The sequence below is a fragment of the Streptomyces gamaensis genome, from assembly GCF_042656465.1.
GTDB classification, from domain to species: domain Bacteria; phylum Actinomycetota; class Actinomycetes; order Streptomycetales; family Streptomycetaceae; genus Streptomyces; species Streptomyces gamaensis.
Genome location: NZ_JBHSPB010000002.1, coordinates 114073 through 229415, shown reverse-complemented (window position 1 = coordinate 229415; position 115343 = coordinate 114073). Strand labels below are relative to the sequence as shown.

Genomic DNA, 115343 nt, shown 5'->3' with positions numbered 1-115343 from the left:
GCGTCCGCCAGCAGCTCGGCCACGTACTCGGCGGCGGGGCGCTCGCGGCACTCCCCGTCGCCGTAATTGGTGGTGTCGATCCTGATCAGGTCCGAGGTGAACCGCACCACCTCGTCCAGCGCCCGCTCGTCCACCCGCCCCTGAAGGGGGTCAGCCATACTCTTCCTCCATCGCGGCCGACGCCATGGTGGTGACGGCCTTGAAACACCGGATGCCCTCGTACATCGACGCCGCCCGGAAGGACACGCGCCGCTCGCCGGAACGCTCCACGCCCGGCACGCAGGTCGAGTTCGTCACCAGGTGCTCGGCGTCGAACTCGACCTCCACCTCGAAGGAGCCACCGCGCGCCGGCTCGTGGCGCACGGCCAGCACGGTGGCCTCCCGGGCGGCCCGCCGGATCGCGGGGGCCGTACGGGCCGGGGGCCGGCAGACCGCCGCGTACCGCGACACGCAGTCCTTCACGGCCACCGAACGGGCCGCCGGGGCGTACCCCTTGGCGTCCTCGCACGTGCGGTCGTCGCCGGTCACCAGCACCACGGGCACACCGTATTCCGCGACGACGAGGGAGTTGAGCAGCCCCTCGCTGGCGCGCTGGCCGCCCACCCATACGCCGGTGATCGTGTTCGGCATATAGGTGTGCGCGAGGACCCCCTCGGTCCCGGCCCCCGTGTGATAGCCCACGAAGGCCACCCCGTCGACGTCCCCGCGCTGCACACCCTCCACCATGCTCAGCGCCTTGTGCTTGCCGGTGAGCATCGTCGCCCGCTCGTCCAGCTCCTCCAGCAGAAGGTTGCGCATGTTCCAGTGCGCCTCGTTGACCAGCACCTCGTCCGCTCCGCCGTCGAAGAACCCGGCGATCGCGGCGTTCACGTCCGACATGAACATCTCACGGCAGCGCTGCCACTGCGGCGTGCCCGGCAGCACGTCGGCGGGGCAGGTCACAGCGGTCGCGCCCTCCATGTCGGCGGAGATCAGGATCTTCACCATGCGTCAGTCCTATCTCAGGGGGGAAGGGGTACGCACCAGGGCGGAGTCTTGTTCCCGGTTTCGGGTGTGAAGTCTTCATCTTCGGCTGATGAACGGAGCACTTTCCGCCGTTCCCTCACCCCCACAGAATCGATGACGAACAGGCACGCGATTTTCACGAGCACGACGCGAACGGGGGAGGAACGTCATGAACCACGTGTTCCACAACGGGACCAGGTCCACCGGCACCACTGCTCAACCCGCTGCTCGCACTGGGGGGCTGCGGCTCGTGATCGAGGACTTGGAGGGGGTGGCGGATCGGGGGTACGTATCAGGCAGCCTGAGCGTTGCTTCCCTCTTCCCGGTCACGGGTGACCCCGCCGGTCAGGGGTGGCTCGCGGCATGACGAGGCATGGGGGGAACCACGTGCGGTCGCCGCAGCGGGACACGAGCCTGCTGGTGGGCTTCAAGCGCCACCTGCGACCCACCGTCGTACCGGGGGAAGCGGTATATCTGGTCTCGCACCGAGGAGTGACGGCACTGCACGGTGAACACGCCGGGGTGCTCGTGCCACTGTTGGACGGCACCCTGAGTGTCAACGCCGTGGTCAGCGCCGCGGCCCCGGCTCTCACCCCCGAAGGGGCCGAGGAGGCCTTGCGCACGCTCGACGACGCAGGACTGTTGCGATTCGACCGGGCAGTGTCGCCGTCGGCAGGCTCCCGCAGGACTCCCATCGACCCCGCCGCAGAGGCGTATTGGGACCTGGCAGGATTGGACGGCGGACAAGCGGCCCACAAGGTTGCGATGTCCTCCGTCCGGATCGAAGTACTTGGCGACGTCGATCCGGAACCGATTCTCGCCGCGTGCCACAGCTGCGGCATCACAGTCGTGGAATCGCGAGAGGACGCAGATCTCTCCCTCGTGCTCTGCGACGACTACCTGTCACCGCAGTTGCGTGAGGTGGATGCCGCTCACCGGGCGCAGGGCAGGCCCTGGTTGCTTGCCAAGCCCAGTGGCGTCGACCCCTGGGTAGGACCGCTGTTCCGACCCGGCGACGGCCCGTGCTGGTCCTGCCTGGCCCACCGGCTGCGGGGGCACCGGCGCTCCGAGCGGCTCGTGGAACGGGCTCTCGGCCTGAGCGGGCCAGTGACCAAGCCGGCTACCTCCCTGGCAGCGGGCAAGTCGATCGCCGTACAGTCCACGGTCCTCGAAGCCGCAAAGTGGCTTGCCGGCATGCGGTATTCCGCGCAAGATGCCGTGCACACGATGGACACGCTGCTGCTGCAGATCAGCGCGCACCCGGTTTCCCGGCTGCCGCAGTGCCCGGTGTGCGGCAACCCCGGGCTGGTCGCCGACCGTGTACGCGCGCCTTTCGCGGTCCGTTCACAGCCCAAGACCCACCAAGTCCTGAACAGCCACCGCTCTCTGACAGCCGAGCAAACCCTGGAACGCTACGGCCACCTTGTCGATCCCGTCACCGGGATCGTCAAGGAGGTCCATCGTGCGCCGAACGCTCCGGGGTTCGTCGACGCCTATGTATCAGGACACAATCTCGCCGTCGCCCCCCATACACTGGCGGGGTTACGTGCGGGGCTACGCGCGCTGAGCGGCGGCAAGGGGCTGACGGAGACGGAGGCTCGGGCCGGAGCCCTGTGCGAGGCCGTCGAACGATACAGCGGCACACGGCACGGGGACGAGCCCGTGGTACGGGACACCTACCGAGCTCTGGGGTCGGCTGCTGTACATCCCAACTCCTGCCAGCTCTACCACGAGTGGCAGTTCCGCGACCGGAAGCAGTGGAACGCGCGGGGGTCCAGCTTCCAGTACGTCAGTGAGCCGTTCGACGAGAGCAAGCCGACAGAGTGGACGCCCGTCTGGTCCCTCACGCACAACACACACCGTTTGCTCCCAACCTCGATGCTGTACTACGCCAATGGCGAGAGCCTGCCGGACGGACTCCGCGCGGACTCCAACGGCAACGCTGCCGGCAGCAGTCCGGAGGATGCCTTGGTACAGGGCTTCCTGGAACTCGTCGAGCGGGACGCGGTGGCTCTGTGGTGGTACAACCGCACCAGGCAAGCCGCTGTCGATCTCGACGCGTTCGCCGAGCCTTACGTCGACAGGCTCCGTGATGGCTACCGGCAGTTGCACCGTGAGCTATGGGTGCTCGACCTCACTTCCGACTTCGGCATCCCTGTCATGGCCGCGCTGTCCCGACGCACTGACAAGCCGACAGAGGACATCGTCTTCGGGTTCGGTGCCCATTTCGACCCTCGCTTGGCCCTCCGCAGGGCCTTGACCGAGATGGGCCAGCTGCTCCCGGCGGTCTGCAACGTCCCACCGAACGGCGTGGGTTACGGGATCGACGATCCCGAGCCCTTGACCTGGTGGACCAGAGCAACCCTCGCCAACCAGCCCTATCTCCGGGCTGACCCGGCCCAGTGCGCCCGTACACCTCAAAGCTGGTCCTATGTACCCCGCGCGGATCTGCTCGACGATGTCACCGCCATCACTCAACTCGTCCGCGCCCACGGCATGGAGCTGCTGGTACTCGATCAGAGCAGGCCCGATCTGGGACTCCCGGTGGTGAAGGTGATCGTGCCCGGGCTCCGGCACTTCTGGGCCCGGCTGGCTCCCGGGCGCCTGTACGATGTGCCCGTCACTCTTGGCCGGCTCGCGGAGCCGACTCCCTATGAGGGGCTCAACCCCATCCCGTTGTTCGTGTAGCTGGTCAGCTTTCCTGCAACCTGCACATACTTCACCTATGCTGCCGACACCACCATGGGGCGCGTGATGAAGAAGGGGCGGCGACGCAGGATGGACCTTCGTGACCGGTCCAACCGGATGACCCTGCCGGGGGGCGAAGCAGAGAGTGGGGCCGAGCAGTCGCACAGCCCCGGGCCTCCCGCCCCCCGGCTGGCTCGGGGCATCCTGATTGCCACGATCCTGTCCTACGAGGTCAACATCGTCTTCAACCTCCTGGACGGGGGATTCCGCGGGGGAGCACTGGCCGTCGGCCTCGTGTTCCTCATTGTCATTTGCTTGCTTCAGTACATCCACTCCACTCCGGAGACTCAACGGCGTTTGGGGCGCCGCAAGTACCTGACTCTGGGTGTCCAGACCGCGCTTACATACCTGCCCCTCATGGTGTACGGACCCTGGTGGGGGATGACCGGCTTCCTCGCCGGCTCCCTTCTCCTTCTCCTGCCACCACGCTCGGCTTGGCCGCTGTTCGGCGCCACAGGCGTCAGCACCTTTGCCTTCTCGGTAACACACGGCCAGACCTGGCTGAACAGTCTCTACATCAGTCAGACGTCCCTGCTCTCGGGCATCGTCGTCTTCGGGCTGTCGCACCTCTCCCAAGTGATCAAGCAACTGCGCGACACCAGGGAAGAGCTCGCTCGTACAGCAGTGGCTGAGGAACGCCTTCGCTTCGCCCGCGACTTGCACGATCTCCTGGGATACAGCCTCAGCTCCATCACTCTCAAAGCGGAGCTGATCCGGCGCCTCATTCCCCATCAACCCGACCGGGCGGCGGAAGAGGTGGCCGAGGTGCTGATCATTTCCCGGCAGTCGCTCGCGGACGTTCGCTCAGTTGCCAGAGGTTACCGTGACATGTCGCTGGAACAGGAAATAGCAGCTGCACGTTCGGTATTGAGCGCGGCCGAGGTCGAGTTCGACACCCACATTTCCCTGGGCAAGGTGAGCCCACAGGTCGATACCGTCCTTGCAACGGTTCTGCGCGAAGGCATTACCAACGTGCTGCGGCACAGCAAAGCCAGCCGGTGTGCCATCACCGTCACACAAGCCCGTCGCGGCCGAGTACAGCTCACGCTGACCAACAATGGTGCTGACCCGTCCCATCGAGATCTGTCCCCTCACAGCGGCAGCGGGCTCGGTAACCTCGCCACCCGGCTCACGGCCATCGGCGGCCAACTCAACTTCGGCCATTCCAGCCACGGGACATTCCGCCTCAAGGCCGAGGCTCCATCGGAGCACGAGGGCAAAACAGCCTCCCCGACAGCGGAGTTCGTGACGTAACGGTCCGCCATTCGAATCGCGAAGGTGCCCACGCGCATGGGGGACACACGACTGCCGGCCCGTGCTCACCCCGGCATATGCTGCCGATGCCACGAGGAACTGATGATGGAGGGGGTGGCACCACAGGATGGACGTTGTCGAGCGACCCGACGCCACGATCCGCCCCGGAGGCGCCGGGGATGAAGTGACGATCCGCCGGACCGGCATCCGTCTGCCTGCCCCCGGGGTGGCCCGAGGCATCCTGCTGGCAGCTTGGCTGAGCTACTTGATCGTCATGCTGAGCAACATCTTCATCGAAGATCTGCCGACGCATGCACTTGTGGTCGCTCTCACCGGCCTTGCCGTGAGTGCCGCCCTTCAATACGTTCACTCAACTCCTGAGGCCCAACGACGCCTGGGCAAGCGCAAGTACGTCACCTTGGCTGTTCAGGCGTTGTGCAGCTTTCTGCCGATCGTGATCTGGGGACCGTGGTGGGGCTCCATGGCCGGATTCTTCTGCGCCTCGCTCCTGCTTCTCCTGCCGACACGTCCTGCCTGGACATTGAACGGTGTCGTAGGCATCAGCATGTTCATCGCACCGCTCCTCACCGGGCACAGCTTGCGGTGGAGTTTTTACTACTCTCAGTCATCGCTGCTCTGCGGCGTCATCATCTACGGCCTCTCCCACTTCTCCCACGTCATCCAGCAACTCCACGACACCCGAACCGAACTCGCTCGCCGCGCTGTCACCCAAGAACGCCTCCGCTTCGCCCGCGACCTCCACGACCTCCTCGGCTACAGCCTCTCCTCCATCACCCTCAAGACCGAGCTCATCCGCCGTCTCATCCCCATCCAGCCGCAACAGGCCGAAGCAGAAGTGGGCGAAGTCCTCACCATCTCCCGGCAGTCCCTCGCCGACGTCCGCACCGTCGCCAGCGGCTACCGCGAAATGTCCCTGGAGCAGGAAATCGCCTCCGCCCGCTCCGTATTGAGCGCCGCCGAAGTCGACATCCGAACCGACATCGCCCTGGGAACCGTCGGCCAACAGGTCGACACCACCCTCGCCACCGTCCTGCGCGAAGCCGTCACCAACCTCCTCCGCCACAGCAAAGCCACCCGCTGCACCATCACCGTGAACCGCCCCCAGGACGACCGCATCCGCATGACCGTGACCAACGACGGCGCCGACCCCGCCCACCGCGACGTCTCCCCCGACAGCGGCAGCGGACTCGGCAACCTCGCCACCCGGCTCGAAGCGATCGGCGGCCGGTTGGCCTTCAGTCGCTCCGCCGACGGCACGTTCCGTCTGGAGGCAGAGGCACCGGCCGAGTACGCCGGGGAGCCCCCGGCACCGACGGAGCAGCTCGTTCCGCGCCCCGCTGTCTGAATCCCAACGGTTACCCATCGCCTCTCGGACAACTTCCCTGCCATCTACACATAGTGCGCTTATGCTGCCGTGGCCACGAGGACGTGACGACGAGGGGGGCGGCGACGCAGGATGGCAGTCCGCGAGCGACGCGACCGAACGGTCTGCCCGGGGCCCGGTGCGCCCGGGGTGTCGGACAGAGCCAGGGGCTTCCATGTCCCTGCTCCCGGGCTGGCCAGGGGAATCCTCCTGGCCTCACTGCTGTCCTACGCGGCCATGACCGTACTCAACCTCCTGGACGGGGTGTTGAGATCGAGGTCGTTACCCACAGCCCTGGCAGGGCTCCTGGTGATCGCCCTCATCCAGTACGTCCATTCCACCCCGGAAGCCCAACTCCGGCTGCGATGGCGCAAGTATCTGACTCTGGGGGCGCAGGCTGCGCTCAATTACATCCTTCTCGTGATGTACGGGCCTTGGTGGGGGATGACAGGATTCGTCGCCGGCTCCTGCCTCCTGCTGCTGCCCCCACGACCGGCGTGGACGCTGTACGGAGCAGTGGTGGTCAGCATGTTCGCCTTCGCCGTCACAAGCGGCGAGACCTGGACCAACAGCGTCTACAAAGCCATTTCGACGCAGATCAGCGGCACCATGGTCTATGGCCTCTCGCACCTGTCCCAGGTCATCCAGCGGCTACGGGACACCCAGCACGACCTCGCCCGCACAGCCGTGTCCGAGGAACGTCTGCGCTTCGCCCGTGAATTGCACGACTTCCTCGGCAACAGCCTCAGCTCCATCGCCCTCAAGACAGAACTCGTCCGCCGCCTCGTGGCCAATGAACCCGACCGGGCCACGCGAGAGGTCGACGCGGTGCTCGCCCTGTCCCGGCAGTCGCTCACCGACGTACGTGCTGTCGCCAGCGGCTACCGTGACATTCCGCTGGCGCAGGAACTGGGTTCCGCTCGCTCGATATTGGGTGCCGCCGGCATCACCTTACGGACCGAGTTCTCACCAGGAGAGGTGAGCCGCGCCGTCGACACTGCCCTCTCAGCGATCCTCCGCGAAGCCGTCACCAATGTCCTCCGCCACAGCCAGGCCGACCGATGCACCATCACCGTGTCACGGTCCGACCGTGGACAGGTGCGACTCACCGTCGTCAATAACGGGGCTCGCCCCAGCCACCGCAGCACCGCTCCGGACCACAGCAACGGCCTCAGTGTTCTGGCCGTCAGGCTGGAGTCGATCGGTGGTCGGCTGATCTCCCGGCACACCGGCGACGGTGAGTTCCTCCTCATGGCCGAGGCACCGGCGCAGCAGGACGGACCGGCTACACCGACCGGGAACGTCGAAGCCGGTCAGCGTCCGAGCATCGGGGAAGCCCGTCGGCTGGCCGTCCTGATGCGTTCCAGGATCGGCCGGAGGAGCACAGCCGTTCATCAGAGCGGTCTCCATACACCCGCGCCCCGAACCGCACGGGGCATCCTCGTCACGACATGGTTGCTCTACTCGTTCCTGATCCTCTGCAACGTTCTCAACCTGAAGTTGCGCACAGACATACTGGCGCTTTCTCTCGCCGGACTCGCCGCGACCTCCGCGCTGCAGTACGTCCACTTCACCCCGAGATTCCAACGGCGCCTTGGGCGAGGCATATACGCCACCCTCGCGGTCCAAGGCCTGCTCAGCTACCTGCCCATCGTGGTGTGGGGCCAGTGGTGGGGGTCCATGGCCGGTTCCTTCTGCGGCTCGGTGCTGCTTCTCCTGTCGCCACGCCTCGCCTGGCCCCTCTACTTCGTGGCAGGCACCGGCCTCTCGCTCTCCGCGTCCCTCGTAGGCGACCGGACATGGGAGTGGAGCTTCTACTTCTCCCAGTCCTCCATGCTCTGCGGCCTCGTCATTTACGGCCACGCGCACTTCTCCCACGTGATCGAGCGACTCGACCGCACCCGAACCGAACTCGCCCGCTCGGCCATTACCCAAGAACGCCTCCGCTTCGCCCGCGACCTCCACGACCTCCTCGGTTCCAGCCTGTCCTCCATCACCCTCAAGACCGAGCTGGTCCGCCGGCTCATCCCCGCCCACCCCGACCGTGCCCTCCAAGAAGTGGACGACGTCCTCGCCATCGCCCGCCGCTCGCTGGCCGACGTCCGCACCGTCGCCGCCGGGCACCGGCACATGTGTCTGGACGAGGAAATCACCTCGGCCCGCTCGGTATTGACCGCTGCCCAGGTCGACGTACGGACGGGGACAGTCCCCCAGGGCATGAGCCCGCGCACCGGCACCGTCCTCGCCACCGTCCTCCGTGAAGCCGTCACCAACGTCCTTCGCCACAGCGAGGCGACGTGCTGCACCATCGCCGTGACCGGCGGCCCCGTCCACGACCGCGTCCGCCTGGCCGTCACCAACGACGGCGCCGGATCCACCCCCCACCCCCACGGAACCGGCACCGGAACCGGCACCGGCCTCGGAAATCTCGCAGCCCGGCTGGAATCCATCGGCGGCACCCTGACCTTCGCCCGGACCGACAACGGCCAATTCCGCCTGGAAGCCGAGGCCCCCGCACGGCACACTGGCGAACCGACCGTGCGGGCCGAGGAGTTCACGATCCTGAGGGGGAAAACCCCGGAATCCGCATGACTCTCCGCGTCCCCCTCGCACCGCATGATCACGCAGTTGGTAGAAGTTGGTAAGATCCCACAACCCCCCACAGCACACCCGCACCACTGCACCACACCCGTTCCACAAACGCACCACACCCAACAGCAACCCCCACACCCGACCCGCAGACGGCAACAGATGAGGGCAGCCCGGTGATACGGATACTTCTGGCCGAGGACATGAACATGGTCCGCGGAGCGCTGGTGGCACTACTGAACCTTGAGCAGGACATCGAGGTCGTGTGTGAGCTGGAACGGGGTGACGAGATCGTGGACTCGGCGCTCAAGCACCGGCCCGATGTGGCGATCATCGACATCGATCTGCCGGGGCTCGACGGGCTCAGCGCGGCCGCGCAGTTGCAGGAGCGGATGCCGGAGTGCCGGACGCTCATCCTCACCAATCTCGGCCGGCCCGGTACGCTGCGCCGGGCGCTGGCGGCGCACGTGCACGGGTATCTGCTCAAGGACGCGCCGCCGGACGAACTGGCCACCGCCATCCGGCGGGTGGCCGCCGGGCAGCGGGCCATCGATCCGAAGCTGGCGCTGGCGGCGTGGGGCGGTACGGAGAGCCCGCTGACCGGGCGGGAGACGGAGGTGCTGCGGCTGGCGGCGGAAGGCGCGGAGGCCGCCGAGATCGCTTCCCGGCTGCATCTGTCGACCGGAACCGTACGCAACTACCTGACGACCATCGTCACCAAGCTCAGCGCCCGCAACAGAGTCGACGCGATCAGAATCGCGAGGGAGAGCGGCTGGTTGCTCTAGCACGTACAGGTACGAGTCCGGGAGAAGCGTTTCCGCGCGCATGCGTGCGTGCTCCTTCAACGCTGCCTCATCCTGCCCGCAGTCTGCGGCACTCTTCCGCGTTCGCCGGCGCCACCATGCCCGCCGCGGCCAGATAGGCCAGGATCTCCTCGGTCACCTCCGGCGGCAGCGGCAGCGCCGCCGAGGCCGCGTCCGGGGTGACGGGCCAGGCCAGCATGCCGACGACCCAGGCCGCTTCGGGGCGGTGCAGCACCACTTGGTGCGGGGAGGCGGGGGTCTCCAGGGCGAAGCCGGCTTCCTGCGGGGTGAGGGCGGCGTCCTCCGGCAGCCGGACGGGCAGCCGGGAGGGCAGCCGTACCGGCGCGAACGAGGCGTCCGGGGCGAGGGGGGAGACCGACAGCAGCGGGCCCTTGAGGTCGTCGACGCCGAGGGTGCGTACGACCAGGTGCGACAGACGGCTGACCACCGGCATCAGGAGCAGGCAGCCCGCGGCCCCGGAGGTCGGTTCCCCGGGGCGGGAGGCGACGTTGGCCAGCAGGACCGGGCCGAGTTCCATCCTGCGCAGGGCCTCGCGGACCTCGGGGGCGGGGCGGTCGATCCGTTCCGTCCCCCAACGTCCCTTGACGACCAGCTCGTTGCGGTTCTCCCCCTGTTCGACGACCACGTCCTCGCACAGTGACCACAGGTGCAGCACTCGGTGTCCGGTGCTTATCGACATGGCCCCTCTTTCCCTGGCGCTGGGACGTGGTCGAGTATGCGACCGCCGTCGTTCCCGAAGACAGCCACTCAGTCATGCCCGGGGCATGAAGATTTCATAGGACACGTCAGAAAACGTTTCCCGGGCGCTCCTCGGCCGCGGGCGTGGTGAGCGCGAGGACGGAGTGAGCGGCGGAGGCGAGGGTGACGTGCCGGTGCCAGCCGGTGAAGGACCGTCCCGCGAAGTCACGGATGCCGACCCGGTCGGCGATCTCGGTGAAGTCCCGGTCCACGCGCTGCACCAGGCGGCTCAGCCGTACCAGCGCCGCCGGGGGGACGTTGACCAGGTCCGTCAGCCACAGCTCGGCCGGCCAGCGCCGCCCGTTCTCGCCCATGCCGATGAGCAGCAGGTCCCGGCGGCGCGGCGGACGGCCCCCGGGGGCGCGGTGCAGGGGCAGCCCGACCCGTACGGCGGCGGTCAGCGAGGTGCGGACGGCGCGCGCCGGGGTGTGGTCGCGCCACATGACCGGGCGCCGCAGGTCCCGGGCCGCGCCCATGATCTGGTGGGCGGGCAGGACCTCCACCGGGCGTCCCGGCACGGGCGGTTCGGCCACCGTCAGCCGCAGTGAGCTGCTCACCTGCGCCAGGACCGGCACGCCGGTCGCGCGCAGCCGGTGCAGGGCCGCCAGCGCGTCGGACTCGCGGGCGTCGAGCACCAGCGGCCGGATCGGCAGGCCCCAGTCGCGCATCATGCCCACGTACGCCTCGATGGTGCACTCCCCCAGCGACTCGGAACGCACCGAGTCCGGGATGGAGGCCTGGCCGCGCCGCAGTTCGTCCTCCAGCCAGGCGTCCGACAGGTGCAGCCGCCAGTTGACGGGCGCGCTGCGGTCCGCCGAGGCCGACCAGACGCCCACGGCCTGCTGGGCGTTGAGGACCTGTCCCACGGAGGCGCAGAAGCGCCGGTCCACGCCGACGGAGTTGTCGCCCGCCTTCGGGATCACCATGGGCCGTACCACCCAGGCCTGCGGCGGCGCGACGCGCAGCAGGTAGTGGGCGAGCGCCCGCCGTACGGGGATCCAGTCCCAGGTGGAGCTGGAGATGAAGTGGTGCAGGCTCTGTTCGGCGGCCTGTCCGCCGATCAACGCGGCGATGTTCCTGATGGACTTGCGGCCCTCGGCGCCGAGCAGGCCGCGTACGTACGCCTCGCCGCGCCGCCGCTGGTCGCTGCGCGGCAGGGACGCGAACAGCGCCGCGCACAGCTCGGCCAGGACCACGTCGTGGGTTCCCGGGTGGGCGACGGGGGCGGGCTGCGACCGCTGACCGCTCCGCGCAGACAGAGCAAGACCACTCATCGGATTCCCCCAACTCGGCTGTGTGGACGCACTGGTGGGCGCTGGGGGCCGCGTGCCGGTCGGGCGGCGGCCCGGTGGTGCGAGCGCGGTCCCGGTGTCCTGCTCGACCGTCGCACGCGGGGGCCCGCGCCGAGTAGTGAGCCGGGCACGAGTGGGGGATGAAAGACGGCAGGCCCCGGGTATGGATTTTTCATACCCGGGGCCTGACCTGCGGATTCGGCGGTGGAATCTGGCCTTCCGGACCCGCTATCCGGCGGGCTGTGCGGTGGGGCGTCCGGTGGGGTGTCCGACGACGAACCAGACCGCCGGGAGCTCGACCCGGCGGCCGTCGGGGTGGAACTCGGTCATGGCCAGGGCGACGGCGCCCTCGGCGAGGATCTCCAGGCCCGCGCCGCGCAGCAGGGCGGCGACCTCCCCGTCGGCGGTGTCGGCGGGCCGCAGCCCGTGGGCGACGACGCGCTGGAACTTCTCCGAGGGGCCCTCCGGCCGCTGGGCGAGCTCCTGCAGCACGCCCTTGGCGGCGTTGGTCAGTTCGACGACGAAGCCGCGGCCTCGCCTGCCCAGCAGGTGGGCCACGGCCTCGGCGACGGGCGCCCGGTTCTCGGGCGGGCTCTGGTGGATGACGGCGCGCAGGTAGACGTTGCTGTCGCCGAGCCGGGCGGCCAGGGCCCGGACGCGGTCGGTGTCGGTGAGGTCGAGCTGCTCGAAGGCGGCCGAGCCCTTGGTGTCGGCGCGGCGGGCGTGCTCGACGGCGGCGTGCGAGATGTCGACGCCGACGGTGTGCGCGAAGCGGGTGGCGAGGTAGCGGGTCTGGGTGCCGTTGCCGCAGCCGACGTCGACGATGGGCAGCGCGGGGTCCATGTGCGGTTCGAGGAGGGCGAGATGGACGGCGGCCGTCAGCGAGGGGTCGGCGTCCCAGATGGCCTCGCCCTCGGTGTCGGAGGTGTCCTGCCAGTACCCTTCCCAGGCGGTGTAGTGCTCGGTTCCGGTCATGGGCGCCTCCCCGGGTCGCGGTACGACGGTGCGTGGCGGTACGGTGCGGCGGTCCGTGGATGCCGGACCGTCGAGATCTTGAGTACCGTCGTCGTGCCGCGCGGGCAAGGGCGTGCCCGCCTCCCTGACCCTTACCTTCGCGTTCTCGACCGTTACCTTCGCGTCCTGGACCGGGGTCTTCACCCGGTGTTCGAGCGGGGGCGGACGGTGCGTGCCAGGGGCAGTTCGCACCATACGGTCTTGCCCTGCCGGCCGTGGCTGGCACCCCACTCGCGGGCGAGCGCGCCGACGACGCGCAGTCCGCGCCCGGACTCCTTGTCGAGGGCGGTGCCCAGGAGGGTGGGGAGCGTGTGCTCCTCGTCGGTGACCTCGCACAGCAGGACGTCGGTGCGTACCAGGCGCAGTTGGAGCTGCCGGGAGTCGGTGTGGCGCACGGCGTTGGTGACGAGCTCGCTGACGCAGAGCACGGCGTTCTCGCTCGCGGAGTGAAGTCCCCACGCGGCGAGTCGGTCACGGACCAGGGTGCGGGCGCGGCGGACCTCGGCGGGGGTGCGCTCCAGCCGCCAGTGGGCGACGTGTCGGGGCGGGATGCCGTTGAGGCGGGCCATGAGCAGGGCGACGTCGTCCTTGCGGCCGCCGCGCGGGTTGAGGGCGCGGATGATGGTGTCGCAGGCGTCGTTCATGGAGGCGGCGGGGTGGGCGGCGGACTCGCACAGGGCGGCCAGCCCGGTGCCGATGTCCTGGCCGCGGACCTCGACGAGTCCGTCGGTGCACAGCACGAGCCGGTCGCCGGGGGACACGGGCACGGTCGCCGTCTCGAAGGGCACGCCGCCGACGCCTATGGGGGCGCCGGTCGGCAGGTCCAGCAGTTCGCTGCGGCCGTCCTCGGCGCGTACGAGGACGGGCGGGATGTGCCCGGCGTTGGCGATGCGCAACTCGCCGCGGATGGGGTCGTAGACGGCGTACACACAGGTGGCCAGATAGTGCTCCCCCAGGCGCTGGGCGAGGTCGTCGAGGTTGCGCAGGAGTTGTTCGGGCGGCAGGTCGAGGGCGGCCATGGTCTGTACGGCGGTGCGCAACTGGCCCATCATGGCGGCCGAGTTCAGGCCGTGGCCCATGACGTCGCCGACGACGAAGGCGGTGCGGGAGCCGGGGAGTTTGACGCAGTCGAACCAGTCACCGCCGACGCGGCCGAGGCGGGTGCCGGGCAGATAGCGGGTGGCGGTGTCGCAGCCGGCCATGTGCGGGGCGAGCTGCGGGAGCATGCTGTCCTGGAGGGTGTCGGCGACGTTCTCCTGGTAGGTGTACATGCGGGCGTTGTCGAGGACGAGCCCGGCGCGGGCGGCGAGTTCGGCGCCGGTGGTGCGGTCCATGTCGTTGAACGGCTCGCGGCCGGGGCGGCGCATGAGGACCATGAAGCCGAGGACGACATTGCGGGCCTTGAGCGGCACGACGAGCATGGACCGGCCGTTGATCAGGGGGCGCAGGTCGCGTTTTTCGAACTGGCCGGAAATGCGGTTGCCGAGCTCCTCGCTGATGTGCGGGATGAGGACGGGCTCGCCGGTGACCATGCACTGGAAGAACGGGGTCCGTTCGGGGAAGGCGATGGCCTCTCCGACGGGCACGGTGTCGTCCCAGCGGCCGGGTTCGTCGTTGTGCTCGACCCAGACGCGGTGCCAGACGGTGGTGACGTCGGGCGGGCCGTCGGGGAAGCCCTCGCCGGCGAGGACGGCGGCGCGCAGGTGCGTACCGGCGAAGTCGGTGAAGCGGGGCACGGCGGCGCTGGTGACCTCGCGGATGGTGCGTTCCAGGTCGAGGGAGGTGCCGATGCCGCTGCTCACCTCGTTGAGGAACTCCAGCCGTTCGCGCACGGCGGCGTGTTCGAGGTCGGGTGCTTCCTCCGGCTCCGGTGGGAGCGCGGCCGCTTCGCCTGCGCCGGCGTACGGGCGCGGGGTGCGGCGGCGGGCCGCGTGGCGGGGCAGGCCCCAGTCGTGGGTGACCGGTACGCGCTCGCGCTGGCTGATCTCCAGGACGGGATAGCCGAGTTCGAGGATCTGGGAGACGATGCGGCCGGCGGCGGCCGGACCCATGCCGGGCAGGACGTCGGACAGCCGCTCGGCGAGCTCCTCGCCGCCGGGCAGGTCGGTGTGCGGGGCGAAGGCGGGCGTGAGCCCGTCCGCTCCGGCGGCGGCTCCGCTGCCCGCGCGCAGCCGCTCCGCGTCGGCGGCCAGGACCAGCAGCCGCTCCGGTCCGGGGCCGGCCAGGGGGTAGGACCACCACAGCACGTCGAGCGGGCCGTGCTCCGGGCGGGTGCAGCGGGCCCGGCCGGCGCCGGGCCAACCGGGGCCGGGGGCAAGGCCGTCGACGAGGTCCGCGCTGACGTCGTCGACGGCCGGCACCGGGAGGCGGCCGTCCTGCCCCGGGAGCGGCTCCGTGAACGGTGGCACGCGGCCGGAGTCGTGGTCCGCCCCGGCCAGGCTCCGCAGCGCCCCGGCTATGGGCATCAGGTCCGCGGCGGGCCTGCCGACGGCCTCCTCGCGGGGGTGTCCGAAGAGCTTGCGGGCTCCCGAGCTCCAGTGCGTCACCAGGCCCGCGCGGTCCACCACGGCCACGGCGAGCGGCACCCGCCCGGGGACGGCGTGCCGCTGCGCGGGGGCTGGCTCCGGCGTGCCACGGTCCATGGGAGGCTGCTCCTTGGGTTGCCTGTGCGCAAGATCTGCGCCGTCTACCACGGTAGGGCCATGGGGTGTGCGGGCGGGCGGCATTGCCCGAATCGGCCGTGCGCCGGGCGCATTTCGCGTGCCGTGGCGTGCGCCCCGGTGCATCCGGGGGACGGGCCGCGCGTCGGGTGCGACGTTCCCGCGGATGCCCGGGCGGGCCGCCGGCGGAGCGCTCACGGTTCCTCGGGCCGGTCGGCGTGGCCGAGTTGGAGGTCGCGTTCGGTGCGGCCGCCGCCGGCGACCCGCAGGACGGTGGCCACCGGCGGGTAGCCGGCGGCGATGACGGTGTACTCGCCGGCGGACAGGTCGATGAAGCGGAAGGCGCCGTCGGCTCCGGTGGTCACGGAGTCCACGACGCTGCCGGCGGCGTCCAGGAGCGTGACCCGGGCGTCCTCGACGGGCCGTCCGCCGCCGCCCCGGACGATGCCGCGCAGCACGGCGCCGCCCGCGAGCTCGATGTCCTGGCGGGTCTCGCGCGAGGAGTGCACGGACACAGGCAGGGCGGCGGGCCGGAAGCCGGGGGCGCTGGAGGCCAGGGTGTACTCGCCGGCGACCAGTTCGCCGATGACGTAGCCGCCCTCGCGTCCGGTGCGGGTGGAGGCGACGACCTCGCCGTGCACGTCGGTGAGGGTCACCAGGGCGTCGCGGACGGGGTTGCCGTCGGCGGTGAGGACGGAGCCGGCCAGGCGTCCGGCGCCGCCGAGGACGACGTCGAGTTCGACGGGCCGTTCGCCGACGGTGACGGTGACCGCCTGGGGCTGGTGGCCCCCGGCGGCGGCGATGAGGACGTAGGAGCCGGTGCCGGGGGTGCTCAGCGCGTACCGGCCGCCCTCGTCGCTGGCGCCGCGTCCGATCTGGGTGCCGCGTACGTCGATGAGGGTGAGGGCGGCGTGCGGGACGGTGGAGCCGTCGTGGTGGTGGACGGTGCCGGTGACGGGGACGCCGGCCAGGACGGGAGTGGCGGTGTCGGGGGGTGCGGGGCGCGCGGACGGGATCACGGGGGCCTCGGAGGCGTTGTGGGACACCAGCGGTTTCTCTTTCAGCAGGAAGGCGAGTAAAAAGCCCAGGGCGAGCACCGGCACGAGGTAGAGGAAGATCCGTGGCATGGCGTCGGCGTAGGCCCGCTCGTACGCCTCGCGCAGGGCCTCGGGCAGGGCGCGCAGCAGCCGCGGGGTGAGGGAGTCGGGGCGCGGCGGGCCGTCCGCCGCGGGGAGTTCGCGGGCGAGGCCGGTGGTGAGCCGGTGGGCGAGGAGGGTGCCGTAGACGGCGGCGCCGAGGCAACCGCCGAGCTGCCGGAAGTAGTTGTTGGCGCTGGTGGCCGTGGAGAGCTCGGCGGGGTGGACGGAGTTCTGCACGGCGAGGACGAGGACGGGCAGGGTGAGTCCGATGCCGAGTCCGAGGACGGCCGTCCACAGGCCGGTGAGCGCGCGGGGGGTGTCGGTGTCGAGCCGGGAGAGCAGGCAGGTGCCGGTCGTGGCGAGGGCGCCGCCGGCGATGGGGAAGATCTTGTACCGGCCGGTGCGGCTGACGAGTTGGCCGGTGACGACGGACGCGAGGACGACGGCCCCCATCATGGGGAGCATGAGCAGCCCGCAGGTGGTGGCGTCGGCGCCGCCGGCCATCTGCAGGTAGGTCGGCAGATAGCTCGCGGCGGCGGACAGGCCCGCGCCGACGGTGGTGCCGATGAGCGCGCTGACGGCGAAGACCGGGTCGCGCAGGAGGTACGGGGGGATGACGGGGTCGGTGACGACGTGCTCGACGGCGACGAACAGCAGGGCCGTACCGAGGGCTCCCGCCGCGAGTCCCACGATCAGGTGCGAGCGCCAGGGGTGGACGGTGCCGCCCCAACTCACCAGCAGAATCAGGCAGATCGAGAACGCCATCAGCAGTGCCGCGCCGAACGTGTCGAAGTGGCCGTGGGGTTCGGGGCGCGTGCGGCGCAGTCCGAGGGCGACGACGGCGAACGCGAGGGCGCCGAGGGGGAGGTTGAGGGTGAAGCACCAGCGCCAGGTGGCGTGGTCGGTGAGGTAGCCGCCGAGGAGGGGGCCGGCGACGGAGGCGATGCCGAAGACGGCGCCGACGGCACCGAGGTAGCGGCCGCGCTGCCGCGCGGGCACGATGTCGGCGATGATCGCCTGGACGCCGATGACGAGCCCGCCGCCGCCCACGCCCTGGAGGGCGCGGTGGGCGATGAGCTGGTCCATGGTGTGGGCGCGGGAGGCGAGGGCCGAGCCGAGGACGAACACGCCGATCGCGAAGAGGAAGACGGGCTTGCGGCCGAGCCGGTCGCCGAGTTTGCCGAGGACGGGGAGCACGGTGGCGGAGGCGAGCAGATAGGCCGTCACGGCCCAGGACATCCGCGGCAGTCCGTGGAGTTCACCGGCGATGCGGGGCAGGGCGGTGGCGATGACGGTCTGGTCGAGCGCGCCCAGCAGCAGGGCGAGCAGCAGGCCGGTGAAGACGCAGCGGACCCGGGCCGGGGAGAGGGGGACCTGCTCGGGGTCCGCGTCCTCGTGGCGCTCGTCGCCGGGGACGGTCTCCTCCTCGCCGGGGCCGTCCGGCCACGGCTCACCCGACTCCCCTGTCCCCGGGGCCGGTTCGGGCAGGTGTGACGGCCCGTCGCCCCGGTCCAGGATGGCATCGAGTGTGCTGCCGCCCACGTACCCGCTCCCCTCATCTCACCTGCGTCGCCGCCCATTTCTGTCATTACGCGACAACGGCGGGCAACCGGGGCATTCGCCGGGGAGCGCGCCCCTTGTGGCTTTCGTGCCGGTCGGAGGCGTACGGGGGCCCGGAGCGGCACCCGGGAATCCACCCGAACCGGTGAAGCCCGGACCGTTTGCCGGTCCGGGCTTCGCTCGATCTGTACCGCCGGTACCGCTGCGCGCGGGGCGGGCGCCCGTCTCCGGGCGGTTGCGTGGGAGCGGTCTGCGACAGGGCGGGGTCAGCTCTTCTCGACCTCGGCGGCGAGGCGTGCGAGCACGGTGTCGTAGATGCGGCCGAGGCCCTTGGGCGCGAAGGTCCGCTCGAAGAAACCGCCGATGCCGCCGGCGCCGTTCCACACGGTGCTGACGACGGCCCTGGCCCGGCCCTCGCCGGCGGGGGTGACGGTCCACGTGGTCACCATGGAGGAGTTGCGGTCCTTCTCCACCAGCTGTCCGGTGGTGGGCTCGGTGACGTCGAGCAGACAGTCGCGCACGCGCTTGCTGGTGGCCTGCAGCTTCCAGTGCACCACCGTGCCCTCGCCGTCGCCGCCCTCGCGCACCTCGTACCCGCTGAAGTGCTCGGGCAGCAGCTTGGCGCGCGTGCCGGTGTAGTCCGCCAGCGCGTCGAACACCTCCTCCGGGTCCGCCGCGATGATCCGCTCCGTCGTGGCCTCGACCTGGCCCATGGCTTGTCCTCCCGGACGTCGTGCTTGGCTGAATCTGCCGTCCACCAGCCAACCACCAAGCCCGCACCGGCCCAAATCCACGACACCCCGTCACCGCCCCCTCGACACCGCTTCGACACCCCTGCGACCGGTGTCCGGCAAACCTCCCGAGTGGGGACAAAGAAGTCAGGACAAGCGGGCCAGGGCCGCCCCCGCGGCGGCCCGCAGGCGCTCGTGGTGGCGGGCGGCGACGAGGGCGTCCTCGGCGCGGCGGTCGCCGAGCCGGCCCAGGCCCTCGACGCAGGCGCGCGCGATCGGCCAGCAGTGGTCCGGCGCGACGAGCAGCCGCTCCAGGGTCGCCACCAGGGCCGGTACGGACTCGGGGGCGCGCAGTTCGGTCAGCAGCCGGACCGGGTGCAGGGCGTAGGCGGTGCGCAGGGGGTTGGTGGCGAGGGCGGCCGCGGCGCGCGCGGTGCGCGGGTCCTTCAGCCGGGCGAGGACGAAGGCGGCGGTGGCGCAGCGCACGGGTTCACGGTAGTTCAGGAGGAGGACGAGGGTTTCGAAGGCGCGGCGGTCGCCCTCGGCCCCGAGGACGAAGGCGGCTATCTCCCGGGCCCACAGGGGCTGTTCGGGGGCGACGAGTATCTGGGCGAGGGTGTCGCGCCGCTCGGCCAGGGTGACGCGGTCGGTGACGCGGACGAGCGCGAGCAGCTTCTCGAAGGCCGTGAACTCGGCGGGGGTGACCAGCTCGGCCCGCACCCGCTTGAGCAACGCGCGGAATTCTTCTTCCGTTTGATCCATTTGCCCGCTCTCCTCCCCGAGTGGCCCGGACCACATCGTAAGTCGCGTTGTCGCCCCCTGGCGCTCTTGGTTACCCGTGAGTTAATCTCCCGGCAAGAGCGGCATCCCGCTCGGGCGGCCTGGTGACGCAGCCGCCCTCGTGCTCCGGTTCGCGTGGTCCATCGTGGTCCTCTCCGCTCCCCGGGGCACCGGTTCGTCGGTTCGGCACGTCGAGTGCCGGGTACGGAACGGCCCCGGGACAGGGCCGGTCCGGTGGCAACTCCTTTTCCGTGGGCGCTTCTTACCCGTACCCGGAAAACCCGCGGTCGTCGCGGCCCGTCAGCCCGGGTCCGTACGCCGTGGGCCACCGCAACCGACCGACGACTCCCCGCCGCGCCGGGGAGCATCCTCTGGAGTCTCGCGATGGACCGTCCGCGCAGCAATGGCCTCGGCCACCCGTACAGCCCCGGCCCCTCCCCCGCGCCCGCCGGCCCGGCGGCCGCCCCGCTCGCCGGCACCGGTGCTCCGGCCGCGGCGATCAGGACCGTCGCCGTGGTCGGCCTCGGCACGATGGGCACCGGCATCGCCGATGTGCTGGTCCGCTCCGGCCGCGAGGTCATCGGCATCGACGTCGACGACGCCGCGGCCGCGCACGCCGTGCGCGCCCTGGAGGCGTCCACCGCCCGCGCGGTGCGCCGCGAGCGGATCACCGAGGCCGAACGGCGGGCGGCGCTGGCCCGCTTCCGTGTCTTCGACGAGCTGTCGGCCGCCGCCGACGCCGATCTGGTGATCGAGGTCGTGCCGGAGGACTACGCGCTCAAGCACCAGGTGTTCACCGCCCTCGATACGGTCGTCCGCCCCGGGGCGATCCTGGCGACCGGCACCAACGCGCTGTCGGTGACCCGGCTCGCCGCCGACTCGGCCCGCCCCGAACGCGTGCTGGGCCTGCACTTCTTCAACCCGGCCCCGGCGATGCGGCTCGTCGAGGTGGTCTCCAGCGTGCTCACGGCACCGGCGGCGGTCACGGCCGTCACGACCCTCGCGCGCGAGCTGGGCAAGGAGCCGGTGGCGGTCGGCGACCGGCCCGGATTCGTCGCCGACGGGCTACTGTTCGGCTATCTCAACCAGGCGGCGGCGATGTACGAGTCGCGCTACGCGACGCGCGAGGACATCGACGCCGCGATGCGGCTGGGCTGCGGGCTGCCGATGGGCCCGCTCGCCCTGCTCGACCTGATCGGCGTCGACACCGCCCGTACGGTCCTGGAGGCGATGTACGCGGCCTCGCACGACCGGCTGCACGCGCCCGCGCCGATCCTGGGCCAGCTCGCCGAGGCCGGGCTGACGGGCCGCAAGGCCGGCCGGGGCTTCTACACCTACGAGGCCCCCGACTCGGCCCGCGTCGTGCCCGACGGGCAGACGGACGGCGGGGGTTCGCGCGGGGCCGCCGCAGGTGCGCGCGAGGTGCGCGGGGTGGGCGTCGTCGGCTCGGGCACGATGGCGGCGGGCATCGCGGAGGTCTTCGCGAAGGCCGGGTATCCGGTGGTGCTCGCCGCGCGTTCGGCGGCGAAGGCCGAGGCGGCGCTGGCCCGGATCGACCAGTCGCTGGCCCGCTCGGTGGCCAAGGGCCGGCTGACCCCCGCCGAGCGCGGGACGGCGCTCGCGGCGATCACCCCGGCGGACACCCTCGACGCGCTCGCCGAAGCGGACCTGGTCGTCGAGGCGGTCGCCGAGGAACTCGCCGTCAAGCAGGAGCTGTTCGCCGCCCTGGACAAGGTCTGCCGGCCGGGAGCGGTGCTCGCCACCACGACCTCGTCGCTGTCCGTCGTGGCCTGCGCGCGGGCCACCTCCCGGCCGCGGGACGTCATCGGCATGCACTTCTTCAACCCGGCGCCCGCGATGAAGCTGGTGGAGGTGGTGCGTACGGTCCTCACCGCCGACGACACGCACGCGACAGCCCGCGCGGTGTGCGCCCGGATCCGCAAGCACCCGGTGGACTGCGGCGACCGGGCCGGGTTCATCGTCAACGCGCTGCTGTTCCCGTATCTGAACAACGCGGTCAAGATGGTGCAGGAGCACTACGCGACGCTCGACGACATCGACGCCGCGATGAAGCTCGGCGGCGGCTATCCGATGGGCCCCTTCGAACTCCTCGACGTCGTGGGCCTCGACGTCTCCCTCGCCATCGAGAAGGTGCTGCACCGCGCGTTCCGCGACCCGGGCCTCGCGCCCGCCCCGCTGCTGGAGCACCTGGTGGCCGCGGGCTGCCTGGGCCGCAAGACGGGCCGCGGCTTCCGCGAGTATGCGAAGGCCTGAGTCCGACGCGAGCTGGGGCGGACTGCTGTCGCCGGAGGGCCGTCCGCCCCGGCACACGCACTCGGAGGCGTGTTACGTTCCCCACATGCCCCAGCCCGCCAAGGCCGCCCGCGTCCCGCGCCCGGCCGCCGCACCGCCCTCCGGCCCGACCGGTTCCTCCGACTCCGCCAAGTCCTCCGCCGCGTCCGGGGGTTCGGCCTCCGCCGCCCCGGCCGGCCGGTCCGCCGCGGGCCCCGAGGGCGCGGGCGGCCGCCGTGCCGCCGCCCAGCGCCTGACCATGCGCCGCCGGCTGGCGGCCGCCGCGATGGAGCTGTTCGCGACGAAGGGCTACGAGGCGACGACCGTCGACGAGATCGCGGCCGCGGCCGGGGTGGCCCGCCGCACCTTCTTCCGCCACTTCCGCTCCAAGGAGGAGGCGATCTTCCCCGACCACGACGACACGCTCGTACGGGCCCAGGGGGTGCTGGACGCGGCGCCCGCGCACGAGCACCCGCTCGACACCGTCTGCCGGGGCATCAAGGAGGTCATGCGGATGTACGCGGCCTCCCCCGCGGTCTCCGTCGAGCGCTACCGGCTCACGCGCGAGGTGCCCGCGCTGCGCGAGCGCGAGATCGCCTCGGTGGCCCGCTACGAGCGGCTGTTCACCCGCTATCTGCTGGGCCACTTCGACGAGACCGACCATCACGTGGGCGCCGACGACCCGTTGCTCGCCGAGGTCGCGGCCTCGGCGGTGGTCACGGCGCACAACCACGTCCTGCGCCGCTGGCTGCGCGGCGGCGGCGAGGGCGATGTGGAGGCCCAGCTGGACCACGCCTTCGCCATCGTGCGGGAGACCTTCGGCGCGGGCGTCGGGGCGGGGCGGGCCGCCGCCCTGTCCCGGCCGGGCGGGCCGCCGGCCTCGGTACGGGCCGGGGACGAGGTCCTGGTCGCGGTCGCGCGGACGGACGCGCCGCTCGGCGAGGTCATGCGGGCGATCGAGAAGGTGCTCAAGCGGGAGCGTGATCAGGACAACTGACCGCGTCCGCAGACCATTTGGCACTGCGTGCCCCCAGCGGCCGCCTCCGGCGTCGGAGGCGGCCTTTGCTGTCTTTTGCCGCCCTCCGCTGTCCTTCTGACGCCCCGGCAGGCGCCCCGAAGGGCGCTCAAACGTGTCGCTCCGATGACATCTGAGAGAAATTGTTGGCACGCAGTGTCTTGCCGCCTGGCACGCGGTGCCATACCTTGTGCGTGTCCGGGCGGCCGGCGCGCTGACCCAGCTGTCGTGCGCCGGCTGTCCCCACAAGCACCTTGTGCGCCCGGACGCCTGCGTCACACAGGCAACTCGGCGCCCACCGGCGCCGCTTGAGCTCCACCTGCCGAACCGACGGCACCACCCCGTACGCGATCCGCACCGCCGTAGCTCCACCCCCGACGTTCCCTCAAGCGTTCCGCACGCGCTTCGCCGGAGGCCCCACCGTGAACCAGATACGCGACGCGATCCTGGCGTCCGACACCAAGGGCGAGGACTTCGCCGCCCTGCCCGTCCCCGAGTCGTACCGCGCGGTCACCGTGCACAAGGACGAGGCCGGGATGTTCGCCGGCCTGCCCAGCCGGGAGAAGGACCCGCGCAAGTCACTGCACGTCGAGGAGGTGGCGACCCCCGAACTCGGCCCCGGCGAAGCCCTGGTGGCCGTCATGGCCAGCTCGGTGAACTACAACTCGGTCTGGACATCGATCTTCGAGCCGATGCCGACCTTCGGGTTCCTGGAGCGCTACGGCCGGCTGTCCCCCCTCGCGGCCCGGCACGACCTGCCCTACCACGTCATCGGTTCCGACCTCGCCGGTGTCGTCCTGCGCACCGGCCCGGGCGTGAACGCCTGGCACCCCGGCGACAAGGTCGTCGCCCACTGCCTGTCCGTCGAACTGGAGTCCCCCGACGGGCACGACGACACCATGCTCGACCCCGAGCAGCGCATCTGGGGCTTCGAGACCAACTTCGGCGGTCTGGCCGAGCTCGCGCTGGTGAAGGCCAATCAGCTGATGCCCAAGCCCGCGCACCTGACGTGGGAGGAGGCCGCCTGCCCGGGCCTGGTGAACTCCACCGCCTACCGGCAGTTGGTCTCCCGCAACGGTGCCGGGATGAAGCAGGGCGACAACGTCCTGATCTGGGGTGCGAGCGGCGGACTCGGCTCGTACGCGACACAGTTCGCGCTCGCCGGCGGCGCCAACCCCGTCTGTGTGGTCTCCTCCCCGCAGAAGGCCGAGATCTGCCGCCGCATGGGCGCCGAGGCCGTGATCGACCGCAGTGCCGAGAACTACCGGTTCTGGAAGGACGAGCACACCCAGGACCCGCGCGAGTGGAAGCGCTTCGGCTCCCGCATCCGCGAACTGACCGGCGGCGAGGACCCCGACATCGTCTTCGAGCACCCGGGCCGGGAGACCTTCGGCGCCTCCGTCTACGTCGCCCGCCGGGGCGGCACCATCGTCACCTGCGCCTCCACCAGCGGCTACCAGCACCAGTTCGACAACCGCTACCTGTGGATGTCCCTCAAGCGCATCATCGGCTCCCACTTCGCCAACTACCGCGAGGCGTGGGAGGCCAACCGGCTGATCGCCAAGGGCAGGATCCACCCGACGCTGTCGCGGACCTACCCCCTGGAGGCGGCCGGACAGGCCGCCCACGACGTCCACCGCAACCTCCACCACGGCAAGGTGGGCGTGCTCGCGCTGGCCCCACGGGAAGGACTGGGCGTGACCGACCCTCAGTTGAGGGAGCGTCATCTGCCGGCCATCAACCTCTTCCGCGACGCCCCGGCGGAGCCGGCCCGCCGGGACAGCAGGACCGCGGCATGAGCGAGCGTCACAAGGACCGCCCCTGGCTCATGCGGACGTACGCGGGCCACTCGACGGCCGAGGCGTCCAACGCGCTGTACCGGCGCAACCTCGCCAAGGGCCAGACAGGGCTCTCGGTCGCCTTCGACCTGCCGACGCAGACGGGCTACGACCCCGACCACGTCCTGGCCCGCGGCGAGGTGGGGCGGGTCGGGGTGCCGGTGGCCCATCTCGGGGACATGCGGCGGCTGTTCGAGGGGATTCCGCTGGAGCGGATGAACACCTCGATGACCATCAACGCCACCGCGATGTGGCTGCTGGCGATGTATCAGGTCGTCGCGGAGGAACAGGGCGCGGACATCACCGAGTTGTCGGGGACGACGCAGAACGACATCGTCAAGGAGTACCTCTCGCGCGGGACGCACGTCTTCCCGCCGGGCCCGTCGCTGCGGCTGACCACCGACATGATCACCTATGCGGTGAACGCGATCCCGAAGTGGAACCCGATCAACATCTGCAGCTACCACCTCCAGGAGGCGGGGGCCACCCCGGTTCAGGAGATCTCCTACGCGATGGCCACGGCGATCGCCGTGCTCGACGCGGTGTTCGCCTCCGGCCGGATCCCCGAGGAGCGCAGGGGCGCCGTCGTCGCCCGTATCTCCTTCTTCGTCAACGCGGGCGTCCGGTTCGTCGAGGAGATGTGCAAGCTGCGGGCGTTCGGCCGGATCTGGGACCGGATCACCCGCGAGCGCTACGGCGTCGAGGACCCCAGGCAGCGCCGCTTCCGCTACGGCGTCCAGGTCAACTCCCTGGGTCTGACGGAGGCTCAGCCGGAGAACAACGTCCAGCGCATCGTGCTGGAGATGCTGGCCGTCACCCTCTCCAAGGACGCCCGCGCCCGGGCCGTTCAACTTCCCGCCTGGAACGAGGCGTTGGGGCTGCCGCGTCCGTGGGACCAGCAGTGGTCGCTGCGCATCCAGCAGGTGCTCGCGCACGAGAGCGACCTGCTGGAGTACGAGGACATCTTCGCCGGCTCGCACGTGATCGAGGCCAAGGTGGACGCCCTGGTGGCCGACTGCCTCACGGAGATCGCGCGCATCGAGGACATGGGCGGGGTGATGGCGGCCGTCGAGTCCGGCTATCTGAAGTCGCGGCTGGTCGCCTCGCACGCCGAGCGCCGGGCCCGGATCGAGTCCGGCGAGGAGCGGATCGTCGGCGTCAACTGCTACGAGGCCACCGAGCCCAGCCCGCTGACCGCCGATCTGGACACGGCCATCATGACCGTCGACCCGGCCGACGAGGCGCGCGTGGTGGCCGCGCTGCACTCCTGGCGCGACAACCGCGACGAGGTCCGCGCCCAGGAGGCGCTCTCGCAGCTGAAGAAGACGGCGGCCGGCTCGCAGAACCTGATGCCGGCCACGCTGGAGTGCGTACGGGCCGGGGTGACCACCGGCGAGTGGGCGTGGGCGCTGCGCGACGTCTTCGGCGAGTACCGCGCGCCCACCGGGGTGAGCGGGGCGCCCGTCGCGGTCGCCGCGGAGCCCGGCGGGCCGCTCGCCTCGGTCCGCGCGAAGGCGGCCCGTACCGCGGCCGAGCTCGGCTGCGGCAAGCTGCGGCTGCTGGTCGGCAAGCCGGGCCTGGACGGGCACTCCAACGGCGCCGAGCAGATCGCCGTACGGGCGCGCGACGCGGGCCTGGAGGTGGTCTACCAGGGCATCCGGCTGACCCCGGAGGAGATCGTGGCGGCCGCCGTCGCCGAGGACGTGCACTGCGTGGGCCTGTCGATCCTCTCCGGCTCGCACACGGCGCTGGTGCCGGACGTGCTCGCGCGGCTGCGGGACGCCGGGGCGGGCGAACTGCCCGTGATCGTCGGCGGCATCATCCCGTCCGCCGACGCCGCCGCCCTGCGCTCGGCGGGCGTCGCGGCCGTCTTCACCCCCAAGGACTTCGGTATCACGGAGATCATCGGCCGTATCGTCGACGAGATCCGCAAGGCGAACCACCTCGACCCTCTGGAGGTCCCCGTATGACCGGCACCCCTGCCGCCGCCGTCAACCGCCTGCGCCCGCGCCGCTCGTGCCTCGCGGTGCCCGGCAGCAACCCGCGCTTCCTGGAGAAGGCCCAGGGCCTGCCCGCCGACCAGGTCTTCCTGGACCTGGAGGACGCGTGCGCGCCGCTGCTCAAGGAGAAGGCCCGGCACACGGTGGTCGACGCGCTCAACAACGGTGACTGGAGCGGCAAGACCACCGTGGTGCGGGTCAACGACTGGACGACGCACTGGACCTACCGGGACGTGATCACGGTCGTGGAGGGCGCGGGCCCGAACCTGGACTGCGTCATGCTGCCCAAGGTGCAGGACGCCCAGCAGGTCGCCGCCCTGGACCTGCTGCTGACGCAGATCGAGCGGACGATGGGCTTCGAGGTCGGCCGGATCGGCATCGAGGCGCAGATCGAGAACGCCAAGGGCCTGGTGAACGTGGACGCCATCGCCGCGGCCTCGCCCCGGCTGGAGACGATCGTCTTCGGGCCGGCCGACTTCATGGCGTCCATCAACATGAAGTCCCTCGTCGTCGGCGAACAGCCGCCCGGCTACGGCGCGGACGCCTACCACTACATCCTGATGCGGATCCTGATGGCGGCGCGCGCCCACGACCTGCAGGCCATCGACGGCCCGTACCTCCAGGTCCGCAACCCCGACGGCTACCGGGAGGTCGCGCGGCGCTCGGCGGCGCTCGGCTTCGACGGCAAGTGGGTCCTGCACCCCGACCAGGTGGCGCTGGCCAACGAGATCTTCTCGCCCTCGCAGGAGGACTACGACCGCGCCGAGCTGATCCTCGACGCCTACGACTACTGCACGTCCGAGGCGGGCGGGATGAAGGGCTCGGCGATGCTCGGCGACGAGATGATCGACGAGGCGAGCCGCAAGATGGCGCTGGTGGTGGCCGGCAAGGGGCGGGCGGCGGGCATGACCCGTACGTCGAAGTTCGAGATTCCGGAGGCGTGAGCCGTGCAGTTCGGCCGTACTTTTGAGGAGTTCACCGTCGGCGAGGTGTACAAGCACTGGCCGGGGAAGACGGTGACCGAATACGACGACCACCTCTTCTGTCTCCTGACCATGAACCACCATCCGCTGCACCTGGATTCCCACTACGCGGAGCGGACCACCGACTTCGGGCGGAACGTGGTGGTCGGCAATTACGTCTATTCGCTGCTGCTGGGCATGTCCGTGCCCGATGTCTCCGGAAAGGCGATCGCGAATCTGGAGGTCGAGTCGCTCAAGCACGTCGCGCCGACCTTCCACGGCGACACGATCTACGGCGAGACCACGGTGCTCGCCAAGACGCCCTCGAAGTCCAGGAGCGACCGGGGGGTTGTCCAGGTCGAGACCAGGGGCTACAAGCAGGACGGGACGCTGGTGTGCGTCTTCCGCCGCAAGGTGATGGTCCCCACCGCCGAGTACATCGAAAAGCGGGGCGGAGAGCAGCCGGGCCGCCCCGAGCCGATCGCACAGGAGAAGTGAGAGCATGGGGCGTCTGGCTCAGACCGACGGACTGACCGATGTGCAGCGGGAGATCCTCGCCACGGTCCGGGAGTTCGTCGACAAGGAGATCCTGCCGGTCGCGAACGAGCTGGAGCACCGCGACGAATACCCGGCGCAGATAGTCGACGGGCTGAAGGAACTGGGCCTGTTCGGCCTGATGATCCCCGAGGAGTACGGCGGGCTGGGCGAGTCGCTGCTCACCTACGCGCTGTGCGTGGAGGAACTCTCGCGCGGCTGGATGAGCGTGTCGGGCATCATCAACACGCACTTCATCGTCGCCTACATGCTGAAGCAGCACGGGACGGCGGAGCAGCGGGAGCACTTCCTGCCGAGGATGGCGACGGGCGAGGTGCGCGGCGCGTTCTCGATGTCGGAGCCGGGGCTGGGCTCGGATGTGTCGGCCATCACGTCCAAGGGTGTCCGGGACGGCGGGGAGTACGTGCTCACCGGCCAGAAGATGTGGCTGACCAACGGCGGTTCGTCCACGCTCGTCGCGGTGCTCTGCCGTACCGACGAGGGACACCCCGAGGGAACGCCGCCGCACAAGTCGATGACGACCTTCCTGATCGAGAAGGAGCCCGGTTTCGGGCAGGTCCTGCCGGGGCTGACGGTCCCCGGCAAGATCGAGAAGATGGGCTACAAGGGCGTCGACACCACCGAGCTGATCATGGACGGGCTGCGGGTGCCGGCCGGCCGCGTGCTGGGCGGGGTTACCGGGCGCGGTTTCTACCAGATGATGGACGGCGTCGAGGTGGGCCGGGTCAATGTCGCGGCGCGTGGCTGCGGCGTCGCGCAGCGTGCCTTCGAGCTGGGTGTGGCCTATGCGCAGCAGCGGCGGACCTTCGGCAAACCCATCGCGCACCACCAGGCCATCCAGTTCAAACTTGCGGAAATGGGGACAAAGGTCGAGGCCGCCCATGCCATGATGGTCAATGCGGCACGCAAGAAGGACTCGGGCCGGCGCAACGACCTGGAGGCCGGCATGGCCAAGTACCTCGCCGCCGAGTACTGCAAGGAGGTGGTCGAGGACGCCTTCCGCATCCACGGCGGCTACGGCTTCTCCAAGGAGTACGAGATCGAGCGCCTCTACCGCGAGGCCCCCATGCTCCTCATCGGGGAGGGCACGGCCGAGATCCAGAAAATGATCATTGGCCGACGACTCCTGGAGGACTACCGACTCCAGGGGTAAATGTCCCAGTTTGGGGATGTTCGACCGAGACCTGGATCACACCCTGTCCTTGCTCTTCGGCCAGTGACTGGCCCTGGCGCTTGGCCAGTTGCCGCCCGCAACCGATAGCATCCCCGGAAAGCCGCCGTCCCCCGAATCGTTACGCGGCACCCTCCGCTACGAAGGTCACCCATGCCCCACAGCTCATCCTCTGCACCACGCGACAGCCTCCTCGGCGTACGCCTCGCGCGCGGGGCGTCGCCGTGGCTCCTGCCGACCGTCGCCACGGCGGCGGTCAGCCTCACCCGCGCCCGGCGCTCCGGGCGCTGGGCGGCGCTGGCCGTGCCCACCACCGCCCTCGCGGCGGGCATGCTGTGGTTCTTCCGCGACCCCGAACGGGAGATCGCGCAGGGCCGGGTCCTCTCCCCGGCCGACGGCGTGGTGCAGAGCATCATGCCCTGGAAGGACGGGCGCACCCGCGTCGCGATCTTCATGAGCCCGCTGAACGTCCACGTCAACCGCGCCCCGCTGGCCGGCACGGTGACCTCGGTCGAGCACGTCCCCGGTGGGTTCGTGCCGGCCTTCAACAAGGAGAGCGAGAACAACGAGCGCGTTGTCTGGCACTTCGACACCGAGCTCGGCGACATCGAGATGGTGCAGATCGCGGGGGCCGTGGCCCGGCGCATCGTCCCGTACGTCCCGCAGGGCACCAAGGTGGAGCAGGGCGAGCGGATCGGACTGATCCGCTTCGGCTCGCGCGTCGACATCTATCTGCCCGAGGGCGTCGAGGCCGCGGTCGAGGTCGGCCAGACCACCACGGCAGGGGTGACACGTCTTGACCGTGATTGATCCCGACACACAGGCCGCCTGGGTCCCCGAAGCGGAGGCCGACGAGGGCGACGACATGCCGCTGTCGACCCGGCTGTCGATAGCGGACACCCTCACCCTGGGCAACGCGATCTGCGGCTTCATGGCGGTGTACTTCACCACCACCGGCGTCCTCATCCCGCATCTGACGGGCACCGAGGACGGCGGCATGGCCCGCCACAGCGCGGCCACGGCGGTGATACTGATGCTGCTCGCCTCGGTCTTCGACCTCTTCGACGGCCTCGTGGCGCGCAAGCTGCGCAGCTCGGCCATGGGCGCGGAGCTCGACAACCTCTCGGACCTGATCAGCTTCGGGCTGGCACCGGCCTACTTCGTGGTCGTCTGGGGCGTCGTCGCCCAGGACGCGCACCAGCGGGTCTCGGTGGTGGCCGCGATCGTGGTCCTCCTCGCCGTCGTCCTGCGGCTGGCCCGCTTCTCCTGCGTGCCGATGCGCGACGGCATCTTCCAGGGGATGCCGAGCCCCTTCGGCGCGCTCACGGTGATCTCCATCGTGCTGCTGGAGCTGCCCTTCCTCCCGACGCTGCTCGCGATCCTCGGGGTGGCGTGGCTGATGGTCAGCCGCGTCGAGTACCCCAAGCCGCGCGGCCGCCTCGCGGTGGCCATGCTCACCTGGATCGTGCTCAGCATGGGCCTGCTCGCCGCCTGGGCCTTCGACGCCCCCGGCGGGGAACTCCTCCTCCAGACCGGCTGTGCCCTCCAGGTCGTCCTCGGCGCGGTGATCCCCCTCTTCGCGACCGCCCGCCGCGTGAACACCTTCCGTGACAACCGGCGCGAGGCGCGCGCCGCGCAGTTGCCGTAAGCCGTGCATGACCCCGAGCGGGGTGGCCCGGACCGTGACGGTCCGGGCCCCCCCCACCGCCCCGTTCTGGGCCCACCGCCCCGTTCTGGGCCCACCGCCCCCGGGTGCGGCTCTGTCCCCGACCCGCTCCTCAAGGGCCCCCGGCTACCTCCCCCGGAGGGGATACCCCCGGGAGGTGCCTTCGGAGCGGCCGGATGTCCCCGGACCCAGATCCTTCCCGATCCGCTCCCCCACCCGCTCCAGCAGCGCCCCCGCCTCCGCCACGCACCGCTCAACGTCCGGCTCCAGATCCGTGAGCGCGTAGGCCCGCTCGATGCCCACGGCCCCGAGCGACTCCCTCGGCAGGGACAGGCGCCCGCACACCGCGACCACCGGAACCCCCCGTTCCAGGGCGGCGCCGGCGACGCCGGCCACCGCCTTCCCCCGCAGCGTCTGCGCGTCCAGCGCTCCCTCCCCCGTGATCACCAGATCCGCCCGCTCCAGCGCGGCAGAGAAGCCCAGGACGTCCAGCATCAGCGCGATCCCGGACCGGAACCGCGCCCCGAGCCCGACGAGCGCCCCGTAGCCCAGGCCCCCGGCCGCCCCCGCCCCGGGCGCCCGTACGCACTCCGCCGCACGCGGCCCGACCGCCTTCTCCAGGACCTCGGCATAGCGGGCCAGCGCCGCGTCGAGCACCGCGACCTCCTCCGGCGAAGCCCCCTTCTGCGGCCCGTACACGGCGGCGGCACCCATCGGCCCGGTGAGCGGATTGTCCACATCGCTCGCGAGCACCACCTCGATGCCCGCCGGCCGCGGGTCGAGGCCGGAGAGATCGGCGGTGGCCAGGCCGGCGAGCCCGCCGCCCCCGGGCCGTACGGGCGCGCCCGTACGGTCGAGGAAACGGGCGCCCAGCGCGCTGAGCATGCCCGCGCCACCGTCCGTCGAGGCGCTGCCGCCCACCCCGAGGACGAGGCTGCGGGCACCGGCGTCGAGGGCGGCCCGCAGCAGTTCGCCGGTGCCGAAGGTGCCGGCGGTCAGCGGCGCGCGTACGCCCTCGGGGAGCCTGCCCAGCCCCGAGGCCTCGGCCATCTCCACGACGGCGAGCCCGTCGCGGCCGCGCAGGGCGTAGGAGGCGGTGACGGGGTCGCCGAGCGGCCCGGCCACGCGCAGGGTGCGGCGTTCGAAGCCGGCCGCGACGGCGGCGTCGACGGTGCCGTCGCCGCCGTCGGCGACGGGCAGCGCGGTCACCGCGAGGTCCGGGGAGGCACGCCGCAGCCCGGCGGTGAGGTGCGCGGCGACCTCGGCGGCCGTGAGCGAGCCCTTGAACTTGTCGGCGGCGATCAGCACCCGCGCGGCCCGGTCGGTCATGTCGCGTCCCCCTCGTCTCCGCCGTCCCGTCGGCACCGTCCCGTCGGCGCAGCCGTGACCCTATCCGCGCGGGCGGGCCTTGCCCATGCCCCGTGCGGGTCCTGCCCGCCGCGCGGGCGGTCGCGGTGCGGCGTGCCAGGCCCACCAAAGGCGGGCATCCCGGCCATAGTGGGGCGTCATGAGCACCGACGCACACGAGTCGCCCGACCCGGCCGCCCCCTCCGGCCCGTCGCGGGAGCCGGACAGCGAGCCACCGGACACGGCCCTCGTCGCGATCGGCGGGATCGCCGTGCTCGCGGTGGTCGCCTGGGCGGCGCTGGGCAAGCACTCCTTCGACCGCGTCTCGCGGACCGCCCTGGGCTGGGTGCTGTCGAACTTCGGCTGGCTCTTCGTGATCGGCGCCGATGTCTTCCTCGTCCTGTGCGTGGTGATCGCGGTCAGCCGCTTCGGCCGGGTGCGGCTGGGCCGGGACGACGACGACCCGGAGTTCGGCGATCTGGCGTGGATCGCGATGATGTTCAGCGCCGGCATGGGCATCGGTTTGATGTTCTACGGCGTCGGCGAGCCGCTGCTGCACTTCGTCACCCCGCCGCCCGGCAGCGGGGTGACCGCGAACACGCCCGCCGCGGCGCGTACGGCCCTGGAGTACTCGTTCTTCCACTGGACGCTGCACCCGTGGGCGATCTACGGCATGGCGGGGCTCGCCCTGGCCTACGCCGGCTTCCGCAAGGGCCGCGGCAACAGGCTGAGTTCGGTGTTCGTGCCGCTGCTCGGCGAGGAGCGGGCGGCGGGCTGGCCGGGCCGGGCCATCGACCTGCTGGCCGTCTTCGCGACGGTCTTCGGCACGGCGACGAGCCTGGGCCTGGGCGCGCTGCAAGTGTCCAAGGGCCTCAACCTCACCACCGGCGTGCGGGATTCGCGCTCCCTGGAGCTGATCATCATCGCCGCGCTGTCGGCCGCGTTCGTGCTGTCGGCGTTCTCCGGGCTGCACAGGGGCGTGAAGTGGCTGAGCACGCTCAACATCGCGCTGGCCGCGGCCCTCGCGGCGTTCGTCTTCGTCCTCGGGCCGACGGTCTTCATCCTCAACACCATCCCGTCGGCCACCGGCAGCTACCTGCACGACCTGCTGCTCCTGGCCACGCGCACGGGGGCGTTCACGGACGCCAAGTGGCTGGGGGCGTGGACGGTCTTCTACTGGGCGTGGTGGCTGTCGTGGGCCCCGTTCGTGGGCACGTTCATCGCCCGGATCTCGCGGGGCCGTACGATCCGGCAGTTCCTGGTCGGGGTGCTGCTCGTACCGAGCGGGGCGACGGTGGTGTGGTTCTGCGTGATGGGCGGCAGCGCGCTGCGCCTGGACATGACCGGGGCCGCGGACATGGCCGGGACGGTCAAACAGGGCGCGGAGGCAAGCCTGTTCGCGTTGCTGGAGACGCTGCCGCTGGACGTGGTGACCGCGTGGATCGCGATGCTGCTGGTGATGACGTACTTCATCACGAGCGCCGACTCGGCGTCGCTGGTGATGGGTTCGCTCTCCAGCCGGGGCGCACTGCACCCGCGCACGTGGCTGGTGGTGACGTGGGGGGTGCTGATGGCGACGGTCGCGGCGGTGCTGCTGGTGGCCGGGGGGCTGCAGTCGCTGCAGTCGGCGACGATCCTGGTGGCGCTGCCGTTCGTCCTGGTGATGCTGGCGCTGTGCTGGTCGTTGCTGAGGGAACTGCGCGAGGACCCGGGCGCGGGCCCGGCCCGCCACCACGCGCTGCACGGGCTGCGGGACGCACTGCGGACGATGGTCGGGGAGGCCCTCACCGAGCAGGGCCCGGTACGCCACCACCGGCTGCGCCGGGTCGCCGACAGCGTCCGCGAACGCGAGGAGAGCGAGGGGCGCCCGGGCTCCGGCCCACAGGGCTGACGTCACGGGCCAGGGCGTACGCGGACGGTTCCGGCTGTACGGGTACGGCACGGAGCGGTGCCGCCGTCCGGCGGCCGCACCACGAAACGGATCCCCGGGCGCACCGCCCTCCCCTGCCACAGCCACCACGCCGGACCGCCGTCCCGCCGGCTCGGACCGCGCCGGCGGCCGCTCCGTGAGAGGGGCGAACGCGACACCCCCGGCCGACGGGCCGACCCGCACACCACCCGACACGACCGCGCCACAACCACCGCCTCGGACCACCCCCGGCCACGCGCACGCCTCCGCCCGGCGGCCGCCCCACAAGACGGGCAAGCGCGACACTCCGGCCGACGGGCCGACCCGCACACCGCCCGACGCGACCCGGCCACACGTACGACACCGCCGCCCGGCGGCCGCCCCACAAGACGGGCAAGCGCGACACCCCCGGCCGACAGGCCGGCCCGCACGGCGCCGTCGCCCGACGGCCGTTCCACGGGCGTTCGGGCGTGGCAAGACCGTGCCGGGACCGGGCGGCGCAGTACCCGGTTCCGGCACGGTCGCTCTCTGTCGCTCCGGGACCGGAGGTCCGGGAGCTCGGCGTGGCGCGAACTGCCGTGTCGGCAGGGCGTGTTCGTCAGCGCAGGCAGACGCCGTACACCCGCAGATTGACCCCACTGGGGCTGGTGTTGTTCACGACGCCCACGACGTACACGTTCTCGGTGGGATCGGCGTACTCGGCGACCATCTGCAACCCGTGGGGCGAGGCGCCCATTTGCCGCCAGCCACCGCTGACGACATGGGTGCCGCTGGGACACGCGGGGCTTCTGAACAGTTGGACCCGGCCCACGGGGGGCTGTTCCGGGCCCCTGCCCGACTGCTGCGGGCCCATGGGGAAGTCCTGCTGCACGATCTGCGGGGTTCCGCCCGCTCCGGCGGGTCCGGGAGGTCCGGGCGGGCCGGCGGGGCCCCGGTCGCCCTGGGAGCCGGTGGGACCGGCAGGCCCCTGGGGGCCGATCGGACCGGTCGGACCGGCGGGGCCCGCAGGGCCGCTGGGGCCCGTGGGCCCGGCGGGGCCGACGGGACCGGTGTCGCCGCGATCTCCCTGCGGGCCCACGGGCCCGGCAGGACCGACGGGACCTTCGGGGCCGGTCGGGCCCGCGGGGCCGGAAGGACCGGACGGGCCTGCGGGACCGACAGGGCCGACGGGGCCTGCGGATCCCTGAGGTCCGGCGACACCCGGATCACCCTTGGGACCGGGGGGACCGGGCGGGCCCGGGACCGGATCGGCGGGGGCACCCGCCGGTCCAGGGGGACCGGGCGGACCCGCAGGGCCGGTGCCACCTCCGGGACCCCGGGGTCCCGGAGGACCGGCGGGCCCCCGGGAGCCCGAATCCCCTTTGTCGCCCTTGTCTCCCTTGGGCCCCGCCGGTCCCGCCGACCCTGCCGGACCGGACGGACCAGGCGGACCGGGCGGCCCCGCGGAGCCGTCCGCTCCCGGCGGCCCGGCGGGACCGGGTTCACCTTGCGGACCGGGCGGGCCGCCGGGGCCCCGATCGCCCGGTCTGCCCGCCGGGCCCGTGTTCCCCGGAGCGCCCTTCGGACCGGCCGGGCCCCTCGGCCCGGGATCCCCTCGGTCACCCTGGGGGCCGGGGGGACCGGGCGGGCCCGGGACCGGATCGGCGGGGGCACCCGCCGGTCCTGGCGGCCCGGGCGGACCTGCCGGGCCGGGGTCGCCCCTGTCCCCCTTGGGTCCTCCGGGACCGGCGGGCCCCGGCGGCCCGGGAGGCGCGTCGGCCTGATCCCCCGGGTCGCCCTTCGGCCCGGCGGGGCCCGCGGGCCCGCGCTCACCGGGATTCCCCTGGGGGCCGATGGGGCCCCGCTCTCCTCTCGGGCCCCTCTCGCCCCTCGGCCCTCGCGGACCCGGCGGTCCGGGCCTGCCGGCCGGGTCCCTGCCGGGACGCTGTGACATCTCCTGGCCCCGGTCCCGGCAGAAGGGCACCTGCCCGTAGTTGTCCACATAGTGCGCGCTCAGCCAGCCACGGCTGTCGGCGAGCCGGTACCACAGGTCGTTGCCGCGCACGTTCTCACCGTGGACCTTGCATCCGATGCGCACCCGTTCCCCCGGCCCCCGGCTGCCGACGATCGCCGCGTGCGTGGAGGGACCGTTGCGCACGTTCTGCCCGGTGCGCGAGACCACTCTGCCGGGCACCCCGTCGCCCCCGCCGCCCGCGAGCGCGGCGGAACCCACCGAGGCGCACAGCCCGAACGCCACTCCCAGACTCGCGGCACCCCGGCCTGCCACGAAGGCCGCACTCCGCCTCTCAAAAAGCGACATATCGCTCCCTTCACTCTCAGGAACCCGAGAGCTGCACAGCAACACAGGCATGAGAGCGCCGTACCGAGGCGGGCCGGGACGTGCCGCCGGATGACGCCGCCGCATCACTCCGCAGAGGGAGGCCGCACCACAACACACCTGCCGACCAGGTGATTTACCCGAGAGGTGAGGGCCGGACAGCGTGCGCCGGAGCGCTCCCGGGCCGGTCGCGGGCCGTCTTCCGGACAGCCGGACAGAACCGGCATATATCGACAAATACCCCAATCGACCCAGTGGGCAGTCCGGCCGGTACGGGCCGACGAAGCAGGACGAAGCCGGTCAGCGGCCGCTCAGCCGCCGCCACACGGCCTTCGCGGCGTAGTGGCCGCACATGCCGTGGACCCCCGGGCCGGGCGGTGTGGCCGACGAGCACAGGAAGACGGCCGGGTGCGCCGTGGCATACGGGACGCGCGCGAGCCTGGGCCGGATCAGCAGCCGCAGGCCCGCGACGGAGCCGGTGGCGATGTCGCCGCCCACGTAGTTGGCGTTGCGCGCGGCGAGTTCGGCCGGGCCGGCCACGGCGCGGGCCAGCACGAGGTCGCGGAAACCGGGCGCGAACCGCTCGATCTGACGCTCCACCACCTCGGTGGCGTCGCCCTCCCAGCCGCGCGGCACATGCGCGTACGCCCAGAACGTGTGCTTGCCCTCCGGGGCGCGCGAGGGGTCCAGGAGGCTGGGCTGCGCGGTGATCAGGAAGGGGACGGAGGGGTCCGCTCCGCTCAGCGCGGCGCCGAGCGCGGCGTCGATCTCCCCGTAGGTGGGGCCGAGGTGGACCGTGCCGGCCCGGCGGGCCTGCGGGGCCCGCCACGGCACGGGGCCGTCGAGCGCGTAGTCGACCTTGAAGACGGCGGGGCCGTAGGGGAAGCCGTGGTAGGCGTTGCCGAGCCCGGCGATCCGGGCCAGCGCGGTCGGCGAGGTGTCGAAGACATAGGCCCGGGCGGGCGGCAGTTCGTCCAGGCGCTTGACCGTGCGGCCGGTGTGCACGACGCCGCCCTGTTCGCGCAGGTACGAGCCGAGGGCGTCGGCGATCGCCTGCGAACCGCCGCGCGGGACGGGCCAGCCGCCCGCGTGCGCGGCGAGCGCGAAGAGCAGTGCCATGCCGCCGGTGCCGAAGCCGGTGAGCGGGGCGATGCCGTGCGCGGCGAGCCCGGCGAGCAGGCCGCGGGCCTTGTCGCCGGTGAAGCGGCGGGCGAGCAGGGCGGCGGGCTGGGCGGCGACGGCCCCGAAACGCGCGTAGAGCCAGGGGGAGCGCGGCGGGCCGTCCCACTGGGTGCGCAGGAAGTCGGCGGCGATCTCGTCCCAGCGGCCGCGGAAGGGCGCGACGAGCCGCCGGTACGCCCCGGCGTCGCGCGGCCCGAGCGAGAGGGCAGTCTCGGCGACGCTGTGCGAGAGGACCGCCGCCGTGCCGTCGGGGAAGGGGTGCGCCATGGGCAGCTCGGGGTGCAGCCAGCGCAGGCCGTGCCGGGCCAGCGGCATCCTGGTGAACGCGGGCGAGCCCGCCGCGAGCGGGTGGACGGCGGAGCAGGGGTCGTGCCGGAAGCCGGGGAGGGTCAGCTCCTCGGTGCGCGCGCCGCCGCCGATGGTGTCAGCGGCCTCGAACACCTCGACCGCCAGTCCGCGGCGGGCCAGTTCGACCGCCGCGGTGAGCCCGTTCGGCCCGGCACCTACGACGACCGCGTCGAGCAGGGTGGGCACGACAGCGCAACTCCCCTCGGTCCCTCAGGGTCGGCCGGCGGACGCCAGCAGGCCAAGGATATGCCGCAGCGTGGCCTCGTCCCGCGCGGCGCTGAACGGCAGGGCGTTGCCGCCGGTGACCCGGAAGGGCTCGCCCGCGACGGTGCCGCTCGCGCCGCCCGCCTCGTGGACGAGCAGCAGACCGGCCGCGTGGTCCCAGGGATTCTCCCAGGAGAAGGCCACGGCGGCTATCGAGCCCTGCGCCACATGCAGGTATTCGAGCCCGGCGGAGCCGCAGGGGCGCGGGGAGACGCCGTCGGTCAGCAGCGTGGCCAGGACGCGCTTCTGCTCGTCGTTGGTGAAGTCGTAGTGGGAGATGGCCACTTCGAGGGGCTCGCCGGGCTCGGGGTGGCCCGAGCGCAGCGGCACCCCGTCCAGGCGCGCTCCCCCGCCGCGGCGGGCCACGGCCATGAGGTCCAGGGCCGGCGCGTACGTCCAGGAGGCGAGGAGCTCGCCGCGGTGGGCGAGGGCGACCAGGGTCGCGAAGCCGGGGTCGCCGTGCACGAACTGGCGGGTGCCGTCCACCGGATCGACGATCCATACGGGCGCGTCGCCGTGCAGGGCCCCGAGGAGGGAGGGGTCGGCGTGCACGGACTCCTCGCCGACGACGACGGAGCCGGGCAGCAGGGCGCACAGCGAGCGCGTGAGGTGTTCCTCCGCGAGCCGGTCGGCGACGGTCACGAGGTCGTGCGGGCCGTTCTTCTCGACGATCTCGTGCGCGGCCAGCTGCCGGAAGCGCGGCAGGATCTCGGCGGCGGCCGCCTTGCGGACCGCCTCCTCCACGTCCGCGAGATCACCTGCGAGAAATTGCTCGATCATAGGTCCATCGAACCACGCCGCACCGACAACCGGCGGCGCCGGGGGGAACGCCCGGCATCCGGAAGGTGAAGAGTGTCCGGCATGTCACCGTCCGACGGCGTATCCCTGCATTCCGCGCGGATTGGCGGCCGCGGACAGCAGACCGGTCTCCGCATCGCGCGCCACCGCGCACAGCCGTCCCTCCGACCACGGCCCGCCGACGGTGACCTTGTGCCCGCGCCGCCGCAGTGCCTCGATCGCCGCCTCGCCGAGGCGCGATTCGACGGTGAGGGCGCCGGGGTGGACGGCGTGGGGGTGGAAGGAACCGGGGAAGGACTCGTGGTGCCAGTTGGGGGCGTCGATGGCGCCCTGCAGATCGAGCCCGCCGCGCACGGGCGGGCGCAGGACGGCCGCGAGGAAGAAGTGCAGCTGCCACTGGTCCTGTTGGTCGCCGCCGGGGGTGCCGAAGGCGAGCACGGGTTCTCCGCCGCGCAGGGCCAGTGACGGGGTGAGGGTGGTGCGCGGACGGCGGCCGGGCGTCAGGGAGTTGGGCAGTCCGGGTTCGAGCCAGGCCATCTGCAGCCGGGTGCCGAGCGGGAAGCCGAGTTCGGGGACGACGGGGTTGGACTGCAGCCAGCCGCCGCTGGGCGTCGCGGAGATCATGTTGCCCCAGCGGTCGACGATGTCGAGGTGGCAGGTGTCGCCGTCCGCGGGGCCGAGGGAGGGCATGCCCGTGCCCGGTGCGACGGTCCTGTCGGCCCCCGGGTGCTCGGGCAGCCGGGGAGTACGGCCCTCGGGGCTGCCCGGCCGCAGCTCGTCGGAGGCGGTGTCGCCGATCAGGGTGCGGCGGGCGGCGTTGTACTCCCGCGAGAGCAGGGCGCGCAGGGGGACTTCGGCGGCGTCGCCGTACCACGCCTCGCGGTCGGCGAAGGCGAGCTTGCTGCCCTCGACGACCGTGTGGACGTACTCGGGGGTGCCCATATCGAGTTCCTCGGGCAGCAGGGCGAGTTGCTGGAGCAGGACGGGCCCCTGGGACCAGGGGCCCGCCTTGCAGACCGTCCAGCCGTGCCAGTCGTGGGTGACGGGTTCCTCGTAGCGGGCCCGGTAGGCGACGAGGTCGTCGCCGGTGAGCGTCGAGGCGTGGCGCTCGCCGGAGGTGTCGCGCGCGGGGCAGGCGGCCGTACGCAGCAGCGCGTCGGCGATGAAGCCCTCGCGCCAGACGCGTCTGGCGGCGTCGATGCGTCTCTCGCGGCTGCCGCCGGCCGCGCCGGACTCCTTGAGCAGCCGACGCCAAGTGGCCGCGAGCGCCGGGTTCCTGAACAGCCGGCCGGGCTCGGGCGGGCGCCCGCCGGGCAGGTACAGCGCGGCGGAGGCCCGCCACTCGGAGGTGAACAGCTCGCGCACCTGCGCGACGGCCTCGCCGAGCGCTTCCACAGGGGCGTGCCCGGCCTCCGCGTAACCGATCGCGTAGGACAGGACGTCGGCGAGCGGCTTGGTGCCGTGGTCGCGCAGCAGCAGCATCCAGGCGTCGAACGCGCCGGGCACGGCGGCCGCGAGGGGGCCGGAGCCGGGGACCTCGTCCAGACCGAGCCCGGTGTAGTGCTCGATGCTCGCACCCGCGGGTGCCGGGCCCTGCCCGCACAGCACGCGGACGGGCCCGCCCGCCGGGGCGAGCAGGGCGGGCACCTCACCGCCCGGGCCGTTCAGGTGCGGCTCGGCGACGTGCAGCACGAACCCGGCCGCGACGGCCGCGTCGAAGGCGTTGCCACCGCTCTCCAGGACGGCCATCGCGGACTGCGAGGCCAGCCAGTGGGTGGTGGAGACCATGCCGAAGGTGCCCTGGAGGGTGGGCCGTGTCGTGAACATGCCTTCCAGGAAGACAGGCCGGCAGCCACTGCGCAATACCGCCGTGGTGTACGGGCAGGCCGAGTCCCAGCGGACACAGTGCGACAGACGTGCCCAGCAAGGACAGAGATACGGTTGACGCGGCGGTCGGCCGCGTGGGCCGGCCCGGGGAAACAAGCAGGAAGCAAGCAGGAGGATGCGCCGTGCACGGTGAGTACAAGGTGCCGGGCGGCAAGCTCGTCGTCGTGGACCTCGACGTCCGGGACGGGGTGCTGCGCGACGTGACGGTCGCCGGTGACTTCTTCCTCGAACCGGACGAGGCGCTTCTCGACATCGACCGCGCCCTGGAGGGCGCTCCCGCCGACATGACCGCCCCGCAGCTCGCCGCCCGTATCGACGCGGCCCTGCCCGAGGGCACCGTGATGTTCGGCTTCTCCTCCGAGGCCGTCGGCATCGCCGTCCGCCGCGCGCTCGCCAACGCCACCGACTGGCACCACTACGACTGGCAGCTCATCCACGACGGCCCCCAGTCCCCCGCCCTGCACATGGCCCTCGACGAGGTCCTCACCACCGAGGTCGCCGCCGGCCGCCGCCCGCCGACCCTGCGCGTGTGGGAGTGGGGCGCCCCGGCCGTGGTCATCGGCAGCTTCCAGTCCCTGCGCAACGAGGTCGACCCGGAGGGCGCCGCCCGGCACGGCATGACGGTCGTACGCCGGATCAGCGGCGGCGGGGCCATGTTCATCGAGCCCGGCAACACCATCACGTACTCGCTGTGCGTGCCGGACGCCCTCGTACAGGGTCTGTCCTTCGCCGACAGTTACGCCTACCTGGACGACTGGGTGCTGGGCGCGCTGGAGGGCATGGGGGTCAAGGCCTGGTACCAGCCGCTGAACGACATCGCGACCGAGGCCGGGAAGATCGCGGGCGCGGCGCAGAAACGCGTCGTCTCCGGCGACGGCGCGGTACTGCACCACGTGACCATGGCCTACGACATCGACGCCGACAAAATGGTCGACGTGCTGCGCATCGGCCGCGAGAAGCTGTCCGACAAGGGCACCAAGAGCGCCAAGAAGCGCGTCGATCCGCTGCGCCGGCAGACCGGACTGCCGCGCGACGCCGTCATCGAGCGGATGATCGCCACGTTCCGGGCGCGGTACGGGCTGGCGGAAGGCGCCGTCACCGAGGAGGAGTTGGCGCGGGCCGAGGAACTGGCGGCGACGAAGTTCTCCTCGCGGGAGTGGACGGCGCGGGTGCCGTAGGGGGCGGTGGGCCTACCGCTCCAGCAGTGCGAGGACGTTGTCCGTGGTGTCGGTCTCGGCGAGACGCGGGAAGATCACCTCGACGGCGACGCGGTGGGCCTGCGCATCCGGGTCGGTGACCGCGTCGGTCACCACCGTCACGTGGTAGCCGTGTTCGTGGGCGGCCCGGGCCGTGGACTCCACACCGGCGCTCGTCGCGATACCCGCGAGCACGACCTGGGTGACGCCCCGGCGGCGGAGTTGCAGGTCCAGGTCGGTGCCGTGGAAGGCGCCCCAGGTGTGCTTGGTGACGACGATGTCGCCTTCCCTGCGGTCGAGTTCGGGTGCCAGGTCGGCGAAGTCGGGGGCGGGCGCGCCGCCGCGCGGCGGCGCCTCGCAACGGCCCGGCGCGCTGCCGGCGACGCGGACGAGCACGACCGGCAGTCCGCGCTCGCGCCAGGCGGCGGCGAGCCGCGCGCCGCGCCGCAGGACGTCGTCGGCGGGGTGGACCGCCGAGGGCAGGGCGAGGATCCCCTTCTGCAGGTCGACGAGGACGAGGGCGGTCCGCGGGTCGAGCGTCGTGGCGGGCATGGTCAACTCCTTGGTTCAGGAAGGGCGATAAGGGTGACGAGGGTGATGAGGACGGTACGGGGACGGTGATCGGTCAGGTGCGGGTACGGGCGCGCAGGGCGCGGTCGGTGACGGTCAGGGCGAGCAGCAGCAGGCTGACGGCCCCGGTCACGGCGGCGAGCCGGTGGAGTCCGCCGTCGGTGGGCCGCTGTCCGTAGCACAGGCCGAGCAGGCCGGTGGCGGTGATCGCGCCGAGGTACTGCGCGGCGCGCTGGAGGCCCGCGGCGGCGCCGACACCGTCGGGCGGGGCCTGCGCGTAGACGGCGGCCTGGTTGCCGGTGGAGGCGAGGCCCTGCGGGATCCCGAAGAGCGCCGCTGCCACGAGGAGTACGGCCACCGGGGTGGCGCCGTCCGTGAGCAGCAGGGCACCGCTGCCCGCCACGAGGAGTGCGGCCACCGCCGTGAGCGGGGCACGCAGCCCCTTCGTCCGGGCGCCGAGCAGCGAACAGGCCGCCGCCGCGGCCGACATGGGCAGCATGATCAGTCCGCTGCCCAGCGCGTCGTAGCCGTGCGCGACCTCCAGCCACTGCGTGAACCCGTACAGGGTGCAGTAGATGGCGAGGTAGGCGAGCCCGTGCCGCAGGTAGGTGAAGGCGAGCGCGCGGTTGTGGGTGAGCATGCGCAGATCGACGAACGGGCGGGCGTGCCGCAGTTCGCAGACGGCGAGGGCGGCACCGAGCAGCGCGACGACGGGCAGCAGGAGCCATCGCGGGTGGGCGAGGTCGAGCAGGAAGACCATCGCCGCGGCGAGGACGGCGGCGAACAGGAGCATGCCGAGCGGGTCGGGGGACGGGTCGCGCGGCCCTGCCGCGCGGATGCCCGACGCGTCCGTACGGTCGCGGCCGCGCAGCGGCCCCGCCGGCGCCGAGGGCAGGGCCCCGCCGAGCCGGCGGAGCGCCCCGCGCCCCGCCCGGCCCGCGCTCGCGCGACCGCACGACGGCGGTCGGGCACCGGGGACGGAGGACCCCGCCCCTGCCGGAGCGCACGCCTCGCGCCCCGGCGTGCCCGCATCCGCGTCCGCGTCCGCAGCGCGCCTCCGCGTGCCTGCGGCGGGTGCCGCCGTGCGGTGTTCGCGGGGCAGCCATCGCACGGCCAGGGCGAACGCCACTGCCGCGAGCGGGATGTTGACGGCGAAGATGCCGCGCCATCCGGTGGTGGCGGTCAGCAGTCCGCCCAGGGCGGGGCCGACGGCGGCGCTGCCGAGCGCGGCCAGCGAGAGCCGTCCCATGACGGCGCGCGGCGCCTCGCGGCCGACCCGGCGGGCCTCGGCGCGCAGGAGGGCCATGGCGGCCGGGTACGCGGCCGAGGTGCCGACGCCGAGCAGGGCCCGGGAGGCGAGGAGCCAGCCGAATCCGGGGGCGAGGGTGCCGAGCAGTCCGGCCCCGCAGACCAGGACGAGTCCGGCGAGAAAGACGCGGCGCGCGCCGAGCGTGTCCGCGAGCCGGCCCATCGCGGGCTGGCCGACGGCGCTGGTGAGGTAGAGGACGGAGACGAGCCAGGCGGTGCCGGAGGGGCCGGTGCCGAAGTCCTGGCCGATGGCGACCAGCCCGGTGGCGATGGCCGTGGTGTTGACGGGGTTGAGCACCGAGCCGAGGAGCAGGGGCGTCATGAGCCGGGGCCCGAAGCCGGCGTCGGGGGCCGGGGCGCCGCCCGGGCCGGCGCCGGCGTCCGCGTCCGAGGTCACGTCGGAGGCCGGGGCTGTCGCGGAGGCCGGGCCGGTGCCGGCGGCCGGGCTCGCGGCGGAGGCCGGGCCGGTGTCGGAGGCCGGGGCGGTGTCGGAGGCCGGGGCGGTGTCGGAGGCCGGGGCGGTGTCCGGGGCCTGGGCGCCGCCTGCACCCGCGCCCGTGTCCGGGCTCGCGTCCGGGCACGCGGCGGAGGCCGGGGCCGCGCCGGAAGCCGTGCCGGTGTCCGGGGCCTGGGCGCCGCCTGCACCCGCGCCCAGGCTCCCGCCGGAGGCCGGGCTCCCGCCGGAGGCCGGGCTCGCGGCGGCACCTCGTATGCCCCATAAACCCCTGGCGCCCCTCATTCCTCGACCAGGCGCTTGAGGAGTTCGGTCGCCTCGGCGAGCGTGCGCCGCTCGCCGGCGTCGAGGCGGTGCGCGATGGCGTCCGCGAGCCAACTGTGCTTGGAGTGGCGTACGGAGGCGACGGCTTCACGGCCCTCAGGGGTGAGGGAGAAGACGACCTGCCGCCCGTCGGTGGGGTGCGGGGAGCGGGCGACGAGCCCGGCCTCCTCCAGCACTCCGAGGATCACACGCATGGACTGGGGGCGGACCAGTTCGGCGCGGGCCAGGGCGGCGATGGCGGCGGGGCCGTCGTTGGCGAGGCGGCCGAGGACGGCGCGCTGGGAGGGGGTGAGGGCGCCCTGCGGGGAGGCGGTGCGCAGGCGCCTCATGAGCTGCGAGACAGCGGCGGCCAGGTCGGCCGCGGCACGTTCCTGTTGCGTGTCGGGCATGCCGCCACGCTAGAGAAGGACAGCAAAACTTGCAAGTCTCTCTGTTGAATTTTCCTGGGGCGCGGTACCGGCGGCCGCCCCGGGATCCGGCCGGCGGCCGGCCGGTCGCCCGCCCTCGGAAGGGTGACGGGGTTGTCCACCAAGGGAGTTGTCCACAGGCGCGGGCGATCCGCTCTTGCCGCCGGGCTCCCCGGGGCCTACGGTCGGCATCCTCACCTGGATCTTCCGGGGTCCGTGTGAGGATCTACGCGTGTCCGCCTGGTGCACCTCCCAGTCGAAGGGGCAACTCATGGCCAACGTCGTCCGCGCCGCGCTGGTCCAGGCCACCTGGACCGGCGACACCGAATCGATGATCGCCAAGCACGAGGAGCACGCCCGCGCCGCCGCCGCGCAGGGCGCCAAGGTGATCGGCTTCCAGGAAGTCTTCAACGCGCCGTACTTCTGCCAGGTGCAGGAGCCCGAGCACTACCGCTGGGCCGAGCCGGTCCCCGACGGGCCCACGGTCCGCCGGATGTGCCGGCTCGCCCGCGAGACGGGCATGGTGATCGTCGCCCCGGTCTTCGAGATCGAGCAGCCCGGCATCTACTACAACTCCGCCGCCGTCATCGACGCCGACGGCACCTGCCTCGGCACGTACCGCAAGCACCACATCCCGCAGCTCAAGGGCTTCTGGGAGAAGTACTACTTCAAGCCGGGCAACCTCGGCTGGCCGGTGTTCGACACGGCCGTCGGCAAGGTCGGTGTCTACATCTGCTACGACCGCCACTTCCCCGAGGGCTGGCGTCAACTCGGCCTCAACGGCGCCCAGCTGGTCTACAACCCCTCCGCCACCTCGCGCGGCCTGTCCTCCCATCTGTGGCGGCTGGAGCAGCCCGCGGCGGCCGTCGCCAATCAGTACTTCGTCGCCGCGATCAACCGCGTCGGCCGCGAGGAGTACGGGGACGACGACTTCTACGGCACGTCCTACTTCGTCGACCCGCACGGGCAGACCGTCGGCGATCCCGCGAGCGACTCCAAGGAGGAACTGCTCGTCCGCGACCTGGACTTCACCGTCCTGGACGAGGTGCGCACCCAGTGGGCCTTCTACCGGGACCGCCGGCCCGACGCCTACGAGGGGCTGGTGCGGCCATGACCGACGGGGAGCTGTACGCCCGGCACCGGGCGGTGATGCCCGCCTGGCTCGCCCTGTACTACCGCGAGCCGCTGGAGCTGACCCACGGCGCGGGCCGCCATGTGTGGGACGCCTCGGGCAAGCGCTATCTGGACTTCTTCGGCGGCATCCTCACCACCATGACCGCCCACGCCCTGCCCGAGGTCACCGAGGCCGTCAGCGCCCAGGCCGGGCGCATCCTGCACACCTCCACGCTCTATCTCGACCGGCACATGGTCGAGTTGGCCGAGCGCATCGCCGCGCTGTCGGGCATCCCCGACGCCCGCGTCTTCTTCACCACCTCCGGCACGGAGGCCAACGACGCGGCCCTGCTGCTCGCCACCACGTACCGCCGCTCCAACCAGGTCCTGGCGATGCGCAACAGCTACCACGGCCGTTCCTTCTCCGCGGTCGGTGTCACGGGCAACTCCGTCTGGTCGCCGACCAGTCTCTCACCGCTGCAGACGCTGTACGTGCACGGCGGTGTGCGCTCCCGCGGCCCGTACGCCCACCTGTCCGACAAGGACTTCACCGCGGCCTGCGTCGCCGACCTCACCGATGTCCTCGGCCAGACCTACGGCAATGTCGCCGCGCTCATCGCCGAACCCGTGCAGGGCGTCGGCGGGTTCACCGCCCCGCCCGACGGGCTCTACGCGGCCTTCCGCGAAGTCCTCGCCGAACGCGGCATCCTGTGGATCACCGACGAGGTGCAGACGGGCTGGGGCCGCACCGGCGACCACTTCTGGGGCTGGCAGGCCCACGCGGAGAACGGGCCGCCGGACCTGCTGACCTTCGCCAAGGGCATCGGCAACGGCATGTCCGTCGGCGGAGTCGTCGCCCGCGCCGAGATCATGAACTGCCTGGAGGCCAACTCCATCTCCACCTTCGGCGGCAGCCCCGTCACCATGGCCGCGGGCCTGGCCAACCTCACCTACCTGCTGGAGCACGACCTGCAGGGCAACGCCCGCCGCGTCGGCGGCCTGCTGCTGGAGCGGCTGCGCGCCGCGGCCGCTCCCCTGGCGGTCGTCCGCGAGGTCCGCGGCCGCGGCCTGATGCTCGGCGTCGAGCTCGTCGGGCGCGACGGCTCCCCCTCGCCGCACGCCGCCTCCCTCGTCCTCGAACACGCCCGGGAGGCCGGGCTGCTCATCGGCAAGGGCGGCCGCGAGGGCAACGCGCTACGCATCGCCCCGCCCCTGTCGCTGACCGTCGAGGAGGCCGAGGAGGGCGCGGACATCCTCGAACAGGCCCTGCGCGAAGCCCAGTACACCATCGGCGGAAAGGACGGACCATGACCACCACGGCCCTGCGCGGCGGCCTCGTGATCACCGCCGCCGAGGAGACGTACGCCGACGTCCTGGTCGAGGACGGCACCATCGCGGCGCTCGCCGCCCCCGACAGCGCCTGCGCGCGGGGCTGGAGCTGCGACCGCACGATCGACGCCACCGGCAAGTACGTGATCCCGGGCGGCGTCGACGCCCATACCCATCTCGACTTCCCCTTCGGCGGCACCGCCTCCAGCGACACCTTCGAGACCGGCACCCGGGCCGCCGCCTGGGGCGGCACCACCACGATCGTCGACTTCGCCGTCCAGCCGCGCGGCGGGGCGCTGCGCGCGGGTCTGGACGCCTGGCACGCGAAGGCGGAGGGCGTCTGCGCGGTCGACTACGCCTTCCACATGATCCTCTCCGATGTGAACGACAGCTCCCTGAAGGAGCTGGACCTGCTCGTCGCCGAGGGCGTGACCTCGTTCAAGCTGTTCATGGCCTATCCCGGGGTGTTCTACAGCGACGACGGGCAGATCCTGCGGGCCATGCAGCGGGCCGCCGGCAACGGCGGGCTGGTCATGATGCACGCCGAGAACGGCATCGCCATCGACGTCCTCGTCCAGCAGGCCCTCGACGCCGGCCGCACCGACCCCCGTTACCACGGCGAGGTCCGCAAGGCGCTGCTGGAGGCCGAGGCCACGCACCGCGCGATCCAGCTCGCCCGCGTCGCGGGCAGCCCGCTGTATGTCGTGCACGTCTCGGCCGAGGAGGCCGTGGCGGAGCTGGCGCGGGCCCGCGACGCGGGGCTGCCGGTGTTCGGCGAGACCTGCCCGCAGTATCTGTTCCTGTCCGTCGACAAGCTCGCCGAACCCGGCTTCGAGGGCGCGAAGTACGTCTGCTCCACCCCCTTGCGCCCCCGCGAGCACCAGGCGGCCCTGTGGCGGGGGCTGCGCACCGACGATCTGCAGGTCGTCTCCACCGACCACTGCCCGTTCTGCTTCGCGGGCCAGAAGGAGCTCGGCCGCGGCGACTTCTCGAAGATCCCCAACGGGCTGCCCGGCGTGGAGCACCGGATGGACCTGCTGCACCAGGCCGTCGTCGAGGGGCGCATCGGCCGCCGCCGCTGGATCGAGATCGCCTGCGCCGCGCCCGCCCGGATGTTCGGCCTCGCCCCGCGCAAGGGCACCATCGCCCCCGGCGCGGACGCCGACATCGTCGTCTACGACCCGCACGCGCGGCAGACCCTCTCCGCCGCGACGCACCACATGAACGTCGACCACTCCGTCTACGAGGGAAAGGAGATCACGGGCCGGGTGGAGACGGTCCTCTCGCGCGGCGAAGTCGTCATCGACGGCCGCGAGTTCACCGGGCGCGCCGGGCACGGCCGCTATGTGCCGCGCTCCACCTGCCAGTACCTCACCTGACCGAGCCGCCGCCCCCCCCCGCAACCCTCGCACACCCCGCAACTCGCGCAAGGAGCCAAACCGTTGGACTTCGGCCTCGTCCTGCAGACCGACCCGCCCGCCACCGCCGTCGTGGAGCTCATGCGCCGCGCCGAGCGGGCCGGGTTCCGCTACGGCTGGACCTTCGACTCCTCCGTGCTGTGGCAGGAGCCCTTCGTCATCTACAGCCGCATCCTGGAGCACACCGAACGCCTCGTCGTCGGCCCCATGGTCACCAACCCCTCCACCCGCACCCCGGAGGTCACCGCCTCCACCTTCGCCACCCTCAACGACATGTACGGCAACCGCACCGTCTGCGGCATCGGCCGGGGCGACTCGGCGATGCGGGTGGCCGGGCGCCGGCCCAACACCCTGGCCGCGCTCAGCGAGTCGATGCGCGTGATCCGTGATCTCGCCGAGGGGCGGGAGACGGACGTCGGCGGCACCGTGCTGCGGATTCCGTGGGTGCGCGACGGCAGGCTGCCGGTCTGGATGGCCGCGTACGGGCCGAAGGCGCTCGCCCTGGCCGGGGCGGAGGCGGACGGCTTCATCCTCCAGCTCGCCGACCCGTTCCTGACGGAGTGGATGGTGCGGGCCGTACGGACCGCCGCCGAGGAGGCCGGCCGCGACCCCGCCTCCCTGACGATCTGCGTGGCCGCCCCCGCCTACGTCGGCGACGACCTGGAGCACGCGCGGGAGCAGTGCCGCTGGTTCGGCGGCATGGTGGGCAACCACGTCGCCGATCTCGTCGCCCGCTACGGGGAGCACTCCGGGATGGTCCCGGAAGCCCTCACCGCGTACATCAAGCAGCGCCAGGGCTACGACTACAGCCACCACGGGCGGGCCGGGAACCCCTCGGCGGACTTCGTCCCCGACGCGATCGTGGACCGCTTCTGTCTGCTCGGCCCGGTCTCCGCGCACCGTGAACGGCTGGAGGAGCTGCGGGCGTTGGGAGTGGACCAGTTCGCCCTGTACGCGATGCACGACGCGAAGGAGGCGACGATCGACGCCTACGGCAGGGACGTGATCCCGGTGCTGGGGTGAGGCGCGGGCGTGCGCGCCCCGCCCGGCGCCGGTGATCACGCCCGGGGTGCGGGGCGCGGGCTCAGCCCGTCGGCGGCTTCCCGCTGGGCCGTACGACCATCGCCGAGCCGCCGCCGCGCCGTTCGCGTTCGGCGGCGGCCACCCAGCGGCCGTCCTTCAGCCGCTGGACGCCGGTGGCCGCGCCGATCTCCGGGTTCTCCTTGAACACGTGGCCGAGGGCCTCCAGCCGGCCCCGCAGCGCGCTGTGCCACAGCTTCGGCTCCAGCTCCGTCGCGGCCGTGTTGCGCTGGCTGGCGCGGGGTGCGGCGATCGCGTCGACGAGCGGCATGCGCCGGTCGACGTGGCCCAGGAAGGTCTGCAGCACGGTCGTGATGATCGTCGCTCCGCCGGGGGAGCCGAGTGCGAAGGCGGGCCGCCCGTGGTCGAGGACGATCGTCGGGGAGATGGAGGAGCGCGGCCGCTTGCCGGGGCCGGGCAGGTTGGGGTCGTGCGTGCCGGGGCTGATGGGGGTGAAGTCGAAGTCGGTCAGCTCGTTGTTGAGCAGGAAGCCGCGTCCGGGGACGGTGATGCCGCTGCCGCCGGTCTGTTCCAGGGTGAGGGTGTAGGCGACGACGTTGCCCCACTTGTCGGCGGCCGTCAGGTGGGTGGTGTTCTGTCCCTCGTAGCCGGTCGGGGCGGGCGTGCCGCCGCTGCCGCAGGCCGCGGGCCGGCGGGGGTCGCCGGGCGGGACGGGGCTGGTCTGCGCGGCACCGTCCTTGATGAGGCAGGCCCGGGAGGCGGCGAAGCGCTTGGAGGTGAGTCCCTTGACGGGCACGTCCTCCTGCGCGGGGTCGCCGACCCAGCGGTTGCGGTCGGCGAAGGCGATGCGGCTGGCCTCCAGGTAGCGGTGCAGATAGCTCTTCTCGTCGAGCCGGGAGAGGTCGGTGCGTTCGAGGATGTTGAGGGCCTCGGCGACCGTCGTGCCGCCGGAGGCGGAGGGCGCCATGCCGTAGACGTCCAGGCCCCGGTAGGTGGTGTGCGTGGGCGAGCGCTCCTCGGTCCGGTACGCGCGCAGGTCGCGTGCCGTCAGATCGCCGCCGCGCACGACGCGGTGGGCGGCGGGGTCGACGGGCGGGGTGCGGACGGTGCGGACGATGTCGCGGCCGAGCTCGCCGTGGTAGACCGCGCCGATGCCCCGCCGGGCCAGCAGGGCGTAGGTGCGCGCGAGGTCGGGGTTCTTCAGGGTGCTGCCGACGGCGGGCAGCCGGCCGCCGGGCAGGAAGAGTTTCGCGGTGTCGGGGAAGTCCTTGAAGCGGGCCTCGTTGTCGGCGGTCTGCTTGCGGAAGGTGGCGTCCACGGTGAAGCCGTCGCGGGCCAGCCGCTCGGCGGGGCGCAGGACGTGGGCCAGGGAGCGGCTGCCCCAGTGGCGCAGGGCGGTCTCCCAGGTGGCGGGGGTGCCGGGGGTGCCGACGCCGCGGCCGCTGGTGACGGCCTCGTCGAAGGGGATGGGGTGCCCCTTCTCCAGGAAGAGGGTCCGGTCGGCGCTGAGCGGGGCGCGTTCGCGGCCGTCGATGGTCGAGACGCGGTGCGTGCGCGCGTCGTAGTAGACGAAGTAGCCTCCGCCGCCGATGCCGGCGGAGTAGGGCTGGGAGACGCCGAGGGCCGCGGCGGTGGCCACGGCCGCGTCGACGGCGTTGCCGCCGCGGCGCAGTATGTCGATGCCGGCGGCCGTGGCGTTGGCGTCGACGGTGGCGACGGCGCCGCCGTGGCCGACGGCCACCGGCGCCTTCGCGGGCGTGCGGGCACCGCCGTCGCCGGCGGGCGCGGCGGCGGCCGGGGCGGCCGTCGCCGCCACGAGCAGCGCGGCGAGCGCGGGCGCCACGGCCCGCGAACGCTGTCGTACGGTCCTTCTCGCGCGGGCCATCCCTGCCTCCTTGCGGGCGAGTAGGGGCGGAGCGTACCCGGTGGCCGCCGGTCCGCACAGGGGGCCGCGCGCGATGTCCCCCTCGGGGGTCAGCGCAGGGCGCGCAGCACCGAACGGGCCATCGCCGCCTCGCCGTTGGCGTTGGGGTGGAACGGCGCGGCGGGGCTTGCGGGCTCGACGCCCTCGATCCAGCGGTCGGCCGCCGGGGCGCACACGTCGTGGCCGGTGGTGGGGGTGTAGGTGTCGGCGTAGCGGACGTGCGCGGTGCGGGCCTGTTCGCGCAGCATCGCGTTGAGGCGCTTCTCGGTCTCGCGCAGGTAGGGCACGTCTCCGGCGGCGATCGGCACGGCCGGGAAGCAGCCGCTGCCGCTGTCGGGCATGATCGCGGGGTAGCCGACGAGGGCGATCTCGGCGTGCGGGGCGCGCTGGTGAACGGCCTTGAGCACGGCGGCGATCCTCGGCGCGGCCGCGTCGATACGGGCGGTGAGCAGGTCGGTGCCGTCCTGGGTGTAGCGGTCGCGGCAGGGCGCGCCGGCCGGGTCGCCCGCGGAGAGCCGGGCGCAGGTGCCGATGATGTCGCCGAAGCCGATGTCGTTGCCGCCGATGCCGACGGTGACCAGGCGCGTGCCGCGGCCGAGGGCGTCGAGCTGGGGGGCGTTGGTGCCCTGGGCGCGCCACATCTCGTCGGTCTTCGCGCCGCTGCAGCTGACGTCCTTGAAGGAGGTGGTCTTCATGCCCTTGGCGACGAGGGAGGGGTAATTGACCCCGGAGCGGGCACAGTTGGTATCGGTCTGCGGGGGTATGCCGGGACCGGAGGTGTAGGAGTCGCCGAGTGCGACGTAGCGTGCGCCGCCGTGTGCGGGGGCGGCGGCCGCGGGCGCGGCGGCGGCCCCGGCGGCGAGCGCGGCGGCGCCGAGTACTGCCGCGGCTCTTGCGTACGTTCCCGTGCGGTGGTGTGCCCGTGTCACTGCTGCCTCCGAGAGCTCTGGTCCATGCGACACGTCAGACTCACCCCGTGGTGACCTTCTGTCAAAGCGGTCACCCACGGCACGACATCGACAAAACGGACATCGAGCGACAATCCACCACTCTCTCCAAGTGGCTGATTACGGACGCCTGTTGGGGCCGGGGTGCCGTGCGCGCCGTAACGTCCAGCGAGGGGCGGCCGATGACAGAGCACGTGATGATACGCATGCGATGGGCAGCCTCCTTCCTGACGGCCGCGTGCGCGGCCCTCGCCCTGACCTCCGGCCCCGCCGCCGTGGCGGCAGACGGCCCGGCCCCCGGTTCCTCCGGTCCGGACGTCGCCGTGGACCTCTCCGGCCTCCACCCGATGAAGCCGGGCGACAACGGCAACTTCTCGGTCTCCTGGACCTCGGTGGGCACCGAGGACGTCACCGGGGTCACCCGCCTGACGCTCGATCTGCCGCCGGGCATCACCACGCACGGCGCGCTGATGTACTCGACGCCCTACGACTACGTGTTCAGCGAGACCGTCTCCCCCGACGGCCGGCACCTCGACGCCACATTCACCGGCAGCATCGCCCCCGGCCGCCGCCACTTCATGAAGGTCCAGTTCGCCGCCGGACCGCAGCTGCCGACCGGGACCGTCACCGCCACCGTCGCCAACTCCGCGGACACCGATCCCGGCAACAACGTGGCCATGTACGACTTCGGCGACCCGTCCCGGCAGGCGACTCCGCAGCCCGAGCCGGTGGTGACGTCCCTCGACACCACCACGGGCCCCGGCGCGGGCGGCACCGCCGTGACCGTCAGGGGCCGCGAACTCGGCCACGGCTTCGTCCTGTTCGGCGACGAACCGGCCAGGGGAAGCTGCGCGGACACCGTGTGCACCGTCACCGCGCCCGGCGGCTCGGGCACCGTTCCGGTCGACGTCGTGACCCCGGGCGGTGCGGTGCAGGCCGGCACGTACGCCTACACCGGCGCACCCCTCCCGCCGCCGCCCGCCCCGGCCGTGACGCATCTGTCCGTGCGGAGCGGGCCCGAGCGCGGCGGCACCACCGTCCACGTCTTCGGTACGGACCTGGGGACCGGCACCGTCCGGTTCGGCGACAGGCTCGCGCCGCACGGCTCGTGCGGCCCGCAGTTCTGCAGCGCGACCTCCCCGGCGGGCACCGGGACCGTCGACGTCACCGTGGAGACGGCGGGCGGCACCAGCGAGCGGACCGCGGCGGACCGCTTCACCTACACCCCCTGACCGGCACACCCACCGACCAGGAAAATTGGATTCCTGGAATCCAATTAGATACGGTGCGGGTGTGCGACTGACCAAGAGCACCGACATCGCGCTGCGCATCGCCATGCGCCTGGCGGTGACGGAGACCAGCAGCGGCGGCGCCGCGCCGACCACCCGCGAGGTGGCCGAGGCGGTCGGCGTGCCCTACACGCACGCCGCGAAGGTGGTCAGCCGGTTGCAGCACCTGGGCGTGGTCGAGGCCCGCCGGGGCCGGGGCGGCGGGCTCGCGCTCACCACCGCCGGCCGCACGGGCTCGATCGGCCGCCTGGTGCGGGAGCTGGAGGGCACGGGGGACGTCGTCGGCTGCGAGGACGACCCGCCGTGCCCGCTGCGCGGAGCCTGCCGGCTGCGCGGAGTGCTGCGCCAGGCGCAGGAGGCGTTCTACGCCACGCTCGACCCCGTCACGGTCGAGGACCTCGTCGGCAGGCCGACCGGCCCGCTGCTGCTGAGCCTGAGCCCGACACCGGGCCCGGGAAGCTGACGGATCCGCTCCCCCATGGTTGCGTCCGCACAGTCCGCACACCCGAAAATACGAGTCTGAAATGCAAATTTCAGCCGGTCATGGACCACGCACCACTGAGCGCAAGGAGTCGCCGATGCTGTCCCCCCAGTCGACCGAGATCGTCCGCGCCACCCTCCCGGCGGTCGGCGGAGCCATCGGCGAGATCACGCCGCTCTTCTACAACAAGATGTTCACGGCCCACCCCGAGCTGCTGCGCGATCTGTTCAACCGGGGCAACCAGGCCGAAGGCACCCAGCCGAAGGCCCTCGCCGGCTCCATCGCCGCCTTCGCGACCGCGCTCGTCGAGCACCCGGACACCCGCCCCGACGCGATGCTCGCGCGCATCGCCCACAAGCACGCCTCGCTCGGCATCGCCCCCGACCAGTACCCGGTGGTCCACGAGCACCTCTTCGCGGCGATCGCCGAGGTGCTGGGCGAGGCCGTCACCCCCGAGGTCGCCGCCGCCTGGGACGAGGTCTACTGGCTGATGGCGAACGCCCTCATCGCCCTGGAGGACCGCCTGTACGAGCAGGCCGGCACCCCGGACCGCGAGGTCTTCCGCCCCTGCCGCGTCGTGGGCCGGCTGCGGGAGACCGACGAGGTGGCCACCTTCCTCGTCCAGCCGCTCGACGAGCGGCCGCTGCCCGCCCCGCGCCCCGGCCAGTACGTCTCGGTGCGCGTCCAACTCCCCGACGGGGCCCGGCAGATACGCCAGTACAGCCTCTCCGGCCGCCCCGACCAGGCGCTGCAGTTCTCGGTCAAGCGCACGGCCGGCGTGGTGCCCGGCGAGGTCTCCAACCACCTGCACGACCACGTCGGCGTCGGCGACGTCCTCGACGTCAGCGTCCCCTTCGGGGACGTCGTCCTCGACGAGGGCGACTCCCCCGTGCTGCTCGCCTCCGCGGGCATCGGCTGCACCCCCATGATCAGCATGCTCGCGCACCTGGCCGCCACCGGTTCGCGGCGCCGCGTGGTGTGCGTGCACGCCGACCGCAGCGAGTCCACCCACGCCTTCCGCGAGGACCTCGCCCAGCTGGCCGCCAAGCTCCCGGACGCGGCCACCCACGTCTTCTACGAGCGGCCCGAGGGCGACTGGCCCGCCGAGCGCACCGGCTTCGCCGACTTCTCGGGCCTCGGCATCCCCGAGGGGGCCACGGCCTATCTGTGCGGGCCGCTGCCGTTCCTGCGCGCGAGCCGCGCCCAGCTGCTCGCGGCGGGCGTCGCGGCCTCGGCGATCCACTACGAGGTCTTCGGCCCCGACCTGTGGCTCGGCCAGGACTGACGGCGGCGCCTCAGGGCTCCATCCCGTCGGGCACCTCGTGCGGCCGCCCGGCACCCGGCAGCAGGGTGCCGGGCTCGGCCGGCGCGACCTCGACGGCCTGTGTCTTGACGCTGCGGCGCTCGCGGCGCGCGACCCAGGTGGCGAACCACGACAGCAGCATGCACATCCCGATGTAGATCGGGGAGATGACCATGACGACGGGGATGAACGGCAGCCCGTAGTCGAGATTGCCGGCGATCAGCTTGCCCGCGTGCAGGAACTCGTCGTAGGTGATGAGGAAGCCCAGCGAGGTGTCCTTCAGGGCCACGACGAGCTGGCTGATGATCGTCGGCAGCATGGCCCGTACCGCCTGCGGGACGAGCACGTGCACCATGGCCTGCGTCTTGCGCAGCCCCAGCGCGTAGGCCGCCTCCCGCTGCCCGCGGTCGACGGAGTCGACGCCGGTACGGAAGACCTCGGCGAGCACCGAGCCGTTGTAGAGCGTCAGCCCGGTCACGAGCGCGGGCAGCGGCTGCACCTTCAGGGCCACGAAGACGAAGAAGACCATCACCAGCACGGGCATCGCGCGGAAGAACTCCACCAGCAGCGTGGCCGGCCAGCGCGCGGCCCGGTGCACCGACAGCCGTCCGGCGGCGAGGACCGCGCCGAGCGCCAGGGAGAGCACGGCGGCGATCCCGAAGGCCCGCAGCGTGTTGCCGAGCCCGCGCAACAGCAGGTCCTGCACGCCCTGATAGATGAAGGGCCGCCACTTCTCGGCCGTGAACTGTCCGGTGGCGAAGAGCAGATGGACCGCCCAGGCCACGAGCGCGGCGATCACGAGGGTGGAGAGGATCCCGTAGACGGCGTGCCGCCGCCGCGTCAGCGGACCGGGGACGTCGTACAGCGCGGTGGTGGTCACTTCTCGGTCACTGCTCCTCCTCGCGGGCGCTCACCGGGCGATCCCCCAGCGCCGCTCCAGCACGTTGAAGACCGCGCTGATGGTCAGGGTCACCAGCAGATAGCCCACCGCGATCCACACGAAGGACCACACGACGCCGTAGCCGAGCTCGCCGAGGGTCTTGTACGTGCCGAGGAGCTCGGTGACGCTGAACGACCCGGCGATCGCGGAGTTCTTGGCGAGGGCGATGAGCGTGGAACCGACGGGCGGGATCACGGCGCGGAACGCCTGGGGCAGCACGACCAGGGCGAGGGTCTGGGTGAAGGTCATGCCCAGGCTGCGGGCGGCCTCGCCCTGTCCGAGGGGCACGGTGTTGATGCCGGAGCGCACGGCCTCGCAGATGAACGCGGAGGTGTAGCAGCCCAGGGCGAGCACCGCGAACAGCTGGAAGGGCAGCACGAGCCCGAAGCGCGGCAGCCCCAGCAGCACCGCGAAGAACAGCAGCGTGAGCGGGGTGTTGCGCAGCACGTTGACCCACAGCGTGCCGAAGGCCCGCAGCGAGGCGACGGGCGCGACCCGGAAGGCCGCCGTCACCAGGCCCAGCGCGAGCGCCAGCAGCGAGGCGTAGACGGTGAGTTCGACGGTGCCGAGCAGCCCCCTGCCGTAGAGGGAGAGATTGTCGGTCAGGACGTTCACGGGTCCTCCTCGGCGTCAGCCGGCGGGCGGGTAGCGGTCGACGGCGGGCGGCTGGGGGGCGGGGACGCCGGAGCGGCCCAGGGTCGCGTCGTAGGCCTTCTTCCAGTCGCCGTTGCGCTCGTGCTCCTCGATCGCGTCGTCGAGGGCGTAGCGCAGCGCGGTGTCGCCGCGCGGCACGCCGATGCCGTAGGGCTCGCGGGAGAACGGCCGTCCGGCCAGGCGCAGTTCGTCCGGGGCCTTGGCGGCGAAGCCCATGAGGATGGTGTCGTCGGTGGTGACGGCGTCCACCTGATAGGTGAGCAGGTTGTCGACGCAGATCGAGTAGGTGTCGTAGGCGACGGCCTGGGCCCTGGGGTAGTCGCGCCGCAGGCGCTGCAGCGGGGTGGAACCGGCGGCGGAGCACACGCGCTTGCCGGCCAGGTCCTGCGGCCCCGCGATGCCCTTCTCTTCCTTGCGGACCAGCAGGGACTGGCCGGCGATGTAGTACGGGCCCGCGAAGCCGACCTGTTTCTTGCGCAGGTCGTTGATGGTGTAGGTGCCGACGTAGTAGTCGATCTGGCCGTTCTGCAGGGCGGTTTCGCGGTTGGCGGAGGCGATGGTGCGGAAGGAGACCGTCTTCGGGTCGAAGCCGAGGGAGGCGGACATCATCTTGGCGATCTCGATGTCGTAGCCGGAGTACACACCGGTCGCGGGGTCCTTCTCACCGAGGTAGGGCTGGTCCTCCTTGGCGCCGACGACGAGATGGCCGCGGCTTCTGGCGGCGCGCCAGGTGGGCGAGTCGGCCAGGGTGAAGCCGGTCGCCACGCGGTAGACGGGCAGTTGCTCGGGCTTGGGCCCCTTGACGGGCGGGCTGCCCGGCCTGCCGCAGGCGGCGGCGAGCAGCACGAGCGCGAGCACGAGGGCGCGGCGCACGGTGCGGGGGTACGCGGGCGGGCGGCGGTACGGGCGTACGACGCCGGACGGACGACGGTACGGGCCGGGGAGCCCCGGACCGTCCGCGCTCCCGGCCGCCGGGCGTCCGGTCCCCGTCCGCGCCGCGGCCGGCCGCTGGTTCCTCGTCGCGTTCATCTGCGCGTGCCCGCCCGTTCAGTGCTTGAGGATCTTGGAGAGGAAGTCCTTGGCGCGGTCGCTCTCGGGCGCGGTGAAGAACTCCTCGGGCGTGCGGTCCTCCACGACGCGGCCGTCGGCCATGAAGACGACCCGGTTGGCCGCGGACCGGGCGAAGCCCATCTCGTGGGTGACGACGACCATCGTCATGCCGTCGCGCGCGAGCTGCTGCATGACCTCCAGCACCTCGTTGATCATCTCCGGGTCCAGGGCCGAGGTGGGCTCGTCGAACAGCAGCGCCTTGGGATCCATGGCCAGGGCGCGGGCGATGGCCACGCGCTGCTGCTGGCCGCCGGAGAGCTGCGCCGGGTACTTCTCGGCATGCGCCAGCAGCCCCACGCGCTCCAGCAGTTCGCGCGAGCGCCGGTCGGCCTCGGCCCGGGAGCGCCCGCGGACCTTGACGGGGGCGAGGGAGACATTGGCGAGGACGGTCTTGTGGGCGAAGAGGTTGAAGGACTGGAAGACCATGCCGACCTCGGCCCGGAGCCGGGCCAGTGCCCTGCCCTCCTCGGGCAGCGGACGGCCGTCGAGGGTGATCGTGCCGGAGTCGATCGTCTCCAGCCGGTTGACGGTCCGGCACAGGGTGGACTTCCCCGAGCCGGAGGGGCCGATGACCACGACGACCTCGCCGCGGCCGACGGTGAGGTCGACGTCCTTCAGGACGTGCAGCGTGCCGTAGTGCTTGTTGACACCACGCAGTTCGATCAGGGGTTCCCCGGCCATGTCCCGTCCTGCCACTCCCGGCTCTCTCGCGGTGCTCCCGCGCGGCTGCCGTCCGGCGGCGGCAGGCGCTCCGCGCAACCTATCCGCCGCATAAGGGACTTCACCGATGACACGCACACACTGGGGTATTCCTTGGGCATTCACCGCCATTTGCCGCTGTTCGCCCTAGGTACACAGTCCGGGCCTGGGTACCTAGCCTGTGGGGCGGACCTGGGGAGAGGTCCGGGGGACTTCCGGGAGGCTTCCGGGGGCGTTCACGGGGAGGGGACGGCAAGGTGGGCGACGCGAGGCCCGTCTACCAGCGCATCGCGGACGATCTGCGCCGCCGCATCGACGAGGGGGCGCTCGCCGTGGGGGACCGCATCCCCTCGCGGTCGGAGCTCAAGCGGGCGTACGCGGCCAGCGACCAGACCGTGGACCGGGCGGTGCGCGTACTGAAGGCCGCCGGGTACGCGGAAGGCCGGTTCGGGCGCGGGGTGTTCGTCACCGACCGGGCGCCGCTGGGCAGTCTGCTCCGCTCGACCGGGGGTGTCGACTCCCCGTTCGCGGCCCGGGTCCACACGGCGGGGGCGGCGGACGGGCCCGGCCGCCCGGCGCCGCGCACCGGCCCGGAGACGGTCGTGACCTGGGAGGCGTCCTCCAGCGAGGGCGCCGCCCCGCAGCGCATCGCCGAGCGGCTGCGCATCGCTCCCGGCGAGCGTGTGCTGTGCACGCACTACGAGTACCTGGCCAACCGGCATCCCGTGCAGCTGGCCACCAGCTGGGAGCCCCTGGCCATCACCGAGGGCACCGACGTCGCCCTGCCCGAACGCGGCCCGTACGCCCGGCGCGGGGTACGCGGACGGCTCGCGGCCATCGGCATCCGCGTGGTGCGCGCGCAGGAACTGGTCGGCGCACGCCCGGCGACCACACCCGAGGCGGAAGCGCTCGGCTGCGCGGCCGGCAGCTGCGTCACCGTCATCGAGCGCACGCATTTCGACGGCGACGGCCGGGCAGTGGAAACCTCCGACATCGTGGTCCGCGCGGACCGCTGGCGGCTGGAGTACGACATCGCGTTCACGAGCTGACCGACCCGGTACGGCTTCGGGTACGGCGGCCGACCACGCAAACCCGCCCGGCCGGCAGGCCGTCACGGTTCTGCCAGTTCCCCGTACAGTTGCGACAGCTCCGGGGCGCCGTCCTCCGCCCAGGTGCGGCCCGCTTCGACGACGTCGATCTCGCGGCCGTTGCCCAGGCGTACGACCGGCTGGCCGTCGGGGCGGATCCACCAGCCCGCGCCGGGGACCGTACGGACCACGACCGTGCCCAGGTACAGCCCCGCGTCGTTGCCGAGCCACGGGACGAGCTCCGGGTCCTCGCGCCAGCCTGGCTGCAACTGGTCCAGCTCCTCCAGGGACGACGGTGTGTCGTCGAGCGCGACGCCTGCCGACTGCGCGTGCGTGCGCAGCAGTTCGCACTCCGACAGCAGCTCGGCCAGACCCTCCGGGTCCCGGTCCACCGCCTCCGCCGGCGCCGCCCCGCGTGCGGGGCTGTGCCGCCTGCGCCAGCTGTCCAGGAAGGGAATGTTCATACCGGCCAGGATCGCACTCGTACGGATGGCCTCACCACAGGCGCGCGGCGCATGACGTTGCCGCTCGGCCTCCTTGACGTCGCTCCGACGTCTCCTTAGCTTCATCCCGCCACTGACGGAAGGGGGGATCGCTGGGAGGCATGACACGCATGCTCCGGACATCCGCACGGCCCGCCAGGGGGCGGCACAGACCCGGCCGGTACGCCGGTCTCACGGCGGTGAGCGCCCTGTGCGCCGTCACTTTCGCGCACGCCCCGGCGCTCGCCACCCCAGGGCACTACGAAGAGCCGCTCCCTTTGGAGCGGCTCTTCGACAACACGGCGGTCGGCGACAACTCCCGTGCCGGGCGGGCCGCGGACTTCGACGGCGCCGGCAACTCCCTGTCCGCCGCCGACCTCAGGGCCGCCGGCTGGCTCCCGGGCCGCACGCTGACGGTCGACGGGGCGCGGCTGCGCTGGCCGCACTGCCGCGCCGGACGGCCGGACAATGTGCGCGCCCACGGGCAGGAGGTGCGGCTGCCGGGGCGCGGGGAGGCGCTGACGTTCCTCGTGACGGCGACCACGCGGGGGCTGCCGGGGGGTGAGGTGTCCGGGCCGGGCCGGGTGCGCTACCGAGACGGCTCGTTCAGCACGTACCGGCTGACCGTGCCGGACTGGCGGCGCGGCCCGCTGACGACGAAGGCCGTCGCCCTGCCGCACCTGATGACCCGGGGCGGCGCGCGCGGGGAGACCGCCCGGCTGTACGCGCTGTCGGTTCCGGTCGCGCGCGGCCGCGAGGTCGCCTCGGTGCTGCTGCCGAGAGAGCGTTCCGCGGGCGAACTCCACGTGTTCGCCCTGGCGTTGCGCAGTCCCTCGATCGGGTGGACCGGCAGCTGGGCGGCTTCCCCCTCCGGGTATGCGGCGGTCGGCCCGTGGACGGACCGGACCCTGCGGCTCGTGGTGCACTCCAGCGCGGGCGGGCCCCGCACCCGGATCCGGCTGGACAACGCCTTCGCGGGCCGGCCGGTGCGCATCGGGCACGCCACGGTCGCGGTGCAGCGGCAGGGCGCGACGGCCCTCGGCCGGCCCCGCACCCTGGCCTTCGAGGGCCGCCCCGGCACGGAAATCCCCGCCGGGGCCCAGCAGTTCAGCGACCCGCTGGGCTTCTCCGTGCCCGAGGACACCAATCTGCTGGTGAGCCTGTATCTGCCGGGCACGGTACGGGCGTTGCCGCTGCACAGCTACACCAACCAGGTCTCGTACCTGACCGCCGACGGCAGCGGCGACCGTACGGGCGAGCCCGGCGCCGGCCCGTACACCGGGAGGCTCACGACCTGGCCGCTGCTCACCGGGGTCGACGTGGCGGGCGGCCCGGGTTCGGTGGTGACGCTCGGCGACTCGATCACCGACGGCGAGCGGTCGACGCCGAACGCGAACGTGCGCTGGCCGGACCTGCTGGGGCGGCGGCTGCGCGCCCAGCGCTCCGTACCGGCCTTCGGGGTGCTCAACCACGGGATCTCCGGCAACCACGTGGTCACCGACCGGTATCCGGGCGACGGCACCAGCACCGTGCTGAGCGGCCCGAGCGCCGTGCACCGGCTGGAGCGCGACGTCCTCGCGCAGACCTCGCCGCGCGCGGTGATCGTCTTCGAGGGCGTCAACGACGTGCGCTGGGGCACCACGGCCCGGCAGGTGATCGCCGGACTGCGGACGATCTCCGCGCAGGCCCACGCGCGGGGCCTGCGGGTGCTCGTGGCGACGATCGCCCCGTGCGGCGGGTTCCACGACTGCACGGCGGCGGCCGACGCGCAGCGCGTGGCCGTCAACCGGCACATCCGTCAGTCCGAGGGCGAACTCTACGACGCCGTCCTCGACTTCGACGCGGCGGTCCGCGACCCGCGGCACCCCGAGCGGATGCTGCCGGGCTACGACTGCGGCGACCACCTGCACCCCAACGACGCGGGCATGCGCCGCTTCAGCGAGAGCGTCGACCTGCGGCAGCTCGTGTGAAACCGCTGTACGCGCAAGGGGAGCCGGCGTCCCGCCGGGGCGCCTCAGACGTCCAGGTCGACGACGACCGGGGCGTGGTCCGAGGCGCCCTTGCCCTTGCGCTCCTCGCGGTCGACGAAGGCGTCCGTACGGGCCTTGGCGAACGCCGCGTTGCCGTAGACGAGGTCGATGCGCATGCCCTTGTTCTTGGGGAAGCACAGCTGCCGGTAGTCCCAGTAGGTGTAGGGCCGGTCGTACTTCAGCGGGCGCGGCACGACATCCTCCAGGCCCGTCTCCCGCAGGGCGGCGAGGGCGGCGCGCTCGGCCGGGGTGACGTGGGTCGCGCCCTCGAAGACGGCCGGGTCGTAGACGTCCTCGTCGGCGGGCGCGACGTTGTAGTCGCCGAGGACCGCGAACGGGCGCTCACCGCGCGCGTCCTCGGCGACCGCGTCCCGCAGCGCCTCGAACCAGCGCAGCTTGTACGCGTAGTGGTCGTGGCCGACCTCGCGCCCGTTGGGCACATACACCGACCACACGCGCACCGGACCGCACGTCGCGGAGACCGCGCGCGGCTCCTGCGCGCCCTCGTAGTCGGGACCGCCCGGCAGGCCCGTCACGACATCGGCCAGGCCGACGCGGGAGAGCAGGGCCACACCGTTCCACCGGCCGGTGGCGTTGACGGCCGCCTCGTAGCCCAGCTCGCGCAGCTCCGCGTACGGGAAGGCGCCCTCGGCGCACTTGGTCTCCTGAATGCACAGGACGTCCGTGCCGCTGCTCTCCAGCCAGGCCAGCAGCCGGGGCAGGCGGGCGGTGATCGAGTTCACGTTCCAGGTCGCGATGCGCATGCGCCCACCCTAATGGCCGGGTACGACAGCCCGGCCCGGCCGGGACCGCGCCCGGTTCACAGCTCCAGGGAGTCCCCCGGCGCCAGCCGCAGGTGCTCGGTGCCCACGCCCGGCCCGTCCGGGCCCAGCATGCGGTCGTAGACGGGGCGGGCGAGGTCCGTCAGCAGCGCGTCGTGCACGTCGACCGCGCGCCGGGGGCCGACCTCGCGCAGGTAGTCGATGATCTCGCCGACCTTGTTCCAGGGGGCCATGACCGGCACCATCAGCGTGTCCACGGGCACGCCGGGGACGGTCAGGGCGTCGCCGGGGTGGAAGACCGAACCGTCCACGAGATAGCCGACGTTGGTGATCCGGGGGATGTCCGGGTGGATCACCGCGTGCAGCTGCCCGTGCACCTGTACCTCGAAACCGGCGGCCGAGAAGGCGTCGCCTTCCCCGACCGTGTGCACCCGGCCGGGGAAGGCGGCCGCCATCTGCTCGGCGACACTGCGCAGTGTCCACAGCTCGGCCTCCGGATTCGCCTCCAGGGCGGCGCGCAGCCGGCCGGCGTCGAAGTGGTCCGGGTGCTCGTGCGTGACGAGCACCGCGTCCGCCCCGGCGGCCGCGTGCGGCTCGCTGAAGCCGCCGGGGTCGATGACGAGGGTGCGGCCGTTCTTCTCCAGACGCACGCACGCGTGGCCGCGTTTGGTCAGCATGATCTCATTGATCGGCTTCATGCCGCCCATCCTGCCGCTAGGGCCTGGCCCGCGTCTCCTCGGCGACGACCCGCCGGGCGACGGCGAACGCGGCCCGCGCGGCGGGCAGTCCGCAGTACAGTGCGGTGTGCTGCAGCGTCTCCGCGATCTCGGCGGGCGTGGCGCCCGCGCGCAGGGCGGCGCGGGTGTGCTCCGCCAGCTCCTGAAGGTGCCCTCCGGTGGTCAGGGCGGTCAGGGTGAGCAGGCAGCGGGTACGGCGGTCGAGGCCGGGCCGGGACCAGACCTCGCCCCAGGCCGTGCGGGTGACGAAGTCGTCGAAGCCGGCGGTGAAGTCGTCACGGTCCGCCTCGGCCAGGGCGGCGTCGGCCTCGGCGAGCACCTCGCGCCGGGTACGGGCGCCACGCGCGACCGTATCGCCGTCGGCCGGGGCGGGGGTGCCGGCATGACCGGCGCCGTGCCCGGGGGTGGGCGGTTCGGCCGGTACGGGCGGTACGGGCGGCAGGACGGCGGTGGGCGCCAGGTCCTCGGGCGCCGTGGCCCCGTGCCCCGCGCCACCAGGCACCCCGAACCCGGGCCCCCCGGCCCCTGCGGCCCCCTCGGTGCCCGGTCCCGCGAAGCCCGAACCGTTCGTCCCCTGCGGGAAGCCCGTCGCGGGCGCGCCCGGAACGGGCAGGCCCCGGCCCTCCGAGCCGTTGCCGCCGGCTCCGTCGCCCGGAGCCGGCGTGCCCGCAGGTCCCGCGCCGGGGAATCCCGGCGCGGCAGGAGTCCGCGGACCGGCGCCCTCGGGAGCCGCAGCACCCGTCGCGCCCGGGAAGCCGTGCCCGCCGGAGCCCTGTGCCGCGAAGCCCGCACCGGCCGCTCCCGGGACCGGCAGGCCCCGGCCCTCCGACGCGTCCCCGACAGCCCGCTCACCCGGAGCCGGCGAGCCCACGGCCCCCGCCCCCGGAAAACCGGGCCCTCCCTGACCCTGTGCCCCAAAACCGGCCGTGCCCCGGCCCTCCGACACGTCGCCCTCACCGGGAGCCGGAGCCGGTCGTGCGGCACCCGCGCCCGGGAAGCCCGGCGTGCCCGGGCCCTGCGGGGCGTTTCCGGCGGTGGCCGGACCCGGGCCGGCGCCCGGAACCGGCACGCCCCGGCCGTCCGAGGCGGGTTCTCCCGAGGGCGCGCCCGGGAAGCCCTGCGGGCCGAAGCCCGGGGCGGAGGGGCCGGGTGTCTTCGCCGGCCGGCCGGCGGGCCGCCCGGTCTCCCAGGACGAGGTGAAGTGCCGCACCAGCAGGTCCGTCACCGCCGACGGCTGCTCGACCGGGGCGAGGTGGGACGTCGCGGGGACCACCGCGAGGCGCGCGTCGTGGATGCCGGCGACCAGGACGCGGGCGTCGGCGGGCGGGGTGACCTGGTCGCCGTCGCCGACGATCACCAGGGTCGGGACGTCGACACGGCCGAGTTCGGTGCGCACGTCGAAGCCGGCCAGCGCCTCGCAGGCGGCGACGTAGCAGTGCGGGTCGGTGGTGCGCACCATCTGCACGGCCCAGTCGACGATGGCGGGCTGGGCGCCCGCGAAGCCCTGGCCGAACCAGCGCTCGGGGGTGCCGTGGGCGATGGGGTCGAGTCCGTTCGCGCGTACCGAGGCGGCGCGCTCGTGCCAGGACTCGACGGTCGCGTACCGGGCGGAGGCCGCGACGAGCGCGAGGGAGGCGAGACGTCGCGGGTGGCGCAGGGCGAGGTCGATGCCGATCGCGGCGCCGAGGGAACAGCCGGCGTAGCCGAAGCTGTCGACGCCGAGTCCGTCGAGGGTGGCGAGCAGCCGGTCGGCGAGTTCGCCGACGGCGGGGGCGGGCTCCGCGGGGGCGCCGCCGTGACCGGGCAGATCGAAGCGGAGCACGCGCCAGTGGCGGGTCAGCTCGGGGATCTGCCGGTCCCACATGTGCCAGGTCGTGCCGAGGGCGGGGCCGAGCACGAGTACGGGCCCGTCCTCGGGGCCGTCGGTCCGGTGCTGGAGGATCTGCGTCTGACTCACCCGCCCGAGCCTCTCATGTATCACGGCTGCCCCTACGACGGGGGCCCTACGACGGGGGGCGTGCCTGTGCGCCCCGACGCGCGGGCGCGGGTGCGGCTTGGCCGGATCCCTGTGCTGCGGTCATGTAGCGCGTCCACAGCTCGATCGGCAGTGAACTGCCCACCGTGCCCTCGGGGGTTCCGCCGATGCCGTCCAGCGGGAGCAGTTCCTGTGTCCTGGGGTCGATACGGGAGAGCGAGACCGCGGTCGACAGAGAGTCGCGGTAACCGACGTACCAAGCGGACTTGTTGTCCTGGGCGGTGCCGGTCTTGCCGGCCGTGCCGGGCCCGGCGGCCTGTGCCGGCTTCGCCGTGCCGTCGCGGACCGCCGCGCGCAGCGCGTCGTCCACGGCACCCGCCACGCTCGGCGGCAGGGCCTGCTCGGGCTCCGGCCTGTCCACGGGTACGTCCTCGCCGTTGCGCCGGAGTCCGGCGACCGAGTACGGCTCGGTGTGCCGGCCCTCGGCGGCGAACGTGGCGTAGGCGTCGGCCATGCGGATGGCGCTGGGCGTGGAGGTGCCGAGCGAGAACGACGGCCGTTTCTCTCCGAGGCTGCTCTCCAGCAGGCCCGTCTGTACGCCCACCTTGCCGACCTGGTCCAGCCCCACGTCCATGCCCAACTGCATCATGGAGGTGTTGACCGACTGTGCGACCGCGTTCTTGAGCGAGATCTTCCCCCAGGACTTCTCGCCGTCGTTGACGGCCCTGACGATCTTTCCCGACCGGTCCCAGTAGGGGCCTTCCGGAGTGAACAGTGAGACCTTGTTGTTGCCGTCGTAGAGCGTCGCCGGGGTCACGGGGGTGCGGGGCTTGTGGCGTTCGCGCTGCACCCCGTCGCGCAGGGCCGCCGCGTAGACGAAGGGGGTGAAGGCGCTGCCCGCCGGCACGACGGACGAATTGGCGTCGTTGAAGCCCTGTTTGAGGTAGTCCGGCCCGCCGGACAGGGCGACGACGCGCCCGTCGGTGGCCACGGACGCGGCTCCGATGCGTACATCGCGGTCGGCCGCGCGCCGGTCCGGGTCGAGGCCGTTCCGCGCCTGGTCGACCGCCCGGGTGAGCGCTGCCATGCGCTTCTTGTCGAAGGTTGTACGGATCTGGTAGCCGCCGAGCGCGAATTCCCGCTCGGAGACCTGGGAGTGGGACAGCAGATAGGCGCGGGCCGTCTCGACGAGGTAGCCGGTCTGCCCGGTCAGCCCGGTCACCTTGGGCGGGGCGATCGGCTCGGGAAAGCGCGTGTACCGTGCGCGCTCCTGCTTGGAGAGCTTGCCGATGGCCACCATCCGGTCCAGGACCCAGCTCCAGCGCTCCACCGCGCGCTGGTGGCTCTCGGCGCCGGCCGTCGGGTCGTAGAGCGCGGCCCCCTTGAGCAGGGACGCCAGGAAGGCGCCCTCGCTGACGTTCAGTTCGGAGACGTCCTTGCCGTAGTAGGCGTGGGCGGCCCGCTGGATGCCGTACGTACCGCGCCCGTACCAGCTGGTGTTGAGGTACTGCTCAAGGATCTCGTCCTTGCTCATCTTGTTGTCGAGCTTGATCGCGATGAACATCTCGGTGAGCTTGCGCGTGAAGGTCTGCTCCTGGTTGAGGTAGGCGTTCTTCACGTACTGCTGGGTGATGGTCGAACCGCCCTGGGTGTCGCCCCCGGCGACCATCTTGGAGACCGCGCGGACCATGCCGCTGAGGGAGACCCCGCTGTCGGAGTAGAACGTCTCGTTCTCGGCGGCCAGCGTCGCCCAGCGGACCTTCTCGGGCACCTGGTCCAGCGGTGTGTCCTGCCGGTCGATCTCGCCGGTGCTGGCCATCTCGCTGCCGTCGGCCCAGTAGTAGACGTTGTCCTGCTGGGTGGCGAAGGTGTTGAGGTCGGCGGGTATGTCCGTACGCACGAACATGACGGTCAGCAGTCCGGCCACGACGGCGACGGCGGAGCCCAGCAGCACCAGCGTCTGGCGCCACGACGGTACCCAGCGTCTGAAACCCGTCCGGCCCGGGCGGGGATAGGCGGGGCGGAGTCGTCTCCCGATGGACGGGATGTCCCGTGTCCGGGGCAGGAGTTCGTACAGGCGGGGGCGATGGATCACTGGACCGTCCGGCAGCAGGGCAGGGGCCCGGCCGCCAGGGGGAAGGCGGCCGGGCCGGTTCGGGGGGCGGGGTGTGTCAGCTGAGTGCGGAGGAGCAGGTGGTGGGGGTCGCGTTCGCCGGGTCGAGGGCGTTGGCCACCTCGTGGAAGGCGATCTTGTCGATCGTGCCGATGGCGACGTGCTCGGAGATGTCCCACTTGCACAGGTCCTGGAGCTCGACGTTGCGCACGTTCTTGCCCGACAGGAACTGGGTCTTGTACGGGGTGACCACCTCGTCGTACTTGGTCGCGAGGACCGTGTACGTGACACCCGGCACGGTGTCGGGCTTGGAGTTCAGCTTCTTCATGAACTCGGAACCGGCGATCTGGTCCTCCACGCCGGGGAAGGTGAGGGACAGCCCCTTGGTCACGCCGGGGATCATGCGCGCGAGGGTGCCCAGGCCCGAGGCGGTCGTGCCGTGGTTGGACGGGGCGATGCCCACGAGCTTGTCCACCTTGCCCGCGCCGTCCAGGAAGTTGAGGTAGTAACGCGGCAGCGCGCCGCCGCCCTGGGAGTGGCCGACGATGTCCACCTTCTTCGCGCCCGTGGACTTGAGGACCTTGTCCACGTAGGAGGACAGCTCCTCCGCGGACTTGGTGATCGGCGCCTGGCCGCCGATGCCCGGCGTGTAGGGCAGCTGGCCGTAGTCGAGGGAGTAGACGCAGTAGCCCCGCTTGACCAGATAGGGCGCCAGGACGAACCAGTTGTCCCAGCGGTTCTCCCAGGTGCCGTGGGCGAGGACGACGGGGTTGGGGTGGGCGGCGGACGGCTTGCAGGACCAGTCGTTCCAGCCGCTGGTGACGGTCTTGCCGGCCTTCGCTTCGGCCGGGGCGGCGGACGCGGAGGCGGCGCCTGCCGACAGGGTCAGCGCCAGCGCCGAGGCGACAACGGCGGCGGTGCGGAACGATCTTCTGCCTTCGGACATGGTGGTGCCTCACAAGTGGGGGGTGGAGGAAGGGACTTCGTGCCGGGCGGCGGGGTCAGCTGAGGGCGGACTTGCAGGTGGTGGGGGTCGCGTGCGCGGGGTCGAGCGCGTTCTTCACCTCGTTGAAGGCGATGCGGTCGACCAGGCCCAGCGCGATGTGCTCGGAGACGTCGAGCCTGCAGAGGTCCTGGACCACGACGTTGCGCACGTTCGGGCCCGAGAGCTGCTGCGATGTGTAGGGCGTGGCGATCTCGTCGTACTTGGTCGAGATGACCGTGTACGTCACTCCGGGCACGGTGTCGGGCTTGGAGTTCAGCTTCTTCATGAACTCGGAGCCGACGATCTGGTCCTCCACGCCGGGGACGGACAGGGACAGCCCCTTGCTCACGCCGGGAACCTTGCGCGCGAGGGTGCCCAGGCCCGAGGCGGTCGCGCCGTGGTTGTCCGGTGCGATGCCCACGAGCTTGTCGACCTTGGAGGCGCCGTTCATGAACTCCATGTAGTAGCGGGGCAGGGGGCCGCCGCCCTGGGAGTGGCCGACGATGTCCACCTTCTTCGTGCCGGTGGACGCGAGGACCTTGTCCACGAAGTCGGACACCTCTCCGGCCGACTTGACGATCGGCCCCTGGCCGTTGAGCCCCGGCATGTAGGGCAACTTGCCGTAGTCGAGGGAGTAGACGCAGTAGCCCTCCTTGGCCAGCGACGGGGCCGTGAGGAACCAGGTGTCCAGCTGGTTGGCCCAGGTGCCGTGGAGGAGGACGACGGGGTTGGGGTGGGCGGCGGACGGCTTGCAGGACCAGTCGTTCCAGCCGCTGGTGACGGTCTTGCCGGCCAGTCCGGTCTTCGCGACGGCCGGGGCCGGGGCGGCGGACGCGGAGGCGGCCACTGCCGTCACGGCCAGGGCCAGCGCCGCGGCGGTGCAGGCGAGAGCGGGGACGGATCTCTTGTGCGCGGACATGGGGGTACCTCACAGGGGGGGGCAGGAGTGCGGTGGGGGGCAGGAGTGGGGAGTTACTTGACCAGGGACTTCCAGTCCGGGGACTGCGCCGGGTCCAACTGGCGCATCTTCTGCAGGACCTGGGGGTCCTGGACGTCGAGCCAGTCGGCGAGCTGTTTGAAGGTCACGCAGCGCACGCCGTCGCGTGTGCAGACCGACTTCACGACGTCCTCGACGGCCTTCATATAGATGCCGCCGTTCCAGTCCTCGAAGTGGTTGCCGATGAACAGGGGGGCGCGGCTGCCGTTGTAGACGCGCTCGAAGCCGTTGAGATAGCTGTCCCTGGTGAGCTTGCGCCACTGCTCGTACTTGGCCGGATCGCCCTTGGTGCTGTCACCGGACTGGTTGTAGAGGAAGTTGAAGTCCATGGAGAGGACCTGCTGCTCGGTCCCGGGGTAAGGGACGAGTTGCAGCGGGAAGTTCCAGATGCCGTCGGTCTGCGACGGCCACATCTGGAAGTCGCCGGGTGAGCTGGCGTCGTAGCGCCAGCCGAAGGACTTGGCGGCCTTCAGCAGGTTCTTCTGGCCCTCCAGGCAGGGGGCGCGGCCGCCGGCGAGTTCCTTCTTGTAGTCGAAGGGCAGGGAAGGAAGGTCCGTGTAGCCGGTGTTGGTCCTCCAGTTCTGGACGAACGAGTAGGACTGCTCTATCTCGCTCTTCCACTCGGCGACGCTCCAGTCGCCGCCGCCCTTGGCGCCGCAGAAGTGCCCGTTGAAGTGGGTGCCTATCTCGTTGCCCTCCAGCCAGGCGCCGCGGAGCTGTTCCAGGGTGTCCCTGATGTGCTGGTCGGTCGCGTAGGAGATGGCCATTTCGCCGCGTTTGTGCTGCGGCGGCTGGTATTGCGACGCCTTCGACTTGGGCAGCAGATAGGTGCCGGTGAGGAAGAACGTCATCTGGGCGTTGTTCTCCTTGGCGACCTTACGGAAGTGGGAGAACTGCTCGTCGTCGCCCTGGAGCGCGCCGTCCCAGGAGAACACCACGAACTGCGGTGGTTTCTCGCCGGGCTTGAGTTTCTCCGGCTTGGGCTGGCGCGGCTGCGGGCCGGTGTAGGAGGTCGAGCCGTCTCCCAGGATCCGTACCTTTCCGTCCCACTTCTCCTCCGCTTTCGCCGTGCTCGACGCGGACGGAGTGGGGGTGGGGGAGGCGGTGGCCGGAGCAGCGGAGGGAGGGCGGACGGAGGACGAGGACGCGGTCGTCGTCCCGGAGCCGCAGCCCGACAGCAGCCCGAGGACGAGAGCCGTACCGGTCACGGCGACCACCGCGCCGCGCGCGGTTTTCTTGAACAAGGTCAATACCCCAGCGAATCGAGCTGCTTGGCGCAGCGCGCGGCGCGACGGGCCGGGAAGGGTCACCCGGCCGGACGGCCGGTCATCAGGTGCGGTAGGCGTACCACTTGGTGAACGGCAGCGTCAGGGAGAGGCTCAGCATCGACCGCCGGTAGGTGTCGAACGAGTGGTAGGTCAGATAGGGAATTCCCAACTTGTCCCGGTAGGTGACCAGCATGGTGTGGTCCTTCGAACCGTCACGGTTGAAGTCCGCCTGCAGGACGTCCCCGACCTCCATCTGGTAGACGTTCTTCAGTGGCGTCACCCGCTTCGTGTTCTGCGCGAACCAGGACCACTCGTTGACGCCCGTCCAGGAATCCGACTGGGTGTCGGACCCGTACCACCACTTCGTGTAGTCGCCGGCCTTGCCGGGGGCGTGCTTCCAGCCGCCCGCCTTCAGCGCCTGGCTGACGAAGTTGGTGCAGTCGCCGCCGACGCCCAGCGGGTACGACCGGTAGTCCTTGTTGTAGTTCTTCCAGTACTTCTCGGCGTAGTCGGCCATCGCCTTGTAGTCGAGGCCGGTCTTCTTGTTGTCCTTCGGCAGCCGCTTCACGAACGGCCAGACGCTCGCCTCGGGGGCGTTCGGCATGTCGTTGGCGCCCGCCTCCGCGGTCACCTTGGGCACGGCCGTCGGCGCCGGGGCGTTGATCTGCGGCATCGCGTCGAGCGCCTTGATGCCCGTGAGCTCCCACGCGCCGTTCTTGGCGGCGGCGAAGCTCAGCTCGTGGTGGGCCTGGAAGCCGGTGGTCCCCGGCTCGTCGCCACTGATCTTCTCGTAGGTGAGCTCCGTGGTCTCGGTGACCTGCATCGTGGCCTGTCCGCCCTCGACCCGGGTCCGGTCGACCGCGACCTTGGTGTCGCCGGCGGAGTACGCCTCGCCCAGGGACCTGAGCATCTTCTTGCGGTCGCGCAGCGAGGCCACCACGGACTTCTCCGACCGCTCCATCGCGGACGACAGACGCACCTGCTTCGCGGGCGGCAGGGTGGTGTGCCCCGTCACCTTGCCGGCGGCGATCGCCGCCGTGCGGTCGGTGAGCACGACACCCGCGATGCGGCTGAAGGACTCGGCCGTCGTCTTGTCCACGCCCCCGGGACGCGTCGCCGCCCCCGCGGCGGACGCGGGCACCAGCACGGCCGTGACCGCTATGGAGGCGACCACCGCGGCAGCGGATCTGAGCGTCAATGATTTCACAGGACTCCCTTCGTCGCCCGGTCCTTTTCGGGCCGGGCAGCAGGAATCCTTGCACAAGGATCCGGAATGACAACCCCGGAGCGGGAAGAATTTTCTGACGGAATTCCACTCGGATCTGACAGTCAGTCAATTATCCATGTTTTCAGCAGGGTTGAGCCTGCCACCACAGTTGGTACGGACTAAATCTGCGGTAATTCCGCACCCGCTGCGGGATTGCCGCAATCCCCTTTCGGGTTACCCGCAACCGGCACCGATCCGATCACGAATGTGATGCACACCATCCACGGGATATCGATGGACTGGGTATTGTTTCGCATCCCGCCGTGCAATGATCCGGCCAGGCCCACCGGGTAAGTGGGCCGCATTCTCTCCGTGCCGGCCTTTGCCCGTCGCGCACCTTCCGACTCATCCCACCGGCACCGGCAGCGGCGTCCTTCCGGCCGAGGCGTCCGACGCTCCCGCGCGTTCCCGGTGCTCCCGAACGACCTTCCTGCCTCCCGGAGTTCCCGTGTCCACAGAAACAGTCCTGGGCGTCAGCCCCTTCGGCGAACCCGATCCGCGCCTGGTGGCGGCGGTCTGCCGTGCCGGCGGTCTGGGCGTGCTCGACCTCGGAAGGGGCCGGCGCCGCGCGGCCCGCGAGGCCCTCCAACTGGTGCGGCAATGGGTGCCGGGCCCCTTCGGGGTGCGGGTCGGGCCGGGATGCGCGCTCGGGCCGGACGACCTGGCGGCCGACGGGGGCGTGCACACCGTACTGCTCGGCGCGGACGCCACGTTGGCCCCGGGCGACCTCGCCGCCGGCCGGCACCGCGTCCTGGTCGAGGTCACGGACTACGAGGAGGCCCTGGCGGCCGCACGTGCCGGGGCGCACGGTCTCGTCGCCCGCGGGAACGAGGCCGGTGGCCGGGTCGGCGAGCTGAGCACCTTCGTCCTCCTCCAGCAGCTGGTGGCGGACCCGGAACTCGGCCTGCCGGTCTGGGCCTGCGGGGGCATCGGCCCGTACACCGCCGCGGCCGCCGTCGTCGGCGGTGCGGCAGGGGTCGTCCTGGACACCCAGCTGGCGCTGCTCGACGAATCCGGTGTTCCGGAGGAAGCGGCGGCCGCCGTCCGGACCATGGACGGCTCGGAGACCGTGGTGGCCGCCGGCCACCGGGTGCTGCGCCGCCGGGACCCGGACGCGCCGCCCCTGCCGGACGAGCCCGGCGAGGTCGCCCGGCTGCTGGGCGCGGACGATCCCCGGACCCGGCTGCTGCCCGTGGGCCAGGACGGCTTCCTGGCCTCCTCGTTCGCGCGGCGCTGGGGCGATGTGGGCACGGCCGTCCGCGGTGTCACCGCCGCCGTCCTGGAGGCCGTCCGCGACGACGCCGCCGCGGACGCGCTGCTCCGCGGCTCCCCGATGAGCCGAGCGCTGGGCACCGTACTGCCCGTCGCCCAGGGGCCCATGACCAGGGTCAGCGACCAGGCGCGGTTCGCGGCCGCCGTCGCCGGCCACGGCGGGCTGCCCTTCCTCGCGCTGGCCCTCGCCGGGCCGCTGGAGACACGGATCCTGCTGGAGCAGACCCGCGACGAACTGGGCGACCGCCCTTGGGGCGTGGGCGTCCTCGGCTTCGCCCCCGCGCACATCAAGGCCGTGCAGCTGGAACTCGTCCGGGAGATCCGCCCCTCCTGCGCCGTCATCGCGGGCGGCCGGCCCGCGCAGGCGGCCGAGCTGGAGGCGGCGGGCATCGACGCCTTCCTGCACGTGCCCTCGCCCGGGCTGCTCCGGCAGTTCCTGGACGCGGGCGCGCGCAAGTTCGTCTTCGAGGGCTCGGAGTGCGGCGGCCACGTCGGACCGCGCAGCAGCTTCGCGCTGTGGGAGGCACAGGCCCATGTGCTGGAGGAGTTCCTGGACACGGTCGAGGGCGCGGACCCCGCGGAGCTGCGGGTGTTCTTCGCCGGCGGCGTGCACGACAAGCGGTCGGCCGCGATGGTGGCCGCGCTCGCCGCGCCGCTGACCGCCCGCGGCGTGGCCGTCGGACTGCTCATGGGCACCGCGTACCTGTTCACCGAGGAGGCCGTGGACCGGGGTGCCGTGCAGCCGTCGTTCCAGCGACAGGTCCTTGAGGCACGGCGGACCGAGCTGCTGGAGACCGCGCCCGGCCACGCCACCCGCTGCGTGAGCAGCCCGTTCACGGACGAATTCCGCGTGACCAAGGAGGAGTTGCGCGAGAGCGGCGTGCCGGAGCGGCGGGCCTGGGAACGGCTGGAGAAGCTCAACGTCGGGCGGCTGAGGATCGCCAGCAAGGGCGTGGAGCGGACCGGCGAGTCGCTCACGGAGGTGAACGAGGCCCGGCAGCTGGCCGAAGGCATGTTCATGGCCGGCCAGGTGGCCGTGCTGCGGACCGCGGTCACCACCGTCGCCGAACTGCACACCGCCGTCAGCGCGGAAGCCGCCGGATTCTTCGCCGCGCGCGCCCGGCGGCTGCGCGAGGCGTTCCGCGAGGACGCCCCGGAGCGCGTCCCGGCCCCGCTCGACATCGCCGTGGTCGGCATGGCCTGCATGTTCCCCGGCGCGCCGGACCTGGCCGCCTACTGGGCGAACGTGGTCGCGGGCGCCGACGCGGTCGGCGAGGTGCCGCCGGAGCGCTGGGACCCGGAGCTGCACTGCGCGCCCGGGGCGGACGGAGCCCGCACGGAGTCGAAGTGGGGCGGCTTCCTGCCGGACATCCCCTTCGACCCGCTGCGCTACGGCATCCCGCCGTCCTCGCTCGGCAGCATCGAGCCGGTGCAGTTGCTCGCGCTGGAGGCCGCGCGGCGGGCCCTGCGCGACGCCGGCTACGAGGAGCGTCCCTTCGACCGCTCCAGGGCATCGGTCGTGTTCGGGGCCGAGGCGGGCAGTGACCTGTCGAACGCGACCACCGTGCGCACGGTGCTCCCCGCCTATGTGGGGGAACTGCCGCCCGGGCTGGACGAGCAACTCCCCCGGCTGACCGAGGACTCGTTCCCGGGCATGCTGGCCAATGTCATCGCCGGGCGGATCGCCAACCGGCTCGACCTGGGCGGCGCGAACTTCACCGTGGACGCCGCCTGCGCCTCCTCACTGGCCGCGGTGGACGTGGCGTGCAAGGAACTGTCCGCCGGCACCAGCGACCTCGTCCTGTGCGGAGGCGCGGACCTGCACAACGGGATCAACGACTTCCTGCTGTTCTCCTCGGTGCACGCGCTGTCCCCCACCGGCCGCTCCCGCACCTTCGACAGCGCGGCGGACGGCATCGCGCTCGGCGAGGGCGTCGCCTGCGTCGTCCTCAAGCGGCTGGCGGACGCCGAGCGGGACGGCGACCGCGTCTACGCGGTCGTCAAGGGCGTCGGCAGTTCGAGCGACGGCAGGTCCCTGGGACTGACGGCACCCCGCCCGGAAGGGCAGCGGGCGGCGCTGGAACGGGCCTACCGCCACGCCGGGATCTCACCGGCCGCAGTGGGCCTGGTGGAGGCGCACGGCACCGGGACGGTCGTCGGTGACCGTACCGAACTCACCACGCTGACCGAGGTGTTCACCGAGGCCGGGGCGGCGCCGGGCGGATGCGCGCTCGGCTCGGTGAAGTCCCAGATCGGGCACACCAAGTGCGCGGCCGGACTGGCCGGCCTGATCAAGACGGCCCTGGCCCTGCACACCGGGGTCAGGCCGCCCACGGCGCACTTGACCCGGCCCAACCCGGCCTGGGAGGCGGAGAGCAGCCCGTTCGCCTTCCATACCGTCGCCCGCCCCTGGGCGGCCGCGCCCGGCGAACGGGTCGCCGGGGTCAGCGCGTTCGGCTTCGGCGGCACCAATTTCCATGTGGTGCTGCGCGGGCACGAGGCGGGGCCTCCGCCCCGGCACGGGCTCGACGCCTGGCCGGCGGAGCTGTTCGTCTTCCACGGCGCCGACCGGGCGGAGGCCGCACGGGAGATCGGCCGGCTGCTGCAACTGGTCACGGAGAACGACCGGCAGGGCCGTTCCTGGCGGCTGCGCGACCTGGCGCTGAGCGCCGCCCGGCGCGCCGACGCGTCCCGGAAACCGGCCTGGGCGGCCGTCGTGGCCCGTGACCTGGACGAGCTGCCCGGGCTGCTGGAACGGGCCCGGGAGGGAGAGCACGATCCCCGGGCGGGGATCTTCGGCGCGAGGCCGGACAGGTCGGATGTATCGGACGGGCCGGGCGGCGAGGTGGCGTTCCTCTTCCCCGGCCAGGGCAGTCAACGGCCGGACATGCTCGCCGAGTTGTTCATCGCCTTCCCGGAGGTCCAGCGGTATCTGCGGACCGGCCACGAGTGGGCGGACGTCGTCTTCCCGCCGACCGCCTTCGGCCCCGCCGCCGAGGAGGCACGGCGCGCCCGGGTCACCGACACCAGGACGGCCCAGCCCGCGCTGGGCATCATGGGGCTGACCGTGTCCGACCTGCTGGGCCGGGCCGGCGTCCGGCCCGCGACGGCGGCCGGGCACAGCTACGGCGAACTGGTCGCGCTGTGCGCGGCCGGGGCGTTCGGCCCGGAGACGCTGCTGGAGCTGAGCGCGGCGCGCGCGGAGGCGATCCTGGCCGCCGCCGGCGCGGAGCCGGGGACCATGGCCGCCGTGGCGGCCGGGCACCAGGACGTCGCCGGGGAACTGCGGGCGGCCGGGCCGGCCGGCCGGGTCGTGGTCGCGAACCACAACGCGCCGCGGCAGACCGTGATCTCCGGTCCCGCCGAGGAGGTCGGGGCGGCGGTGCGCCGGCTGCGCGAGCGGGGCCTGGGCGCCAAGCTCCTGCCGGTGGCGTGCGCCTTCCACAGTCCCCTGGTGGCCCCGGCCGGCGAGCGGTTCGCCGAGGTTCTCGCCGCCCGGCACGTGGCCGTACCGGAGATACCGGTGTGGGCGAACCGGACGGCCGCGGCCTACCCCGGGCAACCGGACGGGATACGGGCCGAGTTGGCGGCCCAGATCGGTTCCCCCGTGCACTTCGCGCAGCAGATCGAGCGGATGTACGAGGCCGGGGTCCGGGTCTTCGTGGAGGCCGGTCCGGGTTCGGTGCTCACCGACCTGGTGGGCCGGATCCTCGGCGACCGCCCGCACACCGCGGTGGGGTGCGAGGGCCCCGAAGGCCCCGGGCTGCGCGGCTTCCTGGGCCTGCTCGCCCGGCTCGCCGTCGCCGGTGTCCCCGTCCGCACCGGCTGGACGCACCGCGGGCGCGACAGCGTCGAAGCCGTCCCCGGGACCTGCCCCGCGGCACCCGGCTGGATCGTCAACGGGCACCTGACGCGCACCCGGGACGGCGGCCTGCTGCCCGGCTCGCTCGCACCCGCCCGACGCATACCGATGGAGGAGATGACAGTGATCCGGGCCCAGGACGGCGGCACGGCGGAAGACCGTGACCGGATGGTCCATGAATTCCTGCGCACCAGCCGGGAGTTGGTCGCGGCGCAGCGCGACGTGCTGCTGACGTATCTCGGCGGGGCGGCGGGTGTGCCGCCGGCCGCCCCGGCGGCGGTGCCGGTCACGCCGGTGCCGGCCGCGCTCCCGCCGGCCGTGCCGGAGCCCGCTGCCGTTGCCGCTCCCGTGGTGTCCCCGGAGGCGGCGCCCACGGCACCGGCGGACGTGCTGGCGACCGTCCTGGACATCATCAGCGAACGCACCGGCTATCCCCTCGACATGATCGAGCCCGGTCTCGACCTGGAGGCCGACCTGAGCATCGATTCGATCAAGCGGGTCGAGATCGTCGGCGAGCTGGCCGCACGGCTGGGCTTCGGCGCCGGCGGGACGGAGTTGCCCCGGCTCGACGACGCGGAGCTGGAAGCGGTCTCCAAGGCCCGTACGGCGTCCGGCATCGCCGAGTTGCTGGAGGAGCGGCTGCCCGGCGGGGGCACGGCCCCCGCGCAGCAGACCCCCGCCCCCGCGGAGGAACCCGGTCCGGCCGTCACCGGCGAGGCGCCCGGCAGGCTGGTGCTGCGCAGCGTCCGTCTCCCGTCCCCCGACGGGGACTTCGCGGTACTGGAGGGGACACGGTTCGCCCTGCTGGGCGGTGCCGGACCGGTGCCGGACGCGCTGACCGCCCTGCTGGGCGCCCGCGGCGCGGAGACGGTCGTCCTGCCGCCGGACCACGTTCTTGACGACGAGGACGGCCCGCTGGACGGGGTGTTCCACCTGGAGGCGCTGTCGCAGGACGGTGGCGGGCCGCTCCTGCCCGGGGCCTTCCCCGTGTTCCAGGCCGCGCTGCGGTGCGGGCCGCGCTGGCTGCTCGCGGCCGCGCCCGCCGCCGGCGCGGACGTCCCCGCCGGGACCGGCGGACGGGCGGACGGGCTGCGGGGCATGTTCCGGACCATCGCGCGGGAGTACCCGGACACCCTCGCCCGGTTCGTCGAGCTGGCCCCGCAGCTGACGGCCGCAGAGACGGCGGCCGCGCTGGTGGGCGAGTTGACGGCCGGGGAGCCGGCCCCGGTGGTGCTGCGGTCGCCGGACGGCGTCCGGTCCGGCTTCGAAACCGCGCCCGCCGGCCTCGGCGCCCTGGGCGACCGCGGCGCGGGCCCGGCCGGGGACGGTACGGCCGAAGCCGCCGCCATCGGCCTGCACCGGGACTCGGTGGTGCTGCTGATCGGCGGGGCCCGGGGCATCTCCGCCCGGGTCGCCGCGATGCTCGCGGCGGCCTCCCGCTGCCGGATCGAACTGGCCGGCCGGACCGCCCTGCCGGACGAGCCGGAGTGCCCCGAGGACGCAGCCGTCCGGCAGGCGCCGGACCGGGCCGCGCTGCGGACCGTCCTGGCCGGCCGGGGAGAACGCTCCCCGGCCGACATCGAGCGGGCCGTCTCGGAGATCCTCGCCCGCCGGGAGGTCCGCCGCACCCTCGACACCCTGCGGGATCTGGGCAGTACGGTGCGCTACCGCACGGTGGACGTCCGGGACCCCGGGGCGGTGCGCCGCCTGGTGGCGGACGTCCACGCCGAACACGGCCGGCTGGACGGCGTGGTGTACGCGGCCGGGGTCATCGAGGACCGGGTCCTGGCCGAGAAGGACCCCGAGTCCTTCCGCCGGGTCTACGACACCAAGGTCGACGGCGCGCGCGCCCTGCTGGCGGCGCTGGACGAACTGCCGCAGGCCTCCCGGTTCGTCGTGTTCTTCGGCAGCGTCGCGGCCGTTCTCGGCAACCGCGGCCAGGCGGACTACGCGGCCGCCAACGACGCCCTGCAGTCCCTCGGCCGCCGGTGGGCGCAGAAGTCCATGTCCCGCACGCTGACGGTGCATTGGGGGCCCTGGGCCCCGGACGGGGAGCACGCGGGCATGGTGACCCCCGAGCTCGCCCGGGAGTACGCGCGGCGCGGCGTCGGACTCATCGACCCCGAGGAGGGGGCGCTGTGCCTGCTGCGCGAGCTCGCCTGGGGCGAGGAATCGGCCGACGCCGTGGTCTACACCGCATCGGGCCGGTGAGATGAGTACGACGCACACACCGGCCGGCCGGCCCCCCGTCGCCATCGTCGGCATGGCGGTCCTCTTCCCCGGCGCACCGGACCTCGCGGCGTACTGGCGCAATCTGACGGCCGGGACCGACGCGATCACCGAGGTCCCGTCCTGGCGCTGGGACCCCTCCTTCTACGACCCGGCGGCCGCCCGCGGCCGCTCGGACCGGGTGTACTGCCGCCGCGGCGGATTCGTCGACGACCTGGCCGAGGTGGAGGCGACCCGGTTCGGGATCATGCCCAACTCGGTGCCCGGCACCGAGCCGGAACAGCTCATCGCGCTGCACGTGGCCGCCGAGGCGGTCGCCGACGCGGGCGGCGAGGCACGGCTGCCGGACCGGGACCGGATCGGGGTGATCCTGGGCCGGGGCGGCTATCTGTCCCCCGGGATGGCACGGGGCACCCAGTCCGTCCAGACGTCCAACCAACTCGTGCGGACCCTCGCGGAGTTGCTGCCCGAGCTGGACGCCGGACTGCTGGAGCGGGTCCGGCGGGCGTACACGCGGCAGCTGGGACCGGACGAGCCCGAGCAGGCGATCAACCTGGTGCCCAACCTGACGGCCTCCCGGGTGGCCAACCGGCTCGACCTGCGCGGCCCGGCGTACACGGTGGACGCCGCCTGCGCGTCCTCGCTGGTCGCGGTCGACCAGGCGGTCGGCGAACTGGCCTCGGGCCGCTGCGATCTGGTGCTGGCGGGCGGGGTCCACCACTGCCACGACATCACGCTGTGGTCCCTGTTCTCCCGGCTGCGCGCGATGTCGCCGAGCCAGCGGATCCGCCCGTTCCACCGGGACGCGGACGGCCTGCTGATCGGCGAGGGCACCGGCGTGGTGGCGCTCAAACGCCTCTGTGACGCGCTGCGCGACGGCGACCGCGTCTACGCCGTCATACGCGGCACCGGCGTGGCCGGCGACGGCCGCAGCGGCAGCCTCGTCAACCCCGACCCCTCGGGTCAGGTGAAGGCGGTACGGGCGGCCTGGCGCGAGGCGGGGCTGGATCCCGCCGCACCGGGGTCGGTCGGGCTGCTGGAGGCGCACGGGACCGCCACCCCCTCGGGGGACGCGGCCGAACTGGCCACCCTGGCCGAGGTGTTCGGCCCGTCCGACGACGGGGACCGGCCGGTGCTCGGGTCGGTGAAGTCGATGATCGGGCACACCATGCCGGCCGCCGGCGTGGCCGGTCTCGTCAAGGCCGCGCTCGCGGTGCACCACGGCGTACTGCCGCCGACCCTCCACTGCGAGGAGCCGCACCCGGCCCTGGCCCGTACCCGCTTCCGGACGATCGCCGCGGCGCGGGACTGGGAGACCGGCGACGGGCGGACCCGGCGGGCGGGCGTCAACGCCTTCGGCTTCGGCGGCATCAACGCCCATGTGGTGCTCGAAGCGGTCCCCGGTCCGGAATGCCGTCCGGACCGTCCGGCGGTGGAGGTCCGCGAACCGGAACAGGTGCTGCGGCTGTCCGCCGGCACCCCGCAGGAGCTCGCCGCGCTGCTGGACACCGAGGACGCCGCCGTCCGCGCACGACGGTCCGCGCACGACGGACGCACCCGGCTGGGCGTCCTCGCCCCGAACGCCGAGCGCCTCGCCCTGGCCCGGAAAGCGGTGGCCAAGGGCACCCCCTGGCGCGGGCGCGGCGATATGTGGTTCTCCCCGGAGCCGCTGCTCGGCGGCTCCACGGGCGGGAAGCTGGCCTTCGTCTTCCCCGGCCTGGAGGCCGGGTTCGGGCCCCGGATCGACGACGTCGTCGCACGGTTCGGCCTGGCGGCACTGCTGCCCGCGGGGTTCGACGGGTCCGGGGCCGACGTGGCGGACGTCGGACGGCACGGGGCCGGAGTCATCGCCGTGGGGCGGGTGCTGGACGCCGCACTGCGCCGCATGGGCATCGTGCCCGACGCCGTCGCGGGCCACAGCATCGGCGAGTGGACGGCCATGGCCACCGCCGGGCTGTACGCCGGGGACGCGGTCGACGGGTTCACCCGCTCCTTCGACCCGGACCAGGTGCGGGTGGCCGGGCTGTCCTTCGCCGCACTGGGCGCACCGGCCGAGCAGGTCACCGCCGTGCTCGCCGACCGTCCCGAGGTGGTGCTGTCGCACGACAACGCTCCGGAGCAGTCGATGGTCTGCGGCCCGCCCGGCCAAGTGGAGGACCTGGTACGGCACTTCCGGCAGCGCGGCGTCATCGGGCAGGTCCTGCCGTTCCGTTCGGGCTTCCACACCCCGATGCTGGCCCCCTACCTCGACCAGATCCGGCACTACGCGGGCCTGTTCGAGCTGCGCCGGCCGACCGTGCCCGTCTGGTCGGCGACCACCGCCGCGGAATACCCCGGCGACGAGGCCGGGATACGGGAGCTCTTCGTACGCCACCTGCTGGAGCCCGTCCGCTTCCGCCCGCTGATCGAGGCCATGTACGCGGCCGGCTTCCAGGTCTTCGTCCAGGCCGGTACGGGCCAGGTGGGCTCGCTCGTCGAGAACATCCTGCGCGGCCGCCCGCACCTGGTGGTCGCGGCCAACTCCCCGCACCGGGACGGGACGGCGCAGCTGCTCCGGGTCGCCACGGCACTGTGGACGGCCGGCGGCGACCCGTCCACCGGGCTCCCGGTGGACGGTGGCGGCCACGCCCGCCGGCTGCCGCCCTCACGGCTGGACCTGGGCGGGAAGCTGGTCTCCCTGGACCGGGAGACGGTGGCCGCGGTGCGCTCGGCGCTCGCCGTCCGGCAGACAGCGGACCCGGGTGCGGTGCCGCCCGTCCCGGACGGCACCCCGCTGGACGCCGAACTGCGGGCCCTGCTCAAGGACACCGCCGACGCGGCCGTCGCGGTGTCCCGCGCCTCGGCGGTACGTACGGTCCCCACGGTCCGCACCGTGCTGCGGGTGTCCACGGACGCCATGCCGTACCTGCGCGACCACTGCTTCTTCGCACAGCGCCCCGACTGGCCGGACGAGGCCGACCGATGGCCGGTCGTCCCGGCCACGACGGTGATGCACCACATGATGGAACACTCCGAACGGGCCCGGCCCGGGACGACCGCGGTGGCGGTGCACGAGGTGCGGCTGAACCGCTGGGTGGCCGCGGCCCCCGCCGTCGACGTGTCCGTGACCGTCGAGGCCTACGGGACCGGCCGGGCCGGAGTGACGTTCGGCGCGTACGCGCACGGCGAGGTGGAACTCGCGGACCGGTACCCCGGCGGCGCGCCCCGGCCCTGGCGGTGGGCGCCCGGGGAGGAGCGGGCCCCCGGGATCACGGCCGGGCAACTGTACCGGGACCGCTGGATGTTCCACGGCCCGGCGTTCCAGGGCATCACCGAGCTGACGGCGGTCGGGGACGCGCATGTGCGCGGCGTGCTCACCACGCCGTCCGCGCCGGGTGCCCTGCTCGACAACGTGGGGCAGCTGCTCGGCTACTGGATCCTCACCACCCTGACCGAGCGGACCCTGGTGTTCCCCGTCCGCGTGCGGCACATCCGCTTCTTCGGGCCGCACCCGTCGCCCGGCACCCGGGTCGAGTGCCTCATCAGGATCGTCTCGGTCACCGACGCCACGGTGGAGGCGGACGCGCAGCTGCTCGTGGACGGCCGCGTCTGGGCGGACATCGGCGGCTGGCAGGACCACCGGTTCGACAGCCGCACGGACACCAAGGCGCAGGAACGGTTCCCCGAGCAGCACGCCCTCTCCGCCGTGCAACCGGGCGGCTGGGTGCTCCTGTTCGACGGGTGCCACGACCTCGCGTCCCGCGACCTCGTGATGCGGCGGCACCTCGGCACCGCCGAGCGCGAGGACCACGAGCGGCGCCCGCCGTCCGGCCGCCGACAGTGGCTGCTCGGCCGCATCGCGGTCAAGGACGCGGTCCGCCGGTGGCTGTGGCAGCACGGCGAAGGACCGGTCTTCCCCGCCGAGATCCGGGTGGCCAACGACGCGTCCGGCCGGCCACGGGTCACCGGCGCGCACGGCCGCGTCCTGCCCGCCCTCGACGTCTCGCTGGCGCACCGGGCCGAGGCCGCGGTCGCCCTGGTCCGGCCGCGCGGCACGGACGGGCTCCCGGCGCCGGTCGGCATCGACGTGGAGGAGGTCGCCCACCGGCCGCCGGGGACCCTGGCCGCCGCCCTCGGCTCCGCCGAGCGCGAGCTCCTCGTCGCGCTGTGCTTCCGGACCGGTGAACCGCAGCCGCTGTGGTTCACCCGGTTCTGGGCGGCGAAGGAGGCGGTGGCCAAGGCCGAGGGCACCGGGCTGCGGGGACGGCCGAAGGACTTCGCCGTGACCGAGGCGCGCGCGGACGCCCTGGTGGTGGCCGTGGGCGGCCGCCGGTACCCGGTGCGCTGCCGCACCGTCACCAACCCGCAGGGCCTGCCGGAGAGGGAGTACGTGGTCGCGTGGACCACGGGCCCGGCCCCCGGGGATGCCCGGCCGGAAGACGAACGACAGGAGAGCCAGCATTGAACCCTCCCCCAGCCGAAGCAGGGGGATTCCTGGCTCAGGAAGCCCCGCAGGCCAGCGACCCGAAAGGTCTTACTCCCTCAGCACCAGCCGGGACGGAACCTGCCCGGTTGCCCGAAAGCATTGGAGCGCGCCGGCTTGGTTCTCGCTCAGCACGTCGTGCGTGCTTGGTTCTCGCAACGCACGGCGGTCAGCCTACCCGCTCCTTGCCCCGCTCCGCAGGAGTTCGATTCCTCCCCCGGCTGAAGCCGTGGGCATCCTCGAAGGAGATTAGGTGAACAGCAGTCAGGCTGCGGCACCGGACGCCCGGGCCCAGCAGGCCGTGTTCGAAGAGATCACCGGCATGCTCCACGCCGTCCTCGGCGAGTACGGGGGCGTGGTGGACGCCGGGATCACCATGGGCACCCGGTTCCACGACGACCTGGACCTGGAGAGCATCGACCTGGTCACCCTCGGCGGCCATCTCCAGGCGCGGTACGGGGAGTCGGTGAACTTCGCCGAGTACCTGGCCGGGCTCGGGCTGGAGGAGATCATCGGCCTGACGGTCGGACAGCTCGTCGAGCACATCACCGGCTGCCTGCGGGCCCCCGGGGAGCGGTGACCCATGGCCATGATCGACGCCAACGGCCTTGCGGTGCACGTGGAACGGATGCCCGCGCGGACGACGGCCGGCACGGCCCCGCCGCCCACCGTGGTGCTCGTCCACGGCATGCTCATCGACAGCCTCATCAGCTACTACTTCACCCTGGCACCCCGGTTCGCCGCCGCCGGACTCGACGTGATCATGTACGACCTGCGGGGGCAGGGCCTCAGCGAACGGCCGTCGGCCGGCTACCGGCTGGAGGACCACCTCGACGACCTGGAGGCCCTGCTCGACCGGCTGGACCCGGCGGGACCCGTGCACCTGGTGGGCAACTCCTACGGCGGCACCATCGCGTTCGGCCACGCGGAACGGCACCCCGGCCGGGTGGCCAGCGTCTCGTTGATCGAGTCGGAGCCGGCCACCGCCGCCTGGTCCCGCAAGATGGCGGACAACCTCGCACGCGGAGCGGAGGAACTCGCCCGCGACGGCCTCTTCGCGGAACTCACCGAGAAGCACGGCAAGCACGTGACCAAACGCATCCGGTCGGCCGCCCGGCTGCTGCACTCCACCACCACGGTGCGGGACGTCCCCGCCAGCCGGGTGCTCGACGAGGACGGGATCCGGTCGGTGGACTGCCCAGTGCTGGCCCTCTACGGGGCCGAGTCCGAACTCGCGGTCCAGGAGGGCTGGTTGAGGTCACTGCTGCCGCGATGCCGCACCGTCGTGGTACCGGACCAGGAGCACTGGGTCCTGGTCGGCGCCACGGAGCTGACCGGCGATCTGATCCTGGACTGGATCCGCGCGCACACGCCCGTACCGGCGGCCGGGGACGTGAGCCGGTGAGCCGCTTCCTGTTCGTGGTGCCGCCCCTGGCCGGGCACATCAACCCCACGGTCGGCGTCGCCGCCGAACTGGCCGCGCGCGGGCACCAGGTGGCCTGGGCCGGACTGCCGGAGGTCGTGGGACCGCTGGTGGGCGACGGCGCGACCGTGTTCCGGTGCTCCTCCCCGGACCTGGCCGACCCCGCCCTGCTGCGGCCGCCCTCGCTCCGCGGCCCGGCGGCGCTGAAGTTCCTGTGGGAGAAGTTCCTCGGGCCGCTCGCCGAGCACATGGCGCCCGGAGTGCGGGCGGCCGTCGGGGAGTTCCGGCCGGACGTCCTGGTGGCCGACCAGCAGGCCGTCGCCGGCGGCCTCCTGGCCGAGCGGCTGGGGCTGGTGTGGGCCACCTCGGCGACCACCACGGCGGGCTTCACCTCGCTGTCCGGCCTGCCGAAGGTCGACTCCTGGATCGCCGGGCTGATCGGGGAACTGCGGCGGCGGATCGGCGACCCCTGGAGCACCGCGGACCCCCGGCTGTCCGACCGGCTGGTGCTGGCCTTCAGCACCGAGGCCCTGGCCGGGCCGCTCCCGTCCGCCGGCGGACACGTCCGGTTCGTCGGCCCGTCGCTCGCCGCCCGTCCGGCCGCCGACGACTTCCCCTGGCACCGGCTCGACCCCCGGACACCCACCGTGCTGATCACCCTCGGCACGGCCAACGCCGAGGCGGCGCCCCGCTTCCTCGCCGCGTGCGCCCAGGCGGTGCGCGGCCGGCCGGACCGGGCGCAGGCGGTGATCGTCGACCCGACGGGCACGGTGCCGGAGTTCGCCGACCGGGTGCTGGTCCGGCCGCGCGTTCCCCAACTGGCCCTGCTGGAACGGTGCGACGCGGTGATCTGCCACGGCGGGCACAACACCGTGTGCGAGGCGCTGTGGTACGGCCTCCCTCTGGTCGTCGCACCCATCCGGGACGACCAGCCCGCCGTCGCCGCCCAGGTGACGGACGCCGGGGCGGGCGTACGGGTCCGGTTCAACCGGGCGACCGCCGAAGTGCTGGGCGCGGCACTGGACACCGTCCTCCGCGAGCCCGGCTGCCGCGAGGCGGCCGGGAGGGTGCGCGCGTCGTTCCGCGCCGCGGGGGGTGCCGCGGCCGCGGCCGCGCACCTCGAAGCCCTGGCGGCGGGGGCGCACTGACCCGCCGTCCCGCAGCTCCTGCCGAACGAGAGGTGCCGCCCATGCGCTGATATGTCATGTTCTCGCCACTCTTGCGAGGAGAACAGTCCCTCGCACCCGTCCCCCTGACACCCCTTCACAAGGATCCACTATGCGCAACCCCCACAGAAGAGCGGCACTGGCACCAGTGCTGCTCACCTCCCTCGCCCTTGCCCTAGCCGGCTGCAACCCGAACGACGGCGGCCCCACCCTGGGCGGGGCGGAGAGCAGCAGTAAGGCCGCCGCCCCCCAGGGCGACGTCAGCCTCCGCGAACCCTCCCGCTGGGGAACCGACCCCAGCGCGGTGGCCATTCCGGCGGGCGGCGGCGTCAAGACGCACAAGTCGGCGGTGAAGGTCGACTCCATCGACCGCAAGAGCGGACGCGCCGTCATCTCCCAGACCTTCGCGCAGGCCTCCCCGAACCCGTCCGGTTCGCCGAACCCGTCCGGTACGCCGAGTGCGCCCGGTACGCCGGAAGCGGGATCGTCGGCGAAGCCTTCGGCGGAGAAGCCCGTCGCCGTGGGCGACATCGTCGCGAGCAAGCCCGTGCCCGGCGCGCCCGAGGGCGTCCTGGCCAAGGTCACGGAGGTGGGGAAGAAGACCCCGGAGGGCACCGAGGTCCGTACCACCCCGGTCGACCTCTCCACGGTGCTGGGCGACGCCAAGGTCAAGAACAAGCTGCCCGTCGACCCGTCCGGCTTCACGGCCGATTCGCTGGTCCCGGGGGTGAAGTTCTCCTACGCCAAGCGCGGCAGCACCGACACCGGGCCCGCGGGCCTCAAGCTGCCCTTCGGCAGCCTGCGCGTCGACGTCGACACCACGCTCGACACGGAGAAGGACGCCAAGGGCGAAGGGGTGGAAAGCCCCTCCAAGGCCTCGCTCAAGGGCTTCGTCCAGCTCGCGCCCGAGGTCGACTTCAACTACTACGGCCGCGGTTCCGGCGACGGCCCGTCGGGGGCCGGCCTGCGGCTGAGCGGTGACTGGTCCTCGGCGTTCCAGTTCAAGGGGCGGACGTCCCCCACGACCAACGGCAAGCCGGTGCGGGTGCCGTTCGTCGTCCTGCACGCCAACCCGACGTTCTACATCGGTGAACTTCCGGTCACCGTCAACATCGACCTCACCTGCTACGTTCTGATCGACGCCGACGGCAGGGCGAGCCTGGACATCCAACAGGACACGGTGAAGGGCGACTTCGCCCTCGGCTCCGCGTTCAGCCTGCGCGAGGGCTGGCAGCCGGAGGCCAAGGCGAACTTCACCCCCGGGACGCTGAAGGCGAGTGCCTCGGCCGCGGTCAACGCGAAGGTCCGGCTCGGCACCGAGGCGAACCTCGGTCTCTACGGCAGCATCGGCGTGAAGGGCGACGTCGCCGCGCCGTACGTGCGCACGGAGGTCAAGGGCGGGGCCAGCGGGTCGACCGAGGGCAAGGCCGCGGTCGACGCCGACTGGAAGCTGTTCGCGGGAGTCGACCTGGAGGGCTGGGTCATGCCGTATCTGAAGATCGGCGGCGTACAGGCGTTCGCGATGCGTCTGCCGATGCCCAAGGTGCAGCGCGAGGTGCAACTCGCCCACGGCAAGGGAGCCATACAGATCCCCCAGCCGCGCACTCCGCAGGACGACACGAAGCCGGGCGACACGAAGCCGGGCGACACGAAGCCGGATGACACGAAGCCGGACGACAAGGATCCGTCCGGCGGCAGCAAGCCCCGGCAGCACTGACACACCGACGCGCGAGCGTGGGACCTTCCGTCGGAACCGTCATGTCCGACGGGGGGATCCCACGCTCGCGAATTTTTGTTATGCGAGCCGACTCCCCGAACTCCTTCATTATTGCGGGTTTACCGCAACGTCGCAGGTGACGCCGCATCGACTCACTTTCTGTGCCGCGTAGTTGGCACACCGAAAGTGACATGCGCAATCCATGTGACGTAAAGTCCCGGTGAGTTGTTGCTCAAGGGACTGCCGTTCACGAGTCATTGACGACCACGGCAGCGCCCACCCCCCACAGTTTGAACCGGCGCGCACCGGAACCGTCGTGCGCGCCGCAGAAAGGCATACCCATGTTCCGAATACGAATGCCGAGACCCGCGGCACTGATTGCAGCGGGCGGCATAGGCGCCTGCATCGCCACCGTCGCCGTACCGTCCGCCTACGCGGCTCCCCCCACCCCGGCAGACAACTGCACGGTCCGCCCCGCGGACAAGAATTCCGAAGCGCCGCTGAGCTGTGTCGGCGTCACCGCCTCCCTCGACCGCCTCCCCGCCCTCGGCGAGCAGAGCACCCTCACCGTGGCCGTCAAGGCGCAGACCGACGTCCAGCGCGCCGGTCTCTCCCTCCAACTGCCGCCCGCCCTGCGGATCGTCGACCGGGACCAGGACCTCGCCGCGCCCACGACGGACGCCTTCGGCCAGCGCACCAGCCGGACGCTGACCCTCACCCCGGGCACCCGCACCGTCAAGCTCAAGGTCAAGGCCGTCGCCGCGGGCCCCGCCCAGATCCAGGCGGACATCAGCGACGTCGACCGCCCCGATCCGCGCCGCGCCGCTCACGCCTCGGTGGAACTGACCATCGGCAAGGCCAAGGGCTCCACCGCCAAGGGCATGTCCGTCACCGAGGCCGACGCGACCCCGGCCGACGGGCCCACGGCCGGCGGGCCCACGGCGCAGGACCGACCGGCACGCCCGGGCGCCGCCGCCCCGGCCGCACCGAGCACTCCCCCACAGGCCGCCGCCCCCGGCAGGCCCTACGCCCCGGTCTGCGTCAGCGGCACGCTGCGCAACCGCTTCCAGTCCTCCGAGGGCGGCAGCTGGAACCGCAAGGCCGACCGGGACCTGCCGGTCAGCAACGCCAATGTCACCCTCTGGGGCAAGGCGACCGCGGGCGGCAGTACGCAGAAGCTCGCCACGGGCCTGACCGGCAACGGAGACGGCACGTTCAACCTCTGCTACACACCGAGCACTTCCGTCACCTCCCAGGTCTGGGCGGAGTTCCAGACCCAGGCCGGCAGCATGTGGTCGGTCGTCGACGGATACAACCGCCGCTACTCGACCACCTCGAACGCCCTCGGCAACGTCTCGGGCAACAGGAGCCTGGGCACCGTCTACGCCAACAGCGGCCAGAGCCGCGCCTGGCACGCCTTCGACACCCTCAACAAGCTGTGGTGGGACCGGGGTTCGACCAGCACGTGCTGGACGAGCAACGAGCGGAGCGGCCGCTGCTCCCCGATCACCGTCCAGTGGTACCCGGGCTCCCGGGACGGTACGTACTGGACGAACCGCGACGACAAGGTCCACCTCGCGGACAGCGACCCCGACTCCGGCCACACCACCGTCCACGAGGCCGGACACTCCCTCATGGGCAAGCTCTACAACGGTTGGTGGCCGAACGTCACCAACTGCTCGCCCCACTACGTCAACCGCGCCTCCTCCACCACCTGCGGCTGGACCGAGGGCTTCGCCAACGCCGTGGCGTTCCGCGCCTTCAAGGACACCGTCATGACGTGGGGCAACGGCAGTTCCATGAACCTCGCCAACGACCGCACCACACGCGGCATGGACTGGGGCGACGCCGTCGAGGCCCGGGTCGCCACCTCGCTGGTCGACCTGTGGTCCAAGGTCGACGGCGGCTGGACGAAGAGCAACACCATGATGTCCCGCGAGCGCCAGTCCACCTTCCGTGAGTACTTCCTCACCGACCGGCCCGCGTACGGCCTGGACAGCGGAGCGAAGGCCCGCAGCATCCTCTACAACCACACCATCCAGTACTGATCCGGCGGCCCCGGTCTGTCCGCCCTCACCGATCAGTACAAGAAGGACCCCCCATGCACGGAATCCGTAGAGCACAGCGCACATCGACGCGCGCACACGCCGCCCCCGCGCGAAAGCGCCGCAAGGTCATTCTTCTGACCACGATGGCCACCGTCCTGTCCGGCGGAGCCCTGCTGAGCATCTCCCCCCAGGCCGAGGCCGCCGTCACCGGCACGGTCTATGGCGGGCGAGGCAACTTCAGCACCGTCAACCAGCGGACCCAGCCGTCGCTTTCGGCCGGCATCACCGGAAAGTCACGGGTCGGTGACCGCATCCTGATGTCCTGCCGTACCACCGGCGACGTCGTCGAGAACAACTCCCGCTGGATCTGGTCCGGCAAGTACTACATGGCCGACGCGTTCATCCGGGAGAACACCACGAAGCTGCCGGTCTGCGGCTCCACCCCGCCCACCGACCGGCCCACGGGCCGGCCCACGGACCAGTCCACCGGCCGGAAGGCTCTCGACATCAACATGCAGAAGCAGGTCCAGTCCCAGTGGTGCTGGGACGCCAGCGGCCTGACCATAGCCAACTACTGGGGCTACAACCGCTACAGCCAGGCCGACTTCTGCCGTCTGGCCGCCCAGAACAACCGGCTGAGCTGCAACAACCAGCCTGCCACCCTCGGCGACATGGCCAACGCCCTGCGCAACATGGGCTTCCGCAGCAGCGGCAGCGACCTGTACCGCAACGCTTCCTTCGGCGAGACCCGGAACGAGATCGCGAACGGGCGCCCGTTCGCCGTCCGTTTCGGCTGGAACTCCGGCGGCGGCCACATGAACGTCATCTACGGCTACGACAGCAACAGCAACATGATCGCGGTCGGCGACCCGTGGCCCACCACGAAGACCTACACCTGGTGGAACTACTCCACCTACGTCAACAACAACTCCTTCCGGTGGACCCACACGCGCATCGGCATACAGGGCTAGAGGAGACGACCACCATGCACCGTACGACCAGACGCGCCGCGACCCTGTGTGCGGCCACTGCCGTCGCCGCCCTCTGCGGAATCGTTCCCGCGCAGGCCGCCGACGGACCCACCGCCCCCGCGGCGACCGACTTCACCGCCGCTCAGAAGGTGCTGGGCTCCGGCCGGCTCCACGACACCGTCGCCCGCTTCCTGACGGCTGCCGCCGAGCGCAGCGCCACGGACGGCGGCACGGACGGCGGTACAGGCAGCGACGCGGCCGGCGCCCCGCGCAGCTCCGCGCAGTCGCCTGCCGCCGCACCCGGCTTCGACCTCAAGAAGCCGGTCCCCTTCTACGAGTTGTCGCCCGAGTTCGTCGCCGGCAAGACCAAGGCCACCGCCGGCGCGGCCCTGCGGCTGTCCTACCTCGCCGCCCGCGTCTCGGCCGCCGACGGCCGTCAGGCCGCCGTCCTGCTCGCCCCGGAGGAGGACAACAAAGGCGGCCGAGGCGGCCAGGACGGCCAGAGCGGCCGTTCCTGGCAACTGGCCGGCATCCGCGACGGCGACACGGACATCAGCGCCGCAGAAAGCGGCACGGGCCGTGAGCAGACCTTCATCGAGCCGCAGATCCACGGCTGGTACCGGCTGACCGGCAGCGGCTCCGTCGAGCCGCTCAACAAGGAAGCCCGGACAGCCCTCCAGGGCAAGGACCGTATCTCGCTCGCGGCGTACCAGCAGCTCGTCGCCAAGCGGTACGGCGACAAGCTCCCCGGCTCGGACTACGACCGCAAGGGGCTCGCGGGCGGCTACGCCCTCGCCGAGGACCAGGCGGCCCCCACCGCCTCTTCCTTCCCCTGGCTCCTGACCGGCTCCGGCGCGGCAGCGCTGGCGGTGACGGGAGCGGCGGTCCTTCTCCTGCGCCGCCGACGCCGCTCGGTCTGATCCCGGGCGCTGTCGTACCGTCTCGCGTTACCCTCTGATCCTGCCCCTGGCCGGCCTGTGCCGGCCAGGGGCAGGCCGGTGCCGACGCCGCCGGCAACCGGCTAGGACGCCCGGGTTTTCCGGCAGTTGCGCAAGGGGAACACGGCTCGGACGACCGTCCCGGCGGTGCCGGCGCTTCGGGCGCTGAATGAGCCGCCGTACGCTTCGCAGCGCCAGCGCATGCCCTGCATGCCGTACCCCTCGGCGGCTCTCGGTGGGTTCGCTCCGAGGCCGCGTCCGTCGTCGGTGACGGTGAGGCTGATGCCGTCGTCGCGACATACGAGAGCAAGGGTCACATGCCGGGCGTCGGCGTGCTTGACCACATTGGTGAGCGCTTCCTGGGCGACCCGGTAGACGGCAAGATTCACGCCGTTCTCCCCCGTACACGCATGGGGCCGGTCGCCCTGGACGTCCACGTCCACCACGAGCCCGTTCTCGGCGGCGACCTGTCCGGCGAGGGCGGTGACCGACTCGGCGAGCCCCAGCCCTTGGACGGTTGCCGGGCTCACGGTGGCGATGATGCGGCGCAGCGTGCCGGCCTGTTCGTCGAGGGTGCGGGACGCGTCCTCCATCGCCGCACGCAGCGCACCGGGGTCGTCCAGCAGGCGGGCCGCGTCGAGCCGCCGCCGGGTCAGTGCCAGCAGTTGGAGGACCTCGTCGTGCAACTCGCCCGCGAGCAGGCCCGCATGGTGCTCCTGCCGCTCCACCATGGCGCTGGCGCGTCCCCGGCTGAGGACCACCTTCATCTCGGGCCAGGCCGGGACGGCGTACACGGATGCCGCCAGCAGGAACGCCATGGCCACGTGGTCCTTCAGTGCGGAGTGCGCCAGCCGGTCCACGCTCAGGACCGTGAATCCGCAGCAGATCAGGATCAGCAGCCGGCGGGCCCGCCGCAGCCCGCAGGTCAGCAGCGCGAGGACGCCGGTGGCCAGGGCGATGCTCGGGGTCGCGACCGAGCGGGCCGGCAGCCGGTCGTCGGTGAGGAGGTTGACCGAGTAGCCCAGGCCGCTGACCAGGCTCACCGCGATGCAGAAGCCGCCGAGTGTGAGCGGCTGTTGTGCGGTGGCCGGCCGGGCGGTTCCGCTACACATCGGCGGAGCGGTTCTGCCGGGCGTAGGCGACGAGGTCGGCCCTGGTGACCAGGCCCAGCCGGGCGCGCAGAGCGGCCCTGACGCTCTCCACCGTGCGGACGCTGACCGTCAGCCGCGCGGCCACCTCGCGGTTGGTGTGCCCCTCGCCGAGCAGGGCCAGGACCTGCCGCTCCCGCAGCTGCAGTTCCGGCTCCCGGCCCTGGGCACGGGCCAGACCGGCACCGAGCGAGGGCTGTACGTACCGTTCTCCCGACGCCACCGTCCGTACCGCCCGGACCAGTTCGGACACGGGGCTGCTCTTCAGCAGATAGCCTGCGGCGCCCGCGGCCAGTGCCCCGCAGATGATGGCCCGGTCCTCGTAGCAGCTCTGCACGAGAATGCCCATCCCCGGTGCGGCGGCGAGGAATTGGGGGATGGCGTTGAGCGCCAGCCCCGACTCCAGCTTCATGTCCAGCACCAGCACATCGGGCCGCTGCTCGGAAACGATCTTCAACGCCTCGCGTTCGCAGGCGGCCTCCCCGACCACGATGAAGCCCTCGGGCTCCAGGAACGCCCGGGTTCCGGCTCGTACGGTCGGATGATCCTCGGCCAGGACCACTCGCACGGGATCCCCCATCTTCTGCATAACATTTCGGGCACGGGGAAAACATGGCTGCTTTGCCGCCCTAGTGGATGCATTTACTTTCCGATGTAGTGGCCAATCTTGTCAACCGACAGAATTCCGCAGCGGGCGGTCAAATATTCAATTTCTGGACCCAAAGGGTCCGAATTTCCCGTCTTGGCGGGAAATATATGCCACCGATGAAGCTCGGGCCCGTACAACGCGGCACGCATATGACGGCCCGTCAAAAATGCATCGCGTTAACGCGGTTCGGAGAAATCCCGGGCTTTTCTCCCCCTCAGGGGGTCGCCGTGGATACGACGAATACCTGGGGATAGTCCGGGTTGTCCGTATTGACGGCGATTTCCAGGGTGGGCCGGGGTTTGTCGTGGCTGAGGGTCTCCCCCGCCCAGTGCTCACCGGAGCCGATCTTCCAGCCGACCACGGCGGCCTGTTCCTGGTCGATGGGGACCTCGCCGGTCCGCAGCTCCGCCGCCGTGGTGCCGACCCGCTTGAGGAAGGTCTTGAGCCCCTTGCGGTCGGTGGTGAACCGCAGATACAGCGAGCTGGACTTCCAGGCGTTGACCTCGAAGTGGGAGACGTCCTCGGAGCGGCCGGGCGGCGCGACCTCGTAGATGCGCCGCTGCACCCGCGAGGGCCAGCCCTCCTCCGGTCCGGTCCGGGCCGCTTCCTCCCGCTTGGGCGCGCTGCCGGCCCGGCTCTGCATCGCGGAGATGTACAGATAGCCGACGGGTATCGCGATCAGCAGGAAGGCGATCACCGGCTTGAGCCAGCGGTGGCGGCGGCCGCCGCCGGGCGCCGGGGCGGCGGGCGGAGCGGTGGTGGCGGGCCCGTGGTCGGTGGTGGCGCTCATGCGCGGCCCGCCCGTGCGTAGCGCTCGTAGCGCTCGACGCGGCGCCGGTTGGCGCGCCGGAAGCGGCGGGCGACGAGCCGGGCCAGGTCGGCGGCGCCCACCATGCCGGCCTCGGGGCCGAGCTGGGCCTTGACGATACGGGCCTCGGGGCGGTAGCCGCGCCCGGTGAGGTGGCGGCGGAAGGCGTCCCGGGCGGGGGCGATGAGCAGGTCGTCGGCGGCGCTGACGCCACCGCCGATGACGAAGCAGGAGGGGTCGAGGGCGGCGGCGAGGTTGGCGATGCCGACGCCGAGCCACTGCCCGATGTCCTGGAGCAGCTCGACGCACATGGCGTCGCCGCCGCGCGCGAGCTCGGTGACGATCGGGCCGGTGATCTCGCCGATGTTGCCGCCGACGCGGTCGATGATGCCGTAGGCGACCGGGGACTCGGCGGCGGCCAGTTCGCGGGCCTCGCGCACCAGGGCGTTGCCGGAGCTGTACTGCTCCCAGCAGCCGCGGTTGCCGCACGGGCAGCGGTGGCCGCCGGGCACGACCTGCATGTGCCCGAACTCGCCGGCGACCCCGTACTTGCCGCGCTTGACCCGGCCGTCCTCCAGGATGGCGCCGCCGATGCCGGTGCCGAGGGTGATCATCACCAGGTGGTCCTCGCCCCGGCCGGCCCCGAAGCGCCACTCCGCCCAGGCGGCGGTGTTGGCGTCGTTGTCGACCATGACGGGGACGGCGAGGCGGCCGGCGAGGCGGTCGCGCAGCGGCTCGTTGCGCCAGGACAGGTGCGGGGCGAACAGCACCCGGTTGCGGTCGGCGTCGACCCAGCCGGCGGCGCCGATGCCCACCGCGTGCACGTCGTGCCGGTCGGAGAGGTCCAGGACCAGGTCGACGATGGTGTCCTCGACGACCTTGGGGCTCTTGGACTTGTCCGGGGTCTCGGTGCGCAGCTTCTCCAGGATGTTCCCGTCGGCGTCGACGACGCCCGCCATCACCTTGGTGCCGCCGATGTCGATGCCGACCGTGGGCACCCGGGGCGCGGTCAGGTGCGAGCGGCGCTCGCGGGTGCCGACGGTGCGCAGGACGGTCGCCCTCGCGGTACCCCGGTGGACCCGCTCGCGGTACGTGCTCATCGTGCCGCCTCCCCCGGGTGGGGCCGGGCGGATGATCGGGAGCGTGCTCGCACTGGTCGTTGTCCCTGGGGTGGTCTCGGGAGGCGGGTGCGCCTCGGGCGTACGGGCCGGACGGGCCGGACCGACTGGACGGGGTGCCGGTCGTGGACCGGGGGTGGCGGTCCGTGACGGACGGTGCCACGTGCGGCCCACCGTGGCCGATTGTGCCTTACCGGCGGTGTGGGCCGCATAACCCTCACTGCGGGCGGGACGGCGCCGGGCCGCTCAGCCCGTACCGGAGCCCGGGTCCGTGGCGCGCGCCAGCTCGTGGCTGAGCTGGTCGAGCTCGCTGCCGCCCGCCATCTGCCGGGTCAGCTCCTCCAGCGCGATCCGCTCCTTGAGGTGGCTGCCGGCCATCGTGCCGCGCTTGAGCAGGACGAAGCGGTCGCCGACGAGGTAGGCGTGGTGCGGGTTGTGGGTGATCAGCACCACGCCGAGACCCGCGTCACGGGCGGCGGCGACGTACTTCAGCACGACGCCGGACTGCTTGACGCCGAGCGCCGCCGTCGGCTCGTCGAGGACGAGCACCTTGGCGCCGAAGTGGACGGCGCGGGCGATGGCCACGCACTGCCGCTCGCCGCCGGAGAGGGTGCCGATGGGCTGGTCGACGTCGCGCAGGTCGATGCCCATGCGCAGCAGCTCCGCGCGGGTCGTCCCGCGCATGAGGTCGACGTCCAGGCGCCGGAAGGGGCCCTTGCCCTTCGTGGGCTCGGAGCCGAGGAAGAAGTTGCGCCACACGGGCATCAGGGGGACGACGGCGAGGTCCTGGTAGACGGTGGCGATGCCCCGGTCCAGGGCCTCGCGCGGGGAGCCGAGGCGGACCTCCTCGCCCTCGATCGCGAAGGTGCCGGCGTCGTGCTGGTGCAGCCCGGCGATGATCTTGATGAGGGTGGACTTGCCGGCCCCGTTGTCGCCCAGCACGCAGGTGATCTCGCCGGCGTGCACCTGGAGGGAGACCCCTTCGAGGGCGCGGATGTTGCCGTAGAACTTGCTGACGTCCGTCAGCTCCACCAACGCGTCCGTGGTCATTTGCTGGCCTCCGCCCGTTTGCGGACCCACGCGTTGAGCAGGGTCGCGAGGAGCAGCATCGCGCCGAGGAAGAACTTGAACCAGTCCGGGTTCCACTGGGCGTAGACGATGCCCTTGCTGGTCATGCCGAAGATGAACGCGCCGACCGCGGCGCCGATGGCCGAGCCGTAGCCGCCGGTCATCAGGCAGCCGCCGATGACGGCCGCGATGATGTAGAGGAGTTCGTTGCCGACGCCCTCGCCGGACTGGACGACGTCGTACGACATCAGCAGGTGCTGCCCGGAGACCCAGGCGCCGAACGCGACGGCCATGTACAGCCAGATCTTGGTCCTGTTGACCGGGACGCCGACCGCGCGGGCCGCGTCGGCGCCGCCGCCCACCGCGAAGATCCAGTTGCCGGCGCGGGTGCGCAGCAGCACCCAGGTGGCGAGGGCGACGAGGGCGAACCACCACAGGACGGTGACCTGGAGGTCGACGCCGCCGACCGTCAGGTGCGAGGCGAAGACGGCGCGGGCGGACTCGAAGCCCTCCATGTCACCGATGCTCTTGGTGGAGACGGTTCCGGAGATGAGCTTGGTGAAGCCGAGGTTCAGGCCCGTGAGCATCAGGAAGGTGCCGAGCGTGATGATGAAGCTCGGCAGTCTGGTGCGGGTGAGCACGAAGCCGTTGAAGAGGCCGATCGCCAGGGTGAGAAGCAGGGAGACGCCCACCCCCACCCAGACGTTCGCGGTCATCTGGTAGCTGAACATCGAGGAGACCAGCGCGGAGCTGGTCACCATCACACCGGCCGACAGGTCGAACTCGCCGCCGATCATCAGCAGCGCCACCGGCACCGCCATGATGCCGATGGTCGACGAGGCGTAGAGCACGGTCGACAGGCTGGACGCCTTGAGGAAGACGGGCGCGACGGCGGCGAAGAAGACGAAGACGGCGGCGGCGCCGACGACCGCGCCCAGTTCGGGGCGGCCCATCAGCCGGCGCGTCCGGCTGCGGCCGAGGAGCCGTTCGTCGGCCGCCGGGGCGGTGTGCGCGGGTGTGCTCATCGGGTGCCTCGCTTGGTGTACTCGGCGAGGGGGCCGGCGTCGTCCTTGGTGATGATCTGGGGGCCGGTCAGCACCGGGCGGCCGCCGCCGAGGACATCCGCGTTGTACTTGTACAGCCACAGCAGGTCGACGGCCTCGTAGCCCTGAAGGTAGGGCTGCTGGTCGACGGCGAAGCCGAGCGAGCCGTCCTTGAGGCCCTGGGCGACCTTGGCGTTGAGGTCGAAGGTGTCGATCTCGGCCTTGCTGCCCGCCTGCTCGGCGGCCTTGACCGCGGTGGGCGCGAAGGGCGCGCCGAGGGTGACGACGGCGTCGATGTCCTGCTCGGACTGGAGCTTGGCCTGGATCGTGGAGAGCACGCCGGGCATGTTGGTGCCCTCGACGTAGAGGTTCTCCAGCTCGCCCTTGAAGGTCTTCTTCACGCCCGCGCAGCGCTGCTCGTGGCCGACGTTGCCCTGTTCGTGCAGGACACAGACGGCCTTCTTCTTCCCGCGCTGGTTGAGCTCGTCGCCGACGGCCTCGCCGGCGATGGTCTCGTCCTGGCCGATGTGGGTGAGCGCGCCGAACTTCTTCGACTCCTCCGAGCCGGAGTTCACGGTGACCACCGGGATACCCGCCTGCCGGGCCCGGGCGACGACGTCCTTCATGGCGTCGGGCTTGGCCAGGGTGACGATCAGGCCGTCGACCTTCTGGTCGATCATGGCCTGGACGTCCTGGGCCTGTTTGTTGCCCTCGACGTCGTGGGCGTAGAGGAACTTGATGTTGTCCTTGACGGCCGCCTGTTTGGCGCCGCTCTGGACGATGTCCCAGAAGGTGTCGCCGTCGCCGGAGTGCGTGACCATAGCGAAGGTCCAGCGGGGAGTGTTCACGGCGGCGTGCCCCTGGGCGGCCTGGGCGGCCCGCTCCTCGGCGCGTTTGCCGCCCGTACTGCTGCACCCCGCCAGGGTGACGCCGAGCACTGCCGCGAGTGCGGCGCTCACCGCCCGTACACGTCTGTGAACCCTTGCCACGAGGAACTGCCCTTCTCGCTGTCTTTCACGTGCGACCGGGCCCGGTCCGGCGGGCCCAACCGCCCAAGTATCCGTCACCATCCGTCACCGGTGTCGCCGGGGCATGCGGGGTGGCGTGCGGGGCTGCTGCTATGTGGCGGGAGCCGCAGTGGCGTGCGCCACAATCTGTTCGCCCTGTGCTCCGCCTTTTGCCGGAACATTCTGACGGACGGTCGCCACGCGGCGCGGCCCGGCCGTCACGGGCGGACCAGGAGCTGGAAGTCGAAGGAGTAGCGCGAGGCGCGGTAGACGTGGGAGCCGAACTCGACGGCGCGCCCGGTGTCGTCGAAGGTCGTGCGTTCCATGGTCAGCAGCGGGGCTCCGGCGGGCTCGGCCAGGCGCTCGGCCTCCTCGGGGGTCGCGGCGCGGGCGCCGATCGTCTGGCGGGCGCTGTGCAGGGTGATCCCGGCCGCGCGGAAGAGCCGGTACAGGCCGGTCTCGGCGAGCTTGGCGGCATCGAGGTCCAGCAGGCCGGCGGGGAGGTGGTTGCGCAGGTGGGCCATGGGCTCGCCGTGCGCGAGGCGCAGCCGCTCGATCAGGACGACCTCGCCGCCCTCGGCGACCCCGAGGGCGGCGGCGACCCGGGCGGAGGCGGGTTCGACGGTGTGGCACAGCACCTCGGTGGCGGGCTGCTGGCCGGCGGCCTCCAGGTCGTCGTAGAGGCTGCTGAGCTCCAGCGGCCGCTTGACCTGGCTGTGCACGACCTGGGTGCCGACGCCCCGGCGCCGCACCAGCAGCCCCTTGTCCACGAGCGACTGGATGGCCTGGCGCACCGTGGGGCGGGAGAGCCCGAGCCGGGCGGCGAGCTCGATCTCGTTGCCGAGCAGGCTGCCCGGGGCCAGCCCGCCCTGCTCGATGGCCGCTTCGAGCTGCTGCGACAGCTGGAAGTACAGGGGGACGGGGCTGCCGCGGTCCAGGCTGAAATCAAGAGGTCGGTGCTTCGCCACGCCTGGGAGCGTAGTCGGACGACCGGATGACGGGAAGTCCGGAGGTCAGGTTGTCCGGACATGCGTACAGCTGTGCCGGGTCCGGCGCCGGGTCTAGGGCCGGAACCGCACCGGCAGGGTGCGGGTGCCGCGGATGAGGGTGCCGCGTATCCAGTGCAGCTCGCGCGGGTCGGCGTCCAGGGCGAGGCGCGGGCAGCGCTCCAGCAGGGCGCGCAGCGCGATACGGGCCTCCAGCCGGGCCAGCGGCGCGCCGAGGCAGTAGTGGATGCCGTGCCCGAAGGCGAGGTGGCCCCGGGTGTCGCGGTGGATGTCGAAGCGGTCGGCTTCGGGCCAGCGGCCCGGGTCGCGGTCGGCCGAGGCGAGGCCGACGAGGACGATCCGGCCCTCGGGGATGGTGGTGCCGGCGACGGTCACCGGTTCGGTGGTGTACCGGAAGGTGGCGTTCTCCACCGGGCCGTCGTGGCGCAGGACTTCCTCGACGACGTTGTCGAGGAGGCCGAAGTCGGCGCGCACTGCCGCGAGTTGGCCGGGGTGGAGCAGCAGTTGGCGGACGGCGGTGGTGATGAGGTTCACGGTGGTCTCGTGCCCGGCGATGATCAGCAGCCAGGCCATGCCGAGGAGTTCGTCGCCGGAGAGCCGGTCGCCGTCCTCGTCGTGGGTGCGCACCAGCGCGCTGAGCAGGTCGTCGCCGGGGGCGCCGCGCTTGGCCGCCACGAGGTCGGCGAGGGCCTGGGTGATCCCCGTCACGGCGGCCTTGTCCGCCTCGGGGCCGGAGGGTTCGACCATCTCGGCCGTCCAGACCCGGAAGGCGGCGCGGGCCGGCTCGGGCACGCCGAGCAGTTCGCAGATGACGGTCATGGGCAGCGGAAAGGCGAAGGCGTCGACGAGGTCGGCGCGGCCGTCCGGCGCGGCGAGCATGGCGTCCAGCAGGTCGTGGGCCATGGCCTCGACGCGGGGCCGCAGGCCCTCGACGCGGCGCCCGGTGAACTCCCGGGCCACGAGCTTGCGCAGCCGGGTGTGCTGGGGCGGGTCCATCTCCAGGAGATTGGTGAAGATGGGCGAGCTCCCGGCGGGTTCCCCGTGCCACAGGTCGAGGCGGCGCCAGTCCTTGCCGAACCGGGGGTCGGCGAGGGCCGCGCGGGCCTCCTCGGCGCCGGTGATCAGCCACATCTCCATGCCCTCGCTGCGCACCCGGTGCACGGGCCCGCGCTCGCGCAGTGCGGCGTAGAGGGGATAGGGGTTCTCGGTGAACTCCGGCCCGCAGGCGTCGAGGTCGACCGTCTCCGTCTGGGTTGTGTGCGTGTCCGACATGTCCACTGACACCGCCTTCCGGCTCGACTGCGGACACCGTACGGAGAAGTGGAGCGGAGCGCGTCCGTCGCGTGGAGGATGTGGCGGCGCTGTGCGGTGTGCTGCCGTACGGCCGGTACGGGCCGTACGGCAGCACTCTGGCCTGACGAGACGTCAGCGGATGCTGTGTCAGCGGTTCAACTCGGCCGTCAGCAGCCCCAGTCGACCTTGTCGAAGCTCTCGTAGTGGTCCTCGGTGTAGTAGTCCTCGTGCTTCTGCTGCCCGGTGACGATGCGGCGCGCGCCGCGGTCGGGGGAGCCCGGGGTGATGACCGTGTACTCGTGGTAGTAGCCGTTGGACTGCTGCGGCAGGACGCCCTCGCGGTTGGAGAAGACGATGCCGTCGCGCGGGTACGGGAACGGGCCGCCCTTGTCGATCAGGCCCAGGGTGTCGTGGGCCTGGGAGGGCAGCTCGGAGTAGCAGACGGTGCCGACGGACTGCGCGCCGGCCCGCACGGCGGCCGCGTGGGCGGTGGGGGTGGCGGCGACGGCGGGGCCGCCGACGAGGAGCGCGGAAGCGAGCGCGGCCAGGGCGGCAACACGCGTGAAACGTTGGGGGGTTGTCATAGCGCCAGCATGACGCGCGTAGCACCTGTCATGTCAACGACAAATACTTGATGTTTCCTTAACGTTCACCATCGCCGGGGGATTCACCAGGTTCTTGCCTCAAAGGCAAAACTTTTGCCTCGTAGGCAGAACGCTGGCTATACCGGAGACATGAGCAGCGCCAGTCACCTCGACAGTCCCCCCGGCGAGGACCTGCCCGTCGTCGCCCCGCGCCTGCGCGAACTGCGCCGGCGCAGCGGGCTCACCCTGGAGGCGGCGGCCGCCCGGGCCGGTCTGTCCCCCGCGCACCTCTCGCGTCTGGAGACCGGCCGGCGCACGCCGTCGCTGCCGATGCTGCTCGCGCTCGCCCGCACCTATGGGACCACGGTCTCCGACCTGCTGGGCGAGGTGCCCCCGGAGCAGGACCCGATCGTGCGGGCCGGGCGGATGGAGGCGCAGCAGGCGGGCGGCTGGAGGTACTGGCGGGCCGGCGGTTCCGGCCGGGCCATGCAGGCGCTGCGGCTGCACGTGCCGCCGGAGGCCGGCGGTCAGGCGGAGCTGGTGCGGGTGCACCCGGGCGAGGAGTGGCTGTACGTGACGGCGGGGCGGCTGCGGCTGACGCTGGGCGAGGCCACGCACGTCCTGGAGCCCGGCGACGCCGCGCACTTCGACTCGCTCACTCCGCACCGCATCGCGGCCGCGTCGCGCGGCGGAGTGGATCTGCTGTTCATGCACACGCTGGTGCAGAGCGGCGCGACCGAGCTGTGTCTCGGGGGCGCCGCGGGGAACCCGAGAGGGCTGGGAGGACGGCCGTGAGCGACACCGCGCACACCACCGACGACGTGACAGGTACGGACCCCGAGCCGACCGCGCAGACCGCGCCGGCTGCGCCGGCCGTGCGGACCGTTCGGGAGGAGGACCGCGCGCCGATGGGCATGACCATGCGGGTCTTCATCTATCTCGTGGCGGTGCACATCTTCGCCGCCTTCCTGTTCCTGATCTTCTACTTGGGCGGCGCCGGGTAGCGCGTCCGCCCGCCCCTGCGGGACCCTGGTGCGGAAGGGTCCCGCGTCCCGTGAGAAGGGAACGAGAGGGGAAGGCGATGACCGGTACGGCGGCGGAGGTCCTGGCGGACGCGGTGCGCCGGCTGACGCCGGAGGCGTCCGCGAACCCGCTGCTCCCCCGCCTCGTCTCGGGAGAGGCGCCGCGCCGTGTGCTCGCCGCGCTCGCGCTGGAGCAGCACCACATCGTCGTCGCCGACCGCCGCAGCTTCGCGCATCTGGCACTGCGCTGTGCCGGGCGGCCGCACCTGGCGGCGTTCTTCGGCTTCCTGGCCCGCGGCGAGGGCGTGGCGCTGGAGCGGCTGGACGCCCTGGTGGCGGCGTGCGGTCTGGACGCTGAGGCGGTACGGGCGTACGAGCCGCTGGCGGGCTGCCAGGCGTATCCGGCGTACGCGGCCTGGCTGGCGCTCGGCGCGGAGCCCGTCGACGTGGTCGTCGCCCTGAACGCCAACTTCGCGGCGTGGGGCGGCTATTGCGCGTCCATCGCGCGGGCCCTGCGCGAGCTCTACGGGCTCGGCGACGACGCGTGCGGCTTCTTCGACTTCTTCGCCGAGCCCGCGCCGGAGCTCCCGGAGCTGTCCCTGAGGGCGGTTCAGGAGGGCATGGACGCGGGCCTGTTCACGGAGCGGCCGGCCCTGCGGTACGGGCGGCTGCTCCAGGAGTACGAGGCGATGTTCTGGCGGACACTCGCCACGTCCTGAGCAACAGCGTTACCGGACAGCCGGGTTCAGCAGCCGCGTGCCTTGAGGTCCCGCGCGCCGGTCTCGGTCAGCGATCCGTGGACGCGCAGCCGGGCGATGCCCCCGTCGGGGTGGATCTCCAGGCGGACGTGTGTGCCCTGGGGCACTCCGGGCAGGGGGAAGCGGTGCACGGCGTCCGGCTGCAGCGGGGTGCGGGGCAGGATCTCGCGCCAGCCGGCGGCGGGATCGGCGGGGTCGGCGCCGGTGGTCGTGTCGAGGACGGACAGGGCCGCCCAGCCGGCCGCGTTGCCCTTGAGGCAGCCGGTGTCGATCTCGACGGCGCGCAGGGCGGCGTGCGCGCACAGGCGGTAGCGCACCCAGTCGTGGCCCCGGTCGCGGCGCCGCCGGGTCTCCCACGCGTCGTGCATGCCGTGCGGGCGGCCGGGCCGGATGGTGTTGAGCGGCGAGGAGTAGAAGCGGTCGGAGGCGTCCTCGACCTGCCCGCCGTGTTCGAGCGCGGCGAGGTCGAAGGTGCCGAGCAGGGCGAGCCAGCCGGGGTCGGGCAGGGGTTCGCCGTGCACGCGCAGCCGGGCGATACCGCCGTCGGGGTACTGCCGGAGCCGCAGGTGGGTCACGCGTGAACTTCCCTCGACCGCGAAGCCGTTGGCGGCGTGCCCGCCGACGGGGGTACGCGGTACGAGGACGGTCCAGGGCACGCCGTCGGCGAGCAGGTCGGCGGGGCCGGGGGTGCCGGGCAGGCAGGTGGCCTCGACGCTCACGGACTGGGGGTGATTGCCGCGGAAGTGGGCGGTGTCGACGACGATGCCGCGCACCGTGCCCGGGACGCCGAGGCGGACGAGCGCCCAGTCGTGCTCGTCGTCGGCGGGGTGCGGGGCGGCGTGGGTGCCGCGTCGGCGTCTGGTCTCCCAGCCGTCCATCACCTTGCCTTTGTGGCCGAAGAGTTCGGGGTCGAAGCGGGGGGCCGCGGGGTCGAGGAGGTGCTCGCGGTCGGCGAAGAACTCGTCGCTGGCGGCGAGGACGGAGGCGCCGAGGCGGCGGTCGGCGAGGTCGGGCAGGTGGGTGAAGGGCAGGGGGGCGCCGCGGTAGTCGGCGTAGGGGTCGCCGCCGGGGTACGGGCGCGCGGCGCCGGTGAAGGAGGGTATGGCGGTGTCGTGCATACGCGGAACTCCCTTGCTGAGTGGGGTGGTCACCGTCGCTGTCGCTGGAGGAGGCGGCCGACGGGTTCCGTCGCCGCCCCGGGGCCGGCGACGCGCTGTCCGCGCAGCCAGGTGGACCGTACGACGCCGTGCAGGGTACGTCCGGCGTAGGCGGTGACCGGGTTGCGGTGGCGCAGGGCGGCCGCGTCGACGGTGAAGGAGGCTTCGGGCGCGAGGGCGACGAGGTCGGCGTCGTATCCGGGCGCGATGGCGCCCTTGCGGTGCAGTCCGGCGAGGGCGGCGGGGCCCTCGGACATCCAGCGGGCCAAGTCGCGCAGGGTGCGGCCGCGCCGCCGGGCGGCGGTCCACACGGCGGGCAGGCCCAGTTGGAGGGAGGAGACGCCGCCCCACGCGGCCGCGAAGTCGGGGACCTTCAGGTCGGGGGTGCACGGCGAGTGGTCGGAGACGACGCAGTCGAGGGTGCCGTCGGCGAGTGCCTGCCAGAGCGCGTCCTGGTTGGCGGCCTCGCGGATGGGCGGGCAGCACTTGAACTCGGTGGCCCCGTCGGGGACTTCCTCCGCCGTCAGGGTCAGGAAGTGCGGGCACGTCTCGGCGGTGACCGGTAACCCTTGTGCTTTCGCCGCCGCTATGGCGGGCAGGGCTCCGGCGGAGGACAGGTGCAGTACGTGCACGCGCGTACCGTGCCGGCGGGCGACGTCCATCAGGTGCTCGACGGCGGCGTCCTCGGCGGCGGGCGGCCGGGAGGCGAGGAAGTCGGCGTAGCGGGTGCCGCCGCTCTGCGGGGCGGCGGCGAGACGGGCCGGGTCCTCGGCGTGCACGATCAACAGCCCGCCGAGCGAGGCGACTTCTGCGGCGACCGCCTCCAGGTCGCCGCGCGTGAGCGGCGGGAACTCCTCCACGCCGGACGGGGAGAGGAAGCATTTGAAGCCGAACACCCCGGCGTCGTGCAGGGACTTGAGGTCGGCGAGGTTTTCGGGGACCGCGCCGCCCCAGAAGCCGACGTCGACGTACGCCTGACGGGCCGCCACGTCCTGTTTGACGCGCAGGTTCGTGAGGGTGGTGGTGGGCGGCAGGCTGTTGAGCGGCATGTCCACGAGCGTGGTGACGCCGCCGGCCGCCGCCGCGCGGGTCGCGCTCGTAAAGCCCTCCCAGGCGCTGCGGCCGGGGTCGTTGACGTGCACGTGGGTGTCGACGAGGCCGGGCAGCAGGGCGTCGCCGCCGAGGTCCTCCGCCTGTGCGGCGCGGGGTGCGTGGCGCTCGTAGGCGTCGTACGGCAGCACGGCGGTCACCGTGCCGCCGGAGACGGCGACGCAGCCGGCGCGGACGCCGTCGGGGGTGACGACGCGGGCCGAGCGCAGCAGGAGGTCGTGGCGGGCGCGGGCATCCTGGGTATCGCGGGTGCGGACGTCGTCGGTCATCTGCGGTCGGCCCCTCCCCGGTCCGTACCCGGTACCTACGGACCCGGTACGTACGGACAGCTCGCACCTCGTCTTCGACTTCAACGGCTTCAACGGTTCGTTGAACCGCAGCCCGCAGTCTTCAGCCGTGCTCCGCGCCCGTCAAGGGCTGCCCGCTCTCCCCCCGTCCGGCCTGGCGCTTTTCAATCGACAGAAGGATCGTTCCGCTGCGCGGAACGCGGCGAACGGCCCGCCGACCGCCCGGTAGGCTGCTGCCATCCCGATCCCGGAAGGACCCGCCGTGCCCTCGTCCGCCGAGCCCAGAGCCGCCGCAGCCAGTGGTGGCGTCCAGTCCCTTGAGCGCGCCTTCGACCTGCTGGAGCGGATGGCCGACGCGGGCGGCGAAGTCGGGCTCAGCGAACTGGCGTCGAGCAGCGGGCTGCCGCTGCCCACGATCCACCGGCTGATGCGCACGCTGGTCGCCTGCGGTTACGTACGCCAGCAGCCCAACCGCCGCTACGCGCTGGGCCCGCGCCTGATCCGCCTCGGCGAGAGCGCCTCCCGGCTCCTCGGTACCTGGGCACGCCCGCACCTGGCGCGCCTGGTCGAGGAGACCGGCGAGACCGCGAACATGGCGCTGCTCGACGGCGACGAGGTCGTCTATGTCGCGCAGGTGCCCTCACGGCACTCGGTGCGGATGTTCACGGAGGTGGGCCGACGGGTGCTGCCGCACACCACGGGGGTGGGCAAGGCGCTCCTCGCCCAGGCCCCCGACGAGGAGGTACGCGCGCTCCTGACCCGTACCGGCATGCCGGCGGCGACAGAGAAGACGATCACCACCCCCGACGTCTTCCTCCAGGCACTGGCCCGGGTGCGCGAGAGCGGCTACGCCGTCGACGACAACGAACAGGAACTCGGCGTCCGTTGCCTGGCCGTCCCGGTCCCGGACTCCCCCACCTCGGCGGCCATCTCCATCTCGGGCCCGGCGGGCCGCGTCACGGACGCGGCGACGGAACGGATCGTCCCGGTCCTGCAGGAGGTGGCGGCGGAACTGTCGGCGACGCTGGCGGCTTCGACGCCGGTGGCGTGACGGGGTGGCCTGACGGCGGGGGCGCGGTGGGGGTTCCGGGTGTGGGGTGGTCTGCCGACCGGAGGGTGGGGCAGCGAACGGCCCTGCGCGGGACGGCTTGTGCCGGGCGCCTTCGGCCCGTACGTACGGGCGCTGTCGGCGGGCCGCCGCCCGGTGGTCTCGCGGGCCGGCGCACGGTGCGGGGCGGCCCGACGGCCGGGGTGTGCGCCTCGGTACCGGGGCACACACGCGTCTGCCGTCCCGGGCGTACGGGCGCGGGCCCGACAGCCGAACGGCGCGGCGGCCGCGTACCTTCGGCACGGAGTGCCTGCGGGTGGGGCCGCCCGCCGGGGCCCACACGCTTCGCGACAGCCCTTCACGACAGCGCTTCGCGACAAAGCCCACCGGGCGCCGCGCGGATCGTCACGAGTCGTCGAGGGGCCTGCGCGGCAGCGGGACTTCACCCGGGGCGTCGGCCGCCGCGCCCACACCCCGTGGCGCTCCCGTACCGAAGCTGTCGACCGCCGCGCGGACCTCGCCCAGGGCCGGCGCCAGGGCGCTCACCGAGCCGACGGCCCCCGCGAGCAGGAGCAGCGACCGCCGCAGCCGGGACACTTCGGGCTCCCCGGCGCGTATCAGGGCGTCGAGCGCGGCCAGTTCGTCCTCGGCGGCGCCCCGGTCGCGCAACATGGCAGGATGCGCGGCCAGTTCGCGGCGCAGCCGCGACACGGCCGCGCGCAGTTCGGCGGCTCTGGCGTCCCCCGCAGTGCTCACGGTGCCCTCCGTCACGGCAATCCCCCTCCCGTGCGCTCTCGCGGATCAGTTAACGGCACGTTCCGTGCCCGGCACCATACGTAGCGCGAAATAGCGTCCGCACATCGCACGTGCGGGTGACATCGATGCCATGCGGTATGCAGGATTCATGACGGAGACGCAAGCGGAGGCAATACCGGTCGCGGGACTGCTCCTGGCGGCCGGCGGCGGCCGGCGGCTGGGCGGGCACCCCAAGGCGCTGCTGGAGCACCGGGGACGGCCCTTGGTCGAACACGCGGCACGCGCCCTCCGGGAGGGCGGCTGCGCACCCGTGTACGTGGTGCTGGGCGCCGCCGCGCCCGACGTCCGGGCGCGCTGCGGGAGTTCGGGGCTGCGCGACTGCGTCCTGGTCGACAACCCGGACTGGGCCGAGGGCATGGGGACCTCGCTGCGGGTGGGCCTGGCGGCGGTGGCGACCTCGGACGCACCGGCCGTACTGGTCGGCCTCGTCGACCAACCGCGCGTCGGCGCACGGGCGGTGGCCCGGATCCTGGCCGCGCACCGCGCGGGGGCGCAGCTGGCGGCGGCCTCGTACGCGGGCGAACGCGGACACCCCGTACTGTTCGGACGCGAGCACTGGGCCGCCGTCGCGGAGACGGCCGAGGGCGACCGGGGGGCGCGCGCGTATCTGCGGGCGCACGCGGCGGAGTTGACGCTGGTGGAGTGCGCGGACGTGGCGGCACCGGACGACGTGGACGCTCCGGAGGACCTGCGGCTCCTGGACCGACGCCGCCACGCCACCTCCCATTGAAGTTCCACCATAAGAAAACTATTCTCCACAGATCAGTGCCCAGGCACTCCGTGCCGCTCCCGCTCACGCATACGCGCCCTGTCGCCGCGCCCTGTCGCCGCACCCGAGGAGTGATCGCCATGTCCGCACCGGCCACCGTCACCGCCCCCCGCCCCGTGCAGCGGCAGCACGAGGTCCTCACGGACGCGGCACTCGCCTTCCTCGCCGCGCTGCACCGCAGGTTCACCCCGCGCCGCGACGAGTTGCTGGCCCGGCGCACGGAACGGCGTGCCGAGATCGCGCGCACGGGCCGGCTGGACTTCCTCCCGGAGACAGCGCACATCCGCGCCGACCCAGACTGGCGCGTGGCCCCCGCGCCGCCCGCGCTCCAGGACCGCCGCGTGGAGATCACCGGCCCCACCGACCGGAAGATGACCGTCAACGCGCTCAACTCCGGCGCCCGCGTCTGGCTCGCCGACTTCGAGGACGCCTCCTCCCCCACCTGGGAGAACGTGATCGGCGGCCAGCTCAACCTCATCGACGCCTTCGAGCGCCGCATCGACTTCACCAGCCCCGAGGGCAAGCGTTACGCCCTGCGGCCGGCCGAGGAACTGGCGACCGTCGTGGCCCGCCCACGCGGCTGGCACCTGGACGAGCGCCACCTGACGGTCGACGGCCGCCCCGTACCCGGCGCCCTCGTCGACTTCGGCCTGTACTTCTTCCACAACGCCCACCGTCTCGTCGCCCTCGGCAAGGGCCCGTACTTCTACCTCCCCAAGACCGAGTCGTACCTCGAAGCCCGCCTGTGGAACGACGTGTTCCTCTTCGCCCAGGAGTACGTGGGCCTCCCGCCCGGCACCGTCCGCGCCACAGTCCTCATCGAGACCATCACAGCGGCCTTCGAGATGGACGAGATCCTCCACGAACTCCGCGAGCACGCCTCAGGCTTGAACGCGGGCCGCTGGGACTACCTCTTCTCCCTCATCAAAACCTTCCGCGACGCGGGTGAGCACTTCGTCCTCCCGGACCGCAACGCCGTGGCGATGACAGCACCTTTCATGCGCGCGTACACCGAGCTACTGGTACGCACCTGCCACCGCCGCGGCGCCCACGCGATCGGCGGCATGGCCGCCTTCATCCCCTCCCGCAAGGACCCGGAGGTCAACCGCACCGCCTTCGAAAAGGTACGCGCCGACAAGGACCGTGAGGCAGCGGACGGCTTCGACGGCTCGTGGGTCGCGCATCCGGATCTGGTACCGCTGGCACGGGAGTCGTTCGACGCGGTGCTGGGCGAACGGCCGCATCAGAAGGGGCAGTTGCGGGACGACGTATCGGTGACGGCAGATCAACTCCTGGCCGTGGACTCCTTGAAGGCCCGCCCCACCGCCGAGGGCCTGCGCAACGCGGTGGCGGTGGGGCTCCGGTACATCGAGGCGTGGCTGCGGGGCGTCGGCGCCGTCGCCATCTTCAACCTGATGGAGGACGCGGCAACGGCGGAGATCTCACGGTCGCAGATCTGGCAGTGGGTCCATGCGGGTGTGGTTCTGGAGGGTGGCGAGAAGGCGACGGCGGAGGTCGTACGGGCGGTGGCTGGTAGGGAGTTGGCGGCGGTACGGGATGCGGTCGGGGCGGAGGCGTTCGCGGCGGGGCGGTGGCGGGAGGCGCATGATCTGCTGCTGAAGGTGGCGCTGGACGAGGAGTTTGTGGAGTTCTTGACAGTGCCGGGGTGTGAGCTGCTGGAGTGATGAGTCACCCGCAGCTGTCGGGCCGGTCCGCGGTCTCAGCTCGTAGGACGCGAACTCAGGTGGACATGGGCGATGGAGAACACCCGGGTCACAGCATTCGGTGCGAGCTGCGCCAGTACCGGCAAAGCACGGTGCCATCCATCGCCCAGGAGTGCTCCCCGCAGCAGTTCCTTGGCCGCCTTGACATCCCTCGGGGCATCCGGCACGAGCGCCAGGGCCAGGGACCGGACAAGCAGAGTGATCGCCTCGCGGCCTGCCGTCGAACGTGAACCGAGAGGCGCCGGACATGCTGGTACAGCTGCCAGCTGTGCCGCAGCAGCGGCAAGGGCCGCTGCTCGGTTCGCAGGAGCGTGCAGAGACTCCGCCGCCCTCCGCGCAGCATCGGAATCGCCGAGCAGTGCGTGCAGCACACACAGCGCCGAAACCGGAAGGATCTCCGGATTGGTTCCTATCTCGCGGGTCAGCCAGTCGAGCTGTGGAGTCATTCCACAGCCTTCCGCAACGCGCAGTACCGCATGGACGAGTACGGAATCGATGTTCCCTCCGGGCGGCATTGCCTCGGCCTCGTGGCATGCCTTGTGGACGGCCGCTCGCAGCTCCTCTCGGACAGCCGTTTCCGAAACCGGCGTCGCGAGAAGAAGTTCGCCAAGCTCGGGCAGTGGATCGCGCACCGCTCGGAGGCCCGGCTCCCGCCTGTTCAGTCTGCTCAGATGCTCCTCGACGATGCGTGCTGCGGCAGTTGGTTCGTGAGCAGCAATCCCCACGGCGACGGCGACACGGGCCTGCCGTGCTCGCTGCCTCAACTGCCCCCTGGAGTACCCATCTCGCGACTGCCCTTCCCGTTCAGCCAGCTCCAGGGCTCGGGCAGTATCACCCGCGTGTGCGAGGGCTTGCGCCACGACACCCCATGTTCCGTTCGCAGCGAGATCGGAAGCCGATACCCCCTCCGCTCCCTCAGCGGTGTCTGCCGCTTTACAGGCGTACTCCAACGCCTTTCGTCGCCTCCCGATCGATGAGCAAGCCATGGAGACAGAGGCCAGGACCTGGCTGCGTGAGCCAGTGTCCGGCGCAAAAGCAGCCAGCTTCTTGGCTTGTTTGAGCTCACGGCAGTACGCGAGTGCTCCGGCGAGAGTCGACAGCCACGGAACTTGAGGCCCGGAGTCAAGCCGCGGCACCATGCACCGGCCGAGAGCTCCGCTCACCAATGCCCGGGCATCCGGAAGCCGGGCTTGGTCCATTAGTTTTGAGACGTCCCGGAGCAACGGCGCGTCATCAGAATCCGAGTCTTCTGCGACGGTGGAGCTCAGGGGGACGCCGCTCTCCGACCTGTTGATGACGTCACGTGCCACGCACCTGACGTCATATCCGGAGTAACCAGTGCGCAACTCCTCGGGAACGGACTCAACCAGCGCGCGGGCCTGGTCCACTCGGCTCCCGGTGTCACACAAGGCCTGCGCCACCCGAGCCAGCACCGGAGACAACGCGAGGTCGGCATAAGCGCGATCCGCCGCGGACAGTGATTCCGGAGCCTGGAAAGCCCATGCCAAGCGGTCCGCAGCCCGACTCGCAAGATCACTGGCTTCCTCCGGCTGCACCACTGCCAGCGCGGAGGCCGCGACTGCGAGAACCTCCACCACGTCCAGGCCCGCCGAAGCCCGCCACAGTTCATTGCTGCACTCGGCTATTCGCTCGTACAGCTCCTGCTCAAGATCAGGGTGGTGCTCCGCTACCGTCGCCCATATCTCGATCGCGACCGTGCGGTCTCCGTGGTCGTCGATTGCCATGAACGCGGCCTGGTCCCGAAGCCCATGGAGCAAGTCCTCTGTCGACTCCTGGTCATACGGGCGCAGAAGGGCTGCGGCCCGGGCCGTCGCGGAGTACGTCGGCGACCCGCACTTGTGCACCGCGCGCAGCAGCCGGAGCCCCGCTTCCCAGTGTCCCGCTCCGATGAGGTCGACGGCGGCCTCGGCAGCCCACGTCGGCTCGTCATCCTCTGCGTGAAGAGGAGGCGTCTGCCTTGTGCCCTGCTGAGCCCAATCGGCTGCCTCACGCGCTACCTCAGCCGCTTGCTCGTGCCCCTCCAGGGCGAGTTCGCAGGCCACGCCGGCCAGCCTCACTGCCTTGGCCATCGCATCTCGTGGCGACAGTGCTACATCCCTCGCTCGCTGGACATCCCCAATCCGGGCACAGGCGCGGGGGATCGCGCGCGACACGTTCCGGGTACGGGCCACCAGGAAATCCCGGGATGCGGCCACAGCGGCCAGCACTTCCACGTCAGGGGCAGCAAGGCCGTCGACCGGGACGGAAGAGGTCAGCAAGCCGAGGTCCGTCAGGGCGAGATGGGCGCCCGACGAAGCCGCCATGCGAAGCTGTCGGTACGGGTCGAGGACGTATGTCTTGAGGCGATCGATGTCGCCATTGCTGTGGAGAAGGCGGGTGTACCCCGTGAGCAGATAGCGAGGTGTCGTCTCCGGCCAGCGCCTGTCCCGATAGGTGTCCGCCCAGCCGTGAAGGAGTCCCTCACTGCCGGCCATCTCCCTATCGCCCAATGCCTCCATCGCGCCCCTACGCAGCTCGTCGTGCGCGAGGACATAGGTATCCGGCGCGGCATCCTCAACCACCATGCTGCGACCGGTGACACCACGCACGAGCTTGTCGATATCGAGGGGCCGGACCCCGATCAGATGGGCCAGGTCCTCACGGCCGAGACCACCCTGCGCCAGGGCCAGCAGACCGAGAAGTCTGCTGCCCACAGGGTCGTCAAGCAGTTGCGACAGTTCCTCCAGAGCCTTGTCCCGGGTTGTCAAGGCCACCGAGGACACAGCAAGCCGTTTCCGTACGACGGCGTCGGCATCCCGCAAGAGGTCGTCACTGCCGACGTCGGTCGGAACGGCCGGATTCGACCTACCGGAGAGCACCACCCTCAACCCGGGCAGTGAGCGCTGCGGCAGCAAAGAGGCGATGCTCCGCTTCCCCAGCCCGGCATCCGCGTCCTCGTCGAGTCCGTCCACGACCAGCACCAGCCGACGTCCCTGTTTCGCGCTGGCCCGAGCCGCGGCTTCGTACAGCTCCTGGAGGCGAGTACCGCCTCGATCGCTGTCCGCATCCTTGGAAGGTTGAGGTTTCTTCAGTCCGGCGACCGCCGCCAGTTGGACGGACATGGCATTCAGGAAGTCACGCCGACGATCCGTTCCCCACCGGTGCGAGACGAAGTAGCTGACGACATTCACCTCGGGAGGCGGACACCGGAGAACGAAGGTGGCCAGCAGCGCCGACTTGCCCGCCCACGGTGGGGCCTGCAACCAGACGAGGCAGGGTACTTCGCCTTCCGGCGCAGTCATGAGGCCGGTCAGCTCGTCCAGCTCGCTGTTTCGGCCC

General features: G+C 72.2%; 85 protein-coding genes and 2 pseudogenes (2 of these 87 only partly in view). 40 read left to right on the top strand and 47 right to left on the bottom strand.

Going from position 1 to position 115343, the window contains the following annotated elements:
* Nucleotides 1–158 carry the 5' portion of a M20/M25/M40 family metallo-hydrolase gene (locus tag ACFP1Z_RS03675; RefSeq protein ID WP_390314331.1) on the bottom strand. It extends 1183 nt beyond the left edge of the window, so the window shows 158 of its 1341 coding nt (coding positions 1–158); the start codon lies at nucleotides 156–158; the stop codon falls past the left edge of the window.
* Nucleotides 151–984 (bottom strand): M55 family metallopeptidase, encoded by an 834-nt coding sequence (locus ACFP1Z_RS03670; protein ID WP_390314624.1) that lies wholly within the window; start codon nucleotides 982–984, stop codon nucleotides 151–153. The genes ACFP1Z_RS03675 and ACFP1Z_RS03670 overlap by 8 nt, the downstream gene beginning before the upstream one ends.
* A gap of 384 nt (nucleotides 985–1368) precedes the next feature.
* Here ACFP1Z_RS03670 and ACFP1Z_RS03665 point away from each other — a divergent pair, with 384 nt between their 5' ends.
* The 5 genes from ACFP1Z_RS03665 (at nucleotide 1369) to ACFP1Z_RS03645 (ending at nucleotide 9765) form a co-directional block, all read left to right on the top strand.
* Complete coding sequence (locus ACFP1Z_RS03665) at nucleotides 1369–3693, top strand: TOMM precursor leader peptide-binding protein (protein ID WP_390314330.1); 2325 nt, start codon at nucleotides 1369–1371, stop codon at nucleotides 3691–3693.
* A 66-nt stretch (nucleotides 3694–3759) separates the two neighbouring features.
* Nucleotides 3760–5007 carry a sensor histidine kinase gene (locus ACFP1Z_RS03660; protein WP_390314623.1) on the top strand — a complete coding sequence of 416 codons (1248 nt, stop codon included), beginning with the start codon at nucleotides 3760–3762 and terminating at the stop codon, nucleotides 5005–5007.
* A gap of 127 nt (nucleotides 5008–5134) precedes the next feature.
* Nucleotides 5135–6373: a sensor histidine kinase gene (locus tag ACFP1Z_RS03655; protein WP_390314328.1), complete on the top strand. Its 1239-nt coding sequence runs from the start codon at nucleotides 5135–5137 to the stop codon at nucleotides 6371–6373.
* A 255-nt stretch (nucleotides 6374–6628) separates the two neighbouring features.
* Nucleotides 6629–8983: a sensor histidine kinase gene (locus tag ACFP1Z_RS03650; RefSeq protein ID WP_390314327.1), complete on the top strand. Its 2355-nt coding sequence runs from the start codon at nucleotides 6629–6631 to the stop codon at nucleotides 8981–8983.
* Between the two features lie 173 nt (nucleotides 8984–9156).
* A complete protein-coding gene (locus ACFP1Z_RS03645) occupies nucleotides 9157–9765 on the top strand; it encodes a response regulator transcription factor (RefSeq protein WP_390314326.1) in 609 nt (202 codons plus the stop codon).
* 67 nt (nucleotides 9766–9832) lie between these two features.
* Here the strand turns inward: ACFP1Z_RS03645 and ACFP1Z_RS03640 are convergent, their stop codons facing one another.
* From ACFP1Z_RS03640 to ACFP1Z_RS03610, 7 genes are all read right to left on the bottom strand, one after another.
* On the bottom strand, nucleotides 9833–10483 hold the full coding sequence (locus ACFP1Z_RS03640) for an NADH oxidase (RefSeq protein WP_390314325.1): 651 nt from the start codon (nucleotides 10481–10483) through the stop codon (nucleotides 9833–9835).
* Nucleotides 10484–10589: 106 nt separating this feature from the next.
* Nucleotides 10590–11816, bottom strand: coding sequence for an IS701 family transposase (locus ACFP1Z_RS03635; protein ID WP_390314323.1), 1227 nt, complete (start codon nucleotides 11814–11816; stop codon nucleotides 10590–10592).
* 246 nt (nucleotides 11817–12062) lie between these two features.
* The gene (locus tag ACFP1Z_RS03630; RefSeq protein WP_390314321.1) at nucleotides 12063–12809 is read right to left on the bottom strand and encodes a class I SAM-dependent methyltransferase; all 747 of its coding nucleotides are present in this window, start codon (nucleotides 12807–12809) and stop codon (nucleotides 12063–12065) included.
* A 179-nt stretch (nucleotides 12810–12988) separates the two neighbouring features.
* On the bottom strand, nucleotides 12989–15490 hold the full coding sequence (locus ACFP1Z_RS03625) for an ATP-binding SpoIIE family protein phosphatase (protein ID WP_390314320.1): 2502 nt from the start codon (nucleotides 15488–15490) through the stop codon (nucleotides 12989–12991).
* Between the two features lie 212 nt (nucleotides 15491–15702).
* Nucleotides 15703–18189, bottom strand: coding sequence for an MFS transporter (locus ACFP1Z_RS03620; protein ID WP_390314318.1), 2487 nt, complete (start codon nucleotides 18187–18189; stop codon nucleotides 15703–15705).
* 284 nt (nucleotides 18190–18473) lie between these two features.
* Nucleotides 18474–18920, bottom strand: coding sequence for an SRPBCC family protein (locus ACFP1Z_RS03615; protein ID WP_390314317.1), 447 nt, complete (start codon nucleotides 18918–18920; stop codon nucleotides 18474–18476).
* A 165-nt stretch (nucleotides 18921–19085) separates the two neighbouring features.
* On the bottom strand, nucleotides 19086–19700 hold the full coding sequence (locus ACFP1Z_RS03610) for a HEAT repeat domain-containing protein (protein WP_390314315.1): 615 nt from the start codon (nucleotides 19698–19700) through the stop codon (nucleotides 19086–19088).
* Between the two features lie 402 nt (nucleotides 19701–20102).
* Here ACFP1Z_RS03610 and ACFP1Z_RS03605 point away from each other — a divergent pair, with 402 nt between their 5' ends.
* The 9 genes from ACFP1Z_RS03605 (at nucleotide 20103) to pssA (ending at nucleotide 31199) form a co-directional block, all read left to right on the top strand.
* Nucleotides 20103–21992: a 3-hydroxyacyl-CoA dehydrogenase family protein gene (locus tag ACFP1Z_RS03605; RefSeq protein ID WP_390314314.1), complete on the top strand. Its 1890-nt coding sequence runs from the start codon at nucleotides 20103–20105 to the stop codon at nucleotides 21990–21992.
* Nucleotides 21993–22077: 85 nt separating this feature from the next.
* On the top strand, nucleotides 22078–23007 hold the full coding sequence (locus ACFP1Z_RS03600) for a TetR family transcriptional regulator (protein ID WP_390314313.1): 930 nt from the start codon (nucleotides 22078–22080) through the stop codon (nucleotides 23005–23007).
* Between the two features lie 440 nt (nucleotides 23008–23447).
* Nucleotides 23448–24824: a crotonyl-CoA carboxylase/reductase gene (gene ccrA / locus ACFP1Z_RS03595; protein ID WP_390314312.1), complete on the top strand. Its 1377-nt coding sequence runs from the start codon at nucleotides 23448–23450 to the stop codon at nucleotides 24822–24824.
* Nucleotides 24821–26833, top strand: a complete 2013-nt coding sequence (locus ACFP1Z_RS03590; protein ID WP_390314310.1) for a protein meaA — start codon at nucleotides 24821–24823, stop codon at nucleotides 26831–26833. Before ccrA ends, ACFP1Z_RS03590 begins: the two co-directional genes overlap by 4 nt.
* Nucleotides 26830–27807, top strand: a complete 978-nt coding sequence (locus ACFP1Z_RS03585; protein WP_390314309.1) for an HpcH/HpaI aldolase/citrate lyase family protein — start codon at nucleotides 26830–26832, stop codon at nucleotides 27805–27807. The genes ACFP1Z_RS03590 and ACFP1Z_RS03585 overlap by 4 nt, the downstream gene beginning before the upstream one ends.
* A 3-nt stretch (nucleotides 27808–27810) precedes the next feature.
* Entirely contained in the window at nucleotides 27811–28323 is a 513-nt protein-coding gene (locus ACFP1Z_RS03580) for a MaoC family dehydratase (RefSeq protein ID WP_390314308.1), read from the top strand.
* A 4-nt stretch (nucleotides 28324–28327) separates the two neighbouring features.
* On the top strand, nucleotides 28328–29533 hold the full coding sequence (locus tag ACFP1Z_RS03575; RefSeq protein ID WP_390314306.1) for an acyl-CoA dehydrogenase family protein: 1206 nt from the start codon (nucleotides 28328–28330) through the stop codon (nucleotides 29531–29533).
* 171 nt (nucleotides 29534–29704) lie between these two features.
* A complete protein-coding gene (locus ACFP1Z_RS03570; protein ID WP_390314304.1) occupies nucleotides 29705–30361 on the top strand; it encodes a phosphatidylserine decarboxylase in 657 nt (218 codons plus the stop codon).
* Nucleotides 30348–31199 carry a CDP-diacylglycerol--serine O-phosphatidyltransferase gene (gene pssA / locus ACFP1Z_RS03565; protein WP_390314302.1) on the top strand — a complete coding sequence of 284 codons (852 nt, stop codon included), beginning with the start codon at nucleotides 30348–30350 and terminating at the stop codon, nucleotides 31197–31199. The genes ACFP1Z_RS03570 and pssA overlap by 14 nt, the downstream gene beginning before the upstream one ends.
* Before the next feature lie 144 nt (nucleotides 31200–31343).
* Here the strand turns inward: pssA and ACFP1Z_RS03560 are convergent, their stop codons facing one another.
* A complete protein-coding gene (locus ACFP1Z_RS03560; protein WP_390314301.1) occupies nucleotides 31344–32546 on the bottom strand; it encodes a glycerate kinase in 1203 nt (400 codons plus the stop codon).
* A gap of 178 nt (nucleotides 32547–32724) precedes the next feature.
* Here ACFP1Z_RS03560 and ACFP1Z_RS03555 point away from each other — a divergent pair, with 178 nt between their 5' ends.
* Nucleotides 32725–34455, top strand: coding sequence for a BCCT family transporter (locus ACFP1Z_RS03555; protein ID WP_390314299.1), 1731 nt, complete (start codon nucleotides 32725–32727; stop codon nucleotides 34453–34455).
* Nucleotides 34456–35071: 616 nt separating this feature from the next.
* Here ACFP1Z_RS03555 and ACFP1Z_RS03550 read toward each other — a convergent pair.
* From ACFP1Z_RS03550 to ACFP1Z_RS03535, 4 genes are all read right to left on the bottom strand, one after another.
* A complete protein-coding gene (locus ACFP1Z_RS03550) occupies nucleotides 35072–35209 on the bottom strand; it encodes a hypothetical protein (protein ID WP_390314297.1) in 138 nt (45 codons plus the stop codon).
* A 1881-nt stretch (nucleotides 35210–37090) separates the two neighbouring features.
* A complete protein-coding gene (locus ACFP1Z_RS03545) occupies nucleotides 37091–38506 on the bottom strand; it encodes a phytoene desaturase family protein (protein WP_390314296.1) in 1416 nt (471 codons plus the stop codon).
* Between the two features lie 24 nt (nucleotides 38507–38530).
* Nucleotides 38531–39364, bottom strand: a complete 834-nt coding sequence (locus ACFP1Z_RS03540) for an inositol monophosphatase family protein (RefSeq protein ID WP_390314294.1) — start codon at nucleotides 39362–39364, stop codon at nucleotides 38531–38533.
* An 84-nt stretch (nucleotides 39365–39448) separates the two neighbouring features.
* Complete coding sequence (locus tag ACFP1Z_RS03535; protein ID WP_390314292.1) at nucleotides 39449–41209, bottom strand: gamma-glutamyltransferase family protein; 1761 nt, start codon at nucleotides 41207–41209, stop codon at nucleotides 39449–39451.
* Nucleotides 41210–41391: 182 nt separating this feature from the next.
* Between ACFP1Z_RS03535 and ACFP1Z_RS03530 the strand changes: the two genes are divergently transcribed.
* The gene (locus ACFP1Z_RS03530) at nucleotides 41392–42447 is read left to right on the top strand and encodes a lipoate--protein ligase family protein (protein WP_390314291.1); all 1056 of its coding nucleotides are present in this window, start codon (nucleotides 41392–41394) and stop codon (nucleotides 42445–42447) included.
* Between the two features lie 12 nt (nucleotides 42448–42459).
* On the opposite strand, the gene ACFP1Z_RS03525 is transcribed toward ACFP1Z_RS03530, so the two are convergent.
* From ACFP1Z_RS03525 to ACFP1Z_RS03515, 3 genes are all read right to left on the bottom strand, one after another.
* Nucleotides 42460–43017, bottom strand: coding sequence for an isochorismatase family protein (locus ACFP1Z_RS03525; protein ID WP_390314290.1), 558 nt, complete (start codon nucleotides 43015–43017; stop codon nucleotides 42460–42462).
* Between the two features lie 73 nt (nucleotides 43018–43090).
* Complete coding sequence (locus ACFP1Z_RS03520; RefSeq protein ID WP_417801275.1) at nucleotides 43091–45082, bottom strand: MFS transporter; 1992 nt, start codon at nucleotides 45080–45082, stop codon at nucleotides 43091–43093.
* Nucleotides 45079–45510 (bottom strand): MarR family winged helix-turn-helix transcriptional regulator, encoded by a 432-nt coding sequence (locus ACFP1Z_RS03515; protein WP_390314287.1) that lies wholly within the window; start codon nucleotides 45508–45510, stop codon nucleotides 45079–45081. The genes ACFP1Z_RS03520 and ACFP1Z_RS03515 overlap by 4 nt, the downstream gene beginning before the upstream one ends.
* Nucleotides 45511–45799: 289 nt before the next feature.
* On the opposite strand from ACFP1Z_RS03515, the gene ACFP1Z_RS03510 reads away from it, so the two are divergent.
* From ACFP1Z_RS03510 to ACFP1Z_RS03495, 4 genes are all read left to right on the top strand, one after another.
* Nucleotides 45800–46642 (top strand): nitrilase-related carbon-nitrogen hydrolase, encoded by an 843-nt coding sequence (locus tag ACFP1Z_RS03510; RefSeq protein ID WP_390314286.1) that lies wholly within the window; start codon nucleotides 45800–45802, stop codon nucleotides 46640–46642.
* The gene (locus tag ACFP1Z_RS03505) at nucleotides 46639–47952 is read left to right on the top strand and encodes an aspartate aminotransferase family protein (RefSeq protein ID WP_390314285.1); all 1314 of its coding nucleotides are present in this window, start codon (nucleotides 46639–46641) and stop codon (nucleotides 47950–47952) included. The genes ACFP1Z_RS03510 and ACFP1Z_RS03505 overlap by 4 nt, the downstream gene beginning before the upstream one ends.
* A complete protein-coding gene (gene hydA / locus ACFP1Z_RS03500; protein WP_390314284.1) occupies nucleotides 47949–49349 on the top strand; it encodes a dihydropyrimidinase in 1401 nt (466 codons plus the stop codon). The genes ACFP1Z_RS03505 and hydA overlap by 4 nt, the downstream gene beginning before the upstream one ends.
* 63 nt (nucleotides 49350–49412) lie before the next feature.
* Nucleotides 49413–50411 carry a TIGR03842 family LLM class F420-dependent oxidoreductase gene (locus ACFP1Z_RS03495; RefSeq protein ID WP_390314282.1) on the top strand — a complete coding sequence of 333 codons (999 nt, stop codon included), beginning with the start codon at nucleotides 49413–49415 and terminating at the stop codon, nucleotides 50409–50411.
* A 61-nt stretch (nucleotides 50412–50472) separates the two neighbouring features.
* Here the strand turns inward: ACFP1Z_RS03495 and ggt are convergent, their stop codons facing one another.
* Nucleotides 50473–52314: a gamma-glutamyltransferase gene (ggt, locus tag ACFP1Z_RS03490; RefSeq protein ID WP_390314281.1), complete on the bottom strand. Its 1842-nt coding sequence runs from the start codon at nucleotides 52312–52314 to the stop codon at nucleotides 50473–50475.
* 89 nt (nucleotides 52315–52403) lie between these two features.
* Nucleotides 52404–53282 (bottom strand): SGNH/GDSL hydrolase family protein, encoded by an 879-nt coding sequence (locus tag ACFP1Z_RS03485; protein ID WP_390314279.1) that lies wholly within the window; start codon nucleotides 53280–53282, stop codon nucleotides 52404–52406.
* Nucleotides 53283–53506: 224 nt separating this feature from the next.
* Here ACFP1Z_RS03485 and ACFP1Z_RS03480 point away from each other — a divergent pair, with 224 nt between their 5' ends.
* From ACFP1Z_RS03480 to ACFP1Z_RS03470, 3 genes are all read left to right on the top strand, one after another.
* Nucleotides 53507–54532, top strand: a complete 1026-nt coding sequence (locus tag ACFP1Z_RS03480; protein WP_390314278.1) for an IPT/TIG domain-containing protein — start codon at nucleotides 53507–53509, stop codon at nucleotides 54530–54532.
* Nucleotides 54533–54593: 61 nt separating this feature from the next.
* Complete coding sequence (locus ACFP1Z_RS03475) at nucleotides 54594–55052, top strand: RrF2 family transcriptional regulator (protein ID WP_390314276.1); 459 nt, start codon at nucleotides 54594–54596, stop codon at nucleotides 55050–55052.
* 115 nt (nucleotides 55053–55167) lie between these two features.
* Nucleotides 55168–56355, top strand: a complete 1188-nt coding sequence (locus ACFP1Z_RS03470) for a globin domain-containing protein (RefSeq protein ID WP_390314275.1) — start codon at nucleotides 55168–55170, stop codon at nucleotides 56353–56355.
* A 10-nt stretch (nucleotides 56356–56365) separates the two neighbouring features.
* Here the strand turns inward: ACFP1Z_RS03470 and ACFP1Z_RS03465 are convergent, their stop codons facing one another.
* From ACFP1Z_RS03465 to ACFP1Z_RS03450, 4 genes are all read right to left on the bottom strand, one after another.
* Nucleotides 56366–57253 (bottom strand): amino acid ABC transporter permease, encoded by an 888-nt coding sequence (locus ACFP1Z_RS03465; RefSeq protein ID WP_390314274.1) that lies wholly within the window; start codon nucleotides 57251–57253, stop codon nucleotides 56366–56368.
* 30 nt (nucleotides 57254–57283) lie between these two features.
* Nucleotides 57284–57928 (bottom strand): amino acid ABC transporter permease, encoded by a 645-nt coding sequence (locus ACFP1Z_RS03460; RefSeq protein ID WP_390314272.1) that lies wholly within the window; start codon nucleotides 57926–57928, stop codon nucleotides 57284–57286.
* A 15-nt stretch (nucleotides 57929–57943) separates the two neighbouring features.
* Nucleotides 57944–58840 carry a glutamate ABC transporter substrate-binding protein gene (locus tag ACFP1Z_RS03455; protein ID WP_390314270.1) on the bottom strand — a complete coding sequence of 299 codons (897 nt, stop codon included), beginning with the start codon at nucleotides 58838–58840 and terminating at the stop codon, nucleotides 57944–57946.
* 174 nt (nucleotides 58841–59014) lie between these two features.
* A complete protein-coding gene (locus tag ACFP1Z_RS03450) occupies nucleotides 59015–59758 on the bottom strand; it encodes an amino acid ABC transporter ATP-binding protein (protein ID WP_390314268.1) in 744 nt (247 codons plus the stop codon).
* Between the two features lie 275 nt (nucleotides 59759–60033).
* On the opposite strand from ACFP1Z_RS03450, the gene ACFP1Z_RS03445 reads away from it, so the two are divergent.
* Nucleotides 60034–60825: a GntR family transcriptional regulator gene (locus tag ACFP1Z_RS03445; protein ID WP_390314267.1), complete on the top strand. Its 792-nt coding sequence runs from the start codon at nucleotides 60034–60036 to the stop codon at nucleotides 60823–60825.
* 62 nt (nucleotides 60826–60887) lie between these two features.
* Here the strand turns inward: ACFP1Z_RS03445 and ACFP1Z_RS03440 are convergent, their stop codons facing one another.
* Nucleotides 60888–61328 (bottom strand): DUF6278 family protein, encoded by a 441-nt coding sequence (locus tag ACFP1Z_RS03440; protein ID WP_390314266.1) that lies wholly within the window; start codon nucleotides 61326–61328, stop codon nucleotides 60888–60890.
* 149 nt (nucleotides 61329–61477) lie between these two features.
* On the opposite strand from ACFP1Z_RS03440, the gene ACFP1Z_RS03435 reads away from it, so the two are divergent.
* A complete protein-coding gene (locus ACFP1Z_RS03435; protein ID WP_390314265.1) occupies nucleotides 61478–63316 on the top strand; it encodes an SGNH/GDSL hydrolase family protein in 1839 nt (612 codons plus the stop codon).
* 44 nt (nucleotides 63317–63360) lie between these two features.
* Here ACFP1Z_RS03435 and ACFP1Z_RS03430 read toward each other — a convergent pair whose 3' ends face one another.
* The 9 genes and pseudogenes from ACFP1Z_RS03430 to ACFP1Z_RS03390 form a co-directional block, all read right to left on the bottom strand.
* On the bottom strand, nucleotides 63361–64140 hold the full coding sequence (locus tag ACFP1Z_RS03430; RefSeq protein WP_390314263.1) for an exodeoxyribonuclease III: 780 nt from the start codon (nucleotides 64138–64140) through the stop codon (nucleotides 63361–63363).
* A 56-nt stretch (nucleotides 64141–64196) separates the two neighbouring features.
* A complete protein-coding gene (locus ACFP1Z_RS03425; protein ID WP_390314621.1) occupies nucleotides 64197–64838 on the bottom strand; it encodes an MBL fold metallo-hydrolase in 642 nt (213 codons plus the stop codon).
* Between the two features lie 34 nt (nucleotides 64839–64872).
* A pseudogene (locus ACFP1Z_RS03420) lies at nucleotides 64873–65142 on the bottom strand (carboxymuconolactone decarboxylase family protein); the annotation flags it as partial.
* 813 nt (nucleotides 65143–65955) lie between these two features.
* Nucleotides 65956–66852: pseudogene (locus ACFP1Z_RS03415) on the bottom strand (alpha/beta fold hydrolase); the annotation flags it as partial.
* A gap of 46 nt (nucleotides 66853–66898) precedes the next feature.
* On the bottom strand, nucleotides 66899–68824 hold the full coding sequence (locus ACFP1Z_RS03410) for a transglycosylase domain-containing protein (protein ID WP_390314261.1): 1926 nt from the start codon (nucleotides 68822–68824) through the stop codon (nucleotides 66899–66901).
* A 217-nt stretch (nucleotides 68825–69041) separates the two neighbouring features.
* Nucleotides 69042–69929 (bottom strand): esterase/lipase family protein, encoded by an 888-nt coding sequence (locus tag ACFP1Z_RS03405; RefSeq protein WP_390314260.1) that lies wholly within the window; start codon nucleotides 69927–69929, stop codon nucleotides 69042–69044.
* A 55-nt stretch (nucleotides 69930–69984) separates the two neighbouring features.
* Complete coding sequence (locus ACFP1Z_RS03400) at nucleotides 69985–70887, bottom strand: esterase/lipase family protein (RefSeq protein ID WP_390314259.1); 903 nt, start codon at nucleotides 70885–70887, stop codon at nucleotides 69985–69987.
* Between the two features lie 53 nt (nucleotides 70888–70940).
* A complete protein-coding gene (locus tag ACFP1Z_RS03395; protein WP_417801274.1) occupies nucleotides 70941–72215 on the bottom strand; it encodes a polysaccharide deacetylase family protein in 1275 nt (424 codons plus the stop codon).
* 79 nt (nucleotides 72216–72294) lie between these two features.
* A complete protein-coding gene (locus ACFP1Z_RS03390) occupies nucleotides 72295–73440 on the bottom strand; it encodes an amidase domain-containing protein (RefSeq protein ID WP_390314255.1) in 1146 nt (381 codons plus the stop codon).
* 508 nt (nucleotides 73441–73948) lie between these two features.
* On the opposite strand from ACFP1Z_RS03390, the gene ACFP1Z_RS03385 reads away from it, so the two are divergent.
* From ACFP1Z_RS03385 to ACFP1Z_RS03345, 9 genes are all read left to right on the top strand, one after another.
* Complete coding sequence (locus ACFP1Z_RS03385; protein ID WP_390314252.1) at nucleotides 73949–80845, top strand: SDR family NAD(P)-dependent oxidoreductase; 6897 nt, start codon at nucleotides 73949–73951, stop codon at nucleotides 80843–80845.
* 1 nt (nucleotide 80846) lies between these two features.
* Entirely contained in the window at nucleotides 80847–85307 is a 4461-nt protein-coding gene (locus ACFP1Z_RS03380; RefSeq protein WP_390314249.1) for a type I polyketide synthase, read from the top strand.
* A gap of 271 nt (nucleotides 85308–85578) precedes the next feature.
* Nucleotides 85579–85905, top strand: a complete 327-nt coding sequence (locus tag ACFP1Z_RS03375) for an acyl carrier protein (protein ID WP_390314248.1) — start codon at nucleotides 85579–85581, stop codon at nucleotides 85903–85905.
* A 3-nt stretch (nucleotides 85906–85908) separates the two neighbouring features.
* On the top strand, nucleotides 85909–86730 hold the full coding sequence (locus ACFP1Z_RS03370) for an alpha/beta fold hydrolase (protein ID WP_390314246.1): 822 nt from the start codon (nucleotides 85909–85911) through the stop codon (nucleotides 86728–86730).
* Entirely contained in the window at nucleotides 86727–87896 is a 1170-nt protein-coding gene (locus ACFP1Z_RS03365; protein ID WP_390314245.1) for a glycosyltransferase, read from the top strand. The genes ACFP1Z_RS03370 and ACFP1Z_RS03365 overlap by 4 nt, the downstream gene beginning before the upstream one ends.
* 130 nt (nucleotides 87897–88026) lie before the next feature.
* Entirely contained in the window at nucleotides 88027–89631 is a 1605-nt protein-coding gene (locus ACFP1Z_RS03360) for a hypothetical protein (RefSeq protein ID WP_390314243.1), read from the top strand.
* 356 nt (nucleotides 89632–89987) lie between these two features.
* Nucleotides 89988–91679 carry a mycolysin gene (locus ACFP1Z_RS03355; RefSeq protein WP_390314242.1) on the top strand — a complete coding sequence of 564 codons (1692 nt, stop codon included), beginning with the start codon at nucleotides 89988–89990 and terminating at the stop codon, nucleotides 91677–91679.
* A 53-nt stretch (nucleotides 91680–91732) separates the two neighbouring features.
* On the top strand, nucleotides 91733–92650 hold the full coding sequence (locus ACFP1Z_RS03350; RefSeq protein ID WP_390314241.1) for a papain-like cysteine protease family protein: 918 nt from the start codon (nucleotides 91733–91735) through the stop codon (nucleotides 92648–92650).
* A 14-nt stretch (nucleotides 92651–92664) separates the two neighbouring features.
* Nucleotides 92665–93570, top strand: a complete 906-nt coding sequence (locus ACFP1Z_RS03345) for a hypothetical protein (RefSeq protein ID WP_390314240.1) — start codon at nucleotides 92665–92667, stop codon at nucleotides 93568–93570.
* Nucleotides 93571–93671: 101 nt separating this feature from the next.
* Here ACFP1Z_RS03345 and ACFP1Z_RS03340 read toward each other — a convergent pair whose 3' ends face one another.
* From ACFP1Z_RS03340 to ACFP1Z_RS03295, 10 genes are all read right to left on the bottom strand, one after another.
* The gene (locus ACFP1Z_RS03340) at nucleotides 93672–94700 is read right to left on the bottom strand and encodes a sensor histidine kinase (RefSeq protein WP_390314239.1); all 1029 of its coding nucleotides are present in this window, start codon (nucleotides 94698–94700) and stop codon (nucleotides 93672–93674) included.
* Nucleotides 94693–95316 (bottom strand): response regulator, encoded by a 624-nt coding sequence (locus ACFP1Z_RS03335; protein WP_390314237.1) that lies wholly within the window; start codon nucleotides 95314–95316, stop codon nucleotides 94693–94695. The genes ACFP1Z_RS03340 and ACFP1Z_RS03335 overlap by 8 nt, the downstream gene beginning before the upstream one ends.
* A gap of 283 nt (nucleotides 95317–95599) precedes the next feature.
* Complete coding sequence (locus ACFP1Z_RS03330; protein WP_390314236.1) at nucleotides 95600–96175, bottom strand: hypothetical protein; 576 nt, start codon at nucleotides 96173–96175, stop codon at nucleotides 95600–95602.
* The gene (locus tag ACFP1Z_RS03325) at nucleotides 96172–97293 is read right to left on the bottom strand and encodes an ROK family glucokinase (protein WP_390314234.1); all 1122 of its coding nucleotides are present in this window, start codon (nucleotides 97291–97293) and stop codon (nucleotides 96172–96174) included. Before ACFP1Z_RS03325 ends, ACFP1Z_RS03330 begins: the two co-directional genes overlap by 4 nt.
* 264 nt (nucleotides 97294–97557) lie before the next feature.
* Nucleotides 97558–98361, bottom strand: coding sequence for an ATP-binding cassette domain-containing protein (locus ACFP1Z_RS03320; protein WP_390314233.1), 804 nt, complete (start codon nucleotides 98359–98361; stop codon nucleotides 97558–97560).
* A complete protein-coding gene (locus ACFP1Z_RS03315; RefSeq protein WP_390314231.1) occupies nucleotides 98358–99404 on the bottom strand; it encodes an ABC transporter permease in 1047 nt (348 codons plus the stop codon). The genes ACFP1Z_RS03320 and ACFP1Z_RS03315 overlap by 4 nt, the downstream gene beginning before the upstream one ends.
* On the bottom strand, nucleotides 99401–100411 hold the full coding sequence (locus ACFP1Z_RS03310) for a sugar ABC transporter substrate-binding protein (protein ID WP_465269258.1): 1011 nt from the start codon (nucleotides 100409–100411) through the stop codon (nucleotides 99401–99403). The genes ACFP1Z_RS03315 and ACFP1Z_RS03310 overlap by 4 nt, the downstream gene beginning before the upstream one ends.
* 236 nt (nucleotides 100412–100647) lie before the next feature.
* Complete coding sequence (locus tag ACFP1Z_RS03305; RefSeq protein ID WP_390314229.1) at nucleotides 100648–101397, bottom strand: GntR family transcriptional regulator; 750 nt, start codon at nucleotides 101395–101397, stop codon at nucleotides 100648–100650.
* 93 nt (nucleotides 101398–101490) lie between these two features.
* The gene (locus ACFP1Z_RS03300) at nucleotides 101491–102708 is read right to left on the bottom strand and encodes a cytochrome P450 family protein (RefSeq protein WP_390314227.1); all 1218 of its coding nucleotides are present in this window, start codon (nucleotides 102706–102708) and stop codon (nucleotides 101491–101493) included.
* Nucleotides 102709–102896: 188 nt separating this feature from the next.
* Nucleotides 102897–103313: a guanyl-specific ribonuclease gene (locus tag ACFP1Z_RS03295; protein WP_390314226.1), complete on the bottom strand. Its 417-nt coding sequence runs from the start codon at nucleotides 103311–103313 to the stop codon at nucleotides 102897–102899.
* 150 nt (nucleotides 103314–103463) lie between these two features.
* Here ACFP1Z_RS03295 and ACFP1Z_RS03290 point away from each other — a divergent pair, with 150 nt between their 5' ends.
* The 3 genes from ACFP1Z_RS03290 (at nucleotide 103464) to ACFP1Z_RS03280 (ending at nucleotide 105054) form a co-directional block, all read left to right on the top strand.
* The gene (locus tag ACFP1Z_RS03290) at nucleotides 103464–104108 is read left to right on the top strand and encodes a helix-turn-helix domain-containing protein (RefSeq protein ID WP_390314224.1); all 645 of its coding nucleotides are present in this window, start codon (nucleotides 103464–103466) and stop codon (nucleotides 104106–104108) included.
* The gene (locus ACFP1Z_RS03285; RefSeq protein WP_390314223.1) at nucleotides 104105–104317 is read left to right on the top strand and encodes a DUF6126 family protein; all 213 of its coding nucleotides are present in this window, start codon (nucleotides 104105–104107) and stop codon (nucleotides 104315–104317) included. Before ACFP1Z_RS03290 ends, ACFP1Z_RS03285 begins: the two co-directional genes overlap by 4 nt.
* Before the next feature lie 77 nt (nucleotides 104318–104394).
* Entirely contained in the window at nucleotides 104395–105054 is a 660-nt protein-coding gene (locus ACFP1Z_RS03280) for a thiaminase II/PqqC family protein (RefSeq protein ID WP_390314222.1), read from the top strand.
* A gap of 26 nt (nucleotides 105055–105080) precedes the next feature.
* Here ACFP1Z_RS03280 and alc read toward each other — a convergent pair whose 3' ends face one another.
* Both alc and allB read right to left on the bottom strand, forming a co-directional pair.
* Entirely contained in the window at nucleotides 105081–106211 is a 1131-nt protein-coding gene (gene alc, locus ACFP1Z_RS03275; protein WP_390314220.1) for an allantoicase, read from the bottom strand.
* A gap of 29 nt (nucleotides 106212–106240) precedes the next feature.
* The gene (gene allB, locus ACFP1Z_RS03270; protein ID WP_390314218.1) at nucleotides 106241–107629 is read right to left on the bottom strand and encodes an allantoinase AllB; all 1389 of its coding nucleotides are present in this window, start codon (nucleotides 107627–107629) and stop codon (nucleotides 106241–106243) included.
* Nucleotides 107630–107909: 280 nt separating this feature from the next.
* On the opposite strand from allB, the gene ACFP1Z_RS03265 reads away from it, so the two are divergent.
* Nucleotides 107910–108698 carry an IclR family transcriptional regulator gene (locus tag ACFP1Z_RS03265; RefSeq protein ID WP_390314216.1) on the top strand — a complete coding sequence of 263 codons (789 nt, stop codon included), beginning with the start codon at nucleotides 107910–107912 and terminating at the stop codon, nucleotides 108696–108698.
* A 402-nt stretch (nucleotides 108699–109100) separates the two neighbouring features.
* On the opposite strand, the gene ACFP1Z_RS03260 is transcribed toward ACFP1Z_RS03265, so the two are convergent.
* Nucleotides 109101–109451 (bottom strand): DUF5955 family protein, encoded by a 351-nt coding sequence (locus ACFP1Z_RS03260; RefSeq protein ID WP_390314215.1) that lies wholly within the window; start codon nucleotides 109449–109451, stop codon nucleotides 109101–109103.
* Between the two features lie 148 nt (nucleotides 109452–109599).
* Here ACFP1Z_RS03260 and ACFP1Z_RS03255 point away from each other — a divergent pair, with 148 nt between their 5' ends.
* The gene (locus ACFP1Z_RS03255; RefSeq protein ID WP_390314214.1) at nucleotides 109600–110241 is read left to right on the top strand and encodes a nucleotidyltransferase family protein; all 642 of its coding nucleotides are present in this window, start codon (nucleotides 109600–109602) and stop codon (nucleotides 110239–110241) included.
* Nucleotides 110242–110360: 119 nt separating this feature from the next.
* Nucleotides 110361–111965: a malate synthase A gene (aceB, locus tag ACFP1Z_RS03250; protein ID WP_390314213.1), complete on the top strand. Its 1605-nt coding sequence runs from the start codon at nucleotides 110361–110363 to the stop codon at nucleotides 111963–111965.
* Between the two features lie 35 nt (nucleotides 111966–112000).
* Here the strand turns inward: aceB and ACFP1Z_RS03245 are convergent, their stop codons facing one another.
* A protein-coding gene (locus ACFP1Z_RS03245) for a P-loop domain-containing protein (RefSeq protein WP_390314211.1) crosses the window boundary here: on the bottom strand, nucleotides 112001–115343 show its 3' portion. Its footprint extends 440 nt past the window's final position; 3343 of the gene's 3783 nt are visible here — the last part of the coding sequence; its start codon lies beyond the right edge, outside the window — the gene reads right to left on this strand; its stop codon occupies nucleotides 112001–112003.

Bases quoted from the DNA above. Each gene is read 5' to 3' on its own strand.
- ACFP1Z_RS03665 (WP_390314330.1), top strand. From the start codon at position 1,369: ATGACGAGGCATGGGGGGAACCACGTGCGGTCGCCGCAGCGGGACACG.
- ACFP1Z_RS03660 (WP_390314623.1), top strand. From the start codon at position 3,760: ATGAAGAAGGGGCGGCGACGCAGGATGGACCTTCGTGACCGGTCCAAC.
- ACFP1Z_RS03655 (WP_390314328.1), top strand. From the start codon at position 5,135: ATGGACGTTGTCGAGCGACCCGACGCCACGATCCGCCCCGGAGGCGCC.
- ACFP1Z_RS03650 (WP_390314327.1), top strand. From the start codon at position 6,629: ATGACCGTACTCAACCTCCTGGACGGGGTGTTGAGATCGAGGTCGTTA.
- ACFP1Z_RS03640 (WP_390314325.1), bottom strand. From the start codon at position 10,483: ATGTCGATAAGCACCGGACACCGAGTGCTGCACCTGTGGTCACTGTGC.
- ACFP1Z_RS03635 (WP_390314323.1), bottom strand. From the start codon at position 11,816: ATGAGTGGTCTTGCTCTGTCTGCGCGGAGCGGTCAGCGGTCGCAGCCC.
- ACFP1Z_RS03630 (WP_390314321.1), bottom strand. From the start codon at position 12,809: ATGACCGGAACCGAGCACTACACCGCCTGGGAAGGGTACTGGCAGGAC.
- ACFP1Z_RS03625 (WP_390314320.1), bottom strand. From the start codon at position 15,490: ATGGACCGTGGCACGCCGGAGCCAGCCCCCGCGCAGCGGCACGCCGTC.
- ACFP1Z_RS03615 (WP_390314317.1), bottom strand. From the start codon at position 18,920: ATGGGCCAGGTCGAGGCCACGACGGAGCGGATCATCGCGGCGGACCCG.
- ACFP1Z_RS03610 (WP_390314315.1), bottom strand. From the start codon at position 19,700: ATGGATCAAACGGAAGAAGAATTCCGCGCGTTGCTCAAGCGGGTGCGG.
- ACFP1Z_RS03605 (WP_390314314.1), top strand. From the start codon at position 20,103: ATGGACCGTCCGCGCAGCAATGGCCTCGGCCACCCGTACAGCCCCGGC.
- ACFP1Z_RS03600 (WP_390314313.1), top strand. From the start codon at position 22,078: ATGCCCCAGCCCGCCAAGGCCGCCCGCGTCCCGCGCCCGGCCGCCGCA.
- ACFP1Z_RS03590 (WP_390314310.1), top strand. From the start codon at position 24,821: ATGAGCGAGCGTCACAAGGACCGCCCCTGGCTCATGCGGACGTACGCG.
- ACFP1Z_RS03585 (WP_390314309.1), top strand. From the start codon at position 26,830: ATGACCGGCACCCCTGCCGCCGCCGTCAACCGCCTGCGCCCGCGCCGC.
- ACFP1Z_RS03575 (WP_390314306.1), top strand. From the start codon at position 28,328: ATGGGGCGTCTGGCTCAGACCGACGGACTGACCGATGTGCAGCGGGAG.
- ACFP1Z_RS03570 (WP_390314304.1), top strand. From the start codon at position 29,705: ATGCCCCACAGCTCATCCTCTGCACCACGCGACAGCCTCCTCGGCGTA.
- ACFP1Z_RS03560 (WP_390314301.1), bottom strand. From the start codon at position 32,546: ATGACCGACCGGGCCGCGCGGGTGCTGATCGCCGCCGACAAGTTCAAG.
- ACFP1Z_RS03555 (WP_390314299.1), top strand. From the start codon at position 32,725: ATGAGCACCGACGCACACGAGTCGCCCGACCCGGCCGCCCCCTCCGGC.
- ACFP1Z_RS03550 (WP_390314297.1), bottom strand. From the start codon at position 35,209: ATGGGCGCCTCGCCCCACGGGTTGCAGATGGTCGCCGAGTACGCCGAT.
- ACFP1Z_RS03540 (WP_390314294.1), bottom strand. From the start codon at position 39,364: ATGATCGAGCAATTTCTCGCAGGTGATCTCGCGGACGTGGAGGAGGCG.
- ACFP1Z_RS03535 (WP_390314292.1), bottom strand. From the start codon at position 41,209: ATGTTCACGACACGGCCCACCCTCCAGGGCACCTTCGGCATGGTCTCC.
- ACFP1Z_RS03525 (WP_390314290.1), bottom strand. From the start codon at position 43,017: ATGCCCGCCACGACGCTCGACCCGCGGACCGCCCTCGTCCTCGTCGAC.
- ACFP1Z_RS03520 (WP_417801275.1), bottom strand. From the start codon at position 45,082: ATGAGGGGCGCCAGGGGTTTATGGGGCATACGAGGTGCCGCCGCGAGC.
- ACFP1Z_RS03515 (WP_390314287.1), bottom strand. From the start codon at position 45,510: ATGCCCGACACGCAACAGGAACGTGCCGCGGCCGACCTGGCCGCCGCT.
- ACFP1Z_RS03510 (WP_390314286.1), top strand. From the start codon at position 45,800: ATGGCCAACGTCGTCCGCGCCGCGCTGGTCCAGGCCACCTGGACCGGC.
- ACFP1Z_RS03505 (WP_390314285.1), top strand. From the start codon at position 46,639: ATGACCGACGGGGAGCTGTACGCCCGGCACCGGGCGGTGATGCCCGCC.
- hydA (WP_390314284.1), top strand. From the start codon at position 47,949: ATGACCACCACGGCCCTGCGCGGCGGCCTCGTGATCACCGCCGCCGAG.
- ggt (WP_390314281.1), bottom strand. From the start codon at position 52,314: ATGGCCCGCGCGAGAAGGACCGTACGACAGCGTTCGCGGGCCGTGGCG.
- ACFP1Z_RS03480 (WP_390314278.1), top strand. From the start codon at position 53,507: ATGCGATGGGCAGCCTCCTTCCTGACGGCCGCGTGCGCGGCCCTCGCC.
- ACFP1Z_RS03470 (WP_390314275.1), top strand. From the start codon at position 55,168: ATGCTGTCCCCCCAGTCGACCGAGATCGTCCGCGCCACCCTCCCGGCG.
- ACFP1Z_RS03450 (WP_390314268.1), bottom strand. From the start codon at position 59,758: ATGGCCGGGGAACCCCTGATCGAACTGCGTGGTGTCAACAAGCACTAC.
- ACFP1Z_RS03440 (WP_390314266.1), bottom strand. From the start codon at position 61,328: ATGAACATTCCCTTCCTGGACAGCTGGCGCAGGCGGCACAGCCCCGCA.
- ACFP1Z_RS03435 (WP_390314265.1), top strand. From the start codon at position 61,478: ATGCTCCGGACATCCGCACGGCCCGCCAGGGGGCGGCACAGACCCGGC.
- ACFP1Z_RS03430 (WP_390314263.1), bottom strand. From the start codon at position 64,140: ATGCGCATCGCGACCTGGAACGTGAACTCGATCACCGCCCGCCTGCCC.
- ACFP1Z_RS03405 (WP_390314260.1), bottom strand. From the start codon at position 69,929: ATGTCCGAAGGCAGAAGATCGTTCCGCACCGCCGCCGTTGTCGCCTCG.
- ACFP1Z_RS03400 (WP_390314259.1), bottom strand. From the start codon at position 70,887: ATGTCCGCGCACAAGAGATCCGTCCCCGCTCTCGCCTGCACCGCCGCG.
- ACFP1Z_RS03380 (WP_390314249.1), top strand. From the start codon at position 80,847: ATGAGTACGACGCACACACCGGCCGGCCGGCCCCCCGTCGCCATCGTC.
- ACFP1Z_RS03370 (WP_390314246.1), top strand. From the start codon at position 85,909: ATGGCCATGATCGACGCCAACGGCCTTGCGGTGCACGTGGAACGGATG.
- ACFP1Z_RS03360 (WP_390314243.1), top strand. From the start codon at position 88,027: ATGCGCAACCCCCACAGAAGAGCGGCACTGGCACCAGTGCTGCTCACC.
- ACFP1Z_RS03355 (WP_390314242.1), top strand. From the start codon at position 89,988: ATGCCGAGACCCGCGGCACTGATTGCAGCGGGCGGCATAGGCGCCTGC.
- ACFP1Z_RS03350 (WP_390314241.1), top strand. From the start codon at position 91,733: ATGCACGGAATCCGTAGAGCACAGCGCACATCGACGCGCGCACACGCC.
- ACFP1Z_RS03345 (WP_390314240.1), top strand. From the start codon at position 92,665: ATGCACCGTACGACCAGACGCGCCGCGACCCTGTGTGCGGCCACTGCC.
- ACFP1Z_RS03340 (WP_390314239.1), bottom strand. From the start codon at position 94,700: ATGTGTAGCGGAACCGCCCGGCCGGCCACCGCACAACAGCCGCTCACA.
- ACFP1Z_RS03335 (WP_390314237.1), bottom strand. From the start codon at position 95,316: ATGGGGGATCCCGTGCGAGTGGTCCTGGCCGAGGATCATCCGACCGTA.
- ACFP1Z_RS03330 (WP_390314236.1), bottom strand. From the start codon at position 96,175: ATGAGCGCCACCACCGACCACGGGCCCGCCACCACCGCTCCGCCCGCC.
- ACFP1Z_RS03325 (WP_390314234.1), bottom strand. From the start codon at position 97,293: ATGAGCACGTACCGCGAGCGGGTCCACCGGGGTACCGCGAGGGCGACC.
- ACFP1Z_RS03320 (WP_390314233.1), bottom strand. From the start codon at position 98,361: ATGACCACGGACGCGTTGGTGGAGCTGACGGACGTCAGCAAGTTCTAC.
- ACFP1Z_RS03315 (WP_390314231.1), bottom strand. From the start codon at position 99,404: ATGAGCACACCCGCGCACACCGCCCCGGCGGCCGACGAACGGCTCCTC.
- ACFP1Z_RS03300 (WP_390314227.1), bottom strand. From the start codon at position 102,708: ATGTCGGACACGCACACAACCCAGACGGAGACGGTCGACCTCGACGCC.
- ACFP1Z_RS03295 (WP_390314226.1), bottom strand. From the start codon at position 103,313: ATGACAACCCCCCAACGTTTCACGCGTGTTGCCGCCCTGGCCGCGCTC.
- ACFP1Z_RS03290 (WP_390314224.1), top strand. From the start codon at position 103,464: ATGAGCAGCGCCAGTCACCTCGACAGTCCCCCCGGCGAGGACCTGCCC.
- ACFP1Z_RS03280 (WP_390314222.1), top strand. From the start codon at position 104,395: ATGACCGGTACGGCGGCGGAGGTCCTGGCGGACGCGGTGCGCCGGCTG.
- alc (WP_390314220.1), bottom strand. From the start codon at position 106,211: ATGCACGACACCGCCATACCCTCCTTCACCGGCGCCGCGCGCCCGTAC.
- allB (WP_390314218.1), bottom strand. From the start codon at position 107,629: ATGACCGACGACGTCCGCACCCGCGATACCCAGGATGCCCGCGCCCGC.
- ACFP1Z_RS03255 (WP_390314214.1), top strand. From the start codon at position 109,600: ATGACGGAGACGCAAGCGGAGGCAATACCGGTCGCGGGACTGCTCCTG.
- aceB (WP_390314213.1), top strand. From the start codon at position 110,361: ATGTCCGCACCGGCCACCGTCACCGCCCCCCGCCCCGTGCAGCGGCAG.